Genomic DNA, 114,371 nt, shown 5'->3' with positions numbered 1-114,371 from the left:
AGGCATAGACGATCGAACTGGCCACGTTCCAGCGTACCGCCGAGACCCGCCGCGCCGCGCCGACGCCGACAATGGCGCCGGTGATGGTGTGGGTTGTCGACACGGGAACTCCGAGCCAGGTGGCGATGAACAGCGTCGCGGCGCCGCCGGTCTCCGCACAAAACCCCTGCATCGGCGTCAGCTTGGTGATTCTCAGGCCCATGGTGCGGACGATCCGCCAGCCGCCCATCAGGGTGCCCAGCGCCATCGCCGCCTGGCACGCCAGCACCACCCAGAACGGCACCGAAAATTCCGCGCCGAGGTGTCCCTGGGAGTACAGCAGCACGGCGATGATGCCCATGGTCTTTTGCGCGTCGTTGCCGCCGTGCCCCAGCGAATACAGCGAGGCGGAAGCGAACTGCAGGATGCGGAAGGCGCGATCGACCGCGAATGGCGTCGAGCGCACCGACGCCCACGACACGATCGCGACCAGCACCAGCGCCAGCAGAAATCCAACCACCGGCGACAGCACGATCGCGAGCAATGTCTTGGACAGGCCGCTCCAGACCGCGGCCGAAAGCCCAGCCTTCGCCATCCCGCCCCCGACCAGTCCCCCGATCAGGGCATGCGAGCTGGAGGACGGGATCCCCAATCCCCACGTAATCAGATTCCAGACGATCGCCCCGACAAGGGCTGCAAAAATCACCTGCACATCGATCACGCTGGGTTCGATGATCCCGGTGCCGATGGTCTGGGCGACATTGAGCCCGAACACCAGGAAGGCGACGAAATTGAAGAACCCGGCCCACAGCACAGCATATTGCGGCCGCAGCACCCGGGTCGATACGATGGTTGCGATCGAGTTGGCGGCGTCGTGCAATCCGTTGAGAAAGTCGAACAGAAGCGCGACGGCGATTAATCCGACCAAAACCGGAAGACCAAGCGTGGCATCCACTGCGCGGCCCTGCCCTATACCTGTTCGATCACGATGCTGTTGATCTCGTTCGCGACGTCATCGAACCGATCGGCAACCTTCTCCAGATGATCGTAGATTTCGGCGCCGACGATGAAATCCATCGCGTTGGCGTCGCGGTGCTTGAGGAAGAGCTCCTTCAGGCCGATGTCGTGGAGATCGTCGACGCGGCCTTCCAGCTTGGTCAGCTCCTCGGTGATCGCCGTCAGCATCGCGACATTGCTGCCGATCGATTGCATCAATGGCAGCGCGCGGCCGACCAGGTTGGCGCACTCGACCAGCAGCGTGCCCATCTCACGCATCGGCGGCTCGAAGGTGCGGACCTCGAACAGAATGACCGCCTTGGCGGTCTGCTGCATCTGGTCGATGGCGTCGTCCATGGAGGTGATCAGGTTCTTGATGTCGCCGCGGTCGAACGGCGTGATGAAGGTCCGGCGAACCGCGGTGAGCACCTCGCGGGTGACGTTGTCGGCGTCATTCTCGAACTGGTTGACGCGCTGACAGAATACCGGGGTTTCATCGCCGCCGCGCAGCATGTCCTGCAACGCCAGCGCGCCCTGAACGACGGCCTGGGAGTGCCGGGCGAACAGGTCGAAAAATCGTTCCTCCCTGGGAAGAAAAGCGCGAAACCAACGCATCAGCATGGGCTAGATCCATTGTCGGAGAAATGGCCGGCTGAGGCGGCCTGTCACAGGACTGTCATAAACCTTTTCTCCGGTAAAGCGCGCGGCAGGCTAGCGACGGAACCGGGTCATCCACCGCTTTGTAGGGCCTGAAGATGTTCCGTAAACCGGCCGCCTAAAGCGAGCGCCGGAAATAATGCGCGATCTCGCCGATCACGCCGCGGCGGAACGTCAGCACGCACACCACGAAGATCACGCCCTGGATCACCGTCACCCACTGCCCGAATCCGGCCAGGTATTGCTGCATGGCGATGATCACGAAGGCGCCGACCACCGGACCAAACACGGTCCCGAGACCGCCGACCAGCGTCATCAGCACGATTTCGCCGGACATGCTCCAGTGCACGTCGGTCAACGAGGCGTTCTGCGCCACGAACACTTTCAGGGCGCCGGCGAATCCCGCCAGGGTTCCGGACAGGATATAGGCGAGCAGCTTGTATTGGTCGGTTTTGTAACCAAGCGAGATCGCCCGCTGTTCGTTCTCCCGGATCGATTTCAGCACCTCGCCGAACGGCGAGTTGATGGTGCGAAAGATCACCAGAAATCCGAACAGGAAGCCGGCGACGATGACGTAATAAAGCACCGTCGGCCTGGCGAGGTTGAATATCCCGAACAGATACCCCTGCGGAATACCCTGGATGCCGTCCTCGCCATGGGTGAACGGCGTCTGCAGATAGATGAAATACAATAGCTGCGACAATGCGAGCGTGATCATCGCGAAATAGATGCCCTGGCGGCGGATCGCGATGAGCCCGGTGATGACGCCAAGCCCTGCGGCACCTGCGGTTCCCGCCAGAATCCCAAGCTCGGGCGTTAGGCCCCACACCTTCAGCGCATGGGCGGTGACGTAGCCCGCGGTTCCCAGAAACATCGCGTGCCCGAACGACAGCAATCCGCCGTAGCCGATCAGGAGGTTGAAGGCACAAGCCAACAGCGCAAAGCACAGCGCCTGCATCACGAAGAACGGGTAGACGCCGGTCAGCGGCACCACCAGCAAAAGCGCGGTCATAAGACCAAACGCAATCATCTCGTCGCGGATCGTGCGCGGCGTCACCGGTAAAGTATCGTCGGTCATTGCCGTCATGTCAGGTCGCCCGCCCCGTCAGTCCTGAAGGCTTCACCAGCAGCACCAGCACCATGAGGACAAATACCACAGTGTTGGAAGCCTCGGGATAGAAGTATTTGGTCAGTCCCTCGATCACACCAAGCGCAAAGCCGGTGATGATCGAACCCATGATGGAACCCATGCCGCCGATCACCACGACCGCGAACACCACGATAATCAGATCCGCCCCCATCAGCGGTCGCACCTGGTTGATCGGCGCCGACAACACGCCGGCGAGTGCGGCAAGACCGACCCCGAGCCCGTAGGTCAGCGTGATCATCCGCGGCACGTTGATGCCGAAGGCGCGCACCAGCGTCGGGTTTTCGGTGGCGGCGCGCAGGTTGGCACCGAGCCGGGTTCGCTCGATCAGATACCAGGTGGCGAGGCACACGACGAGCGAGAACACGACCACCCAGCCGCGATAGATCGGCAGGAACATGAAGCCGAGATTCATGCCGCCTTTCAGCTCGTCAGGGATCGCGTAGGGCAGTCCGGACGAGCCGAAATAATTCTGGAACACGCCCTGTATGATCAGCGCCATGCCGAATGTCAGCAATAGCCCGTAGAGATGGTCGAGGCCGGAAAGCCATTGCAGCATGGTCCGTTCGAGGATCATGCCGAAAATGCCGACTGCGATCGGAGCGATGATCAGCGCCGGCCAGTATCCGATGCCCGCCACGTTGAGCAGGAAATAGGCGCAGAATGCGCCCATCATATAAAGCGCGCCGTGCGCGAAATTGATGATGTTGAGCATCCCGAAGATCACGGCGAGCCCAAGGCTGAGCAGCGCGTAGAACGAGCCGTTGATCAGTCCCACCAGGAGCTGTGCATAGAGAGCTTGCATATCGATCGATCTTTCGCGCCCAATCTCGTTGTCAGCTGGAGGCAATCCCGCCGGCACGAGGCCGGCGGGGGCCGGCCGCTATTTCTTCAGCATCGCACACTTGCTTTCCGACAGCGGCGTGAACGCCTGGTCGCCTGGAACCGTGCCGATCAGCTTGTAGAAATCCCAGGGGGCCTTGGATTCCGAAGGCTTCTTCACCTCGAACAGATAGGCCGAATGGATGGTGCGGCCGTTGGGTTGAATCTCGCCCTTGCCGAACAGCGTATCGTCGGTCGGGATCGACTTCATCTTCTCCACGACCTTGATGCCGTCGTGCGGATTTCCGCCGAGGGCTTCCATGGCCTTGAAGTAGTGGATCAGGCCGGAATAGACGCCGGCCTGGATCATGGTCGGCGGTGCGCCGTTCTTCATCCGCGCCGCAAATTTCTTGGAGAACGCGCGGGTCTGATCGTTCATGTCCCAATAGAAGGTTTCGGTGAAGTTCAGCCCTTGCGCCGTTTCAAGGCCGATCGCCTTGATGTCGGTGATGAACAGCAAGAGGGCCGCGAGCTTCTGCCCACCCTTGACGATGCCGAATTCGGCGGCCTGCTTGATGGAATTGGTGGTGTCACCACCGGCATTCGCCAACCCGATGACTTTGGCCTTCGACGATTGCGCCTGCAGCAGGAACGAGGAGAAGTCGGACGTGTTCAGCGGATGCTTGACGCCGCCGACGACCTTGCCGCCATTGGCCAGAATGACCGCGGTGGTGTCGCGTTCAAGTGCTGCGCCGAAGGCATAATCGGCGGTGAGGAAAAACCAGGTATCGCCACCGGCCTTCACCAGCGCCTGCCCGGTGGTGTGGGCGAGCATATAGGTGTCGTAGGTCCAGTGCACGGTGTTGGGAGAACACTGCGCATTGGTGAGATCCGAGGTCGCGGCACCCGAATTGATGTAGACGCCGTTCTTTTCCTTGATGACGTTGTTGACCGCGAGTGCGACGCCCGAGTTCGGCACGTCGACGATGACGTCGACCTTGTCGACGTCGAACCACTGCCGCGTGATAGCGGTGCCGACATCCGGCTTGTTCTGGTGATCGCCGGAAATGACATCGATCTTCCAGCCCTTGGCGGCGAGGCCCGAATCCTCGACCGCCATCTGGGCAGCCAGCGTCGAGCCGGGACCGCCGAGATCGGCGTAAAGCCCGGATTGATCGGACAGCGCGCCGATCTTGACGGTCTTGTCCTGGGCAAAAGCGAAGCTTCCGGCCGCGAGGCTTAGCGCCGTACCGAGCAGTAACGATGCGAGATTTCTGTTTTTCATGGTGGTTCCTCCGTGGATCCTTCCCGCTGTTCTTTAGACGCCGAGATAGGTGTGAAGCTTGTCCATATTCGCCTGCAGCTCCGCATTCGCGAAACCATCGATGATCTTGCCATGTTCGACGATGTAGTAGCGGTCCGCGACGGTTGCGGCGAACCGGAAGTTCTGCTCGACCAGAAGGATGGTGAAACCTTCGTTCTTGAGGCGCTTGATGGTGTGGCCGATCTGCTGGATGATGACTGGCGCGAGACCTTCGGTCGGCTCATCGAGCATCAGAAACCGCGCGCCGGTACGCAGGATTCGTGCGATCGCCAACATCTGCTGCTCGCCGCCGGACAATTTGGTACCCTGGCTGTTCAACCGCTCCTTGAGATTGGGGAACAGTTCGAAGATCTGGTCCAGCGACAGGCCGCCGCTGCGCACCACCGGCGGCAACAGCAGGTTTTCACGAACATCAAGGCTGGCGAAAATCCCGCGCTCCTCTGGACAGAAGGCGACGCCCATGCGCGCAATCTTGTCCGACGAGGCGCGGGTAATATCCTGACCATCGAAGCGGATCGAGCCGGTGCGCTTGCCGATGATCCCCATCACCGATTTCAGCGTCGTGGTCTTGCCGGCGCCGTTGCGCCCGAGCAGGGTGACAACCTCGCCGGCATTCACGTCGAAATTGATGCCGTGCAGGATATGCGACTCGCCATACCAGGCTTCGAGATTCTGAACCGACAGCACGGACGCGCCGGCCGCGGCAACGGACCTGGTAGCGGCATCGGCCATTGTCGAATCAACCATGACCGGCCCCCAGATAGGCTTCTTTGACACGCTCGTCCCTGGACAGATCGGCATAATTGCCTTCAGCCAGCACGTGGCCGCGCGTCAGCACGGTGATGATGTCGGAAAGATTGGCAACGACGCTCAGATTGTGTTCGACCATCAGGATCGTGTATTTCGCGGAGATGCGCTTGATCAGCGCCGCGATCTTGTCGATGTCCTCGTGTCCCATGCCGGCCATCGGCTCGTCGAGCAGCATCATTTCCGGATCGAGCGCCAGCGTCGTCGCAATTTCGAGCGCGCGCTTGCGTCCGTAAGGCATCTCGACCGCGGGCGTCATGGCAAACTCGCTGAGACCGACATCGTCCAGCAGTTCGTGGGCACGGCCGTTGAAGCGGTCGAGCACGGTTTTGGAACGCCAGAAGTCGAAGGAGTGCCCGTGCTGACGCTGCAGCGCGACCCGCACATTCTCGAGCGCGGTCAGATGCGGAAATACCGCCGAGATCTGAAACGAGCGCACCAGACCGAGGCGCGCCACGTCAGCCGGCGCCAGCGCCGTTATGTCCTGCCCCTTATACAGGATTTGACCCGCCGAAGGCCTCAGGAACTTGGTCAGCAAATTGAAGCATGTCGTCTTGCCGGCCCCGTTCGGGCCGATCAGCGCATGAATACTGCCGCGGCGGACCCGAAGATCGACGTCGCGAACGGCGAAGAAACCCGCAAATTCCTTGGTTAATCCGTGGGTTTCGAGAATGAACTCATCGGCCAATCAAATTTCCCCCATCAGCCATCGCCGCGACGCCCCATCGCGGGTGGCCAATCTTTTTTCGTCGGCTGGTTCTCCCGGGCGTCTTGGAATTTCGCCTTGGGCCGGCCGTCTCCGGGGCGGAATATGCCGCCAACGGCCCGCCTTACGCAAGGCGGAAAGCTGGGCATATCCGCAAGCGCGCATTGAGCCGATTGGCCATTAGTCGAATGACGAAAGCGGTCAAGGGGACACGATTGGAGCGGTTCGCCCCGGGTTGTTTTTGAGAGCCGACCAGGCCGGACGGAAAGCAGTCATTAACGCTGTTAAGCTGCATTTTCGGGTTTTCATTAAATATTTCCGCCTCGGGATCGATGCTAGGGTGTTTTACATCGAGACCGGACCCACAGCCTTGGAATTCGAAAGCGCCAACCCAACGATCCTCAAGTCGATCAAGCAACGTGATCTCTTGAACACGTGGCTGCGGCTTTATGCCCGCGCGCAGCTTTTGCCGCGCATTGTGGAGTACCAACCCGAACGGCTCGCCGAGGAACTTCCGGACCTCGTCTTTTATAACGTCACTGCAGCACACTCGCCGCCGCGTCTAGTGATCCAGAGCGACGGCACGCGGATGTCCGCGGCCTACGGCCACACCGGCAAGGGCCGTTATCTCGACGAATATCTCGGCGCCAAGCTCGCTTCGGTGGTGATGCCGGTCTACCATGAATGTCTGGCGCGCGCGCTTCCAGTCTACACCATCTCTGACATCGACGACAGCTACGGGCGCCTCGTCGCCTATGAGCGGCTATTGCTGCCGTTCTCGGATGGCGGCGACGTCACTCACGTCATCGCGTCGTTAAAGACCATCAGCGAAGACGGCGGATTCGAGATCAAGAATCTGATGCGGGGAAATGACGCGCTGCCGACGGCAAAGCTTCGCGTCGTGATCGATCGCGATCTATTCCATCGCGCACCCGGCCGTATTCCCGCCGGTGACCTGATCGAATTCAGCTAGCAACATCGCGGCTGGATCACCCTAGCCCTTCGCGCGCCGCGCCCCGCCCGGGCCCGCCACTTCCTTGGCGTAGATGTCCGGCTTGAATCCGACGAGCAGCTTGCCGCCGAGATCGAGCACCGGCCGCTTGATCATCGACGGCTGCGCCAGCATCAAGGCAAGCGCCTTGCGCTCGTTCAGGCCTGCTTTGTCGTCATCGGGCAATTTGCGAAACGTGGTCCCGGCACGATTGAGCAGGGTTTCCCAGCCCAGTTCGTCGCACCAATGCTTGAGCTTATCCTTGGCGATGCCTTCGGTCTTGTAGTCATGAAAGCCGTAGGCCACGCCGTGGCCATCGAGCCAGGCGCGCGCCTTCTTCATGGTGTCGCAGTTCTTGATGCCGTAGATGGTGATCGTCATTTTCCGATTGCCCTGGAGTTTTCCGCCCGACCATCAATCAAGCCACGCTGGGCGTCAACGGGTCCGTCATCGCCTGATCAGATCGCTGCCACTGTCTGCACCTCGACCAGGAATGGCTCCTGAACCAACCGGTCGACCATCAGCAACGTGTTTGGCGGATACTTGCCGTCGGGAAACATTTTTGGAAACTCGCGCAGGCGGAATGCCATGAACTTCGGGATGTCCTGCGAATGCACCAGGAACGTCGTGAACTGAACGACGTTGCGCCAGGAAGCACCGGCGGATTTGAGGGCGGCTTCGACATTGCGAAAGACCTGCGTGGTCTGCGTATCGAAATCATCCGCGCCGACAATGTTGCCCGCAGCGTCGCCGGAAAGCATGCCGGCAATGAAGAGGAACTCGTTCGCCTTCACGCGTGTCACGTGGCTGTATTGGCCCATCGGAGGGCCGAGTTCGCTCGGATTGTAGATGTTGATCTCCGCTGGCATGGCGTCTCCTCAGGACCGCTTCGGAATCTCCAGTCCGCGTTTTACCGCTGGTCGAGCCAGGCCGCGGTCGAGCCACGCCGAGACGTTGCCAAAACCATCGAACGCGACCAGTTCGCGTGCCCCGTAAAATCCGATCAGATTGCGTACCCAGCCGAGCATCGAGATGTCCGCGATGGTGTAATCGTCGTCCATGATCCACTGCCGTCCGCCGAGACGAGACTCCATGACGTCAAGCAGGCGTTTTGACTCCGTGACGTACCGCTCAAGCGGCCGCTTGTCGGCGATCTCCTTGCCGGCGAATTTGTGGAAGTAGCCGACCTGGCCGAACATCGGCCCGATTCCGCCAATCTGGAAGTGCACCCACTGAATGGTCTGGTAGCGGCGCGCCGCGTCAGCCGGCAACAGCTTGCCGGTTTTCTCGCCGAGATATTGCAGGATCGCGCCCGACTCGAACAACCCGAGCGGTTTGCCACCCGGCCCATCCGGATCGATGATCGCGGGGATCTTGCCGTTCGGGTTGAGCGACAGGAACTCCGGCGTCTTCTGGTCGTCCTTGTTGAAGTCGACCAGATGCACTTCGTAAGGCAACCCGGTTTCTTCCAGCATGATCGAGACCTTCACGCCGTTCGGCGTCGGCAGCGAATAGAGCTGAAGCCGGTCCGGATGTTTCGCGGGCCAGCGTCTGGTGATCGGAAAAGCGGAAAGGTCGGACATCACAACTCGTTCTTTGCCGGTTTCTGGTTGCGCGCCTAATGTACGGCTATCGCCGCATGTGACAAGGGTCAGCGCCTGCCAATGCGCGGCGCTGAAGACGCGCGGCCCGCGCAATTCGTCGACGCCGATGCTTCCCGATCAAGACGGGCGTGTCCGGCGGCGTCGGCTGGCCATCAGCTTCAGCCACGCCGCCGAATGGAAGGCGCTCATCAGCAGGTACATCGGAACCATTCCCCCCAGCGATACCGGATCTGGCGTGCTCGAGCACATCATCGCCATTGTCCTGTCACCGAGAGCGACCATCAGCAGCGCCATGATGGCGAAGGTCGGCGCGGCCGCGAGGCCCAGCCAATTGGCTATGCCGCGCGCCGCCGCGGCGCCCTCGTCATCACAACCGGTGCCGCCAGTCGCGTTGGCGGGATAGGCGTCGGTCATGCCTTCGCGCCTGCGTCACGGTTGCGGAAGGCGGCCTCTCCGGCGTCCGACACCTCGACCCACCTCTGATCGGGTGCGGCGGCGACGGCGTAATTGTCGTGCCAGTTCCACCACTTGTAGGCCGGGCTCTGAGGATAGCCCTGCGGAGAGTCCTCCCACGTCTCCTGGCGCCCGAGCGGCGTCGCGTCGAGATAGCTCCAGGTGGTTCCCATCGCCTCGTCGCCACGGGAGTTGATGAAGTAGGTGCGGAACACCTTGTCGCCGTCGCAGAAAAAAACGTTGTGGCCGTGCCACTGGTCGACGCCGAAGTCGGCGTCGAAGCTGTCCGTCAGGGTGTACCACGGCATCTCCCAGCCCATTCGGGCTTTCAGGCGCGCGATATCCGCCTGCGGCGCGCGCGATGCAAACGCAAGCGTGGTGTCGCGGGCGTTGAGGTGCGCGAGGTGGGCGACCTGGTCGGCACCCAGGGAGCAGCCACGGCAGGCATGCTCCGGCCACCCATACACCCCGGGCTCGAAAAAAGCGCGGTAGAGGATCAATTGACGGCGGCCCTCGAACAGGCCGAGCAGGCTCGTCTTGCCCTTCGGCCCCTCGAACGCATAGGCCTTCTCCACCGCCATCCATGGCATGCGCCGACGCTCGGCGGCCAGCACGTCGCGGGCGCGGCTGAAGGCCTTCTCCTTCACAAGCATCTCTTCGCGCGCGGCCTCCCATGCCTGCGGCGACACGATTGGCGGTGTGTGGATTGCGAGCTTGCCGCCGTTCCGCTCAGTCTCATGTGCTGTCTGCATCGCTAACCTCCTGCTTGTTGAATGGGGACGATCGATACTGAGGAGCGCGGCTCATCCATCGGCGCTTGCCTCCGGCGCCGCGACCAGTTCCGCGTCGTCAATGACGTAGCGAACATATTTGTAGTCGCGGATGAAGCTGATCCGGCCATCCCGCCATTCCAGCCACATCAGGTAGCCGGGCTTCACTGCCTGGGGATCCTCGTAGACCGCGATGACCTCGCGGCCATCGAGCCAGGCGGGAGCGAGCCGCACCGGGGCACTGCGCGAATAGATGCCGAAGAACATGCCCACGTCGGCGGCGCCGGCGCGCAGCGGGTACGTGGACTGAACGAGCTTGACGTCGTCGGCCAGCAGCGCCCGCAGGCCTTCCCAGTCCCGCTGGTTGAACAGCGCGACGTAGCGCGTCACGTTTGCTGACGCCGGCCGCGCCTCCGCCAGCGTGGCGGCTTGCGCGTTGATCTCCCGAAGACGGGCGCGGCCGCGCGCCAGATGGCCCTTCACGGCGTCGACGGTAAGGTCGAGAAGAGCGGCGATCTCCGACAACTGCTCGTCGAGCACGTCCTTCAGGATGACGACGCTGCGCTGAAGGGTCGGAAGCTCCGCAAAGCGCGACACCGCGGTCCCGACCGCTTCCTGGCGCATCAGCATCTCGACGGGGTCAGGGCTGGCCTGGTCGACGACTTCAGCGGCGGCGTCGATCGGCTCGGTCATGCGCACCGCCCGGCCGCGCAGCAGGTCGAGCGCGCGATTATGGGCGATCCGGAACAGCCAGGCACGCATGGGCGCGTCCTCCCCTAGGTCGTCCAGGGCGGCGAAGGCCCGCGTGAAGGTATCCTGCACCACATCCTCGCCATCGATCACCGAGCCCATCAGGCGCGCGCAATAGCGGTGCAGCTCCGGCCGCAACTCATCGGCGAGCGCCAGGAGCTGCGCGTGGCGCGCCGAGGTCGGTCCCGCACTCAAGCCGCCGCTCCCTCAAGCATGGTGATTCCGGTGTCGCCCTTGAGCCCAAAGGCAAAGCCCTCGGCATATTTCGGGTCATCCAGCACGGAAACAACTTTCTCGCCCAACTCCCGGGGCGGCATCGGCGCACCGAAGCGGGCGAGGAACGCTTCGGGCTTGAGACCCGCGGCGCGCGCATAGGCGTTGGCACCCGCGTCGCCGACCCCGGTGCCGCCGATAATCTGCATCGGCACGATCGCCTGGAAGCGGATCCCGAGCTGCTTCTGCTCCGAAATGCCGTTGGCGTACCTGGCCATGATCAGGAGCATGCGTTTGGCGCCGGCGTAGCCGCCCGACAGCGGCGATCCGTTCACGGCCGCGCCGCTCGATCCGACCAAGACACGGCTTCCGGGCTTGAGTGGCAGGTTGAGCGCGGCCTGCAGCCAATAGAGCCCGCCCCTGACGTCGGTCTCCCAGGTCGCGGTGAAATCCGCCCAGCTGATCTGGTCCAACCGACCCATCCGCGGCGCCGCGCCGGCGTTCAACACCAGGATGTCCGGACGGACCTGGCCAAGGATGCGGTGGGCTGCGGTCTCGTCCGTCACGTCGGCAGAGATCGTGGCGACCCCGAGTCGGGCGTGGACACTTTCGAGCGCATCGGCGTCGCGGGCGACGACGGTCACCCTGGCGCCGTGCGCGATCAGGGCCTCGACCATGCCCAGCCCAAGGCCACGGCTTCCGCCGGTGACGATGACATGGTTGTCTTTGAGGCTCATGTTTGGCTCCGGTGTCTCGTGTCCAGATACAGCCAGGACGATTGAGCCACCGAAAAGGAGCCAGCAATGGGTTGAGGATCTGAACACGAGCGCGTGAAGCGAATGTTGTCACGCGCCACGCGAGCTTCAGTCGATCCGCGCCAGCACCTGCTCCAGGTTTGCAAAGAACCGCGGCCATCCGAACTTGGCACCCTGATAGGCCTGCTGCTGATCGCTCCGGAAGCCCGACTGCTCCATGCGCAGATGGGTCCCCGCGCTAGTGGGCGTGAGCGTCCAGGTCACGACACTCTCGAGGCCCATCGCCGCCCAGGTGTAAGACAGCGTCTTGTTCGGCTCGACGGTCTGAACCTGGCAGTCGACCGCGCCCCAGTCGGCGCTAAGGCTGAAACGGTGGTCCACCACCGGCTTGAAGTCGTTCTGCATCAGCCACTCCGCGATCAGCTGCGGTTGCGTCAGCGCACGCCAGATCTTTTCGGGGGGAAAAGCGATCTCGCGTTCGACGATGACGGAAAGCGTTTCGGTCGCAGTATTGGTCATGGGTCCATCCTTCATCGGTCCATCCTTTTGCGTCAATCTTTTGGGTGATCGAACCGGCTGAACGATCCGCGGCTCAAGCGCTCTTTTTGTTGCGGGCGCCGGCGGCCGCGCGCACCGACAGGTTCTGCGCCACGGCGGCGCGGATCAGCGCCTGCAACGCCTTTTCATTAATCTTGCCGCCCTCGGGGATATCGATGGCGCGCCGGGTGTTGCCTTCGAGGCTGGAGTTGAACAGCCCTGATGGGTCCGGCAACGCCGCGCCTCTGGCGAAGGTCAGCTTCACGACAGCCTTATAGGTCTCGCCGGTGCAGATGATTCCGCCGTGCGACCACACCGGAACCCCGCGCCACTTCCACTCCTCGACCACGTCGGGGTCGGCCTGCCTGATCAGCGTTCGGACCCGGGCGAGCGTCTCGCCGCGCCAGTCCTTCAACTCCCGGATCCTCGCATCGATCAGCCGCGAGGCATCGTCTATCGCTTTGCCCTCCTTCGCAGCGCCTGCGCTTTTCTTCATGGTGCTCGTCGCGCGTTTGGCGGCGACGGCGCGGGTCTTGGTCGCGGGTTTGCTCATTGGTCCATCCTCTTGAGCAGGTCTTCGAGCTGGTCGAACCGGCTCTGCCAGAAGCCGGTCATCCGGCTGGTCCAGTCGGTCAGCGGCGCCAGCGCGCCGAGCTGCGCGCTGTAATGCGTCTGGCGGCCTTCGTGGCGGTCGCGCACCAGCCCAGCCTGCTTCAGGATCCCGAGATGCTTGGAGACCGCCGGTTGCGAGACCCCGGCCTTCGCCGTCAGGGCCCCGACCGTCTGGTCGCCGTCGCGGCATAACCGCTCGAAGATCGCCCGGCGCGTCGGATCGGCCAGCGTTCGGAACAGGATCTCGTGGGGCTGCAGCATGCCAATTGATAACCCGTTGGCTATTGGCCAAAACCATAACCGGTAAGCTATATGTGTCAAGAGGGAGAAACGGCGCCGACGTGCGCGGGTTCGTTCCCGCGGCGCGGAGCGCGCCCGAGGTTGTGCATGAACGTTGCCCTCGAAAGAACTGAGGGCGCAGGGAAAGCCGGGTGCCGATTGCACCCATGGGTCCCGTGCAACAAAAAGCACGGGGGTAGGACCACAGGTTCAACCGGAATCACGCCGGCTTTCCCCGCGCGGTGGTTTACGGCTTACTTCGCGCTCTCCCCGGTGACCGGGCTTGTTTGCCACCGTCGCTATCGCAAGTCGCCCTGCGAAAACTTGACGCCAGCGTCGGGGCGTCAGGACCACACGACTTCGCCGTCCGCTGGAGCCGCGCTCGTCCGCCGCAGCACCCCGCGTCCACCGCATCCCACCGCAACGTTCGTGACGATCGCGAGCCGCCCCTCATCCGCCGTGAGACGCGCGGATTTAGACCAGTGATTTGCCCGACGGCAAAAGCGGAATATTTTTGCGCGGAGGGCTGGACACACTTTTGGTGATTTGCCCGTCAGGTCAATTGGCCGCATGCGAAATCGCGTTACGTCATTGCGAGCGAAGCGAAGCAATCCATTGGGCCGCTTGCTGCGGCGTGGATTGCTTCGTCGCTACGCTCCCTTGCGCAAACGCTTCGCGTTTGTCGCAGGCAATGACGGCGTCATCGCTCCGGGAGTTGCCGGGCGAAGGCTTCAAAGGCGGCGGTGAAGGCGTCGGGGTCTTCCATGAACGCGCTGTGGCCGCCACGGAACATTTGCACTTTCGCGCTCGACCGGCTGACCGCGGGGCGATTGCGGGCCCAGCTGACAATGCGGTCGCCCTTCGCCCAGGCGAACAGCATGGGGCGATCGATACGCCACAACAACTCGCGAATGTCGGCCTCCGCACGGCCGAAACTGGCCCAGGCCTGCGCCAAAACTCCCGCGGTCTCCCGGCCGGCAGCGATAATCCTCTGGCGCTGCTCGCGCGCCGGTCGACCCGGAAGCACCGTCTTGTAGAAGATCGCGAACGCGGGTGAAAACCAGATGGCGCCACGCGCGCCCGCCCGGAAAAAGCCGGACATCGCGGCGCAGAAGGTTCGCGCGAAACCGTCGACCGCAACCAGCCCGCCGGGATTGCAGAGCACCAGCGCGCGGATCAGCGCGGGCTGTTTCGCCGCGACAATCATCGCCGCCGCACCGCCGATCGAGTTGCCGATCACGATCGGCGGATCGCCCAGCACGAACGCGGCCGCGATCACACCGGCCAGAATCTCCGCGTAGCGGCTGGCCGACGCCTCCGCGCCCGTGGCGTCGTCCGGGTTTCGCCCCTGCCCGGGCCAGTCGAGGCAGACAATCTCAAAACCCTTGTCGTGCATCCGTTTCCAGAACGCCTCGAAATCCCTCCCCCCATGTCCAATCGCGTGAAGGCAGAGCACCGGCGCGCCCGCACCGCGCCTGGACAGCGCCAGCCGCGTCCCGGCGGCGTCGATCCATGAAAACGGCTCGGCGACGCCGGCCTGGGCTCTCAGATTTTCGTATGTGATTTGCATATCACTAAGTGATACGTGTATCACATAGGATGTCAAGGAGTAGCGCAGCACCATGCCACCGCCCAAACCCCGAGGAGAAGGACGTTCCGCCCTGATTGCGGCGGCGCGGAAGGAGTTCGACACGGTCGGCTATGAGGGGACCAACAGCAACGCGATCGCCCGGCGCGCCGGTTATGCCCCCCAGACCTTCTATCGCCATTTCCGCGACAAGCTGGAAGTCTTCATCGCGGTCTATGAGCAATGGACGGATGAGGAAATCGGCTTCATCGCCTCGGCCAGCACAGCGGAAGAAATCGCCGCCGCCATCCTCGCGCAACATCGCAAGAGCCGGATTTTCCGGCGCTCGCTGCGAGATCTGACGGTCCGCCATCCCGAGATGGCCAAGGCGCGGGCCACCTCGCGCGATCGGCAAATCGAGGCCACCTGCCGACGGTTGCCGAACTATGCGCGGCTGCCGCGCGCTGACCAGGTCGCCCGTCTTCTCACGTTCGAACGGCTTTGCGACGGTCTGGTCGAAGGCGATTTCAAGCGGCTCGGCGTGGCCGAGCGCGATGTGTTTCGACTTCTTGTCGACGAAGTACGTTCGTCATTGCCTGCGACAAACGCGAAGCGTTTGCGCAAGGGAGCTCCGCGACGAAGCAATCCATAGCGCCGCTTGCTGGGGCGTGGATTGCTTCGCTTCGCTCGCAATGACGGCAGTAAAGTGCACGCTGGAGAGGCGAGCTTTACGCCGCCACTGGCGCGGGCTGCGTCTCAGCCCTGCCCTTCGCAAACGGCGGGAAGGTCAGCGCGATCAGGAACGCGCCGAGGCCAAACGCCCACGAACCGATATAGAGCCACGCATAGCTGGCAAAGGTGTCGTAGATCAAACCGCCGGCCACCGGCCCGGTCGCCATGCCGAGGCTGCCGGCCATCGCGGTGCCGCCGATCACCGTGCCCATCATCCGCAGCGGAAAATTCTCGCGCACCAGCACCGAATAGAGCGGCATGGTGCCGGCATAGATGAAGCCGAACACCGCCGCCACGGCATAGAACGCGGCCAATTCGTGCACGAAGGCATAGCCGAGCGCGCCGAAGGCCTGCGCGAGCAATCCTGCGACCAGCACGCGCTTGGCGCCAAAACGGTCGCCGAGCAGGCCGAACGCGATGCGGCCGCCCAGCCCGGCCAGCCCCTCGACGCTGTAGATCGTGACGGCGGCGATCATCGGGATTCCGCAGCTGACGGCGTAACTCACGGTGTGGATGATCGGGCCGGAATGCGTGGCGCAGCAGAAGAAACTGGTCGCGAGCAGGATGATGAATTGCGGCGAGCGCAGCGCCTGCGCGAGCGACATCTCCGGCTCCGGCGCGGCGTCGTCCGATGCGGCCGCGGACACCGCTTCAAGCGCCGGCGGGCGGCGCACCAGGAGCGAGACCGGAATCATGATGGCGGCGACCACGACGGCCATGACCTGCATCGAGGTTCGCCAGTCATGGTTCGAAATCAGCCAGGCGGCGACCGGCGACATGATCATCGGCGCCATCCCCATCCCCGCCGAAACCAGCGACACCGCGAGGCTGCGATGGGTATCGAACCAGCCGGTGACGCAGGCCATCATCGGCGCGAAGATCGCCGAGATCGAGCCGCCGACCATCAGGCCGAACATGATTTGAAACGCCAGCAGCGACGGCGCCCGGCTGGCCAGCGCGAGGCTTGTCGCCAGCACGATCGACCCCGTCAGCACCACCGGCAGCGGCCCGAACCGGTCGGACAAGGTACCCCAGATCATGCTGGTGCACGCCATGGCGAGGAAGGCGATCGTCATGGCGCCGGACACGCCGGTGACCGACCAGCCGGTATCGCGCGCGATCGGTTGCAGGAACACCGGTAACGAAAACATGCCGCCGATGGCGACACAGCCGAGCAGGCCCCCGGCCGCGACGATCACCCAGCGATAGCGAGAATTGGTCATTCGTGGTCTCCAATGCGTCTTTCTAAACGGAAGACGAACGGGATGGGGTGGAACCGACAGGTTGATGGGTGTTCCTGATTATTTTTCGGGGCGTGGTCCGCTACGACCAAAGTTAGCCATATAGCGTAATGGTGAGAACCCATAATTCAGAGTGGTCGGCGGATGTCCGTTTTGGCGCGCATTCCGGACTCAAGTCGGACATCGCACGAGGTCCGAAAAGGCCAAAACCGGACGTAAGCCCTACCTGCCGTTGACGATGTGTTGGCCCCAAGTTGGATTTAGCGTACAACCTATTCCAGTTGGGATTTGCTTGCGATGGTTCAAAAGCAGCCAGGCCGGTTCGAGCGTAGGTTATCGGCGATATTGGCCGCCGACGTAGCTGGCTATTCGCGGCTTATGCATAGTGACGAAGAGGCTACGCATGCCAACCTGACGGTGCTCCTGGCGAACGCCGTCGCCCCAGCGATCACCGAACATGGCGGCCGCATCGTGAAGAACACCGGGGACGGGTTCTTGGCGGAGTTTCCGAGTGCGGTTGAGGCGGTTCGGGCCGCTATGCTATTCCAGACTCGGATCCTTGAGCTTACAATTGGAGAGGCTGAAGACAAACGCCTTAGTTTCCGTGTTGGCATCAACATCGGCGACATAATCGTCGACGTGCATGATATCTTCGGCGATGGCGTCAACATTGCGGCCCGGCTCGAAGGCATAGCCGAACCCGGCGGCATCTGTATCTCTTCGTCAGCCTACGATCAGGTTCGCGGCAAGGTCGCGGTCGAGTTTACCGATCTTGGCGAGCAGAACCTCAAGAACATCGCTCTTCCCGTACGGGCCTATGCCATGGTCCAAGACGGTGATGTCGCTGGAACGCAAAAAGGTCGCACGACGCCGCATTTAGCCTCTGCGTCGCGTCTGTCCATCGTGGTTCTACCGTTTGCGAATATAGGCGGCGACCCCGAGCAAGACTACTTCGTCGACGGGGTGACCGAAAGCCTGACCACAGACCTGTCCAGTATGGCTGGCGCGTTCGTCATCGCGCGCAACACCGCATTTACCTTCAAGGGCACTGCGATCGATGTGAAGCGAATCGGTCGTGAATTGAATGTCCGCTATGTGCTTGAAGGTTCAGTACAACGCGGCGGCAATCGGCTCCGCATCAACGTACAGCTCATCGACGCCGAAACCGGCAATCATCTTTGGGCCGACCGCTTTGATAAACCCATTGCCGACCTTTTCGATATGCAGGACGAAATTGTGTCGCGGCTCGCCAACGCTCTCGACGCAAGGCTGATGGCCGCCGAGGCTCGGCGAGCGGAAAGTTCGCCTCACCCCAGTTCAATGGACGCGTATTTCCAAGGCAGAGCAAACGTGAACAGGGGAATGACCCCAGAATATATGGCGAATGCTCAGAGGTTTTTCGCGCGTGCGTTGGTGCTCGATCCCCTCAATGCCGTGGCGCTGGCGGGAGCTGCACTCGTCGATGCGGCAATTGGCGGCAGCTTTCTCACCGACGACCGTGCTGCGCGCTTTGCGGCGGCCGAAGCGGCCGCGACCAAAGCTATTTCTCTCGCCTCGGAATACGCCTTGGCCCATATGGCTTTGGGCCTCGTCTACATTCTTACAAACCGCACAGCTCAAGGAATATCCGAATGCGAGCAAGCTCTGGCGTTGGATCGGAATTTGGCCGACGCTCACGCCATTATCGGTTGGGGCAAGATGTATTTGGGTCGTGCCGCGGAAACCGAAGCCCACATTCTTGAGGCGCTTCGGCTTTCTCCCCGCGATATCTTCGCTTTTCGTTGGATGGCATTTGTCGGTGCCGCGAAGTTGTTGCTTGCCGCCGATGGGGAAGCAGTCGTATGGCTGCGCCGCAGCATAGAGGCTAATCGCAATTTGCCTTTGTCTCATTTTCATCTAGCCGCTGGCCTAGCGCTGCTCGGCTCGTTGGACGAGGCGCGAGCCGCAGCGCAAACAGCACTAACGTTCGATCCGAACTTCACGCTCCAGCGGTTCCGCGCGGGTGTTGCCAGCAGTAATCCAACATTCCTTGCTCAGCGTGAGCGCACCATTGAGGGTATGCGCCTCGCGGGATTGCCCGAAGGGTGAGCGGTCGAAGAATGCCCGCAGAGCGTAGCGCGTAGGGTGGATTGGCGAAGCGTAATCCACCGATCGTTGCACGATGGCGCAATACGCTACGCTATTGCGCCCTACGAGCTGCAAGCTGTAGGCGCCCGAGGCGATGACGGCGTCAGCCTCGCATTCCGATCGCCGGCGGAAATGGCGGATCGTTATCGTCGTCAGGAGGCGCCACCGCAGAGTGATCGAACTGCATCGTAAAGGTGGCGCGGCCACGGCTGGTCTCGCGCAGGTCATTCACGTAACCGAACATGTTCATGAGCGGCACGATTGCGGTGATGACGTTGGCGTTGCCACGTACCCCCTGCCCCTGCATCTCGCCGCGTCGCAATTTCAAATCGGCGGTGACGGCGCCGATGTAATCCATCGGTGTCGTCACCTCGACCCTCATAACCGGCTCGAGCAGCACCGACCTGCCCTCCTGCAGCGCTTGACGAAAGCAGGCGCGCGCCGCGATTTCGAAGGCGAGCTCCGTCGAGTCGATGTCGTGGTATTTGCCGTCGACGAGTTGCACCTTGACGTCTACGACCGGGAAACCCGCAACGACGCCGGAGGCCAGAACGCTGCGAACGCCCGTTTCGATGGCGGGGATAAATCGGTCGGGCACCGCACCGCCAACGATCTTGGATTCGAACTCGTACCCTTTACCGGGCTCGTTGGGTTCAACGATGATCGTTATCGCCGCGAACTGGCCGGTACCGCCGGTCTGCTTCTTGTGGGTATAACTGTGCTCAACCCGCCTGGTGACGCGTTCGCGGAACGCCACCTGTGGCGCGCCGACATTGGTGTCAACCTTGTAGGTGCGGCGCAGCAGGCTGACCTTGCTGTCGAGATGCAATTCGCCCGCGCCCCTGAGGATGGTCTGACCGGATTCCGGATCGGTGGAAGAGCCGAATGTAGGATCCTCTGCAGCGAGTTCCGTTAGCGCAGCGCTGAGCTTTTCCTGGTCGGCCTTGAACTTCGGCTCGATCGCGATCTCGATAAGCCCACCCGGTGGCAGCCGGTCGTCAGACGAAGCCATGGCGTTCTCCGGCTCACTCCCGCTCGATTGTTCCAAGCGCGTAGGGTGGATTAGCGAAGCGTAATCCACCAGTCTTTGTGCGGTAGCGCAATATGCTACCTACGAGCTACGATAGCCGGCAACGGCCCGGACACGTTACCGACCTACGACAGTCATGCCCATCCGTCCAATTCTCCGCTATCCCGACCCCCGCTTGGCGCTCCCGGCGCAGCCCGTGACCGTGTTTGACGACGCGCTGCGCGAGCTCGCCAGCGACCTGCTCGAGACGATGCACGCAGCACCCGGTATCGGGATCACCGCGCCGCACGTCGGCATTTGCCTGCGTTGGCGGAGCGGACTTGCTCACGGGCGCGTGAAGTGGTTTCACGGGACGGGTTCCGACGAAACCGTTTTCTTCTTCCAAGAAGTCACTTTGGTGGCCTGCGAAGCCGGCCCGAAACAAACACCGGTCACCATCGCCACCAACGATCAACAAAAGGAGAATCTAGAGCTTCATCAAAGCGGGTTTGAGATAACTGAGGGGCCGCTCATGCGTTGTATTAATGTGTTGATTGCAGACCGCTGTCCAGTGGTTGTGGAGGGTTTGAAGAAGGTGCTCGGGGCGCAACATAACTTCAAACTTGTTGCGTGTTGCAGTGACGGTATAAGCTGCATCGAAGCAATTCGGAGTCTAAGGCCGGATATCGCCATTCTCGACGTCGCAATGCCTGGCCTGACCGGGTTGGAAATTCTCAGCATCGTCAACTTTGAGGGTTTTTCCACGAGGTTGGTTTTTTTCACCGCATCTGTTGAAGACAGCGAGTTGGTCAAGTCAACCGCGGCCGGTGCTTACGGCGTTATTCTGAAGGATGCGGCGCTGGAATTTCTGGTGAAGTCATTGCAGCAGGTCGCGGATGGACAGAGACTGTTCCCGCTGCCTTCCTCTGATGGGGTATCTCGGGAGCAAAGCGCGGGCACGGAGAATGCGCTGACGGTATTAACTGACCGAGAGCGCCAGATCATGTGCCTGGTGTCCGAAGGCTTGTCGAACAAGGAAATTGGCCGTCGACTGAATATTAGCGACGGTACCATCAAGGTGCATCTGCATCACATTTATGAGAAGTTGGAAATCCGCAACCGGACTGCACTCGCAGCGCTTGCTATCTCGCAAAATGAGACCTCCAGCCCGCCCATGGAAAATCAAGTTCCCCGGATACCAAAGCGGACATTAGCGACCTCCCAACACGGCGAGATGGTTAAGGGAAAAGATTTACATCCGTAGTTCCCCTGAGTTTCAAAGTGAACAGACGGCTCCCGCGCGGCGCTTTACCTTCTTACTTAAATTGTTGGCACCCGTTAGCCATACTGCGATCTGCCCGGCGCTCCCGCCGGGCTTTTCGTTTAGGATACGCGTTGCTTGGTGCTAGGGGATAACGACATGCGCAGCGTCGCCGAATATTTGGAAACGGCAGCCGAGTTCGATGAACTGGCGAGATCGAGCTCCGAATTGACCCTCAGAACACGCTACGCTCACGTGGCTGAATGCTACCGCCTCTTGGCCAGCGAGCTGCAACGGCTCATTGAAACAGGTGCTCTCAAGCCCGAACAGCCGTAACCCGTTTGTCGGCCCCAGGTGCGATCCTAGCGGGTTACCCCTTAATTCCTCTCACTGCTCATTATTAAGCCATACCATAGTTAATCCCGCTCCACTTATTATGGGCGTTGCTTTGCGCTGGGGGCGAGGACATGCGCAGCGTCGCCGAATATCTGGAGAAGGCCGCCGAGTTCGATGAGCTGGCAAGATCGACCAGCGAACCGGCATTAAAAAAGCGCTACGCTGATGTGGCTGAATCCTACCGCCTTTTGGCGATCGTATGGCAACGTCTCATTGAAACAGATGCTCCCAATTCCGAATAGCCGTGACCCGTTTGTTGGTAGCGTGATGGCAGGCATCCGGGCCTCCGTTACGGCCTCGCGGACGAAGTTCGCGTGGCACAACATCCACTCGGGGTTATTCGCGTCGATTTTGGCATGTCTGCGTAACGTCCGGTCCCGGGGTAATCTCGGAATGCCCGCTGTCCGATCCAAAGCATCAGTTTGGAGATGATTCAAGCACCCAAGCCGGACCACGGAGCCTGCATCGCGGACATCAATCACAGAGATCATGCCCATCCATCCAATTGTCCGCTATCCCGACCCTCGCCTTGCGCGCGCAGCGCAGCCTGTGACCGTGTTTGACGGCGCGCTGCGCGAACTGGCCAGCGACCTGCTCGAGACGATGCACGCCGCGCCCGGCATCGGGATCACCGCGCCGCATATCGGCATTTCCCTGCGGGTCGTGGTGCTCGACCTCGATCCGGTCGATGGCGCGCGAACCTATGTTAATCCGGAGATCATCTGGGCCTCGCCCGAGATGATCCTGCATCAGGAAGGCAGCGTCTCGATGCCCGGCGTCAACGACGACGTCACGCGCCATACGCGCGTCCGGATCAGCTATCGCGATCTCCACGGCAACCTGCAGGCCGAAGAATCGGAGGGTCTGCGCGCCGTCTGCCACCAGCATGAGATCGATCAGCTGAACGGCGTGTTCTGGCTTCAGCGGCTGTCCCGCCTCAAGCGCGAGCGGCTCATCAAGCGCTTCGAGAAGCTGTCGCGGGGTTGAGACGAAGGCGGGGCCGAGATGACATCGGAACTCGCGATGTGATTGTCATGCCTATCGATTTGCGCTAGGCACCGAGGTGGATCCCGGCAGGAAATTTTTCAGCCTGCGGCGGGGCGCGTTAGCTAATCGGTGGAGCATAAAATTATGGCGCGCAACATTCTGATCCTGGGAGCCTCGTATGGCTCATTGCTGGCGACCAAGCTGTTGATGGCGGGTCACAACGTGACGCTGGTTTGCCGCAAGAATACGGCGGAACTCATCAACCGCGACGGCACCCAGGTTCGCATCAAGCTGCGCGACGAGGCGATGCACCGGGCAATCTTCTCCCGCAATCTGCCCGGCAAACTCGACGCGGTGACGCCCGGCGACGTCGACGTTTCGCGGTATGATCTGGTGGGTCTGGCGATGCAGGAACCGCAATACACCAACCATACGATCCGGGTGCTGATGATCAAGATCGCCGCGGCGAAGCTGCCGTGTCTGTCGATCATGAACATGCCGCCGCTGCCCTATCTCAAGCGGATTCCGGCGCTGGCGGACATGGATCTGGAGGAGGCCTACACCAATGCCCAGATCTGGGAACGGTTCAAGCCGGGCCTGGTGACGCTGTGCTCGCCCGATCCGCAGGCCTTCCGTCCGCCGGAAGAGGCGGCGAATGTGCTTCATGTCGGCCTCGCCACGAACTTCAAGGCGTCGGTTTTCGAAGACGAGAAACACAATTTGCTGCTTCGCGAGCTGGAAGCCGACATCGACGCGGTGAAACTCGATGGGCTGGACGTTCCCGTAAAACTCAAGGTGTTCGATTCGCTGTTCGTGCCGCTGGCCAAATGGTCGATGTTGCTGACCGGGAATTACCGCTGCATCACGCTGCACGAACCGCGCTCGATCCGCGACGCCGTGCACAGCGATCTGAAGCTCTCGCAGTCGATCTACGACCATGTCGACGCCATCGCCCGGCGCCTCGGCGCCGACCCGAAGGACCAGGTTCCCTTCGAAAAATATGCCAAGGCGGCGGAAAGCCTGCTCAAACCCTCCTCGGCGGCCCGCGCGGTGGCCAGCGGCGCCCCCTTCATCGAGCGGGTCGACCTGCTGGTGAAGCTGATCGCCCAGCAGCTCGGCATGCCCAATGCCGAGATCGACCGCACGGTCGAGATCGTGGATCACAAACTGAACGAGAAGATCGTGGCGGGTGGTTCCAGCCCAGTGTGACCGGCGGCCCACGGCAGCGCGCGGGATGGATGAGCGAAGCGCAATCCACCGACCCTTGCACGACGTCGCAAGACGCCGAGCCTGTCATCGGGCGCGCATTCGCGCGACCCGGCGGCTCTTGCGCCGCTGAATTCAGGCATTCTTAACTTACATCCAGCAAGGTCGTATCTACGAAAGGCGCAACTTGCGGAGGTCCCTTTGACAACGATTTCTGCAACTCCGCCGTCGATCGGCGCCTCGCTGGCTCAGCTGATTTCCGGCGGCTCTGACGCAACCCCGACCCCTGTCGCCGCGAGCCCGAATTCTGCGGCCTCGCCCAGCACGACATCGAGTGGTCCCGCAACCTTCATCACCCTATCCGATCAGGCGAAGGCGGCGGCCGCCGCCAGGGCCCAGTCCGATCAGACCGCGGCCGACAATCTGCGAGCCTATGTCGAGGCCCACCGCGTCAACAGCGACGGTACCGGCGCCACGACAACCGCGACCAACGACACCAGCACCACCGGCACACCGCCAATAACGGGCTCGAAGGTCGAGGCGATCGTGGCGCAGATCAACGCGCTCGCCGACGCCAATCAGCCGCAGCCGTTCCAGCCATTTACGCCCACCAAGAGCCTGTCGAACAGCGTGACCATCGACGGCTACACCTTGACGCTCGATACCAATGCCAGCACGCAGTTTTACGGGATCGAGCTGAGTGGAAACGGCGTTCAAGCCTTCGACAAGCATTTCGGGCCGAGTGACGGAGCCGCCGGTGGCAGCGGGGCGACTGCTGGTGTCGGGATCGGCGCCGGCATTCCCAACAACAACAATGAGGCCTTGGACGCCATCACGATCACGCGGAACACAGCCACGGCAAGCAGCGCTTCGATATCCTCGCCGTCAACCGGCTCGATCTCGACAAGCTCGGTGAGCGCCCAGTCATCGTCGATCACGTTCCTGGTCAATTATGCAACTGGCCAGATCAGCGTGGAGCAATCGGCGGCGTCGGTGTCCGCACAATCGACCCGGGTCAGCTCACCCGGATCGACGTTCTCCGCGTTGGCATGAGCGCCCGACGCTGGGGATGGCCGTCTTCTGATTTTAAATTGTCAAACAGCACGAGGGCATGGGTCCGCATTCTCGCGGCATGAGATGCCCGAGGTTTGCGTAACCTTTCACCCTCGATAGACAGAGGGCGCAGGGAAAGCCGGGTGCGCGCTGCACCCGCGGTCTCGCGTGCAAATGGCAACAAGAAAACGCACACGAGCATACAGGTTCAGCGGAGGCAATCCGGCCTTCCCTGCGCAATGGTTTTACGGCTTATAACGCGCTCTCCCCGGTGACCGGGCTTTCTTGCCACCGTCGCATGCGAACGAATTCGCACACTTGACGCCAGCGTCGGGGCGTCAGGACCACACGACTTCGCCGTCCGCCTCGGCCACGTTCGTCTTCGTGACATCAGCGTCCACCGCATCTCACCGCAACGTTCGTGACGATCGCGACCCGCCCCTCATCCGCCGTGAGACGCGCGGATTCAAATCAGTGATTTGCCCGACGGCGAAAGCGAAATATTTTTGCAGCAAAGGCTGGACAGACTTTTGGTGATTTGCCCGTCGGGTCGATTGGTCGCATGCGACAACGCTCATTCGTCATTGCGAGCGAAGCGAAACAATCCACAGCGCCCCTTGCCGTGGCGGCCGTGGATTGCATGTAGGCGGGAAAAGAATGCAGCTTTGGGGTACAGTCTTCGGCAAGTTTAGTGCACTGTCACCGTAGTTCCGTCAGCACCACTGGCAGCGGCCCGAACCAGTCGGACAAGGTGCCCCAGATCATGCTGGTGAATGCCATGGCGAGGAAGGCGATCGTCATGGCTCTGGACACGCCGGTGACCGACCAGCCGGTATCCCGCGCGATCGGTTGCAGGAACACGGGCAACGAAAACATGCCGCCGATCGCGAAACAGCCGAGCGGGCCCCCGGCCGCGACGATCACCCAGCGATAGCGGGAAGTGGTCATTCGTGGTCTGGAGCCGACAGCCGATGATTTACCCGATGCAGCATTTTTTGAACTTCTTGCCGCTCCCGCAGGGACAGAGTTCATTGCGTCCAATGCTGCGGGACTTGAACATAGAGGCGCCGCGACGCAGTGTTCCGACACGCGCCATACCCTTGGTAGCTTCGTCCATCACGTCATCCTGTTTCCAGGGGAAGCGAAGATTGAGCCCAAACTTGGGGAGACCGTCATCCGCCCGGACGACAAGGCCGAACCAACTATCGGCGCGGCACACGTATTTTCTTCGCTGACAATGTGCCGCCAGTGTCTTAGCTGCCACCACGTTGGGGAGTGATCCGCAATGAACGGTGAGACCTGTGTTACCCTTTTCGAAACTAAGCGTGAAATCATGGAGTTCGCCATCTTTTCTTGTCCGCTGGGCGATTTCCTTGAGCCCCCTGTTCAGGTCGTCGAGCGACTCGTCGCCAAGAGTCAGGAGCATGAAACCAAGGTCCACTAAGGCAGCCTCGGCGCGATTTTCGATTGCTCTAAGCATCCGCCCGACCAACGTCCCATCCAATCGAGTAAGGATGCCGTTGGGGGTCCTCGGCCCCTCTATGCCTTCGCGCCGGACCGTCATGGCTGTGTCGAGTTCGACTGCGATCTCCTCCGCGAGCATGACCATATCGGTTTTGTCGTCGATCCAGAGGTTCTGGCGAAGATGGTACGCCAGGATGGTCAATTCATTGATCGAGGCTACGCGCTCGCCATAGTTGACGCGTCGGTTGATGTAGCTCAGCAACCGCAACGGGCTGGGCAGCATCTCCGCGAGCACATCGATCAAAAACACGTCCGCGATAAGTGGAACTTGGATTGTCTCGTCCGTCTCGTATTTTAGGAACTCGCGCGTCTGCACGGCCAATGCCGGATAATGATCGGAGACCACGCAAACCGGGTAAATCTCACGTAGTGTCGGGAGGTTGATTTTGCCTCCATGTTCACCGATAAACTCGAGAGCTGGATTACTCAGTGATATCGCACAAAGGTACGCTTGATCGTAAGCATCCTGTACCGACTTCTTGAAGTCGTCGCGCAGCTGAAGGTCATTGCCTTTGCGCGCCTCTAAAGTCAGCTTCTTGGATTTGCACTGGATCACGACCGCGCGGTCCGCGAACAGCACCAACACGTCGATCTCGCCGATGTGGCGGCCTTTGCCAAAAATGTTTACATTGCAATAGACGTTTTCGGCACCAAAGATTGTGGTAAGCCGCCTCGCCACGAAGGCTTCGGTGAATGCGCCCCGATTAGCGAAGGCAATGTCCTTGTAAGACTTGTCAGCGGCCATCCAGTAAAATGGGGAGTCATACAAGGCTTCAACGACGCCGTATGCCTGCAGCGATATATAATCGCCAGACGGGCACCGCAGTATTGGTAAGGCATTGGCGATATTGAAATCGCCCAATGAGGTAAAATTCCTGTTCGTCGGCGATTCGGGTGCGGTAAATGCGGCGAGGACGGCAGACGCCAATTCGGGAGTGACACCTGCTTCTGTAGCAATTTCATCGCACGAGAAGGTGAACCCCGGTAGTGCAGTCCAATGCGACGGATGCAGGTACCTCATGCCCTCGATCGTCTCAAGCATCTTCCGATTCAGAAGTTGCGTGAGCGCCCTCGCCATAGAGTGGCCATCGGCGATACGAAAGCCCTTGTTGGTATACAGCCAATCATCGTCCTTGGCGTAGCGGTCGAGCGCCAAATCGCGATACTGGAAGCTGTAGGCCGATTCACCGCCGTAAAAGATCGGCTCCCTTAGTACGTCGCCGCGCTGAAAAAGGCTGGCGGTCTCGGCGATTGGGGGGCCCCCCCTGCTGGGCTGTCACCGTCTGCTTGATCCCTTCAAACATGGGCTCATTCAAACAGGAGTGTAACTCGCCTAGAAGGCCTTCCGTCTTATCGACAAGCTCCTGCATATCAGGTGGCGTCGGAACGCTGAAATCAATCGGGTGTTTCAACATCAAGCCCATGAGTGTCGAGAACTCGGTCCTGATCGTTCGCTCGGGCACATATGAGGCGGCCATATCCTCGTTGGTCATTTGGCCATCATAGGAGATTAGGTTATCGCGGTAGGAGAGGTAGGCCAGCACATGTATGTAGCCCGGCGAGCCACACAGGGCATCCAGTTCGCCAAAGACTTCCTGCTCGCTGCGAATGACGATATCTCCCTTAGCCACGGCCCCCTCGTCAGTCTTCATCATCGAAGCCGACGCTGACCGAAGGGACTCGATGATGATTTACTCCCATATAGCGACGACCTGCCCTTCCGCTTTCTGCATGGTGGCCATCGCGTCGGCGTCATTCTCCGCTCCTGAAAAATTCCCGACACGTCGACGACGCCACCAGTGTAGCGCGAAGGTGGACTGGCAGGGCGGTAGTCCTCCAATCCCTGCACGGTGGCGCAATACGCTTCGCTATTGCGCCCTGCGAGCTACGAGCTGCAATTCTAGCGGAAAGCCTAATCCAATTTCACGTTAAAACGGAGTCGCAATCGCGTCTCAATCTGCGGTCATGCCGTCGGTCGATGTCACCGCTCCGCGATTCGCAGCCGGCTTGGCTTCGGCTCCTTGTGGCCGAATGCGGGGACACCTAAAGGGACGTTGACGGAGCGTGGAACCGTTGCGAGCTCTCCCCGACCAAATGAAATGAGCCGCGCATAATTGCGTCCTTTAGCCGAGCGACTTCCGGGGTGAGCGGAAGCGCATTGGCGAGCGCCGAGGCGCGTCTGCGCCATTTTGCTCGCTGATCTTTGTTCTCCGACAGTGCCATTGCTAGAGCCGCTTCGGCAGCGCCGAACTTATCGCGGGCTTCCAGGAGCGGCCCGTATGCTGCCAAAGCATAACGCTTAGCTACGCGCGACCTCGACCAAGCCGAAGGTGGGCCTGGGCCAAAAGCGACATCGACTGCGCAATGCCGTGGCGGTCTGACCCGGAGCGTTGCTTAGCGCGAATGCTTTCAATTGCCCTGCAGCGGGCGTGGCTAATCCGCTCAGTTCTGAGCGCGAGCCAGGCAAGATTATGTAGCGTGTTGCCGATGCCGGACGGCATGCTCAGCAAGCGCTTGAGGCGCAAGCTCTCTTCCAAATGTGCTTCAGCCGCGGGATGGTCGTTCAGGTTGGACGCCTGTAGGCCGAGGTTATTGAACGCCCGACTAGCAAAATCCAGCCGCCCGCCCTGACGTGCCCGCACAGCAACCGGCTCTAGCAATCGGAATGCGGAACGCGACTTCCCGAGCTTATCTAAGGCTATGGCTAAGGCGTTAGTAAGCTCCTCTTGTTGAGCGCGATATCGAGGCCAGTTTCGAAGGCGGCGCAACGCCAGCAGATAGGTGTGCGCTGCGTCGCGCCATCGGCTCATAACTCGTAGCTGTTGGCCAACGATCTTCGCAGCCTCGGCCTCTAGAGCTGGCGAACCCAGCTGGTTGGCAAGAGCCACCGCGCGCTGCCCGTACTTGAGCGCAGCCACCGGCCGACCAAGCCGGCGCAGAGAGGCGGCCGCTCCAAGCATGAAGCGAACCCTCTCGCTCAATGTCCCGTCACTGGGACGCGCAACGGTGGTGAAGAGCTGCAGCGCCGTTCTCGGGTCGCCAGCCGCCAAACAGATATGGCCACAGACCAAGAAAGGCGAAGCTTTGAGCGCCTGGGCCCATCTCCGCCATAACTCATCATTGTCGCGCGGACCTCCTGCTCTTGATTCAGCTGCGAATTGCGGCTGGCCGAACAGGTAGGACAGAACCTTAGTCGTATCGGTACGAAGAAACACATCCGCTTGCGTCAAAAGGGCAGCCGCACCCTTCAACTCCAATGGGGCCGTGAAACGGTCGAGCGGTTCCAATTCTCGGGGCAAGGACGCTCCACCAACGTGATCAATCCAGACGACCCGCCCAGTTCCACGAGGAAGGGACGCCAACAATGGATTGATATCGAAATCATCCATTCCGCTGTACCCCACGACAAGGACTGTGCTGTCGCGGAATAAGGCCTGAAGAAGTTTTCTAAGAGCGCCGGTCCGTCTGCGGGCGACTTGGCCCGAGGAAAGCGCCAATCGCTCCAGGCCGCCGCACTCGGTCAGGGTACCATGAAGTTTGTAAATTCGTGCGCTGCGCAATTTCAATCGCTCAGTCGAAACCACAACGTGAATTGGCACTTGCACTTGAGCTGCGGCCTGCTCAATCAGTGTGTCGAAATTGGTAGTTGCTATAACACCCCCATTCTTGAGCGCGGCGGCAAGCGCTTTGTGGTTTGCATTTGGACTGTCGGAGGCGAGCACCGACAGAAATCCCAACGCTTTAGGTCCCACAATGCCGAGCAGTATCTCGGCAAATGTCTCTGGGCGCAGAGCTTCGGCCGCCGCTATCACGGCCGACTGCAGGCGCTTTTCTAGGGGAGCGGAAACGGCTTCGGCTGCGCCGCGCAATAGCTCTCGGGCCAAAGGCAGGCAGCTCGGCGGATCATGTGAGATACCGGCCCCGGCTAGGACGGTGAGCTGCCCATCTGCTGCGAGCGCTTTGAGTGTGGCGAGCGTCATCAACTTGCCTTAGCTCAGTATTCTATAGGCAATTTCAGAGGTTGTCGCAGCTTCGCCGTCTGCGTTTGATGTCGCATCAAAGCCGGCCGAGCGCAGGAATTTCGCACCTCGGCTTCAAATTCGCGCCCGCGAGCAGCCGCACCGTCCCCTCGCTCACTCCCACTCGATCGTGCCCGGCGGCTTTGACGTCACGTCATAAACCACCCGATTGACGCCCTTGACCTCGTTGATGATGCGGGTCGCGGTTTCGCCCAGGAATTTCATGTCGAACGGATAAAAATCAGCGGTCATGCCGTCGGTCGAGGTCACCGCGCGCAGGCCCACGACATATTCGTAGGTGCGCCCGTCGCCCATCACGCCGACGGTCTTGACCGGCAGCAGCACCGCAAACGCCTGCCAGATCGTGTCGTAGAGGCCGGCCTTGCGGATCTGGTCGATGTAGACGGCGTCCGCATTGCGCAGGATCTCGAGTTTTTCCGGTGTGATCTCGCCGGGGCAGCGGATCGCGAGACCCGGGCCGGGGAACGGATGCCGGCCGACGAAGATTTCGGGCAGGCCGAGTTCGCGCCCCAGCACGCGCACCTCGTCCTTGAACAATTCGCGCAACGGCTCGACCAGCTTCATCTTCATGCGCGCCGGGAGACCGCCGACATTGTGGTGCGACTTGATGGTCACCGAGGGGCCGCCGGTGAAGGAGACGCTCTCGATCACGTCGGGGTACAGCGTGCCCTGCGCCAAAAACTCCGCCGGTCCTTCGCCTTTTTTTGCGATCTTCTTCGCTTCGACGTCGAACACATCGATGAACAGCCGGCCGATGGTCTTGCGCTTTTGTTCGGGATCGCTGACGCCGGCGAGTTCCCCCAGAAATTGCTTCGACGCATCAACGTGAACCAGCGGGATGTTGTAGTGATGCCGGAACAGGTCGACCACGGTCTCGGCTTCCTTGAGCCGCAACAGGCCGTGATCGACGAACACGCAGGTGAGCTGGTCGCCGATCGCCTCGTGGATCAACACCGCTGCCACCGCCGAATCGACGCCGCCGGAGAGACCGCAGATCACCCTGCCCTTGCCGACCTGGGCGCGGATCTTCTCGATCGCTTCCTCGCGGAAGGCACGCATGGTCCAGTCGCCGGTGAGGCCGGCGACCTTGCGGACGAAATTGCGGATCAGTTTTGCCCCGTCCGGCGTATGCACCACCTCGGGATGGAACATCAGCCCGTAATACCGGCGCTTCTCGTCCTGGATCACGGCGAATGGTGCATTGGCGGAAACCCCGGCCACCGCAAAGCCCGGCGGCATTTTGGTGATGCGGTCGCCATGGCTCATCCAGACCGGATGCTTTTCGCCGGTCGACCAGCAGGCATCGAACAGCCGGCTGTCGGCCTTGACCTCGACATCAGCGCGGCCGAATTCTCTGGCGTGGCCGCCCTCGACCTCGCCGCCGAGCTGGGCCGCCATGGTCATCTGGCCGTAGCAGATGCCGAGCACGGGCACGCCGGAATCGAAGATCGCCTGCGGCGCGCGCGGCGAGCCCGCCTCATGCACCGATTCAGGGCCGCCGGAGAGGATGACGGCCTTCGGCTTCATGGCCAAAAACGCCGCTTCCGCCTTCTGGAACGGCACTATTTCGGAATAGACGCCCTCCTCGCGCACCCTGCGCGCGATCAGTTGCGTCACCTGACTGCCGAAATCGACAATCAGAATCTTGTCATGCGCCGAGGCCACCTTGGCGCTCTGCTCGCGGGCTGGCTGTGCTGCTGTCATGGCAAGGAAGTACGCGACGGGCGGCGGCCTCGCAACCGCACAAAACTGCTGGCCCACATCCTTCTGCAGGCATGGACACATCAAAAACAGGTCAGTATTATTGACCTAAGAACGCCAGGAGGAAACCATGCAGCATGAGCATCACGACGCCGCGCATTTGGCCGCCTTGGGGCGGCAATGGATTGCGGCCTGGAATTCACGCGATCTGGAACACGTTCTCACGCTTTATGCCGACGATTGCGAGATGACCTCGGACAAGATCCGGGCGCTGGGTTTCGATTCCAGCGGAACGTTACGTGGCAAGGCCAAGCTTCGGATGTATTGGGGGAAAGCCCTTCAGCAGCTTGCGCCCAACCTGCATTTTGAGCTGATCGATACCTATGTCAGCCCCGACAGCATCGTTGTCTTCTACCAGAACGAGAACGGCGTGAAGATCTGCGAATATCTGCGGCTGGATGCGCAAGGCAAGATCACCCAGGGCTCCGCCAATCATCTCGCGCGTTGAACCCCATCCGTCATTGCGAGGAGCCAACGGGTCGCGCGAATGCGCGCCCGATGACAGGCTCCGCGACGCAATCCATCCCTTCTTTTGCGCCGATACATGGATTGCTTCGTCGCAAGTGCTCCTTTTTTTCCCTCCCCCCGCGAAGCGGCGGGGAGGGATCAAGGGTGGGGGGTCGCGCCGCGAACGCCGCTTTCAACGAGTTTGCCGCTAGACCCCCCACCCCCGACCCCTAAGAGCGAGCTTCGCTCGTCTCGACCCCGCCACGCGCTAACGCGCGCGGAGGGAGGGGAGAAGGCGATTGCGGGCGGGTCGCAGCTCTGACCTTCCATCAGCCGTCATTGCGAGCGAAGCGAAGCAATCCACGCCTTTTTTTGCGAGGAGAGCTGGATTGCTTCGTCGCGGAGCCTGTCATCGGGCGCGCATTCGCGCGACCCGTTGGCTCCTCGCAATGACGACTGGGTTCAGCCCGCCTGCCTCTTCAGCACCGAGACGAAAAACCCGTCCGTTCCGGTGCGGCGCGGCGTCATCAATAGCCCCTCGGCCGATTGCAGCGTCGCGGCGGCGAAATCCTCGGCTTTGTCCCAGAGCACGGTCATGGTTTGGGCGGGCGGCACCACGGCAAAATCGGGATGGCGGACGAGAAACTGGCGGATCTGGTCGCCGTTTTCCGGCGGCAACACCGAGCAGGTGATATAGGCGATCCGCCCGCCCGGTTTTACCAATGCGGCGGCGCGATCAAGCACTTCGACCTGGTCCTTCAGACGGACCTCGAGCGCGCCCGGCCGCATCCGCCACTTGGCGTCGGGGTTGCGCCGCCAGGTGCCGGTTCCCGTGCAGGGCGCGTCGATCAGCACCAGATCGGCGGAGGCATGAATGTCGCTCAAGGTATCGTTCGGCCCCTTCGGCGTCCGCACGTCGCAATTGTGCACGCCGGCGCGCGACAGCCGCTCGTAGATCGGCGCCAGCTGCCGCTTGTCGTGATCTGTGGCAATGAGCCGGCCCTTGCCCTGCATCATCGCGGCCAGCGCCAGGGTCTTGCCGCCGGCGCCGGCGCAGAGATCGATCACCTGCTCGCCGGGTTTTGCCGCCGACAACAGCGCGGCGAGCTGCGAGCCTTCGTCCTGCACCTCGATATTGCCCTTGATGAAATCTTCCTCGGCATGGATGCCGGGATTGCGGGCATCGGCGGCCAGGTCAATGCGCAAGCCGATCGGCGACCATGGCGTCGGCATCGTTCCCAAATGCGCGGTCGACGCCAGCACCTTCTCGCGCATCGCCTTCAGGGTATTGACGCGCAGGTCGAGCGGCGCCCGGCTCGCCATTGCGGTTGCCTCTGCGACGCGGTCATCGCCGAACACCTGCATGAGGTATCCGTCGAGCCAGTCCGGATAATCGCCGGCGATCGGCGCCGGCGCATCGGCGAGCGAACGCGAGGTGAGCGCGGCGCGCTCGGCGTCGGTCAGCGGCGCCGGCGCGAAACGCCCGCCGTCGCACAATGCCGCGATCTGCTCGGCATCGAGCTTGCGCTCGAGTTTCAGCATGCCCAGCAGGCGCGCGCGCGCCGTATCCGCGTCCATGATCCAGGCGCTCGAGGCCCGCCGCCGCAGCACGTCCCAGAGCAGGCCCGAGATCGCGGCGCGGTCGCCCGAGCCGGCAAAGCGATGCGCGGTGCCCCACTCCTTCAGCGCCTTCGCCGCCGGAATGCGCTGGGCATCGATGGTATCGATGAGCTCGATGGCCGCGGAAAGGCGGGCTGCGGGAGTCATTCAAAACTTTCGGTTCGAGAAGGAAGGCGCGCTCAGATCAACAACAGAATCTTCAGCGCGAAATAGACCCACATGATGAGCAGCACCACGACGCCGGCGAACCACGCCAGCGAACGCCGGTTCAGATCGTTGGAACTCACGAATACCCCGGCATGCACCAGGCGCGTCACCACAAACACCCAGGACAGCACGACGATCAGGTAATCCGCGTGGCGCAGCGGAAGCGCCAGCGCGATCAAAATGTAAAACAGCACAGGCAGTTCGAACTGGTTCTTGAAGCAATTGCCGATCTGGGTGGCGCGGACCGGCCAGTTCGGCTGTCCGAGCACGATATCCTTGACCGTGGTCTCGCGGCTGACCAGCGCGTTTCTGCGGGCACCGGCCATCCAGAGCATTAGTGCGAAAGTGAGCCCGATCAGGACAAAGACCGGCAGTAAAACCGTTGGAACCGACATCGAAACTCCCCCTGAATGCGCGCGCCCCCCGCTATAGCGGCCGGGCGTCCGGCTGACAATAAATCAGGCAGGGCAGCCTTCCGGCCAACCGAAAGCGTTGAACCAGCATCATCGCTGCCGAGACCAACCCAAAAGCGGGCCTGTCAATTCCGGTAACCCAATCGATCCCGACCCCGCGCGAGACGCTGCGATGGACCTTGCATCCTCCCTTCTGAAGGGGTCAACCGCGATGGCCGGGGGCGCCTTCGATTCCGTCACCGCGTTCCTCAGCACGCTGGCGGAAGCAGTCGGACTGTTCCCGGACGACAGCCCGGACGGCGCATTCGGCCTCTTGATATCGGGGCTCGCGGGCGTCGCGGCCGCGATGGCGGTCGGCATCGCGCTGACCGTCTATTTCCGGACGGGCTATCGCAGCGCCAGGGACATCATCCGGCACGGCCTCGCGCTCGCCCTCGTGCTCGGCCTCCTCGCCTTCGTCGCCTACGATTTACGGCACGCCGCGTTCGCCTATCTCGGCATCAATCCGGCCAGCCCCGCGGTCGAGTTTGAAATTCGGCTGCCGCAGGCGGCGGCCGCCCTGGCCGAGACCCAGGTCGAGCTGCATACCGACAGGAACCAGACCCTCGCCCACCTCGAAGGCGGGTTGTCGTCCGACGGCGATGGCCGCAGCGTGCTGAGGGGCTCGGTGGCGCTGGAGTTTCGCGCCACCGACCGCGTCATGATCCTGAATCTGCCGGGCCCGGCCCAGTACCAGTTCAAGCTGCGGCTCGCCGCCAGCCCGTCGCACTCCGATCAGTTCGGGCCGTGGCATCTGGCCGATCGCGTCGTGGCACCCGGCGATCGCCCGGGCAGCGGACCCAATGACGCCTTCGCGATCCGCTACCGCGTGCTGTAATTTTCCCCGATCCTTCGAACTTGATCGTTCCAACATCGGGCAAATCATGCCCGCACCTTGCGCGCCGCCGGACGCGCGGGCACGCTGCAGGACGGGCGCACCGGGCATGATGCCCTGCCCGCCCGCCAACCAAGAGGTACTGAACCAGTACCCAATTTTCGGGAGTGAAACGACATGCGCCTGCAAGATCGCGTCGCCATCGTGGTCGGCGCCGGGCAGAGCCCGGGCGAAGGCATCGGCAACGGCCGCGCCACCGCGCTGACGTTTGCGCGCGAAGGCGCGTCCGTGCTGTGCGTCGATCGCGATCTCGCTTCGGCGCAAGCGACGGTCGACCTGATCGCCGCCAACGGAGGCGCCGCGGCGGCCTTCAAGGCCGACGTCACCAGAGAGACCGAACTCAAGGCGATGGTGGCCGACGCCCATGCCCGCTGGGGCCGCATCGACATCCTGCACAACAATGTCGGCGTCAGCCTTGCCGGCGGCGACGCCGAACTGCTCGACATCACCGAGGAGGCGATCGACCGCTGCGTGGCGATCAATCTCAAGAGCTGCATTTTCGCGGCGAGATATGTGATCCCTATCATGCGCCGGCAGATGAGCGGCGCCATCATCAACATCTCCTCGATGGCGGCGATCACCAGCTACCCTTACGTCGCCTACAAGGCGACCAAGGCGGCGATGATCGCCTTCACCCAACAGCTCGCCTACCAGAACGCCGAATACGGCATCCGCGCCAACGTCATCCTGCCGGGATTGATGAATACGCCGATGGCGGTCGATACCCGCGCCCGCGCCTTCAACAAGAGCCGCGCCGAAGTCGAGGCCGAGCGCGACGCCAAGGTGCCGCTGCGCCACAAGATGGGCACCGGCTGGGACGTCGCCAACGCCGCGCTGTTCTTGGCCTCCGACGAGGCGAGTTTTGTCACGGGCGTGACGCTGCCGGTGGACGGCGGCGCCAGCGTGCGGCGCGGTTAGCACGCGTAGTCATAAATCGAGCTTGATTGATGCGGGCTCGGACCAATGTCCGCTATACCCAGCGACCACATTCCGTACCCGCAGCGAAATGACGCGATGTGCCATCAACGGACTCATGCAACGCTGCATTTTCGACGAGGTTCGCTGCAATGCTTGAACAAGTCCATACGCCGAGCCAGCCCGGATGTCGGCTATTGACGCACCATTTTAAGCCAACATAGTTTTCAGACAGATAAGAACCCGAAATGGTCGTCGTGTTCAGAAATCCATTCATATCGTTTGCCGTCACTCTATGGACCTTGGCGTCTGTCCTTCCTGTTAACGCAGGCCCGCTCGAGGACGCGCAGGCGGCGGTCACTATTGGCGACTACGTAACTGCCCTTCGATTACTCGGGACCTTGGCAGATCAAGACAACACCGATGCCGAGCGCCTTCTCGGGATCATGTACATCAAAGGCCGGGGCGTCCCGCAGGACTACGCTTTGGGAATGAGGTGGATGCGAATTGCAGCGGACAAGGGGTTGCCGGACGCGCAGCACGACGTTGGGATGTTGTATCAACGAGGCTGGGGTGTCGAGCGAAACGAAGCCGAGGCGGTGAAATGGTTTCGTCTTGCTGCGGATCAGGGCTTGGTCGTAGCCCAAAACAATCTAGCGGATACCTATATTCTGGGACTCGGCGTGCTGCAAGATTTTCGCGAAGCCTTTAAGTGGTATCACATCGCTGCGGATCAAAGCTCTTCCTACGCGGAAAATGTTATTGGCGTCGCTTACGAACATGGCCTTTACGTTGCACAGGACGATGCCGAGGCATTTCGATGGTACCGACGTGCGGCGAACAAGATTTATGAGCGACCCGGCGACACCTGGATACACAGTCCGCAGTACAATATCGGGGCCATGTATGCGTCAGGTCGCGGCACGAATCAGGATTATGTCCGGGCGCTCATGTGGTTCACTTTGGCCGCAGCGTTTGGCGATACAAAGCCACCTGACCCGCTTGGCATCAAGCTGGTCGATACGTCGAAATACACGGCGTTAGAACAACGAGACAGGCTTATGGCGCTTATGACGAGCGCGCAAATCACGGAGGCGGAAAGGTTGGCGCGCGAGTGGAGGCCGCATCCCGTATTGACAATTGAACGCCGAGAAAAATAAATCCGCACTGCCCACCAAAATTTACAGTTGTCTAGCCGCCGCGCGGCGGCGACACCGCCAGGCGCAAAAAGCTCATCACGCTGCCGACCGCGGCAAATCCCGCGCCGAGCGCCAGCGCCAGCGTGGCGCCGTCGCGGCCGGCGAGGCCGAAGCACAGCGCCGCCAGCGCAGCACCGATGGTTTGTCCGGTCAGGCGCGCGGTGGCGACGATGCCGCTGGCGCCGCCGCTGCGATGCGGTGGCGCGCTCGACATCAGCGTCTTGATGTTCGGCGTCTGAAAGAAGCCAAATCCGAACCCGCAGATCACCATGCGCCAGACGATATTGGCGATGCCCGGGTTCACCGGAAGCGTCGCCAGCAGCACCATGCCCAGACCCAGCAACACCAGTCCAATGCCGCCGAGAATGCCGGCGGGATAACGGTCGGACAGCCGGCCGCCGATCGGCGCCATGATCGCGACCACCAGCGGCCACGGCGTCATGAAGAAGCCGGTCTCCACCTGCGTCCGCATCAGGATGTCCTCGAAGTAGAACGGCAGCGAAACGAACGCCAGTCCCTGGACCGCAAACGCGCAGACGGAGGTGGCCGCCGACAGCGCGAACACCGGCCGGCGAAACAGGTCGATCGGCAGCATCGGCGCCGGATGATCGGCGTGCCTGCGGATCAAGAGCCAGCCCAACAGGATCGCGGCGATCAGCTCCATCGACACCAGGCCGGGCCATGCCTTATGCGCGGCACTTCCGATGCCGAGAATAAACAGACCGAGGCAGCTCGCCGCCAGCATCGCGCCCGGGAAATCGAAGGCATGCACGGCCCGGGGCGGATGCGGCAAGGTCTTCAGGCCGATTGCAATGGCAACCAGGCCGAAGGGAATGTTGACCGCGAACAGCCAGGGCCACGGCCCCATCGCCAGGATGCCGGAGGCGACCGTCGGCCCGAGCGTGAAGGCGGTCGCGACCACCAGCGCGTTATGGCCAAAACCGCGGCCCAGGATGCGGCTCGGATAGACGTAGCGGATCAGCGCCGAATTCACGCTCATGATTCCGCTGGCGCCGAGCCCCTGCAGCGCGCGGGCGGTCAGCAGGCTCGGCAACGACCACGCCAGCGCACATCCCAGCGACGCCAGCGTGAACAGCAATAGGCCGCCGAGATAGATTCGCTCGTGGCCGACGATTTCGCCGAGCGCGCCGAGCGGCAACAACGTGGCGACCAGCGCGATCTGATACACATTGACCACCCAGACCACATCCGCCGGGCTGACGTGAAGGTCGGCAGCGATGGCGGGAAGTGCGATGTTGGCGATGGCGGTATCCAGCGAGGCCATCGCCAGCGCGGTAAAGATCGCGGCTACCGCCCACCGCCTGCGTTCCGCCGGCAACCCGTCGATCGCGAGTGGGAAAGCTCCCTTTGTCGCGTTTGGATCCTTCAACATCCTGCAGAGCGCTCCAGTCAGGTAGCGGGGCGTCCCGCCGTCAAGCCGGATGTACTATGGATAGAGCGCCATCCACAGACGCTATCTTGCATGATGCATATGCGACGTTTCAGCCTTGAAGGCTTGCGTCTACGGGCCCACGCCGGCCAAGCTCTATCGGGCCCGGCTCACGCTGAGTCAGGCCCGACGCGCACCAGTTGCTTGCCGAAATTGGCGCCCTTGAGCAGCCCCATGAACGCGCCGGGCGCGTTGTCCAGCCCTTCGGTGATGAATTCGCGATGCCTGACCTTGCCCTCGCGCACCCATTGCGACATGTCGCGCAGGAAATCCGCATGACGCGCGGCGAAATCGCTGACGATGAAGCCCCTGATCGTCAGGCGCTTGGTCAGCACCGCGCGCATCATCGATGATGCCCATTTCGGCATGGATGCTTCGGTGTCGTTGTAGTGTGCGATCAGACCGCACACCGGTACACGCGCGAACGCATTGAGCAGCGGAAACACCGCCTCGAACACCGCGCCGCCGACATTCTCGAAATAGACGTCGATCCCCTTCGGGCAGGCCTGCTTCAGCTTCGCGGCGAGATCGGGATCGCGATGATCGAGGCAATCGTCGAAGCCGAGGTCGCGTCTGACGTATTCGCATTTGTCTTTACCGCCCGCGATGCCGACGGCGCGCGCGCCCTTGATCCTGGCGATCTGGCCGACCGCCGAGCCGACCGCGCCGGAAGCCGCCGCAACCACGACGGTTTCGCCGGGTTGCGGCTTGCCGATATCGAGCAGGCCGGTATAGGCGGTCATGCCGGGCATGCCGAGCACGCCCAGCGCGGTCGAGACCGGTCCGAGCTTCGGATCGACCTTGCGCAAATTCTTGCCGTCGGACAGCGCGTGCGTTTGCCAACCGGTGTGCGAAACCACGATGTCGCCCTTGGCAAAGCCCGGATTGTTCGAGGCGATCACCTCGCACACCGTGCCGCCCTCCATCACCCCGCCGATCGGCACCGGCGCGGCATAGGACGGGGCATCGCTCATCCGCCCGCGCATATAGGGATCGAGCGACAGCCAGATGGTGCGCAGCAGGACCTGGCCCTCGCCGGGCGTGGGTGGCGCATATTCCTCGATACGGAAGTCAGAGGCCTTGGGCTCACCGACGGGGCGAGAGACCAGAACGACGCGCTTTGCCTGGGACATGGTTTCCCTCTCCAATTGCCTTTTTTCGTCATTGCGAGCGCAGCGAAGCAATCCATTGCCACAACAAGAATGGATTGCTTCGTCGCTTCGCTCCTCGCAATGACGGTTCCGGGTTTAAGCCGTGATTTTCGCCAACGCCGCGTCGAACGCCAGCGCGGCGCTCGGCAGATCCTTGAACGCGAGCCCGCCGTCCGCCGACTGCTTCTGCGCCGCGGTCGCCGTCGGGCGAATCTCGGCGACCGGTTTGCCACCTTCGAGCAGGGCCAACGGCGCGATCACCTGAAATTCGTGGGCTTCGACCGGCTGGTCCTTCAGCAGGAAGACGCTGAGCGAGACGATGTCCTTGCCGCGCCGGTAGGAGATATAGCGGTCGACCGCGACCGAACCGTCGCGCTGCATGCCGCCGAGCTTGGCGTAGCCCTTGGCGTCCAGTAGCCGGTGCGCCTTGAAGCCCTTCACGCCCACCGACCTTGCCTTCGCGGTTTCTTCCGACAGATCGTATTTCTCAGCCATCGCCTTGCCGACCGCGGCAAGTTGTCCCGACATCGCGTGTTCGAATTCCTTCAGTTCGGTGCGCGGCTTGGCGGCCTTGCGAGGCTTCAAGGCGTCGCGCTTTTCCATCTCGGCCTTGCACTGCGCGATCAAGTCGGCGACGGATTTCCGTTCCGCATTGACGAGCAGGTTTTTCAGATCCTGATCTGAAAGCGCCGATATTCTTTCGTCCGACCAATCGACCATAGGAACCAACTTCTTTTCTGAATTGTGTTGAGGTGAATCTCGTGCAGGCCGCGGCGGGAACTTCAATTCCGCCGCAAAGCGGCAATCCTGGTTTGGACAATACCGTTTTTCGCAATCCGGCGCTGGTCAATCTGGATCGACCGACCTAGACCCCGCCGGGATAGTTCGGACTTTCGCGTGTAATGGTGACGTCGTGGACGTGGCTTTCGCGCAAGCCGGCCCCGGTGATGCGCACGAACTGCGCCTTCTGGTGGAATTCGGCAAGATCGCGGGCGCCGACATAGCCCATCGCGGCGCGCAAGCCTCCCGCAAGCTGGTGCATGACGTTGGCGACCGGGCCCTTGTAGGGCACCTGCCCCTCGATGCCTTCCGGCACCAGCTTGAGCGTGTCCTTGATGTCCTGCTGAAAGTAGCGGTCGGCGGAACCGCGCGCCATCGCTCCCACCGAACCCATGCCGCGATAGGCCTTGTAGGAGCGGCCCTGCCACAGAAACACCTCGCCCGGCGTCTCGTCGGTGCCGGCAAGCAGGGAGCCAACCATCACGATGTCGGCGCCCGCGGCCAGCGCCTTGGCCAGATCGCCGGAATATTTGATGCCGCCATCGGCGATCACCGGCACGTTGGCCTTCCTCGCCGCCTCGACCGCATCCATGATCGCGGTGAGCTGCGGCACGCCGACGCCCGCGACAATCCTGGTGGTGCAGATCGAACCCGGACCGATGCCGACCTTGATGGCATCGGCGCCGGCATCGATCAGCGCCTGGGCGCCCTCTTGCGTGGCGATATTGCCGGCGATGACCTGGACCGCGTTGGAGAGCCGCTTGATGCGGTTGACGGCCTCCAGCACCCGGGAGGAATGGCCGTGCGCGGTGTCCACCACGATCACATCGACGCCAGCGTCGATCAGCCGCTCGGTGCGCTCAAAGCCGCCCTCGCCGACGGTGGTCGCGGCCGCGACCCGCAGCCGGCCCTGCGCGTCCTTGCAGGCCAGCGGATGGGCGACCGCCTTTTCCATGTCCTTGACGGTGATCAATCCGACGCAGCGGTATTGATCGTCGACCACCAAAAGCTTTTCGATGCGATGCTTGTGCAGCATGCGCTTGGCCTCGTCCTGACTGACGCCCTGGCGCACCGTCACGAGGTTTTCGTGCGTCATCAGCTCGGAGACTTTTTGCCGTGGGTCGGTGGCAAACCGCACGTCGCGGTTGGTGAGAATGCCCACCAGTTTTCCCGGCCTGCCCTCGCCGCCGCCCGTGACCACGGGAATTCCCGAGAAGCCGTGATCAGTCATCAGCGCCAGCGCATCCGACAGCATCGCATCCGGACCGATCGTCAGCGGATTGACCACCATTCCCGATTCATACTTCTTGACCTGACGCACCTGGGCGGCCTGGCCGTCGACGTCGAAATTGCGGTGAATGACGCCGATGCCGCCGGCCTGCGCCATCGCGATCGCCATGCGCGCTTCGGTGACGGTATCCATCGCGGAGGCGATGATGGGAATGTTGAGCGGAATGGCGCGGGTAACGTGCGAGCGGATATCGGCCTCGGAGGGCAGGATATCCGAAAGACCGGGCTTCAGAAGCACGTCGTCGAACGTATAGGCTTCGCGAATCCCCTGAAGTCCCTGTAGCTGCGCCATTACCAACTCCATTCGGCGGCCCATTGGCCGCGGTATGATCCCGGGATAAGCGGATGCGCCGGCGAAGCAATCGGCTTCACCGTCGAATCAGAGCCCATCGGTAGGGTTGGCGGTGGTCGATAGCACGCCACCAAGACGAATCAAAGGGGCCGCGGCCCCAAATCCCGCGTCGGCGCGGATCGCGGGTAGCGGGCCATGCATGACGGGCCGCCACCGAGCATTGGTGGCCGCGGCGTTGCCGCGCGCCACAAGCCTCTTGTTAGTTGGTTTCCTGAGCGGTTCGTATCGTCCGCGCCGGCGCGCCGACCAGACAACGCCGGGCAGCCTCAATCTCGGCCTCCGAAGCGCCCTTGGCGCGCGCATACATTTCGGCAGTCTCGGCGCTGTATTTTGCGACGTAGTATCGAACGACGGAGCACGATGCGCGATGCAAAATGCCCTCGCCGGCGAATGCCGGGGAAGAAAGACCAAAAACAACCGCGAAAGCAAAAAGACAGCGTAACCCCATCCCGGGTTTTTCCTTCTTCAAGATTTTGCTTGGGAGAGCCTGTCGGCTCAGCTGGGGCCTAGGTCTCACAATGTCGTGCGTGAGGCAAGCAAATATCGAGCATGCCAAGCAGAGGAGCTATGCGAGCTATTGTCTGTTAAGGTTGCCACGCAAAGGGCAGTAAACAGGCCTTGAATCCCCGGCGAATGCTTGGCCGGAAGCCTTTGAAATTGCTGATCAAGCACATTCGGATGATTTTTCCGGGTTCAACAATGGAAGGCACGGAACCGCGGTGATACAGCCCACTTCCTGCCACGCCTTTGCCATCTTCCCGCCTTGCCGAAATTTTCGATGAACAAAGAACGCCTGATCCCGCTCATCGTGGCCACCGCTCTGTTCATGGAGAATATGGATTCGACGGTCATTGCGACATCGCTCCCGGCGATCGCCGCCGACATCGGCACCAGTCCGCTGACGCTGAAACTCGCCATCACTTCGTATCTGCTGTCGCTCGCCGTGTTCATTCCGGCCAGCGGCTGGACCGCCGACCGCTTCGGCGCGCGCCTGGTATTCTCCGGCGCCGTCGCCGTTTTCATGGTGGGCTCGATCGGCTGCGCGCTGTCCTCCTCGGTCAACGATTTTGTCATCGCGCGCGTCTTGCAAGGCATGGGCGGGGCGATGATGACGCCGGTCGGACGGCTGGTGCTGCTGCGCTCGATCGACAAGAGCGCGCTGGTCAATGCCATGGCCTGGGTCACGGTGCCGGCGCTGGTCGGGCCGGTGATCGGTCCGCCGCTCGGCGGCTTCATCACCACCTATTTCTCCTGGCACTGGATCTTCCTGATCAATATCCCGATCGGGCTGCTCGGCATCTTCATGGCGCTGCGCTACATCGACCCGATCAGAAGCGAAGACCCGGAGCGCTTCGATCTCTACGGGCTGTTGCTGGCCGGGATCGGACTGGGCGGAATTGCCTTCGGCCTTTCGATCGCGGGTCTCAATCTCGTGCCATGGCACATCGTCATCGCGCTGGTCGGGGTCGGCACGATTTCCATGACGCTCTATGTGATCCACGCGCGGCGGACGGCTTCGCCGGTGCTGGATTTCGCGCTGCTGCGGCTGCCGACGATGCGCGCCAGCATCATCGGCGGCTTTCTGTTCCGCCTCGGCATCGGCTCGCTGCCGTTTCTGCTGCCACTATTGATGCAGGTCGGATTTGGCCTGTCGCCGCTCAGCTCGGGCCTGGTGACATTTGCCTCCGCCGTCGGCGCCATGGGGATGAAGACGCTGGCGGCGCGCATCATCAGGACCTTCGGCTTTCGCAACATCATGGTGATCAACGCGGTGGTGAGTTCGATCTTCCTTGCCGCCTGCGCGCTGTTCACGATCGCGACGCCGCTGCTTCTGATCATGATCCTGCTGGTGGTCGGCGGCTTTTTCCGCTCGCTGCAGTTCACCGCCATCAACACGCTGGCCTATGCCGAAGTCGAGCCGGCACAGATGAGCCGGGCCACCACGCTGGTCAGCGTCAACCAGCAACTGGCGGTTTCCGCCGGCGTCGCGGTCGGCGCGTTCTCGGTGGAATCAACCATGCTGCTGCATCATGTCAGCGAGCTGAGCGCCGCCGATTTTGCGCCGGCGTTCATCGTGGTGTCGATCATCTCGACGGTCTCGGCCTATTTCTTCTACCAGATGCCGGTTGATGCCGGCCACCAGGTGTCCGGACGCGGGGTCGTCGTGGTTGCCTCGCCCGAGCGCGACGCCGAACCGGAGGAGACCGCCGCCACCGAGACCGCCAACGCCAGGGATCAGCGGCTGGGGTGATTGCGATGGCGATTCCTTCCGTCACTGCGAGCGCAAGCGAAGCAATCCATCGCGCGTCAAAACGAAAGCATGGATTGCTTCGTCGCTTACGCTCCTCGCAATGACAGCTGAGACGTTTTACGACGGCGCCTTTTGGCCTCCCCGAAACCCCATCGCCAGCACATAGCGCTCCGAGGAATCCTTGCGGCTCGATGCCGGCTTGACGTGCCTGACGGTCGCAAAATCATGCTTGAGCTGCGTCATCAGCGACGCGTCGGCGCCGCTCTGAAAAACCTTGGCGACAAAGGTCCCGCCGGGCTTGAGCACGTCGGCGGCAAAGGCGGCGGCGCCCTCCACCAGACCGAGGATGCGCAGCTGGTCGGTCTTGCGATGGCCCGTGGTATTGGCGGCCATGTCGGACAATACGACATCGGCGCGGCCGCCCATCATGGCGAGCAATTTTTCCGGCGCATCCGGGCTGAGAAAATCGAGCTGGGCGAAGCTGACGCCGACGATTTCCGGCATGTCCAGAAGATCGATCGCGACAACCTTGCCCCTGCCGTCGGCGGCGCCGACCCGCTTGGCGGCGATCTGGCTCCAGCCGCCGGGCGCCGCACCAAGATCGACCACGGTGATGCCCGGCTTGAGAAAGTGATATTTGTCGTCGATTTCGATCAGCTTGTAGGCCGCGCGCGAGCGCAAGCCGTCGCGCTTGGCCTGCGCCACATAGGGATCATTGAGCTGCCGCTCCAGCCAGAGCTTTGAGGACAGCTTCAGCCTGCCGCCGCTCTTGACGGTAACGCGTAGCCGCCCGGTGGTGTCTTTCGCCATGTTGGTATCGTTGAATCTCAGTCAGGCATCCTGGCCACATGGTTCGAGACGCGCGGCGCTGCCGCGCTCCTCACCATGAGGGGTGAGACCTCATCCTGAGGAGCGCCCTTGCGCGCGTCTCGAAGGATGAAAGCCACCGAACCATGCCCTAGCACATCGCGGACCGATAAGCCTATCGGCCAGCGCTCAGTGCCCCGTCCTCGCGCATCATCTCGACCAGCATGCCCTCGCGCAGGCCCCGATCGGCGACGCGCAGCCGCGGCAACGGGAACGCGTCGCGGATCGCGTCGAGAATGGCGCAGCCCGCCAGCACCAGATCGGCGCGCTCGACACTGATGCAATTGTTGGCGGCGCGTTCCCGGTAGCTCATGCCGAGCAGGCGCGCGATGGTGGCGGTGACATCCGCATCGCTCATCCAGACGCCATCGATCCGGCGGCGATCGTAGCGCGCCAGATTGAGATGGACGCCGGCGAGCGTCGTCACCGTGCCGGAAGTGCCGAGCAGATGCATATTCGCCAGATCGTCGCCATGCTCGGCGGCAAACGGTCCGACATGTTTGGCGACCTCCCGCACCATCGCCGCATAGGATTGCGGCGTGACGTCGCGGCCGCCAAAATGCTCGGCCAGCGTGACGACGCCGAGCGGGATCGACATCCACGCCCTGATGCGCGGCGACGGATTTTGTTCGCCCGGATCGCACTCGATCCGGACCAGTTCGGTGGATCCGCCGCCAATATCGAACAGAATGGCGCCGCGTCCGTGCGGATCGAGCAGCGGCGAGCAGCCGATGACGGCCAGCGCCGCCTCGGTCTCGCGGTCGATCACTTCGAGGCGGATGCCGGTTTCGGCGGCGACCCGATCGCGAAAGCCTTCGGCATTCGATGCGGCACGGCAGGCCTCGGTCGCGATCAGCCGCAGCCGCTTGGCCTTCTTGGAATGGATCTTGTCGCGGCAGATGCTGAGCGCGGCGATGGCGCGTTCGATCGCCGCGTCGCTGATGCAGCCGGTCGCCGAGATGCCCTCGCCCAACCGGATGATCCGCGAGAACGAATCCACCACCCGGAATCCATCATCGGTCGGGCAAGCGATCAGCAGGCGACAATTGTTGGTACCCAAGTCAAGCGCGGCGTAGACGCCGGAACCCGGTACCAGCCCGGCTTCTCCGGCATCGCCCGCCGCGACCGCTATGATCGAGCTTCCGCGCGACGCCGGGTCATCGCGAAGCCGCGTGTCGTCCTTCATCCAGAATGTCTTTTCCCGACCAACCAGGGCCGACGAGAATTTCGTTTCGGAAGAAACTCTAGCAGCGCCAAGGGGCGGCGCAACAACCCTTCACATGGGACCATGTCCAATCAGGCGTTGTCGTTCGGTGAGGGGTGGTTTATCTGGGTAACAGGCCACTAAATCGCGCAAAACAGGCCATTTCGGGTGCTTTCAATGCAAGATCACACGTCTCCATCCTCTCTGGAAAACTCTATTGCACTGCAAAAATTCGGGGTCGGGCAGCCGGTCCGCCGCAAGGAGGATGACACGCTGGTCCGCGGCAAGGGCAAATACACCGACGATTTTAATCTGCCGGGGCAAGCCTATGCCTGGATCGTGCGCTCCAGCCACGCCCACGGCATCATCCGTGGCATCGATACCTCGGCCGCCAAGGCGATGCCGGGCGTGCTCGGCGTCTGGACGGGAACCGACCTCGCCGCCGCCGATTACGGCCCCTTCACCTGCGGACTGCCGCTGAAGAACCGCGACGGCACCCCGCTGCTGCAGACCAACCGTACCGCGCTGATGACCGACAAGGTGCGCTATGTCGGCGACCCCGTGGCGTTCGTGGTGGCCGAGACGCTGGCGCAGGCCCGCGAGGCGGGCGAGGCCGTCGTGGTCGATATCGATCCATTGCCGGCCGTCACGGACCCCGACGAAGCGGCAAAGCCCGGCGCGCCGCAGCTCTACGATCACATCCCCAACAATGTGGCGCTCGACTATCACTATGGCGACGCCGCCAAGGTCGAGGCCGCCTTCGCCGGCGCCGCCCATGTCACCAAACTCGATATCGTCAACACCCGCGTGGCGGTCGTGGCGATGGAGCCGCGCGCGGCACTCGCTTCCTACGACAAGGCGAGCGAACGCTACACGATCCAGGTTCCGACCCAGGGCGTCGCCGGCAACCGCACCAGTCTCGCCAAGAACATCCTGAAGGTTCCGAACGAGAAGGTGCATTTGCTCACCGCCAATGTCGGCGGCTCCTTCGGCATGAAGAACATCAACTATCCCGAATATGTCTGCATCCTACATGCCGCCAAGGCGCTGGGCCGGCCGGTGAAATGGACCGATGAGCGCTCGACGAGCTTCCTGTCCGACAGCCACGGCCGCGCGCACAAGATCCACTGCGAACTGGCGCTCGATGCCGAAGGCAAGTTCCTCGCGGTCAAGGTTTCGGGCTACGGCAATCTCGGCGCCTACATCACCGGCGTCGCACCGCTGCCGCTCTCGCTCAACATCGGCAAGAACATCGCCAGCGTCTACCGCACGCCGCTGATGGCGATCGACATCAAGACCGTGTTGACCAACACCACGCTGATGGGCCCCTATCGCGGCGCCGGACGCCCCGAGGCCAACTATTTCATGGAGCGGCTGATCGATCGTGCCGCCGTCGAGATGGGCATCAACCGGCTGACGCTGCGCAAGCGCAACTTCGTCAAGCCGGCGCAGATGCCGTTTACGGCTTCCTCCGGCATGATCTACGACAGCGGCGATTTCCAGGGCGTGTTCAACAAGGCACTCGAGATCTCCGACCACGCCAATTTCGCCAAACGCAAGAAGGAGAGCCGCAAGCGCGGCAAGCTCCGCGGCATTGCGGTCGGCTCCTATCTCGAGGTCACCGCGCCGCCTAACGTCGAACTCGGCAAGATCGTGTTCGAGGATGACGGTTCGGTCCGGCTGATCACCGGCACGCTCGACTACGGCCAGGGCCACGCGACGCCGTTCGCGCAGGTGCTGTGCGCGCAGCTCGGCGTTCCCTTCGAAAGCGTCAAGCTCGAACAGGGCGACAGCGACATCGTGCATAACGGCAACGGCACCGGCGGCTCGCGCTCGATCACCGCCAGCGGCATGGCGATCTTCGAAGCCTCGAAGCTGGTGATTGAAAAGGGCAAGCGCGCCGCCGCCCATCTGATGGAGGCCGCTGAGGGCGACATCGAATTTGGCAACGGCCGCTTCACCATCGCCGGCACCGACCGCTCGATCGACATCATCGAGCTGGCGAAACGGGTGCGCGAAGGCAAGATGCCGGAAGGCGTGCCGTCGTCGCTCGATGTCGACCACGTCACCGAACCCGTTCCGTCGACCTTCCCCAATGGCTGCCATGTCGCGGAAGTCGAGATCGATCCCGAGACCGGGATCGTGCAAATCGTTCGCTATACCGGCGTCAATGACTTCGGCACTATCGTCAACCCCTTGCTGGTCGCCGGACAGTTGCATGGCGGCGTCGCGCAAGGCATCGGACAGGCGCTGATGGAAGAGGTCAGCTATGACGAGAGCGGCCAGCCGATCACCGGCTCGTTCATGGACTACGCGCTGCCGCGTGCCGAGGACATCCCCTCGATGGAGATCGGCGATCATCCAGTGCCGGCCAAATCCAATCCGCTGGGCACCAAGGGCTGCGGCGAAGCCGGCTGCGCCGGCTCGCTCTCCACGCTGGTCAACGCGGTGCTCGACGCGCTGTCCGAATATGGCATTGCCCACATCGACATGCCGCTGACGCCGGAACGGGTCTGGCGCGCGATCCGGGACGCGAAGGCGGCGTGAGGCGCGCAGCCCCGCACGCAACCGCCATCGTCCAAACCCTCTGCTGTCATCGCCCGGCTTGACCGGGCGATCCAGTATTCGAGAGGCGGCAGTGACAAATCGAGAGGCCGCGGCGTACTGGTTCCCCCGCTTTCGCGGGGGATGACGACCGAGGCGCCGCCGCCGCCTGCTCGCGCGCGGTGAGTCCCCCTCACCCGCTCGCTTCGCGAGCGACCTCTCCCCGCAAGCGGGGCGAGGTTAGCCCCTACGCCGCGGCCTGCTCGCGCGGCTGGTAGATCGCGATGTGCTGGCAGTGCGCCAGCGGTGTCTTGCCATTGGCGACGACCAGCGCGTCGAGTTCGACGAAGCGGTGGCCTTTCTTCTCGTAATTGCCGGTCACGCGCGCACGCGCCGTCAACTCGTCGCCACTGTGCGATGCCGCCAGCAGCTGCATCCGGCTGCCGACATGGATCCACGGGCCAAGGATGGCGTTGTCGACCAGCACCTTGTTCATCACCCGCTGCAGCAGGCCTGGATGGCCGAGGCCCTCGCGAACATAGATCGGATCGCGCTCGCGCACATCCGTCAGATATTCCGTTGCGGCTTCGCCCGCCCAGGTGCGCGGCACCGTCGCCAGCCACTTGCCGAGTTCATAGGAGGCTTCGTTCACCGGCCGGCGTTCCGGCACCGGCGCGGTTGGCGGGAAATCCGCGATCGAGAGCGACGGGGCGGATACCGGAAGCGAGGCGGTGCCGGTGGCGCAGAGCTGTCCGCGGCTCTCGACCTCGATCGAAACCACGCCATCGCTCTCCTCGCCCGTGACATTGGCGATTTCGCCATCATAGACCGGCTTGACGAAGCGCGCTTCGATCAGTCCATGCTCGAGAAACGCGCGGCCCCATTTCCTGACCGGCAAATGCATCATGTAGGCCATGACATCGACGCCGGGGACGAGGCCGCCGCTGAAACCGAACCGTTTCGCCACCGCATCGTCATGCATCTTGTTCTCGGAAAGTTTTGCGGTGTTGTAGGCCTGGACGCGATAGGCCTCGAGCCGGCTTGGCATGCCCGTTTTCCTTATTGTGGCGTTCTTTCTTAGGATAATCGTACGCAAAGAAAATACCGTGGCAAGGGTGTTCGCCCCTCGTGTTTCCCTCGCAATTCCTTATCTGATGGGGTACCACGCGCATCTTAAGGAGCGCCGTTGCGCTTTCAGGAGGCGCCGCGCGCGTTTCCCATCCAATCCTCAACCGATGACGTCAAATTTGAACACCACCCGCATCTATGTCGACGCCGACGCCTGCCCGGTGAAGGATGAAATCTACCGGGTCGCGGCCCGCCACGGCCTTCCCGTCAGCGTGGTCGCGGGTAATTTCATTCGGGTGCCGCCGGATCCGCTGATCGAGCGCGTCGCGGCCGGTTCCGGCATGGACGCCGCCGACGACTGGATCGCGGAACGCGCGGGCAAAGGCGATATCATCGTCACCTCCGACATTCCATTGGCGAGCCGCTGCGTGAAGGCCGGCGCCGAGGTGATCGCGCCGAACGGCAAGCCGTTTACCGAACAGTCGATCGGGATGACGCTCGCGGTTCGCAATCTGATGACCGATCTGCGCTCAGCCGGCGAAGTGACCGGCGGTCCCAGATCGTTCGCATCGCGCGACCGCTCGGCGTTTTTGTCCGCACTCGACCAGACCATCCGCCGCATCCAGCGCCAGCGCGCAGATCAAGCCGCGCAAAACCAGAATTGAACGGAAACCATGGCGCCTCCGCTGATCCAGTTGAAAGACATCAAGCTGACCTTCGGCGGCACGCCGCTGCTGTCGGGCGTCGAATTGTCGGTATCGTCAGGCGAGCGGGTCTGCCTGATCGGCCGCAACGGCTCCGGCAAATCGACGCTGCTCAAGATCGCGGCCGGCCTGGTCCTGCCGGACAGCGGCAGCCGTTTCGTGCAGCCCGGCGCGACCATTCGCTATCTGCCGCAGGAGCCCGATTTTTCGGGTTTTGCCACCACGCTGGCCTATGTCGAAGCTGGTCTGGGCCCGGGCGACGACCACTACCAGGCCCGCTATCTGCTCGAGCAACTCGGGCTTCACGGCGATGAAGACCCCGCGCATCTGTCCGGCGGCGAAGCCCGCCGCACCGCGCTGGCGCACGTGCTGGCGCCCTCGCCCGATATCCTGCTCTTGGACGAGCCCACCAACCATCTCGATCTCACCACCATCGAATGGCTCGAGCGCGAGCTCGACAGCCGCCGCTGTGCGCTGGTCATCATCAGCCACGACCGCCGCTTCCTGTCCAACCTGTCGCGCTCTACCGCATGGCTAGACCGCGGCCAGATCAAACAGATCGACCGCGGCTTTTCCGCGTTCGAGGCCTGGCGCGACGAGGTGCTGGCCGAGGAAGAACGCGACCAGCACAAGCTCGACCGCAAGATCGTCAATGAAGAGCACTGGCTGCGCTACGGCGTCTCCGGCCGCCGCAAGCGCAACGTCAAGCGGCTCGGCAATCTCTATGCGCTGCGGGAGCAGCGGCGCGACTATCGGGGTGCTGCCGGCAATGCCAACCTCGCCGCCGCGGAAGCCGACAAATCCGGCAAGCTGGTCATCGAAGCCAAACACATCGGCAAATCCTACGGCGATCGCCGAATCGTCGATGACTTCTCGATCCGCGTGCAGCGCGGCGACCGCATCGGCATCGTCGGACCGAACGGCGCCGGCAAGACCACGCTGATCGACATGCTGACCGGCGCCAATCCGCCGGACACCGGCACCATCCGCTTCGGCGCCAATATCGAAATGGCCACCCTCGACCAGCACCGCGAAAGCCTCGACCCAAAATCGACTCTGGCGGACGCCCTGACCGGCGGCGGCAGCGATTACGTGATGGTCGGTGGCAAGCCGAAGCATGTCGTCAGCTACATGAAGGATTTTCTGTTCGCGCAGGAGCAGATACGCACGCCGCTGGAAGTGCTTTCCGGCGGCGAACGCGGCCGGCTGATGCTGGCGCGCGCGCTGGCAAAGCCCTCCAACCTCCTGGTGCTGGACGAGCCGACCAACGATCTCGACCTCGAAACCCTCGATGTGCTCGAGGAAATGCTCGGCGACTATGACGGCACGGTGATCCTGATCAGCCACGACCGCGATTTCCTCGATCGGGTGGTGACCTCGGTGATCGCGCCGGAGGGCGATGGCCGCTGGATCGAATATGCCGGCGGCTATACCGACATGCTGGCGCAGCGCGGCGCGGACTTAAAGCGCGAGGCGGCGAAGACGGCTGCGGTCGAACGCGAAAAGACCGCGGCAGCCGGCGCGCCTTCGACCGCGGCGAGGCGCCGGCTCAATTTCAACGAAAAGCACGCGCTGGAAACCCTGCCGAAAACCATTTCCAGACTGCAGGCCGAAATCGCCAAGCAGCAGCGCCACCTTGACGACCCCGATCTCTACAAGAAGGATCGCAAGAAATTTGACCAGGCCTCTGACGCGCTGACAAAAGCACAGAAAGAACTGCAGGAGGCCGAGGACAAATGGCTGGAACTTGAAGTGTTGCGTGAAGAGATCGAGCAGGCTTAGGCTACATATTTTTCTACCGTCATTGCGAGCGAAGCGAAGCAATCCATGGCTTCACCCGGGGAAAGCTGGATTGCTTCGTCGCGGAGCCTGTCAGCGGGCCGGCCAGAGGCCGGACCCGTTGCCTCCTCGCAATGACGATACCTGAAACCGGAGCCAACTTGATGACCACTCCCCTCGCCGCCAAAATCGCCCGCGAATACGGCACGCCCTGTGCCGTCATCGACATGGATCGCGTCGAGCGCAACATCGCGCGCATCCAGGCGGCCTGCGATGCCGCAGGCGTCGCCAACCGGCCCCATATCAAGACCCACAAGAGCCCGATGCTGGCCAGGCTTCAGATCGAAGCCGGCGCTCACGGCATCACCTGCCAGAAACTGGGCGAAGCCGAAGTGATGGCGGAAGCAGGAATCGACGACATCCTGATCAGCTACAACCTCGTCGGCGAGGAAAAGATGGCCCGCCTCGGCGCACTGCAGGCCAAGGCCGACGTGACGGTCGCCGCCGACAATCCGGTGGTGATCGCGGGCCTGCCGCAGGCGGCCGCTCACTCCGGCCGGCCGCTCGCGGTCGTGGTCGAATGCGACACCGGGCGCAAGCGCGCCGGCGTCGAGACGCCGGCGGAAGCCATCGCGCTCGCCCGCGAGATCGCGTCCTCCAAGGGTTTGGTGTTCGCCGGCTTCATGCTGTACCCGACCGAGACCGGCTGGGCCGAGGCGCAGCGATTCTACGACGAGGCGCTGGCCGGCGTCCGCGCGCTTGGGCTGGATGCGGCGATGGTCTCGACCGGCGGTTCGCCGAACTTGAAGAATCTCGGCAAGCTCAAGGGCGCCACCGAGCACCGGCCCGGCACCTATATCTACAACGACCGGATGCAGGTCGGGGCCGGCGTCGCGAGCTGGGATGACTGCGCGCTGAACATCTATTCCACCGTGGTGAGCCGCGCCGGCCCCGATCGTGGCATTCTCGATGCCGGCTCAAAGACGCTGACCTCGGACACCGGCGGCGGGCTCGACGGCCACGGGCTGATCCTCGAACATCCCGAGGCGAAAATCGCCCGCTTCGCCGAGGAACACGGATTTCTCGACCTCACCCGCAGCAACACCCGCCCCAATGTCGGCGACGTCGTGCGCATCGTGCCCAATCATGTCTGCGTCGTCGTCAACATGATGGATGAGGTGGTGATGGTGCGCGGCAAGGAGATCATCGGCACGCTGAAGGTCGCCGCACGCGGGAAGTTGCGGTGAGGGGAACGGTAGGGTGGGCAAAGGCGCTCTTGCGCCGTACCCACCATCTAGCACCCAAACGCTAATGCGATGGTGGGCACGCTTCGCTTTGCCCACCCTACGATCTGCGCTCCTCGCCATGAGCGGCAAGCCACCTCAACACTCCCCGCCCTGCCGCCGCTCCCGTGGCAAAGCAGGCCTGCAACAGATAGCCACCGGTCGGGGCTTCCCAGTCGAGCATCTCACCGGCGGCGAACACGCCTCGCAAGCGGCGGATCATGAAGTCGGCGTCGAGTTCGCTGAGGGCAATTCCGCCCGCGGTCGAAATCGCGCGCGCGATCGGGGCAATGCCCGTGAGCTGGACCGGCACCGCATTGATCCGTTCGGCGAGGTTTTCCGGCGACAACGACGCCAGCGCCATGCCTGACGGGATCGCGGTCTCCTGCAACAGGCCGATGGCAACCGGAGGAAGCTGCGCTGCCTTGCGCAGCCAGTTCGAAAATGTCTGCTTGCCGCGCGGCGCCGACAGCCGCGCGACCAGATCGCTGGTCCTGAGATCAGGCCGCAACGCGATGTGCAGGGTTGCCTCGCCTGAACCGAGGATCGCCTCGCGCAATTCAGCCGAGAGCGCATAGATCGCGCCGCCCTCGATGCCGTTGCGGGTGATCATGGCCTCGCCGCGGACGCTGTGCGCCCCGAACGACAGCGCGATCCCCTTCAGCGGTTCGCCTTCGAAGCGATCGCGGAAGATGTCCGACCAGGCAACCGCAAAACCGCAATTGGCCGGCTTGAGCGGCGACACCTTCACGCCCTTGGCGCGCAGCGCTTCCACCCAACCGCCGTCGGAGCCAAGCCGCGGCCAACTGGCGCCGCCGAGCGCCAGCACGGTGGCGCGCGCATCAACGGCGCTTTGCCCGTCGGGCGTCTGAAACAACAGACGGCCGCTCTCGTCCCAGCCGGTCCAGCGGTGGCGCAATGCGAATTTCACGCCCATCGCATCGAGCCTCCGCAACCAGGCCCGCAGCAGCGGCGATGCCTTCAGCGCCTTCGGAAAAATCCGGCCGGAGGAACCAACGAAGGTCGGCTGCCCCAGCGCCTCGCTCCATGCCCGCAAGGCATCCGGCGGAAACGCTTCGATGGCGGCTGCGAGCTGCGGCATCGCCTCACGGTAGCGGGTGAGAAATACCGGCAGATTCTCGCCATGCGTCAGATTGAGCCCGCCGCGCCCGGCCATCAGGAACTTGTGGCCCGCCGACGCCATCGCGTCGTAGACCGTGACGCGGGCCCCGCCTTGCGCCAGCATCTCGGCCGCGATCAGCCCGGCGGGGCCGGCGCCGACGATGGCGACTTGGGTTGCGAGGATGGACATGAGCTGGGTTTACGTCATTCCGGGGCAAGCGTCTTCGCGTGAACCCGGAAACTCGAGATTCTCCGATGTGCAACTGCACATCGTAGTTCGATGCTTTGCACCGCCCCGGAATGACGATGTCACAGCTTGATTCCCGCCCTTGCCGCGGCCTGGGCGACATATTTCTGGGTCTGCTGGAACGCGCCCTCCAGCGCCCTCGCCGTCGACATGTCGCCGATCTCGGCGAAATGCGCTGATATCGCCTCCGGTGTCCAGTCGGATTGGGCCAGATTGACGCCCTCGGTTTCCACAATCTTGATCACCGCGAACGAACCCGCGCCCGCGCCCATGATGGTGCGGGTCGGCGCGTCCTCCGCCAGCAGATAAAGCACCGCCGGCGTGATCGCTTCCGGCCGCATCAGCGCCAGGGCCTGCGGTGGCAGCAGTTCTTCGGTCATGCGCGTCGCCGCCGTCGGCGAAATCGTGTTGACGCGGATATCGTTCTTGCGGCCTTCTTCCGCCAGCACGTTCATCAGCCCGATCATGCCGGCTTTCGCCGCGCCGTAATTGGCCTGGCCGAAATTGCCGAACAGGCCCGACGACGAGGTGGTGACGACGATGCGGCCATAATTGCGCTCCCGCATCCCGCTCCATACCGCCTTGCAGCAATAGAAGGTGCCGTTGAGATGGACGTCCAGCACCTTGGCGAAATCGGCGATTTCCATTTTCGCAAAGGACTTGTCGCGCAGGATGCCGGCATTGGCGACGAGGAGATCGACGCTGCCCCACTCTTTGGTGGCGCGATCGACCATCGCCTGGACCTGTTCGAAGCTGGAGACGTCGGCGCCGTCGGCCATCGCCACGCCGCCCAATTTGCGAATTTCCTCGACCACGGTCTCCGCCGCCGTCAGCGACCCACCGGTGCCGTCGCGGGCACCGCCGAAATCATTGACCACGACCTTGGCGCCGCGGCTCGCCAACCCGAGCGCATGCGCGCGGCCAAGACCATTGCCCGCGCCGGTGACGATAGCGACGCGTCCATCAAACCTGATCGTCATGCGTAATTTTCCTGGATGTGGGTTCCTTCGTCATGGCCGGGTCAAGCCCGGCAATGACGGGTGGTGCTCAAGCAAAATAGATCAAGCCGATCCAGTCGGCCACCAAAGCGGGCTTTTCCTCGCCCTCGATCTCGACCGTGACATTGGTGCGCGATTGCAGCTCCTTCGGCTTGCGCAGCTTCGCTTCCATCAAGGTGAAGCGGCCGCGCACCCGCGAACCTGATCGTACCGGCGAGATGAACCGCAGTTTGTCAAAACCGTAATTGACGCCCATCGTCGTGCCCTCAATCACCGGCATTACTTCGTACGACATGATGCTCATCAGCGACATCGTCAGGAACCCGTGCGCCACGGTGGTGCCAAACGAGGTTTCGCGCCGGGCCCGCTCGGGATCGACATGGATGAACTGGTGATCCTCGATCACATCGGCATAGACGTCGATCCGGTTCTGATCGACCAGATGCCAGGACGACACGCCGACCTCGTGGCCGACCATCCCCTGATAAGCCTCCAGCGAAATCGGCGGCTTCTTCCAGACTTCATTCATTAAGCCATTTCTCCAAACGACGGGCGCGTACGCTGCTGTTTACTCGAAGACCTCGTTGGCGGTTGCAAGAAGCCTTTCCGGAACTTTAAGCCCGAGTGCTTTTGCAGCCTTCAGGTTGATGACGAGTTCGAAGTTGGTCGGCTGCATGACTGGCAAATCGGCCGGCTTCTCGCCATTCAGGATTCGGCCCGCATAAACGCCCATCTGACGGTAGACATCGGAAAGGCTCGATCCGTAACTGATCAGGCCGCCGGTTGCGCAAAATCCGCGCTCGAAGAAGATCGTTGGAACCCGGTTACGATCGGCAGCATTGACCAGCTGTTCTCTGCGGGTATCGAAGAACGGGTCAGCCGCGACAACGAGCCCGTCGCCCTGCGCGCTGGCGACGGAAGCAAACGCCGCATCGATTTCGTTCTCGGTACTGGCCTTGAGAATGGACAATTGCAGACCTCGGGCGCGAACCCCTTCCTGCGCGCCGCGAATCGAAGGCTCGGCCGTCGGGCTTGCCGGATTGATCAGCAGCGCGATGGTCCTGGCGCGTGGAACCAGTTCACACAACAACTCCACGCGTTTCGGCGTAATCTGCGTGAAGAGGATGCTAAACCCGGTGGCGTTGCCGCCCGGCCGGGGCAGGCTGGCGACCAATCCGGCCTCGACCGCATCATTACCGACCTCGAATACGATCGGGATAGCCGACGTTGCGGTTTTCGCTGCATGCGCCGGCGGAGGTCCGAAAGCGGCGATCAAATCGACCTTGCGCGCGACCAGGTCGGAGGCCAGTGCCGGCAGCCTGTCATAACGACCCTCTGCCCAGCGGTATTCCATCTGCAGATTTTCTCCTTCGACATACCCCTTCTCTCGAATTCCCTGCAGAAAGGCGCTGGCGCCGGGAGTGTAATCGGGAGTGGCGAAGTGAAGATAACCTATCACCGGCGCGGTTTTTGGTTGCGCGCCTGCGCGCGGCAGGGTGCCGAGTGCCGCAGCACCGCCGGCAAGCGCCATCATGAAGCCGCGTCGTTTCATAAATCCCCCCTAGCTCTCCGCCGATCCGGCCGAACGCACCTTCTGCAATTCCGGGAAATCCTCTTCGCGGAATTCCTCGCCGCGCAGCGAATCCTCGCGATCGTTGTCGTGCTCCAGACGGCGCAACTGCACGCGGCGGATTTTTCCGGAAATCGTCTTCGGCAATTCGGTCACGAATTCGATCCGCCGGATGCGCTTGAACGGCGCCAGCCTTGTGTGCAGGTGCCGGAAGATCGACAACGCGGTCTCGGGCGAACGCTCGGCGCCCGCCATCAGCAGCACATAGGCCTTGGGGATGGCAAGCCGGATCGGATCAGGACTGGGAACGACCGCCGCCTCCGCGACCCATTCATGTTCGAGCAGGATGCTCTCGAGCTCGAACGGGCTGATCCGGTAGTCAGAGGACTTGAAGACGTCGTCGGATCGGCCGACGAAGGTCAGATAGCCCTCGTCGTCGGCAAACACCACATCGCCGCTGCGATAGAGGGCGCCGTCCGCGCCGCTTAGTTTGCCGTCCTCGCCCTGATAGCCCTGCATCAGGCCCGCGGGCCTGCCATCGCCGAGCAACAGGGTCACTTCGCCCTCGCTCGCAACATGCCCGTCGACGTCGGTGATCTGCACGCGGTATCCCGGCAACGGCCGGCCCATCGATCCGACCTTGACCTTCTGGCCCGGCGAATTGCCGGCGAGTGCGGTGGTTTCGGTCTGGCCGTAGCCATCGCGGATCGTCAGCCCCCACGCCGCGCGCACCTGATCGATCACCTCGGGATTGAGTGGTTCGCCGGCGCCGCAGACCTCGCGCAAGCTGACCTTGAAGGTCGCGAGCTTCTCCTGAATGAACAGCCGCCACACCGTCGGCGGCGCACACAGCGTGGTCACGCCGCAACGCCCGATGGTCGCGAGCAATCCCTTGGCGTCGAAGCGCGGCTGATTGACCACGAACACGGTGGCGCCGGCATTCCAGGGCGCGAAGAAGCAGCTCCAGGCGTGCTTGGCCCATCCCGGCGATGAGATGTTCAGATGGATATCGCCAGGCTGCAGCCCGAGCCAGTACATCGTCGACAGCCCGCCGACGGGGTAGCTGCGCTGGCTGTGACGCACCAGTTTTGGTTTTGCGGTCGTGCCCGAGGTGAAATACAGCAGCATCGGGTGTTCGGCGCCGGTCGGCCCATCCGGCCTGAAATCATCGGGAAATTCCGCGGCCTGTTCGTAGGCGAGCCACCCCTCCTGCTTCGACGATGCATTGACGACGATGCGGACCAGCTGGTCACCGCCGAGGCCGGCGAATTTGGCGACCTGGTCCTGCGTCGCCACCACGACCCTGGCGCGGCCGCGATCGAGCCGGTCGCGCAGCTCGTCGGGCGTCAGGAGCGTCGTGGCGGGAATCACCACCACGCCCAGCTTCATCGCCGCCAGCATGGTCTCCCAGAGCGGAATGACGTTGCCGAGCAGCAGCAGCAGGTGATCGCCCCGCTTCAATCCTTGCCCCCGCAAGAAATTCGCGACCTGGCTGGAACGGCGCGACAGCGCCGCGAACGACAGCTTGGTCTCGCGATTGCTGCCGGCATCGACGATCCACAGCGCCGGCCGATCCCTGGATTCCGCATTGCGCGCCAGTTCCGCATCGAACCAGTCCAGCGCCCAGTTGAACGGCACCGGATCGGGCCAGCGGAAATCCGCGACAGCTCTGTCGTAATCCGTCCGATGCCGGAGCAAGAACGCGCGGGCCTCCTGAAATGTTGTCATCAGTCTTGTCAGCTATTTTCCGGAAAGGCCGCGAACGTGCCGGATGATCCCCGAGAAATCGACCCCGCCATTTCCCGCGGCGTCGAACGCCTTGTAGATTTCCTGCGCATGCTTGCCGAGCGGCGTCGCAGCACCTGCGGCCGTGGCGGCATCCTGCGCCAGCGTCAGGTCCTTCACCATCAGCGCCGCGGCAAAACCCGGTTTGTAGTCATTGTTCGCCGGCGAGGTCGGCACCGGGCCCGGCACCGGGCAGTAGGATGTCAGCGACCAGCATTGCCCCGACGACGTCGAGGCGACGTCGAACAGCGCCTGATGCGATAGCCCGAGCTTCTCGGCGAGCGCAAAGGCCTCGCTGACCGCGATCATGGAAATCCCAAGGATCATGTTGTTGCAGATTTTCGCCGCCTGGCCGGCGCCGGCGCCGCCGCAATGCACGATCTTCTTGCCCATGTTTTCCAGCACCGGCCTGGCAGCCGCGAATGCCTTTTCTTCGCCGCCGCACATGAAGGTCAGCGTCGCGCCTTTGGCGCCGCCGGTGCCGCCGGAGACCGGCGCATCGACCGAACCAACGCCGTGTTTTGAGGCCAGCGCATGGGACTGCTTGGCGCTTTCGACATCGATCGTCGAGCAATCGATGATCAGCGCCCCCTTTGCCATCGCCGGGACGACCTCGTTCCAGACCGAGAGCACGTGCCTGCCTGCCGGCAACATCGTGACGACGACCTCGGCGCCTTTGACCGCGGCCACCGTGCTTTCGGCAATCGCCGCGCCGTCGGCCTTGGCTTGATCGCGCGAGGCCGCCACCAGATCGAATGCCACAACCTTGTGGCCGGCCTTGACCAGATTGGCCGCCATCGGGCCGCCCATGTTGCCGAGACCTATGAACGCGATGCTTGCCATTTCCAACTCCCTCCGCTCAGCCGTTTCTATGTTATGTGCTGGAACACCAGTTCGTCGGCGCCGATTTCCGCCAAATAGGGCGCCAGCATGCCGGGCGTGACATCCTCGACGCGCGGCGGCGACCAACGGGGATTGCGGTCCTTGTCGATGACGGCCGCACGCACGCCTTCGCGAAAATCGTCGCTTCGAAATACTTCCAGCGCGGCGCGATATTCCCGCACCAGACACGCTTCCAGCGACGAGGAGCGACGGCCCAGCCGCAGCAGCTTGAGGCCGACCACCATGCCGCGCGGCGACTTCTCGTTCAATGTCTTGAGTGTCGATTGCGCGAGCTCCGACCCATCGCGCTGCAGTGCCGCGAAAATATCTTCCATCCGGTCATGGCCAAACCAGCCATCGATCTTGGCCTGCATGGCGGCGACCGGACCAGCGGCCTCGCCGGTCGCAAAGCCATCGATCAGTCTCTGGACATCGCCCGATGCCGTGCCGGGGCGGATTTTGGTGAGGACTTCGCGCAAAGCGGACAGCTTGCTTGATGGAACGACCGCGTCGGCAAACCGCGCATAAATCGCATCGGGGCCATTCATGGTCTGGCCGGTCAGGCCAAAATAGGTCCCGATCTCGCCCGGCGAGCGCGACAGCAGCCATGTGCCGCCGACATCGGGAAAGAAACCGAGACCCACTTCAGGCATCGCCAATTTGGTCTTCTCGGTCACGACGCGATGGCGGGCGTGGGCCGACAAACCGACGCCGCCTCCCATCACCAACCCGTCCATGAACGCGACATACGGCTTTGGATATTTCGCGATGCGCGCGTTCATGATGTATTCTTGGCGCCAGAAGATCTTGCCAAGGTCACCGCCTGCCCGCGAACTCTCATAAAGTCCGCGAACGTCTCCGCCCGCGCACAGGCCGCGTTCACCCGCCCCTTCCAGCAAGACCACCGCAATCGCCGGATCCGACTCGAACCGATCGAGCGCCGCATCGATGCCGAGCGACATCTCCAGCGTCACCGCATTGAGTGCTTTCGGCCGGTTCAGACGAATGATTCCGGCCGAGTTTTCGCGCCGAACGATAAGATCGCCTTCGGAATCCGCGAGCGCAGCCGGAGCCGTCATCGCGCCCCCTCGATCAGCTTGCGGGCCACGATCAGCCGCATGATTTCGTTGGTGCCTTCGAGAATCTGGTGCACGCGCAGATCGCGCACGATTTTCTCGATGCCGTATTCGCTGAGATAGCCATAGCCGCCATGCAGTTGCAGCGCCTGGTTGGCGACCTCGAACCCGACATCGGTGCCGAAGCGTTTTGCCATCGCGCACAACATGGTGGCGTCGGGATCCTTGCGGTCGAGTGCGGCGGCGGCGCGCCAGACGAAGGTCCGCGCCGCCTCCAGTTCGGTCGCCATGTCGGCAAGACGAAATTGCAGCGCCTGGAATTCGTCGAGGCGCTTGCCGAAGGCCTTGCGCTCCTTCATATAGGCCAGCGACTTGTCGAGCGCACATTGCGCGCCGCCCAGCGAGCAGGCGGCGATGTTGATGCGGCCGCCGTCGAGCCCGGCCATCGCGATCTTGAAGCCGATGCCTTCGTCACCGAGCCGGTTGGCGACCGGCACCCGCGCATTCTCGAACATCACTGCTCGGGTCGGCTGCGCGTTCCAGCCCATCTTGCGCTCGTTGGCGCCGAGCGAGAGCCCGGGCGTGTCGCCCTCGATCACCAGCGTCGAGATGCCGCCGGGGCCGCCCTCGCCGGTCCGCGCCATCACCACATAGATGTCGCCTTTGCCGGCGCCGGAAATGAACTGCTTCTGGCCGTTGAGGATATAGTGGTCGCCGTCACGTACCGCCCGGGTTCGCAACGCCGCCGCATCCGATCCCGAGCCAGGTTCGGTCAGGCAGTAGCTCGCCAAATACTCCATGGTGCACAGCTTCGGCAGCCACTTTTTGCGCTGGGTATCGTTGCCATAGGCATCGATCATCCAGGCCGCCATGTTGTGGATCGAGATGAAGGCCGACACCGTCGGACAGCCCTGCGCCAGCGCCTCGAAGATCAGCGCCGCGTCGAACCGCGTCAGCGCCGAGCCGCCGACATCGTCGCGGATATAGATGCCGCCGATGCCGAGCGTCGCCGCCTCGCGCATCACATCGACCGGGAAATGCTTCTCTTCATCCCAGCGGATCGCATGCGGCGCGATTTTTTCCGCGGCGAAATCCCGCGCCATGTCGCGAACCGCAAGCTGGTCCTCGTTGAGAGCGAATTGCATCTAATGTTCGCGCCTATCCACGAGACCGTCGCGCTCGCTCAATTCATCGTCGGAATCGAGAACTCCGCGCCTTCCTTGACGCCCGAAGGCCAGCGCGAGGTCACCGTCTTGGTCTTGGTGTAGAAGCGGATCGAGTCCGGCCCATATTGATTGAGATCGCCGAAACCGGAACGCTTCCAGCCCCCGAAGGTATAATAGGCGACCGGCACCGGGATCGGCACGTTGATGCCGACCATGCCGACATTGACCTTGGCGGCGAAGTCGCGTGCGGCGTCGCCGTCACGGGTAAAGATTGCAACGCCGTTGCCGTAGTCGTGATCGGACGGCAGTCTCAGCGCCTCATCGTAGTCATGGGCGCGTACCACGGACAACACCGGACCAAAAATCTCTTCCTTGTAGATCCGCATGTCCTTGGTGACATTGTCGAACAGGCAGCCGCCCATGTAGAAGCCGTTCTCGTAGCCCTGCATCTTGAAGCCGCGGCCGTCGACCGCGAGCTTGGCACCTTCCTTGATGCCGATCTCGACATAGTCCTTGACCCGCTCCAGCGCCGCTCTGGTCACCAGCGGACCGAAATCGGCGGTCGGATCGATCGACGGGCCGATTTTCAGGTTCTCAACGCGCGGAATCAGCTTTTCCATCAGCCGGTCGGCCGTGGTCTTGCCGACGGGGACCGCGACCGACACCGCCATGCAGCGCTCGCCGGCCGCGCCGTATCCGGCTCCCACCAGCGCGTCGACGGTCTGATCCATGTCGGCATCCGGCATGATGATGGCGTGATTCTTGGCGCCGCCGAAACACTGCGCGCGCTTGCCGGTCGCTGCCGCCCGCTCATAGATGTACTGGGCGATCGCGGACGAACCGACAAAGCCGACCGCGCGGATATCGGGATCGTCGAGGATAGCGTCAACCGCTTCCTTGTCGCCGTTGACGACATTGAGGATGCCCGGCGGCAATCCCGCCTCCAGCATCAACTCGGCAAGCCTCATCGGAACGCCGGGGTCACGCTCCGACGGCTTGAGCACGAACGCATTGCCGCAGGCAATCGCGGGGGCAAATTTCCACATCGGAATCATCGCCGGGAAATTGAACGGCGTGATGCCGGCAACTACGCCTAAGGGTTGCCGCATCGAATAGATGTCGATGCCGGGACCTGCGCCCTCGGTATATTCGCCTTTCATCATTTGCGGAATGCCGAGAGCGAACTCCACGACTTCGACGCCACGCAGAATATCGCCTTTCGCGTCGGGAATCGTCTTGCCGTGTTCGCGGGCAAGCAATTCGGCCAAGGCGTCATTGTCGCGCGCCACCAGTTCCAGGAACTTCATCAGGACACGAACCCGGCGCTGCGGGTTGGTGGCGCCCCATTCCGGCTGCGCCGCTTTGGCATTCTCGACCGCCGCACGCAGTTCGGCTTTTGAGGCCAGCGCCACCTGGGCCTGGACGTCGCCGGTCATCGGCTCAAATACGTCCGCAAAGCGGCCCGATGTGCCCTTGACCTCGCGGCCGCCGATAAAGTGTCCGATCATACGCATGCGTTCCTCCAGGGCCTTTGCAAGGGTGCCGATTTTGGCAGCATCTTGCAGTCTTTGCCGGCTTTGGAAAGGTTTTTCAACGCGCAACGGATTTGCGAAAATGCGGGCTTTGGCGGCGTTTTTCGCCGCCTACGACCAACGTCGAATGCGCCCCGGCGAGGACCCTCAGTGCGGCGCCGATGTGGCGGCTTTGCTGGGCCTGGATTTCCGTGGCCTCGGCACCGGCGCCGCCGTCGGCTTGAGCAGCGCGTCGCGCCCGGCACCCAGTATTTCCTCGGAAAACTCGCCGCTGCCGGCGATGCGGGCCAGCACCAGCGTCCCCACCATGGTCGCGAGTGCCGCCATCGCCTGCTTGCGCGCGGCCTTGCGCGGGACGCCGGGAATTTGCGCGGCGAGCATGTCGATCATCTGCTCCAGCCTGCCCGCGAACACCCTTCGCGTCTTTGCGCTCTCGCGGGCGATTTCCGCGCCCAGCGCCGGTACGGCGCAACCGTGGCCGGGATCGTCGCGATGAATTGGCGTCAGATAGGAATTCACGATGGTGGCCAGGCGCTTCTCGGGCGCGGTCTGCTCCCCCAGTTTTCGCCAGCGCTCCGTCGATCGGTCCATCGCATGCGTAAAGGCCTCGATCACCAGGGCTTCGCGCGAATCGAAATGGGCGTAGAACCCGCCATGGGTGAGACCGGCGTCCTTCATGAGATCGGCAACGCCGATGCCGTGAGCGCCCTTTTCGCGAAGCCGCACCGAGGCCTTCTTCACGATCCGCGCGTGAGTCTCGAGCTTGTGTTCCCTGGAGTATCGCATGGCGGTCCCATAAGATGTTTGAAGTCATATAATAACTCGCCGCACCGTCATAACATCCGCAACCTCGGAAAGCTGCATTTTATTTCGTTTGTCGGCTGTCGCCATCGCGGCGATCGCCGCTCCCGCCGGCCTTGACAAGGCCCGGTTTTGCCCGGGAAGTGGCACGATCCGCCCCAATGCTTCCCCATCGCGAGACCGTCCATGCACATGCTCAATCCCTATTGCGGCGTCGATCGCGACCCGCGCGGCGTCGTCCGCCTGACGATCTGCAACGCCGGCTCGCTCAATATTCTCGGATCTGCCGCCATTACCGGCGTCCGCGAAGGGCTGGAAGCTCTGGCAACCGAGCGGCAAATTCGCGTGCTGGTCATGGCCGGGCAGAGCGAAAAGAGCCTGATCGGCGGCGCCGACATCAAGGAAATGGCGAAGCTCGATCAGGCCTCGGCCGAGAAATTCATCACCGGCTTGCGCGATCTCTGCGAGGCGGTGCGGTCGTTTCCCTCGCCGGTGATCGCCCGGATGCCCGGCTGGTGCCTCGGCGGCGGCCTCGAAGTCGCCGCATGCTGCGACTTCCGGATCGCCGCGCACGACGCCCGATTTGGCATGCCGGAAGTGAGAGTCGGTATCCCCTCCGTCATCCATGCCGCGCTGTTGCCGCGCCTGATCGGTTCGGGCCGAGCCCGCTGGCTGGTGATGACAGCCGAGAATATCGACGCCGCCACCGCTCTCGCCTGGGGGCTGGTCGATGTGGTGGCGCCGGAAGGCGGTCTGGACGCTGCGGTCGAAAAGACCGTCGCGGCGCTGCTGGAATGCGCCCCGGAAGCCTTGCGCGCGCAAAAGGCCCTGCTCCGGCAATGGGAGGAACTGCCGCTAAAGCAATCCGTCGATTTCAGCGTCGGCGTGTTCGGGCAATCGTTCCAGACCGGTGAACCGCAGCGGCTGATGCAGGGGTTTATCGACCGGAAGCGGTGACGCTGGACGAGGCCGTCAAGCCCCGCGCATGCGGGGCCTCCAGTACGCCGTGACGTTTGTGTAGGCCGAGACGGCTTGCGTTTACTGGATCATCCGCTTTCGCGGATGATGACAGCTTTGGCTGTTAGTCCAAGCTGCCCCCCGCGTCGCTCATGCGATCACGACATTTTGTCATGAGACGCATGCGTTGCATTTTTTGCGGCGCATCATATGATGAATGTCATCCAACAATGTCTGAGTATTACAGGATCACCGCCATGGCCGCAGCTTCCGATCCCGTCGTCATCGTTTCCGCCGCCCGCACGCCGCTGGGCCAGAAAACCCCATGATCTCCAACTGGCTGTCAGCCGCCCTCGCCCGCCGCCAGATCCATTACGGCTGGGTGATGGTCGGCGTCACATTTCTCACCGCGCTGATCACCGCCGGCACAGTCGGCGCGCCCGGCGTTTTCATCGTGCCGCTGCAGCACGAATTCGGCTGGACCACGGCCGAGATTTCCTCGGCGCTGTCGATCCGCTTCATCCTGTTCGGACTGATGGCCCCGTTCGCCGCGGCGCTGATGAACCGCTATGGGCTGCGCAACGTGACGCTGTCGGCCCTGCTGATCGTGGCCTCCGCGCTGGTGGCTTCACTGGCCATGACAAAAGTCTGGCAATTGATGCTGCTGTGGGGCGTCGTGATCGGTGTCGGCACCGGCATGACCGCGCTGGTGCTGGGCGCGACCGTCGCCGCACGCTGGTTCGCGGCGCGGCGCGGCCTGGTGGTCGGCATTCTCACCGCCAGCGTGGCAACCGGGCAATTGGTGTTCCTGCCGCTGCTGGCCGCCATCACCGAACGGATGGGCTGGCGGATGGCGCTGGCGCTGATCTGCGCGATGCTGGGGGTCGCGGCCCTGGCCGTGCTGATGGTGATGCGCGATCGCCCCGGCGACGTCGGCTTGCGGCCGTTCGGCGACGAAGGCACCGCGCCGTTGCCGGCGCCGCCTCCCAACACCGCGCCGATCATGGCGGCGGCGCTTGGCACGCTGCGCGATGCCGCAAAAACGCGGGTGTTCTGGATTCTGTTCGCGACATTCTTCATCTGCGGCGCCTCCACCAATGGCCTGATCCAGGTGCACCTGATTCCGATGTGCCTCGATTTCGGCATTCCGCAGGTTCAGGCCGCGAGCCTGCTCGCCGCCATGGGCGTGTTCGACTTCTTCGGCACCATCATGTCGGGATGGCTGTCGGACCGCTACGACAATCGCTGGCTGCTGTTCTGGTACTACGGCTTGCGCGGTCTGTCGCTGTTGCTGCTGCCGTTCACCGATTTTTCGTTCTACGGGCTGTCGCTGTTTGCGATGTTCTATGGGCTGGACTGGATCGCCACGGTGCCGCCGACGGTGCGGCTGACCGCGCAGCGCTTCGGGCCGGAGCGCGCCAATCTGGTGTTTGGCTGGATCTTCGCCGGTCATCAGCTCGGTGCCGCCTTTGCGGCTTTCGGCGCCGGGTTGTCGCGGACCGTGCTGGCGAGCTATCTGCCGGCCTTCTTCATCGCCGGCGCGCTATGCGTCGTGGCGGCGCTGATCGTGCTTTCGATCTCGCGGGCGCCGAAGCCGGTGGCGGCGTGAGATTGGCCCCTCTCCCCCGCCCGCTTGCGGGGTCGAGACGAGCGAAGCTCGCTCTTAGAGGCTTGGGGTGAACCGACTCGAAGGCATTACCGACGTTCGATACGCGATAGACGACACCAGCAAAAGCGCGCGCATCCGGCGGACCCCTAGGGTCGTCAATAATTTCGCCGCGCGATACTGAAGAGCTCGCGCCTGTGATCCGCCGCGCCACATCCGCGCGTCCACTACGGCTCAAGTACATTCAGAGCGCGTCCGCCAACTCCCTCTATTCGGAGGGTATGCATACCCGGTTGCGACCGTTAACCGCCCACGGATCGAAGCTCACGCCACGCTCGCCTCTCACGCCGGCTGAACCTGGAGTGCCTCTGTCATGGCAGGTATTTATCGTGATGATCATTTTGGTTCTTTTGCTCGCGAGCGCCTCGGTTGGACTTGCGATCGGTGTGGTGTTCTTCCACGCCCTTGCAGTCGTTCTCGCCTCACCGTTGGTGGCGTTTCTCTCGGCGGCTGTTCTTCTTCACTATGGTTTCGGATTAGGAGGTGTTGTGTTGATAACAGCGGAATCTCTTGTAGCTCTCCAAGGCTTTTACGTGCTGGGGGCAGCCATGAGCTATCTGACGAGCGACGATTAACAGGATCGATGGGGACCGAGTTTCGAGCGCCCTCGGATACCGCAGTGGTACGGTCGCGATCACGCTACGATCGGAGATGCCTCCGCTCTGTCATCCCACTCGCTGGAACGCAGAATCGAAACCGGGCTCGAGATTCTTGATGACGTTTTCTTTGCGCCAACGCCTGTGATCCGCCGCGCCGCATCCGCGCGTCCACTACAAGTACATTCAGAGCACGCCCGCCAACACCCTCTATTCAGAGGGTATGCACACCCGGCTGCGACCGTTAACCGTACCAGACCACCGGCCGCAAGGGTGCAGTGGATGCATGGCGCTGCAAAGGCCGCGTGAGCCGCTTGGGAATGAGTCGAGGGATGCACGAATCAGGTTCGACAATTGCCGAGCGCAGCAGCGCGGTGGCAAAGCCGAGGACAAAGGCAAAGCGCGACGTCACCCTTTTGAGCGGCACAGCAGCGCTGGAACTGCTGATCATGATTCCGTTAGCCGCGTTCTCGGCAATTGAGCGCGCCGAAGCATCATGCACGCCGTTGGCTCCTGTAAACAACACGACAGTCGATTGTACGTTGGCGACCAGCAATCAGAATGCCGGCCCCGGTGGCAACAACGGTTACGGTACCAATACCGAAACCGGCCTCACCATCAACGTCCATTCCGGCGCATCAGTGACTGGGACCGTTGCCGGAATCGATATTCTAAAGGGTACGATCAACAATTCGGGCACGGTCTCTGGCGACTTTGCTATTTTTTTGGCGACTGGCGGTACCGTAAATAACAATTTGAACGGTAGTCTTAGCGTCATTCAGTCGACTCTCCCGGGCGGCATCGGCATAGCATCCAGTGGCAACCTTACGAGCCTTACGGTGTCGAACGGCGCCGGTACGATTCTGGCGACCGGCCAGGACGGCATCGCCATCCAATCATCCTTCGCTCCCACGACGATTAATAATGGGACTGGCATCATCACCGGGGCCTTGAACGCCATTAGCGTTCTCGGCAATGGTAACCTTACCCTTACCGGTAATGACGGCCTCATCTCGGCCGCGGGCGGCACAGTTACCGCCAACCGCGTCGCTATTTCTGCCGGGAACGCCGACATCACCAACGGCACCGGCACCATTGGGTCGAGTGCCCCCGGCAGCACCGCGATCTTCGCGACGGGCGTCGCAACAGTGGACAATGGCAAGAGCAGCAGCGGCCTCATCTCGGGCAGCGCGTTCGGCATTCAGGCCAACACCGTCAATGTCACCGCAAACATCGGCACGATCGAGGCGTCGGGTGCAGCTGGCCACGCCATCGACGCCGCTGGAAATGCCAACATCACCAACGGCATCAACGGGACAGTTCAGGCGCTATCAACCAACGGCGTCGCGATCAGTGCCGGCGGCACGGCCACGGTGATAAACCTTGCCGGCGGCAGGATTACCGGTGACGCCGCTGCCATCGAAGCCGGCGTCCTCAACGCCACCGGCAACATCAACGTCACCGGCAACGACGGCACCATCTCGGGCGGCACCGCCATTCATGTTGCCGGCTCCGGCACCGCCAGCGTTACGAATGGCACCGGCACTATTCAGGCGACCGGCCCGAGTGGAATCGCAATAAGTGCTCTTACCGGTACCGCCACGGTGAGCAATGGCACCGGCACCATTGCGGGTAATCTATTCGGCATTGACGCCGCGACGGTCACCGTTACCGGAAACAAGGGCACGATCTCGGCTGCGGCTGCGAGCGGCACCGCAATCGGTGCTGATACCCTCGACGTAACGAACAACGCCGGAGGCACGATTACGGCCACTGGTGTCGGTGGCATCGCCATTGACAGTAGCGGCGCCGCCAAGGTGAACAATCTCAGCGGCGGTATCATCGCCGGCGCTGCAACCGGCGTCCATGCTACTGCGCTCGACGTGATAAATAACAGCGGCGGTACCATCAGTGGCGGTATTTTTGGCATTCAGGGCGGCGGCTCGGTGATCAATGCCGGCACAATCGCAGGTGGCACCGCATCGGTGCAATTCACCGGCGCCGGCACCAACACGCTGATTTTGCAAACCGGCTCGGTGCTGAGCGGCAATGCGGTGGGCAGCACCGCCACCGGGGGGACCAATAATCTGATCCTTCAGGGCCATGGCACCGCCAGTAACGGTTTCCTGAATTTCAACACTCTTGATGTGCAGGCGAGCGGCTCGTGGCTGTGGAACACCAACGCCACCATCGGTGCGACCAACGTCAGCAGCGGCACGCTCGTGGTCGATGGCGAGCTCACCAGCCCGGTAATGGTGAACTCCGGCGGCACTCTAGCCGGCAATGGTACCGTCACCGGCAATGTGTCCGTCGCCAGCGGCGCTACCATCGCGCCGGGTTCCGCCGTCCCGTTCAGCACCTTGAACGTCAACGGCAACGTCAATTTTGCGGCCGGATCGAGCTACCGTGTCGCCGTCAACCCCACGGGGCAGAACGATAAGCTTGCAGCGACCGGGATCGGAACGCTGACAGGCGCCACCGTGAACGTGTTGGCCCAGAACGCCGTCTTCCCTCCCGCGACTCAGTACACGATCCTGACCGCAGCCGGCGGTCTGGGCGGCACGACATTCAGCGGCGTCACCAGCAATCTGTTCTTTCTCACGCCCTCTCTCAGCTATGACGCTAACGATGTCTTCCTGACGCTGAAATTCAACAACAACGCCTTTCACGATGCGGCGCAAACCCCGAATCAGGCCGCCGTTGGCAGCGCGCTCGATGCGAGTCCGAAGAATAGTTCACTGGTGACCACGCTTCTCAATCAGAGCCTTGCCGGCGCCCGGCAGGCGTTCGAGGCGCTGTCCGGAGAAATTTTCGGCACCGTGCACAACACGCAAGCCCAAGAGGTGCAGTTCGGCCGCAGCGCGGTGCTCGGCCGGCTGCGCCAATCTTCTTACGAGGACATTCCCGGCGAGCTTGGCGCGCTTGGCTTCGGTGGGCCGCAACAACTGGCCTACGCGTCGGGCGACGCCTATGCGGCCATGCCGGGCAAGGCTCCGGCGCAGCAGGGTGAGCGCCTGCGCGACCTCACCTTCTGGGCGCAGGGTCTCGGCGGCCGGGGCTCGGCCGAGAGCGACGGCAATGCAGCGGCTCTGACCAGCAGGTTCGGCGCCTTCCTCTCTGGGGTAGATGCGCGGTACGGCGACATGCTGCGTGCCGGCCTGATGGCGGGCTATGTGCGCTCAGATCTCAACGTCGATGCGCGCGCCAGCGGCGCGGGGATCGACAGCGCCCAGCTCGGCGCCTATGCCGGGGGCCGCGTCGGCGCGCTCAATGTGCGCGGCGGGGTCTCTTATTCGTTCGACAGCGTCGATACCAGCCGCACCATTGCATTCCCCGGGTTCTTCGAACAAACCCATGCGCATTCTTCCGGCAATGTTGGGCAGGCGTTCGGCGAAGTCGGTTATGGCATGGCTTTCAACCGGGTCGCGGTCGAGCCGATTGCCGGGCTTGCTTACGTGCACTTGCACAACGGCTCGTTCCTCGAGAGCGGCGGTATCGCGGCGCTTTCGGGTTCGAGCGTCGGCGAGAACATCGGTTATTCCTGGGCCGGGCTGCGGGTTGCCACCGCCGTGCCGCTTGCCAACGGCACGGTGCTGGTCCCGCGCGGCTCGTTGCAATGGCAGCATGCCTTTGGAGACGTAACCCCGACTTCAGCCCTGTCGTTCCAGGGCACGGGAGCCGGGTTCTCAGTTGCGGGCTTGCCGATAGCCTCCAATGCGGCGCTCGTTGAAGGCGGGCTTGATTGGCGCTTCAGCCCGCAGGCCAAGCTGGGCGTTTCCTATCAAGGCGAACTCGCCGCCCAGGCCCAGACCCACACCGTCAAAGGCGCCTTCACCTGGAATTTCTGAGGCATGGGCCAATCGTCAAGTCCGGCACTCGGGTCCGGCCCTCAGCCGGCCAGAGCATCTGTTAAATCTCGCCAGGGGTTCGCCGGGCTTTCCAATGTTTAGAGCATAATCCGGAAAACCATGCCCTCGGGCTCGATCCGAGGGTGGAAACCAGTTTTCTCTCGCGACAAACGCAACGCGGTTGCGCGGAGATCTTGCTCAAGCAAGCGATCAGATCATGATCCGATTCACCCAATCGGATCCACTTCAAATCCTCAAGGCGGCACGATTGCGAGCGACACTGCAATGGCGATAGCCTCGGCGCGCGTGGTAGCCTTCAATTTCCTCTTCGCCGTCTCGAAATACTCATGCGCCGTCGATCGAGAGATTCCCAACTTGTGGGCCATGTCGCCATCTGTGGCGCCGCGTGCGATGAGCCGCAGAACGTCGATTTCGCGCCTGGTCAGGCCCACCGGAGGAATTGCAAATCCATAAGTCGGAACGAGATTGCGCAGCCGTTCGTGGAAGCAATAGGAGAGCATCGCCAGCAGCCGTTTCTCCTTGGCGTCAAGGGCGTCACGCCGACCATTCAGGCTGACCAGCCCAAAACGTTGATCGCCGCGTGGAATTGGCACCGTGAGGCCCTCAGTCCATCCGTGTTCAGTAATTGCCTGCGATCTCTTCGTGCCGATTGTCGGCCATTTTCCGTCTCGCTGCACCTCCGACCAGGTGAATGGCTCGCGACGCGTTTTCAAAACGTCAAGCAACGGGTCGCGCGACATCACCCCGGCGGCAAAATTGAACTCGCGCCAAGTGTCGGGCCAACAGATCACATAGAAGATCGTGCGCTCCAGCGCCATGAGATCAACCTCGCCGCATGCAAATGCGTCAATCTTGAATTGGGATATTGTTTTCAAAAATATTCGCGAGCAAGCCTTCGGGTCAGGCGCAGCCGAAATAGCGGAAACTGCATTGGCAATGTCGACGTCGGTTGAGGCGATCACTGCTGGCTCCCAGGGGCTACACTTCTCCTTCGGCCGTTGATTTATGCCGATGCCTTTTCATTCAAAAATTAAATGATAGAATGCATCCCAGTGGAAAACCGAATGGACCCGGAATGTTGGGCCTCGAATTGCTTCGCAGCTTCGTCTCCGTGGTGGATGCCGGTAGCTTCATCCGAGCCGGCGAACGTGTGCATCGAACGCAATCGACGGTCAGCCAGCAGATCAAGCGGCTGGAGGACGAACTCGGGGCGTCCGTTGCTTAATCGAACCGGCAAGCAGGTGGCCCCGACAGAGCATGGCGAACGACTGCTGTCCTACGCGCGACGGCTGCTCGCGCTGGCCGAAGAGGCCCGCGACGTGCTAGCGCGGCCCGGCAACAAGGGCGCGGTGCGGCTCGGAATCCCCTAGGATTTCGCGGCCTTTCGTCTGACGAACCTGCTGGCGACGTTCGCGCGCTCGATCACTAGATCCATCGCTGCAAGCAAGTTTCAGCGTTTTTCGTGGACGCAGCGAGGTCTGCGCTGGGTCGTCAAACTGCACCCCGCCTATTCCTGCGACCGCAAGATCGGAAAACGGCCGTACGGGCGTAGCGCTAAATCGCGGGCGCTCGATCATTCTCGGGTTGGCGTGTGATAAGGTGCGGCATCATAGCGCCACGGCGAAGCAATATTGCCCATCTTCATCGGCCGTGGCGCGCCTCCTCACCATGAGAAACCGGCAATCACGGCCTGATCGCCATGTTGGTCGCTGGCCCCGGCGTGCGCAGCGGCTCGGCGAGGCGGGCGAATTCGCACAATAGCGAGCGGGTCTTGCGCGGGTCGATGATTTCCTCGACCCAGAATTTTTCGGCGGTGCGGAATGGCGACCGCAGCTTGTTGAGCCGATCCTCGATCTCCTTCAATTTCGCCGCGGGATCGTCCGCGGCGTCGATCTCGGCGCGATAGGCCGCCTCGATACCGCCTTCCAGCGGCAGCGAGCCCCAATAGGCGGACGGCCACGCATAGCGCAGCGAGAACCGGTCGGCCGGCTGGTGCACGACACCGGCGACGCCGAAGGAATTGCGCACGATGATGGTGCACCAGGGCACCGTGGTCTGGTTGACCCCGGCCATCGCACGCACCCCATGGCGGATGGTGGCGGCCTTCTCGGCCTCGAGCCCGATCATGAAGCCCGGACAATCCATCAGATAGACCACCGGAAGATGGAAGGTTTCGGCGAAGTCGACCCAGCGCACCACCTTCTGGCAGGCGTCCGCCGTCCACGATCCGCCATAGTGAAAGGGATCGCTGGCAAGCAGCAGCACGGCACGGCCTTCCAGACGCGCCAGCCCCACGATGACCGGGCGCCCGAAATTCGCAGCCACCTCGAAGAACGATCCCTGGTCGACGACGGCGTTGATGATCGGGCGCATCTTGTAGACCTGGCGGCGGTTGCGCGGCACCGCCGTCATCAAGGATTCCTCCGAGCGTTCCGGATCGTCATCGCTCGCGATCGTCGGCGGCAGCTCATAGACCGACGACGGCAGATAAGAGAGGAAACGCCTGGCGCAGGCGAACGCCTCCTCCTCGGTATCGACGGCATGATCGACGCCGCCGGCGCGGGTCTGGATATCGGCGCCGCCGAGTTCCTGCTTGGAGAGATCCTGGCCCAGCCGCTTCACAACCGGCGGCCCTGCGACAAACATCGCGGAAGCCTTTGTCATCACCGAATAGTGGCTGGCGGCAAGCCGGGCGGCGCCCAATCCCGCCACCGAACCGAGCCCCAGGCCGACCACTGGCACGCGGGCCATGTTCGCGGTCGTATAGGCGTACCAGCGCGTGCCACCGATGCCGCCCGGCAGATTGGCCGCGCCCTTGGTTTCGATGGTTTTCACCGAGCCGCCGCCGCCGGAGCCTTCGATCAATCGAATAATGGGCAGGCGGAAATCATGCGCCATCTCCTCGGCCATCAGGGGCTTGGCGGAGATCGAGGCGTCGGCCGAGCCGCCGCGCACGGTGAAATCGTCGCCGACAGCGACCACGGTGCGGCCATCAATCCTGCCGCGGCCGAACACGCAATTCGCCGGCGTCAGATTTGTCAGCTCACCCTGCTCGTCATATTCGGCCGTGCCGGATATTGCGCCGATCTCGTGGAAGCTTTTTGGATCGAGCAGTCTGTCGATGCGCTCGCGAACGGTGAGCCGGCCCTGGTCGCGCTGCCGCTTGACCTTGTCAACGCCTCCCATCTCGCGCGCGAAGGCTTCGCGCCGCGCGAGGTCGTCGAGTTCCGGCTTCCAATTCATTCGGATCCTCCGTCTTGAGCTTGCTATTGCGGCCCGATGCTGGAACCGGCTTTACCTGCGCGCGATCGCTGAACAGTCCGACCTCGCTACCCTCGAGCATCAGCGCGATCGTCGCACTCAGCTCCAGAAGCCGCGGAGCAACCTCGTTGTGCAACCGTTTCTCGTCAAACATTGCGGACAGAAGACCAATCGTGACGACGACATAGGTCTGGTATTGCGGCGACCACAGCGGCACCGCGAGACCATTGATATGCGGGCTCCACGACCCGCACGCCACCACATAGCCACGCTCGCGCAAAGCGCGGCGGTTGGCCTCCAGGCGCGGCCGCAGCAGTTTTGCGTGTTCCGGAACTTCGCGCTCCATTTCCGCGAGCAGCGCATCGCCGACTTCGGTCTCAAGCGCCGCCGTAAACGCATGGCCCGCGGCGGTGCTCGCCATGGCGATGCGGCTGCCCGACGTCGAGCTCAGGCCAAGCGCGTTGGCGGCACGGCCGACCTCGAGATAAACCAGATGGAAGCGGTCCGGAATGACGAAGCCGACCGTGCCGGGCAATTGCTCGGCGACCTCCTGTAGCCGCAGCCGGATCGCATTGCGCAACTGCAAGCCCCGCATCATCGCGGTGCTCATGGCGACCGCGCTCGGACCGATACGGTATTTCTGATCGCGCGGCAGGTAGACGAGCTGACCCATCCGGGTCAGCGTATGGGTCAGCCGCGACACCGTCGAGCGCGGCAGCCCGCAGCGGTTGGCGATCTCCAGATTGCCAAGCCGCGCCTCATGGCCCTCGAAGCAGCGCAAGACGTCGAACGCGCGCGACACCACCTGAATGACATCGCCCTCGCCCGCGGCGTCGCCGGCAAGCATTCCCTGTTTACTGAGCCGCTCCGAACGCCGTCCCATCAGGTCCCCGCTATTCCGCTCTGCGGAATAAAATTCCACTTGCGGGATAAGCTACCTCAGGCAATCTGCGGCCACAACTGGAAGCCGGGGCGGGCCGCCGCTCAAACAGGCACGCAGGAAGAAGCTGCGCGCGGCGGCGGTCCCGGAGAGCTGAATGCCTGAGATCAAGATCGTGACCGAGGTGGCCGGGCGGGTCTGCGCGCTTCCGGTTCAGACCGGCGCCAACGTCGGCGAAGGCGACGATGTGGCCTTTGTCGAAGCCATGAAAATGGAAATCCCGGTCGCTTCGCCCGCGGCGGGGAAAATCAAATCGATCCTTGTCGGCCTCGACGAGGTCGTTGCCGAAGGACAGGTTCTTCTCCTGCTCGAGACCTGAACGCGCAGCAGCGGCGGGGTGATCTCACACCACCTGCTCCACCGGCTGCATGTCGATGTCGAAGGTCTCCAGAAATTTCGACGTCATGATGTAGAAGCCGACCGAGAGCTGCAACTCGACCAGCGCCGCCGGCGTCAGTTTTTCGGCAATGGCCCTGAACGTCGCGTCGGTCGGACGGCGGAGCCTGACGATTTCATCGGTGAAGGCGAGCGCCGCGCGCTGCAGTTCGTTGAAGCAGCTGGCCGATTGCCAGTTCTCCAGCGCGGCATTCTGCTCATCGGTGACCCCGACATTGCTGCCGATGCGCTTATGCGCCACCACCTCGTATTGTGCCTCGCAAAGGATCCCGGTGCGCGTGATGGCAAGTTCCCGCACGACCGGATCAAGCTCTCCGCGGTGGCGGATCGCGCCGCCGAGCCGGCAATATTGCTCAAAATAGCTCGGCGAGTGCGCCATCATGCGAAAGATATTGGCGTTGCGGTTCTTGCCCAGAATTTCGCGGGTGCGCTCGTTGGATTTCGAAGTGTCGCAATAGTCGATGCGGGCCATCATTCACCTTGGGTTTTTCCGGGGATTGTTTGAACCGCCATATCGCCTGGCGGGCTTTATCGGCAAGCGTATCCGGCCGGAACCTGGCGAGCAACGGCTGGCGCGGTTCCTCGATCACACATCACGCCAGAAATTCGCTTTCAAAATTCCATTCCACGCGCATAAACCGGCTGCAGGCGAGCCAAATTGCCGCCGCATTGCTGTTCGACCTTGGCACGGTCGATATTCGCTGAGTGGGGACTCGTCAAAGCGAATACTCGTCGAGGGGTGTTCCGAGTAAATCAAAATCGGGTCGTCGGGCCTTTGCGGGCATCGATGAGTCGTGCCCGAGTCTAGGGAGAACTGCATGAAGGAAGTCACCAAGAGGGCGACCTCGGAGGCGCTTGCGCAGATGCTGGCGGTGACGGCGATGCTCGTCATCGCCAGTTTCGTGTTCTACGTGCGGTGAAGCTTCCGTGTCCCAGACGCGAATGCAACGAAGCAATCCGGGACACAGTTTTGCGTAACCGGGGGGATGCTTCGTTGCATTCGCAATGAAATCAGCCCTGAAACACCACGGCATCTACAACGACACAGCCTTTGCCGGCGCTGTCGAGCAGCACCGGGTTAAGATCGAGGCTCATGACCCTGGCCGCCGGATCCAGCATTAACTCGCCTACCCGCAACACCGCGTCGCAGAGCGCGTCGAGATCCATCGGCGGCTCACCGCGCACGCCCGCGAACAAGGGCGCAATCCTCAATCGCCCAAGCGCCTCCCTGACATCGTCTTTCGAAAACGGCGGGAGCAGCAGCGCGGTATCGCGGAAAATCTCGACATATTTCCCGCCGTCGCCGACCGCCACCACGGGGCCGAATACGGGATCGCGGTGCGCGCCGATCATGATCTCGCGCCGGCCGCCGGCCATTGCTGCGATGATGACGCCATCGAACCGCGCGCCCTGCTTGCGGATGATGCCCTCCATCTGCGCCCAGATCTCGCCCGCCTCCTCGCGGGAGGTGATGCCGAGCTTCACCAGCCCGAGCTCGGACTTGTGCGCGATATCGGCGGAACAGCCCTTGACCACGATCGGACCGCCGATCGTCTCGAACGCGGCGATGGCCTCGGCGCGCGACCGGCACAGCCGGTGCGGCACCACGGGAATGCCGCGCGACGCCAGCAGGGCAAGGCTGTCGGCCTCGTTCAGCATCGTCGTCGCAGCCGGTGTGATCCGCGGCGGGCGGACCGTGGCGCGCTGCGCCTTACGCGCCAGGGTGCGCGCCATCAGTTCGCGATGCGCCAGAAACTGATGCAGCGCCGTGACCGCCTCGGTCTCGGTCGGAAACACCGAAGAACCCTCGGCTGCGAATTGATCGGCGACGCTGCGTTGGGTCGCCGCGATCACCAGCGGCTTTCCGGTCTGCTTGCCAAAGGCGGCAGCGTCGCGGGCGAAGGCTTCCACATCATAGCCGGGTCCGGCGACGGGAACCCCAATCAGAAACGCGTCGGCCGCGGGGTCTTCCGCGATCACCGGCAGGATGTCGCCGAACAGCCGGCTGTTGGACAACAGCGCCGCCGTCAGATCGATCGGATTGGTGGTGGTGGCAAAGCTCGGCAAGATGCCCTTGAGCTTCCTGTCGGTTTCATCCGACAGTTTCGCCATCGGCATGCCGACCTCGGTCGCCGCATCCGCGGTCATGACGCAGACCGCCCCCGAATTGCTGATGGCCACGAGCCGCCTGCCCATCGGCTTCCAGCCCTTGAGGTAGAGCTCGGTGGCTTCGACCAGCCCGCGCATATCCGGCGCGCGCCAGATACCGTGCTGCTCGAAGAAGGCGTCGACCACGCGGTCTTCGTTAGCCAGCGCGCCGGTGTGCGACTGCGCCGCCTGGCGCCCGGCTTCCGAGCGGCCGGATTTCAGCGCGATGATCGGCAGGTCGCGGTTGAGCGCGACGGTGGCGAGTTCCTCCAGATATTTCGTCTCGGGGATGCTCTCGAGGTAGAGCAGCAAAAGCTTGACTTCGGGATCCTCGGCCACCGCGACCGCCAGTTCGCCCACGGTAATGTCGGCGTCGTTGCCGGTGGCGTGGGTATGGCGGACGCCGATGCCGCGCTGGCGCAGGAATCCGACCGGCACGGTCGAGAGCGCGCCACTCTGGCTCAGCATCGCGACATGCCCTTCGGCGCGGTCCATATCCATGAACATGGTGGAGAAGCTTGCGATCGCCCCGGTGCCGAAATTGGCGAGGCCTTGCGAATTGGGGCCGACGATGCGCATGCCGGCCTTGCGCGCGGATTCCACCATCCGCCGCTCCTTTGCCTTGCCGGCGACGGCGTCGACTTCGCCAAAGCCCGAGGCCATCACCACGGCAACCTTGACGCCATGCGCGGCGCAATCTTCCACCACGCCAATCGCGTTGTCGCCGGCGACGGCGACAATCACCATCTCCGGCGCCTCCGGCAGGTCATCGAGGCTCTTGTAGCATTTATGGCCCTGGACCTCGGCGCGCGACGGATTGATCGGGAAAATCCTGCCCTTGAAGCCGAACTTGTCGAGGTAATGCACCGGGCGACCGCCGACCTTGTTGGGATTTTCCGATGCGCCGATGATGGCAATGGAGCGCGGATCAAGCGCGGCCTTGAGACGGCTCATGATGATGTTGTCCTTGTGAGGTTAACCTTCGTCATTCCGGGATGCGCCATTTGGCGCAGGCCCGGAATCCATAATCTCCGATTGTGGTTTTGGATTCCGGGCTCACTCGCTTCGCTCGCGCCCCGGAATGGCGGCTTAATAATCGCGCCCTGCACCACCCCACCGACGACCTCAATACGACTTTGGCAGGCCCAGCACCTTCTCGGCGATGAAACTGAGAATGAGCTGTGGGCTGATCGGGGCGATGCGCGGGATCAGGGATTCGCGCAAATAGCGTTCGACATGAAACTCCCTGGCGTAACCGAAGCCGCCATGGGTCATCACCGCCTGCTCGCAGGCTTGAAAGCCGGCTTCAGCGGCGAGATATTTCGCGGCGTTAGCCGCCGGACCGCATGGCAGGCCCTGATCGTACTGCCAGCCCGCCGACAGCGTCATCAGCCACGCCGCCTCCAGTTCCATCCAGTTCTTCGCCAGGGGATGCTGGATCGCCTGGTTCTTGCCGATCGGACGGTTGAACACGATTCTCTCTTTGGCATAGGCCGCCGCGCGCGACAGTGCCAGCTTGCCGAGCCCAACCGCTTCCGCTGCGATCAGGATGCGTTCCGGATTCATGCCGTGCAGGATGTACTCAAAACCGCGGCCCTCCTCGCCGAGGCGGTCGGCAACGGGTATCTCAAAATTCTCGATGAAGAGTTCGTTGGAATCGACCGCCTTGCGGCCCATCTTCTCGATCTCGTGCACGGCGATGCGGCTGCGGTCGAAATCGGTATAGAACAGGCTTAAGCCACGGGTCGGATTCTTGACCTCGTCCAACGGCGTGGTGCGCGCCAGCAGCAGGATCTTTTCGGCGACCTGCGCGGTCGAGATCCAGACCTTCTGGCCATTGACGACGTATTTGTTACCGGACCGCACCGCGCGGGTCTTCAACTGCGTGGTGTTGAGACCGGTGTTCGGTTCGGTGACGGCAAAGCAGGCCTTCTCTTTTCCTGACACAATCGGCGGCAGCATCCGCTGGCACTGCTCGGGGGTGCCGAACACCACCACGGGATTGAGCCCAAACACATTCATATGCACCGCGGAGGCGCCGGACATGCCGGCGCCCGATTCCGAAATCGTGCGCATCATGATCGCGGCATCGACGATGCCTAACCCGGAGCCGCCATATTGTTCGGGAATGCAGATGCCGAGCCAGCCGGAATCAGCCAGCGCCGCATGGAAGTCGGCGGGAAAGCCGCCTTCCCTGTCCTTCTTCAGCCAATAGGCGTCATCGAACCGCGCGCAGATTTTTGCCACCGCGTCGCGGATCGATTCCTGGTTGGCTGTGAGGGCGAAATCCATGCGTCTCAATCCGTTGATGCGCCGGGCGCCGCTTTGGTCACGCCGTCACGGACCAATGCTGCGATCTCGCCAGTGGAAAACCCGGCCTCGTGCAGGATCTCGGCGCCGTGTTCGTTCAAGCGCGGCGCCAGTCGCGTCGGTTCCACGGATGTATCCGACCAGGTCGCGGACACCTTCATGGTGCGGATCTTGCCTTCACTGGGATGTTCGACCACCGGAAAGAACCCGGTTGCGACCAGATGCGGGTCCTGCAAAATGCTCTCCAGATCATGCATCGGCATCACCGGTACGTCGGCCTTGTCGAGCAGCTCGGTCCATTCGGCCGTGGTCCGCGCCTGGAAGATGCGGGCCAATTCGGCATAGACGATGTCGATGTTGGTGGCGCGCCCGGCAAAGGTCGCGAATTTGGGATCGCGGCGCAGATCATCGCGGCCGGTAGCTTCAAAGAAATTCGCCCATTGCTTGTCGTTGTAGACGATCACGCAGATATAGCCGTCGGAGGTCTTGTAGGGCCGCCGGTCGCGCGACAGATGCCGCGCATAGCCGCCTTTGTCCAGCGGCGGCTCGTAGGTCAGACCGCCCATGTGATCGCCCATCACGAAGCCCGCCATGGTCTCGAACATCGGAATATCGACGCGCTGACCGCGCCCGGTACGATCACGGTGCACGAGGCTGGCGCAGATCGCGCCCACGGCCGTGAGGCCGACGATGCGATCGACCAGCGCATTGGGAACATAGCGCGGAACGCCATCGCTGGTCTGCGCCATCAGGGCCGGCAGCGCGGTGGCGCCCTGGATCAGATCGTCATAGGCGGGCTTGGCGGCATAGGGGCCGTCCTGCCCGAAACCGAACACGCCGGCATAGACCAGGCGCGGGTTGAGCTTCGAGACCACGTCATAGCCGAGCTGCAATCGCGCCATCGCCTGCGGCCGCACATTGTAGACCAGCACGTCGGCCGACGCGATCAGCCGCAGCACCGCGTCGCGGCCCGCGGGCTTTTTCAGGTCCAGCGCGATCGAGCGTTTGCTGCGGTTGGTGTTGAGGAATACCGGGCCCATGCCGGGATGACGGGTCGGGCCGATCTGCCGCGTCACGTCGCCGTCGAGGGATTCAACCTTGATGACATCGGCGCCGTAATCGCCGAGCATCTGGGTCGCATAGGGCCCCATCAGCACAGTCGTCATGTCGATGACCTTGACGCCCTCCAGCGGTCCCATGGTTCCGTTTGCTCCCGGCACGGCGCAGCACCTGATCGGCGCCACTCTCAGGCCTAGTAACGTCAGGCCGTCCGCAAGATCAAGGCCGTCGGCCGTATGGGCGCATGCGCGAGGAGATTTTGTAGGGTGGGCTAAGCGAAGCGAGCCCACCACGGCGCAGCCGATGCGAGAGTGGTGGGCACGGCGCAAGTGCGCCTTTGCCCACCCTACGGCGACTTCCCCATCATCTCCCGCAGCTCGGTCTTCAGCACCTTGCCGTAATTGTTCTTCGGCAACGCGTCGAGATAGACGTAACGCTTCGGCCGCTTGAAGCGCGCGATCGAGGCGAGACAATGGGCATCGAGCGCGGAATCGTCGGCGACAGCGCCGTCTTCCAGCACCACGCAGGCGACGACGATTTCGCCCCAGTCCGGATCGGCCACGCCGATCGCCGAGACCTCGCGCACGTCGGCATGCGTCAATAGCGCCTCCTCCACCTCGCGCGGATAGATGTTGGTGCCGCCGGAAATGATCACGTCCTTGGAACGGTCCGACAGCGTCAGAAACCCGTCCTGGTCCAGCCGCCCGACGTCGCCGGTGCGCAGCCATCCATCCTTCAGCGTCTCCGCATTGGCTTTCGGGTTGTTCCAGTAACCCAGCATGACGGCGGTGCCCTTGGCCTCGACTTCGCCGGTCTCACCCGGCGGCAGCGGCTTCCCGTCCGCATCAGTGATGCGCACCGACATCACGCTCTGCGCGGGACCAACCGAGGCGAGCCGTTCGAGATAGCGCGGATGATCGGCGCGGGCGTGCCATTCCCGGCTCAGCGAGGTGATCGTCATCGGCGATTCACCCTGGCCATAGATCTGGACGAAGCGCTGACCCATGGTCGCGATCGCGTCCCGGATATCGGCGAGATACATCGGCCCGCCGCCATAGATGATGGTGCGAATGCCCTCGCCGTTCTCGCCGCGGCGCCTGGCGGCATCGACCAGACGTCGCACCATCGTCGGTGCCGCGAACATCACGACATTGTCGAGCTGCCGGCCAAGATTGAGCACTTCATCCGGATCGAAGCCGCCGGATTCGGGAATGACGTGGCGCCCGCCCATGCGGACGTGCGGGAAATTATAAAGCCCCGCGCCGTGCGAGATCGGCGCGGCATAGAGCGAGGCGTCGTTCGGCGTCGCAACATCGACATCGGCGAGATAGCACAGCGACATCGCCACCAGATTGCCATGGCTCAGCATCACGCCTTTCGGCCGGCCGGTGGTGCCGGAGGTGTAGAACAGCCAGGCGAGATCATCGACCTCGCGGGCCAACGGCGCCGGCGTGCCCTCGCCTTCGCGCATCGCGCGGTAGGCATCGCTGTCGACCGACAGCGTCTTCATCGCCGCCGGCAGACCGTCCTTGGCTTCCATCAACGCGCCAACCGTGTCGTCGGAAACGAAAGTCAGCCTGGCGCCGGCGTCGCTGCAGATCCAGGCCGCCTCACGACCATGCAGCTTGGCATTGATCGGGATGGCGGCAGCGCCACACCACCAGATGCCATAGAGGCATTCGAGGTATTGGGTGCAATTGGTCGCGAACAGGCCGACGCGGTCGCCAGGGGCGATGCCGTATTGGCGCGACAGCGCCCCGCCAATGGCCGCCGCACGCCGCGCGAAGGTGGCGTAGTCCGCGTCGAGATCGAAGCCAGTCAACAGCGCCGGTGCATCGGGGCGAAGCCGCGCCGATGCCGCCAGCCATTCGGCGACGTTCATCGCTCAAGCCCTACTTTGCGGGCTCCAGCACCGAAACATAATTGGCGACCGCAGCCCCACCCATGTTGAAAATGCCTGCGAGTTTGGCGTCCTTGATCTGCATCCCCTCGGGCGCCTGGCCGAGGAGCTGCATCGCCGTCATCACATGCATCGAGACGCCGGTGGCGCCGATCGGATGACCCTTGGCCTTTAGCCCGCCGGAGGGATTGATCGGCAGCTTGCCGTCCTTCTGGGTCCAGCCTTCCTTGATGGCGCGGGCGCCCTGCCCCCGCGGCGTCAATCCCATTGCCTCGTATTCGATCAGTTCGGCGACGGTGAAGCAGTCGTGGGTTTCGACAAAGGACAGATCGGAAAGCTGCAAGCCGGCGGACTGCAGCGCGCGCTGCCACGCCACCGTGCAGCCCTCGAACTGCAGGATATCGCGTTTCGACATCGGCAGGAAATCCTGGGCATGCGCGGTCGCCCTGATGTTGACGGCCTTGCCCATCGACTTTGCGGTTTCGGCATCGGCCAGTACCAGCGCCGCCGCGCCGTCCGACACCAGCGAGCAATCGGTGCGCTTCAGCGGCCCCGCCACGAACGGATTCTTCTCGCTTTCGGAGCGGCAGAATTCGTAACCGACATCCTTGCGCATCTGCGCATAGGGGTTGGCTACGCCGTTCTTGTGGTTCTTGGCGGCAATCATCGCCAAGGCGTCGGACTGGTCGCCGTATTTCTGGAAATAGGCCTGCGCGATCTTGCCGAACACGCCGGCGAAGCCGCCAGGGGTCTCGCCGTCCTCGGGCAGATAGGAGGCGCGCAGCAGGTTCCGGCCGATCTCGGGACCCGGCGTCCGGGTCATTTGCTCGACGCCGACCACCAGCACGATTTTCGCAGCGCCTGCGGCGATCGCCCGGATGCCCTGGTGCACCGCGGCCGATCCGGTGGCGCAGGCATTCTCGACCCGGGTCGCCGGCTTGAACCGCAAATGCGGGTCGGCCTGCAGCACCAGTGCCGCGGTAAAATCCTGCGGCGAGAACCCGGCGTTGAAATGCCCGAGCATGATCTCATCGACATCGGCGGCGGCAATGCCGGCGTCGGCCAGCGCCTCATTCGCGACCCGAACCACCAGGCTCTCGACCGTCTCGGTATCGAACTTGCCAAACGGCGTGTGCGCCCATCCGACGATGCTGGCTGTCATGGTGCTCTCCCTGTCTTGCTGGACCGATATGTAACGTATCGGGCGGAATAATTCACGCTGGTTTCAGGGAATTCATGGTCCGGCGGCATATGGCTGATATGCCGGCCCAGTTGGCAGACCTGATATCCGCCGCCGGGCAAAGCCAGGATCCGCCGACCGCCACCACGTTCGGCTCGCTGAGCCATGCCGCCGCATTGGCCTCGCCGATGCCGCCGGTCGGGCAAAACCGCACATCCGGAAAAGGCCCCGCCAGAGCGCGAAGCGCCTTGATGCCACCCGACGATTCCGCTGGAAAGAATTTGACCAGGTCAAAGCCGTGGGCCAGCGCCTGCATCAGGTCGGACGCTGTGGCGATCCCCGGCGCAAACGGCAAGGCGCTTGCCGCGGCGGCCTTCAGCAACTCCGGCGTGGCGCCCGGACTGATGCCGAATTTGGCGCCGAGCGTCTCGGCACGGGCCAGATCAGCCGCATTCAGGATCGTGCCTATGCCAACGATAGCCTCGGGCACATCGGCCATGATCGCCTTGGCGGCCGGAATCGCAACCTCAGTCCGCAGCGTGACTTCCAGCACGCGCACGCCGCCGGCAACGAGAGCCTTGGCGAGCGGCACCGCGTCTTCAAGCCGGTCGATGGCAAGCACCGGGATGATCGTCGCCTGCTTGAACAGCGTCGCGAGCTTGTCCTGTTTCGCCGTCATCGTGAGGCCTTACGATCAGGCAATATCTTTGCAGGCATGGCCGAGCGCGGAATGATCGCACCGGGATAGCCCACCACGACGCCGCCAAGACGATGCCCCGCCTGCGCGGCTTCGGCTGGTTCCGCGCCCTCCAACCGTGTGGCGATGTAGGCGGCCGAGAAGCTGTCGCCGGCCGCTGTGGTGTCGACAACCGGCTGTGGCACAGGCTCCGCACTCACCTCGCGCGAAACTCCTTCGAACCGCACGATGCTGCCGGGCTCGAGAAGCTTCAGCGCGGCCTCGCTGCTGGGAATGCGTCGCATCAGCTGCTCGTCGCTTTCATCGGGATAGAGCGGCAACAAATCCTCCATCGAAGCCAGCACAATGTCGGACGCGGCAAACGCTTCGTCAAAGACGGCGCGCGCGACGTCGGGATCGGGCCAGCCTCGGGCGCGGAAGTTGGTGTCGAAGACGATGCGGGCGCCATGCTTTCGCGCGCAGTTGAGCGCGTCAATCAATTTCGTCCGCCCCGGCACGCTGTAGATCGACAGCGTGATGGCCGAGAGATAGACGACGTCATAGGTCGCAAGCGACTCCAGAATGTCGTCGGTCTCGGACAAATCCATCAAGCTGCGCGCGGCCGAGTTGTCGCGCCAGTGAAAGAAGCGGCGGTCGCCGAATTCGTCAGTCTGGATCAAATAGATGCCGGGCAATTTGCCTTTCAGCCGCGCAACCCGGCTGGTGCCGACGCCCTCCGCCGCCCAGCCCGCGAGCATCTCGTCACTCATGGGATCGACCCCGAGTGCGGTGATGTAGTCGACCTCGACGCCAAGGCGGGCAAGATAAACGGCGGTGTTCAGGGTGTCGCCGCCATAGCCGCGTGAAAACAGCCCGCCCTCAGCCTGCTTCAGCTCGATCATGCACTCGCCGATGCAGGCGACCCTGGTCATGGCCGCATCCGTGGTTCAGGCGACGAACTTGCCACCAAGTTCGTCCTCGATGTGAATCCGGATGATGTCGTCGAAGGTCTTTTCAGCGGTCGTGAAGCCCAACTGCAACGCCCGCCTGGGATCGAAATTGCGCGGCCAGCCCGCGACGATCCCCATGATAAAGGCATCCGGCTCGCGCTTGATCCGCGCCGCCACCTTGTCGCCGGCGACCCGCTTCAGGGCGGCGATCTCTTCGCCGACGGTGACCGAAAGACCGGGCATCGTGAGGTTGCGGCGCGCGCCCATCGCTGCGGTATCCACGGTCGCTGCGTGGATCAGAAAACCGACCGCCGAGCGCGGCGAGGCATGCCAGTGCCGGACGTCCTCGGACACCGGCAAGATAGCCTCCTTCCCCGCCAGCGGTTCGCGCAGGATTCCGGAGAAGAATCCGGAAGCCGCCTTGTTGGGCAGGCCGGGGCGAATGCAGATGGTCGGCAACCTGATGCCGACGCCGTCCATGAAGCCGCGGCGCGAATAATCGGCGAGCAGCAATTCCCCGATCGCTTTCTGGGTGCCGTAGCTCAACAACGGCGTATGAAAGAACTCGTCGCCGATCGCCTCGGGAAACGGCGCGCCGAACACCGCAATCGACGAGGTAAACACCACTCTCGGCTGGTAACCGCCGCCGGCGAGCCTGACGGCATCGAAAAGCATGCGCGTGCCGTCGAGGTTGATGCGATAGCCCTTGTCGAAGTCGAGCTCGGCCTCGCCGGAGACGATCGCCGCAAGATGGAAAATCACGTCGGGTCGATCGGCGACCAGCTTTTCGGCCACGCCTGCTACTGCGAAATCGCATGTCACCGTATCAACCGGAAATCCCGCCTTGGCGGGACTGGCGGGGGCGACCACGTCCTGCAGCGTCATGCGGGTAATGTCGCGCTTGCCGAGATGGCCATCGCGCAGCAGCCGCTCGGTCAATTTGCGGCCGACCATGCCGGCGGCGCCCAAAACCAGAATATGCAAGACCCAGCTCCTTGTTCTTAATTCGTGGCCGCGGGCCCGCGCTTACTCTTTGACGGCTCCGGTCATCGCCGACACGTAGTGCTCGACGAAGAACGCATAGAGGATCACCAGCGGCAGCGAGCCGACCAGGGCGCCCGCCATCAGCGAACCCCATTTGTAGATATCGCCATCGACGAACTCGTTCACGATCGCGACCGGAACGGTCTTGTTCGGCGTCGATTGCAGGAAGGTCAGCGCGTAGATGAATTCATTCCAGCACAGCGTGAAGGAGAAGATGAAGGCCGAGATCATGCCGGGAATTGCCAGCGGCACGATAATCCGAGTCAGGATCTGCCAGCGTGAGGCACCGTCGATCAGGGCGCATTCCTCCAGCTCATAAGGGATGGTCTTGAAATATCCCATCAACAGCCAGGTCGAGAACGGAATCAGCAAGGTGGGATAGACGAGGATCAGCGCCAGCGGCGAGTCGAACAGGCCATAGGCCTGGATCACCGACGCCAGCGGAATGAACAGGATCGACGGCGGCACCAGATACGCAAAGAAGATCAGCACACCGACGGTGTCCGCGCCCTTGAATCTCAGGCGCACGATGGCATAGGCCGCCAATACGCTGGCGATGATCGAGAGCGTCGTGGCTCCCACCGCGACGTACATTGTGTTCCAGAGCCAGCGCGGATACTGGGTTTCGAACAACAGCTTGCTGATATGCTTGAAGGTCGGATGAACCACCCAAAACGGGTTGAACTTGTTCATGTCGATCAGTTGTTCGTCCGGTTTGATCGACGTCAGCGCCATCCAGTAGAACGGAAACAGCAGCACGACCAGGATCACGAACAGCGGCAGATAAAGCGTCACCACACGGCGTGGCAACGATTCCAGATAGCTCATGCCTTCGCTCTCGTCGTCACGGCTGGCGACCGGAGCTTTTGATGGCAGCGTGGAATCAGTCATTGTTGGACCCTTGCTGCCATTTCCGGCGCTGCATGCCGAACCAGGAAATAGCGATTGCCGCGACCAGGAACGGGATCATGGCCGTGGCGATGGCGGCGCCCTCGCCCAGGCGGCCGCTGATAATGCCACGCTGATAGCTCAGGGTCGCCATCAAATGGGTGGCATTCACCGGGCCGCCGCGCGTCAGGGCCCAGATCAGCTGGAAGTCCGTAAACGTAAACAGCACCGAGAACGTCATCACCACGGCGATGATCGGGGTCAGCAGCGGATAGGTGATGAAGCGGAATCGCTGCCAGTTGGTGGCGCCATCCAGCGTCGCCGCCTCATACAGCGAAGGCGACACCGTCTGCAGGCCGGCCAATAGCGTGATCGCGACGAAGGGAACGCCGCGCCAGATGTTGGCGAAAATCACGCTGCCGCGCGCCCAGCTCGAATCGCCCAGGAAATTGATGTTGTGGTCGATCAGGCCGAGCTTGATCAACGACCAGGAAATGATCGAAAACTGCGAGTCGTAGATCCACCAGAACGCGATCGCCGACAGCACGGTCGGCACGATGAAGGGGATCAGCACGATCGAACGGATCATTGCCTTGAACGGCATGTGCCGGTTCAACAGCAACGCCAGATAAAGACCGATGGCGAACTTGATGGCGCTGGCGACGATCGTATAGAGCAGCGTGTTGAAGACGGAGAGCCAGAAGATGGAGTCGTCCCAGAGCCACTGATAGTTCTCCAGGCCGATGAAAATTCCCCGGCGGCCGATCCGCTCATCGGTGAAACTCATCCAGACACCGAGGCCGAGCGGATAGGCAAGGAACAGGATGAGAAATGCCGCCGCGGGCAGCATAAACCACAGCGCCACCCAGTTGCGGTTGGTCCGCAGCCGCGCCCACAGCGACGGTGTATCGACGCCGGCAGGCTGCACACGCACAGAGGTTTGAAAGGTCGTCATCTCGCTCCAATTCCACGGCCGGAATGCGACGGCGGGCCGTTCGCTGGTCCGGATCTTCAACAGAAACAAACCGGCGCGGCGGACCGCGCCGGCAGATCATCCTACCGGAAGATGCGCTTGGCGGAACGCTCCGCCGAAGCCATCGCGGTCTTCACATCCTCGCGACCGGTGCAGTAGTTGGCGAACATGTCGACCACCACGAAGTCGGCAATCGCGGCCGCTGCATTCTCGCCCATCTGGCCGATGCCCGCCGGCGTCAGCGATGTCTCGGCCACGTCCCGATACGGCGTATTCTTGGGATCCGCGGTCCAGATCGGGTTCTTGTTGAAGCCGAGCAGGAACGGCGAAAGATAGCCTTGCGCGGATTCGACCCAGGGATTGAGCTGCTCCGGGTCCAGCATGAAGGCCGTGAAAGCCTTGCAGGCCTGCGGAAACTTCGTGAAGTTGAAAACCAGGATCGGGAAGCCGAGATTCATCTCTTTTGTTTTTCCGTCCACCCCCGCCGGCAAATGGGCATGATTCATATCCGCGGCGATTTGCGGATTTTCCTTCTTCGCCGTGACGTAGATCGAGATGCCGTTGACGGTCATGTGGAGCTGGCCCGCCAGGAAAGCCTTGTTGTTGGAACTGTCGTTCCAGGACGCGGTGCCGGGAATGAAGTTGTCGTAAAGGCCTTTGACGTATTCTAGCGCCTTGGCCGTTTCCGGCGAATTGACGATAACCTTGTTGTTCTTGTCGATCAGGTTGCCGCCGTGGGCCCACAGCGCCCAATGCAGCCAGGTGTTGGCGTCGCCTGAGGCGTGTCCAAGTGCCATGCCCGCGGGCGTGCCGTTCTTGTTCAATCCCTTGACCAGGTCGGCGAAGCCGCCGAGGTCCTTGGGAAACTCCTTGTGGCCTGCCTTTTCCATGGCGGCGACGCGGTAGTTCACCAATGCGCCGGTGGCGGCAACCGGGACGCCGATCCACTTGCCGTCCAGCTTGCCGTAGTCCTCACCCGATTTGGACCAACCGCCGCCCTTCTTGCCGACGTACTCGGCGACGTCGGTCATATCGACGCATTTGGATGGGAACAAGAACGGCAGCGAGTAAAGACCCCAGACGATATCGAGGCCCTGCCCCGTGTTCGCCGCCACCGACGCCTTGGGCTGCAGGTCGTCATAGGATTCGTTGGAGACGTTGACCGTCACGCCGGTCGCCTTCTGGAAGGCGTCAACGATCTTCATGAAGGCGGTGTCCTCGGCTTCGACGAAGCGCTTCCAGCGCAACAGGTTGATCTTGGCCCCCGCTTCCGGTTTCCACGGCGCGCTCTGCGCCCAAGCCTTGGCATAGCCCAGCAACTGTTCGCTCGTCATGGCGGCCGCGACCGCGAGCAGGCTGCCGCCCCCTTTGAGCAAGGACCGCCGATCCGTTGTAAAATGACTCATTGTCCCTCTTCTCCCTGTTTAATTGGCTTCATCGACCAATTGCTTTTCGCTCACTCACAATCGCTTGCCCGTGGCCTCATCGAACAAATGCACCACCGAGGGGTCCGGTTTCAGCCGAATCCTGTCGCCTGGATTGAATTGGTGTCGCTCGCGGAACACGGCGACGACCTGTTCCCCGCCAAGCTTGGCGAAGACCTGGGTTTCCGATCCGGTCGGCTCGACCACGATGATCTCGGCTTCGGCGCCGTCGTCGGCAATGGTGAAGTGCTCGGGCCGCACCCCGAAGACCACCGGACGTCCGTCCGAATTGGCAGGCGCGGATTTGAGCGGCAGTTTGACGCCGTTTGGACCCTCGAAACTGGCGCTGCCGTTCACCGTGACCCTGCCTTTAAGGAAATTCATCGCCGGCGAGCCGATGAAGCTCGCGACGAACACGTTATCCGGCCGGTCGTACAATTCGAGCGGGGAGCCGATCTGCTCCACGATGCCATCGTGCATCACCACGATCTTGTCGGCCATGGTCATGGCCTCGATCTGGTCATGCGTGACGTAGACGGTCGTGGTCTTCAGCCGCTGATGCAGTTCCTTGATTTCGGTGCGCATCGCCACGCGCAGCTTGGCGTCGAGGTTGGACAGCGGCTCGTCGAACAGGAACACCTGCGGATCGCGCACGATGGCGCGCCCCATTGCGACGCGCTGGCGCTGTCCGCCGGACAATTGCCTGGGATAGCGATCGAGCAGCGGCGTCAGGGCCAGAATTTCCGCGGCGCGCTTGACGCCCTTGCTGATCTCGTCGGCGCTCGCCCCCCGCAGCTTGAGCGAAAATCCCATATTGTCGGCGACCGTCATATGCGGATAGAGCGCATAATTCTGGAACACCATGGCAATGTCGCGCTCCTTGGGCTGGACATTGTTGACGACGCGGTCGCCGATCGAAATCGTCCCCGAAGTGATGTTTTCCAGCCCGGCGAGCATCCGCAACAAGGTCGATTTGCCGCAACCGGAGGGACCGACCAGCACGACAAAGGCGCCGTCCTCGATCGGTATCGACACGCCGTGCAGGACCTCAAAGCCGCCAAACGATTTTCGCACTTCGCGGATTTGCACTGACGACATAGAAACCCTCCCGAATACGCCTCTGGCCAGCGGCGAAAACCGCGGTCATCGCTGATTTGACCGGGGTCATACCAGACTTTTTCGGTGATGTCCTTGGATCAAAGTCGTAGGTATTGGCCTCGGCCGCGCACATTGCGAAGCGCGCGGTGGCATGCGAACATTGGCCGCCAACACGAAGATTTCGCACAAAAATAAGGCGCGTGCGCTGCGGGAGAACCCATGAACAAGCCGCTTACCGGTGTCACCAGACGCAAACTCCGTTCCAGCGAGTGGTTTAACAACCCGCACAACCCCGGAATGACCGCGCTCTACCTCGAGCGCTACCTCAATTACGGCCTGACCCGGCATGAGCTGCAATCCGGCAAGCCGATCATCGGCATCGCCCAGACCGGCAATGATCTGTCGCCCTGCAACCGCCATCACCTTGAGCTGGCGCATCGGGTCCGCGAGGGAATCCGCGCCGCCGGCGGTATCGCGATGGAGTTTCCGATGCACCCGATCCAGGAGACCGGCAAGCGCCCGACCGCGGCGCTGGACCGTAACCTCGCCTATCTTGGATTGGTCGAAATCCTGTTCGGCTACCCCCTGGACGGCGTGGTCCTGACCACGGGCTGCGACAAGACCACCCCCGCCTGCCTGATGGCGGCGGCAACGGTCAATCTGCCGGCGATCGTGCTGTCCGGCGGGCCGATGCTGAACGGCTGGCACAACGGCGAACGCTCGGGCTCCGGAACCGTGGTCTGGAAAGCGCGCGAGCGGCTGGCGGCCGGCGAGATCGACTACGAGGAGTTCATGAATATCGTGGCGTCGTCGGCGCCCTCGGTCGGCCATTGCAACACCATGGGCACCGCCTCGACCATGAATTCGCTGGCGGAGGCCTTGGGCATGTCGCTGCCCGGCTGCGCCGCGATCCCCGCGCCCTACCGCGAACGTGGACAGATTGCCTATGAGACCGGCACGCGCATTGTCGGCATGGTCTGGGAGGACCTAAAGCCGTCCGACATCCTGACGCGAAAGGCCTTCGAGAACTGCATTGTCGTGAATTCGGCGATTGGCGGCTCGACCAACGCGCCGATCCATATCAACGCGCTGGCCCGCCATATCGGCGTGGAACTTTCGATCGACGATTGGCAGAAATTCGGCCACGCGATTCCACTTCTGGTGAATATGCAGCCGGCCGGCTTCTACCTCGGCGAGGAGTTCCATCGCGCCGGCGGCGTGCCGGCCGTGGTGCGCGAATTGATGACGGCCGGGCGCATCCATGAAGACGCCATCACCGTCAACGGGCACACCATGGGCGACAATTGCCGCGAGGCGACCAAACCCGACGGCGATGTGATCTGGAGCTACGACAAGCCCCTGGTGAAGGACGCCGGGTTCCTCGTGCTGCGCGGCAACCTGTTCGATTCCGCGATCATGAAGACCAGCGTGATCTCCAAGGAATTCCGCGACCGCTATCTGATCAACCCGAGGGATCCCAACGCCTTCGAGGGGCGCGCGATCGTATTCGAGGGTCCGGAGGATTATCACGCGCGGATCGACGATTCCGCGCTCGATATCGACGAGCATTGCATTCTGTTTGTGCGTGGCACCGGCCCGATCGGCTATCCCGGCGGCGCCGAGGTGGTGAACATGCAGCCGCCGGCGGCGCTGATCAAACGCGGCATCCTGTCGCTGCCCTGCATCGGCGATGGCCGCCAATCCGGCACCTCGGGCTCGCCGTCGATCCTCAACGCCACTCCGGAAGCCGCCGCCGACGGGGGGCTGGCGATCCTCAAGACCGGCGACAAGGTTCGCATCGATCTCAACAAGGGCAGCGCCAACATCCTGATTTCCGACGAGGAAGTGAAGAAGCGCCACGCGGACCTGAAAGCCAAGGGCGGCTTCCCCTATCCGGCCAGCCAGACGCCGTGGCAGGAACTCTATCGCTCAACCGTCGGCCAACAGGCCACCGGTGCCTGCATGGAGTTCGCCACACGCTACCATGACATCGCCGGCCGGGTCGGTGTGGCCAGGGATAATCACTAGAGCAAACTGTCGTCATTGCGAACGAAGCGAAGCAATCCATAAGCCCGCAGAAGAGCTGGATTGCTTCGTCGCTTCGCTCCTCGCAATGACGTTTCAACAATTTTGGTAGATTTATAAGGAGATTCGAATGTCAGACCGCCTGAAGGGCAAACGCGCTTTCGTCACCGCGGGGGCGGCAGGGATCGGCCGCGCCTCGGCCATCGCTTTCGCGCGCGAGGGCGCGAGCGTTTTTGCGACCGATATCGACGAAAAGGGACTGGCCGCGCTCGCCAAGGACGGCGTCGCCGAGGTCGCACGGCTCGACGTGCGCGACACGTCGGCCGTCGCGGCGATGGCCAAACGCGCGGGCCCGATCGATATCCTCCTGAACGCGGCCGGCTTCGTTCACAACGGCACCGTGCTCGATTGCTCCGACGAGGACTGGGATTTCTCGTTCGACCTCAATGTCAAGTCGATGCACCGGACCATCCGGGCGCTCCTGCCGGGCATGCTGGAACGCGGCCACGGCTCGATCGTGAACATCTCGTCGGCGGCCGGCGTGTTCAAGGCCGCCCCCAACCGCTACGTCTATGGCGCGACCAAAGCCGCCGTCGCCGCGCTGACCCGCGCGGTCGCCGCCGATTTCATCATCAGGGGCATCCGCTGCAACTGTATCTGCCCCGGCACCATCGAGACGCCGTCGATGCTCAACCGCGCCGCCGCCGCAGGCCCCGGCGGCCGCGAGATGTTCGTCGCGCGGCAGCCAATGGGACGGCTCGGCACCGCGGAAGAGATCGCCTCGCTCGCGCTCTATCTTGCCAGCGACGAAAGCGCCTTCACCACCGGCGTCGCCCATATCATCGATGGCGGCTGGACGCTGTAACGTCATTCCGGGGCGCGCGAAGCGCGAGCCCGGAATCCATAACCACAATCGGGAGTATGGATTCCGGGCCCGCGCCAAGCGGCGCGTCCCGGAATGACGAGTTCAATTTGAAACCCGGTCTGAATAAGGAATTTCCCCATGAACAAGATCGATCTGAACGGCCGCTGCGCCGTCGTCACCGGCGGCGCGCAGGGTTTTGGGCGCGCGATCACCGAACGCTTTATCAGTTCCGGCGCCAAGGTCGCGATCTGGGATCACGACCAGCCCTTCGCCGAGAAGACGGCAAAGGAAATCGGCGCCGGCGTTAGCGCGTTCAAGGTCGACGTGTCCGATCTCGCCGCCGTCGAAAAGACGCGCGACGCGACGCTGAAAGCCCTCGGCAAGATTGACATCCTCGTCAACAATGCCGGCATCGCCGGCGTCAACAAGACGGTGTGGGAAACCGACCTCGAGGAATGGCGCAAGGTGCTGCGCATCAATCTCGACGGGCCGTTTATCTGTTGCAAGGCGATCGCGCCGGCGATGATCAGCCAGGGTTACGGCCGCATCATCAACATCGCCTCCATCGCCGGCAAGGAGGGCAATCCCAATGCGGCTCACTACTCGGCCTCAAAGGCCGGCCTGATCGCATTGACAAAATCGCTCGGCAAGGAACTTGCGCAGTACGACATCATGGTCAATGCGGTGACCCCGGCCGCCGCCCGCACCGCGATCTTCGACCAGATGACGAAAGCGCATATCGACTTCATGCTGTCGAAGATTCCGAAGGGACGTTTCGTGCTAGTGGAAGAACTCGCGGCCATGGTGGCCTGGCTGGCGTCGGAGGATTGCGCCTTCTCCACCGGCGCGGTGTTCGACATTTCCGGCGGGCGGGCGACGTATTAGAAATCGGCTGGCCGGGAGATATCATGATCAGGGAGGGCGGATGCCTGTGTGGCGCGGTGCGGTTCAAGGCGGAGGGAGAGCCGATCAATGTCCGCATCTGCCACTGCCGTAACTGCCAGAAGGCAATGGGATCGCCCTTCTTTGCCCGCGCGCTCTTCGACCAGAAAGCGCTGACGATCCAGGGCGACACTATCCGCTATCCCTCATCGGAGGCGCTCGACCGGGTTTTTTGCAAGACGTGCGGCACGCGGCTGTTTTCCTGGCGAAAGAACGGGACAGCGACGGGTGTCGCCCTTGCCGTATTCGATGACCGCAACGCGTTTGCGCCGACCGAACATATCTGGGTCGCGGAAAAAATGGAGTGGGTGAAGCTCGACGATGGGCTACCGCAATATCCGGGAGCAGTTCCCCTTTGATGCGAGCGCGTGCTAGCGTCGTCACCCATCAAACCGGTCAGGACTCCCGTGAACATCACCCTCTACGACGTCTCGGTCTGGGTCCTGCCGCTGGTCATCGCCATCACCTTTCATGAGGCCGCGCACGGCTTTGTCGCGCACCGCCTCGGCGACAACACGGCGTTTGACCTCGGCCGCGTCAGCTTCAACCCGCTGCGGCATATCGATCCGTTCGGCACCCTGATGTTGCCGGCGATGCTGCTGCTGTCGCACTCGCCGTTCCTGTTCGGCTACGCCAAGCCAGTGCCGGTCAACTTCCGCGGACTTCGCAGTCCGCGAATCGATATGGTCTGGGTGGCGCTGGCCGGACCGGCCACGAATATTGCGCTGGCGCTGATCGCAGCCGCGGCGTTCCATGCGGTGGATTATCTGCCGGCAAACGCGGGCGAGTGGCTGGCCGCCAACCTGAAGAACGCCGTGTTGATCAACGTCATCCTGGCGGTTTTCAACATGCTTCCGATCCCGCCGCTGGACGGCGGACGGGTCGCGGTCGGGTTGCTGCCGAGGGTGTTGGCTTACCCGCTCTCCCGGCTGGAGCCGTTCGGGATGCTGATCCTGATCGGAATCCTGATCCTGCTCCCGCTCGCCGGTTCGCAGTTCGGTCTAAATCTTGATGTTATTTCGGCAATACTGCGAACATCGACCGGCTATGTGATTCAGCTGATCCTCGCGATCACCGGAAACGCCTAGTCGCATTTCCCAAACAAGGACCTGGAACCCGCCGGAAAGAGCAGAGGCCAACTTGATCAAAGCAGCCGACATGATGATCGCGCGCCGCGCCGATACCAGGGCGAGAGCGGATTTTGCCACCTGGAAAATGATGGCGAAGCTGAACGGCGCCTCCTCCCTGCCCCCGGAGGCGCAGACGTTCCTCGATCGCTACAAGGCGCTTCTGAAGGAAATGACCGAGGCGGAGGCAACGGAAGCCGCCATCCATCTCATCTACAAGAGCTATTATGAGGAGATGGGCGGTGCCGGCGCACCTCCCGATATCCAGGCGCATCCGGTCGGACAGGTGACGGGCAACGTCACCGCCTTCAAGCGTCCGCCACCCCAGCGGTCCAAGTCCGCCGGCGGTTCGGAGGCAAAACCCCGGCTTCCCGTCGCCCTGATCTTTGCCTGCCTGGTCGTCGTCTATACCGGTTTTCGATATTTCCTGCGGTGAGGCGCCGCTGCGCCTGATGAATCCGCCGCAAGCCGAAGCTTCCGATGCGCGCGCCTCATTTTGCCGCATCGGCTAGGCGGGACGGGCAAGGCCGGCCATAATGGCCGGCGTATCATTATTGCTAATTCACAACAAAAATTGGGAGGGGAAATGAAGCGATCGATCGCAGCCCTGATGCTGGCTGCCACTCTCGGATTTACAGGTCTTGGGTTCGGCGGCGCCGCGCTCGCCCAGCACAAGCTCGACAAGATCGTCAAGGTCGGAAGCCTCGGCGATCAATCCGGTCTCTACCAGGACATCGGCGGCCCGGGCTCGTCCGTCGCTGCGCAAATGGCGATCGAGGATTCCGGACTCTTGGCCAAGGGCTGGAAAATCGATTTGATCTCGGCCGATCACCAGAACAAGCCGGACGTCGGCACCAACATCGCCAAGCAGTGGATCGACGTCGAGAAGGTCGACGTGTTCGTCGATCTCGCCAGTTCCGGTGTCGGCCTTGCGGTCGCCAACGTGGCGAAGGAGAGAAACGTCGTCAACCTGAACTCAGGCTCGGCTTCCTCCGATCTCACGGGCTCGCAATGCTCGCCCAACACGGTGCATTGGGTCTATGACACCTACATGCTAGCCAACGGCACCGGCAAGGCGTTGGTCAAGTCGGGCGGCGACACCTGGTTCTTCCTGACCGCCGACTACGCGTTCGGCCAGGCGCTCGAGCGCGACACCAGCGCGGTCGTGATCGCCAACGGCGGCAAGGTGCTTGGCGGCGTCAAGCATCCCCTCAACAATGCCGACTTCTCCTCGTTCCTGCTGCAGGCGCAGAGCTCGAAGGCGAAAATCATCGGACTTGCCAATGCCGGCGGCGATACCACGAACGCCATCAAGCAGGCGGCGGAGTTCGGCATCGTCGCGGGCGGGCAAAAGCTCGCGGGCATGCTGATGTTCATCACCGACGTCAACGCGCTCGGGCTGAATGTCGCGCAGGGCCTGAATTTCACCGAAACGTTTTACTGGGACATGAACGACAAGACCCGGGCCTTCACCAAGCGCTTCAACGAGCGGTTCAAGAAGAACCCGCCGACCATGGTTCAGGCCGGCGTATATTCGTCGCTGATCCATTACTTCAAGGCGCTTGAGGCGCTGGGCGGCAATCCGCATGACGGCGTCAAGGTCGTCAACAAGATGAAGGAAATGCCGACCGACGATCCGTTGTTTGGCAGAGGCTCTATCCGCGCCGACGGCCGCAAGATTCACCCGGCCTATCTGTTCGAGGTGAAGAAGCCGGCGGAATCGAAATATCCCTGGGATTATTACAAGCTGATCGCCACGATCCCGGCGGATGAAGCCTTCATCCCGCTGGAGAAGAGCGTTTGCCCGATGGTCAAGAAGAGCTGATCAAAGTCACCCGATCGACCCGGAAGCCCGGCGCACCCTCGCCGGGCGTTTTCGGTTTCGAGGCCGCTGATGGTTCGCAGCACTGACCTTCAGCCATGCCCCTTGAGCTTGAAGATCACCGGCAAGGTGAAATTCAATCCCTCGTCGGCCACCGTCGGCGGAGGCTGCGGCACCGGATCGGATCGTCGGACCATCGCCAGCGCCGCCTCGTCGAAAGCCGTATCGCCCGACCCCTTGACGATGCTCGCCGACAGCACATGGCCCATCCGATCCAGCGCGAAACTGACCACGATCTCGGCGCTCTTCTGCGAGCGCTCCGCGGGGTAGCGCTTGTGCCGGTCGAGATGGGCGATCAGTTCCTTCTGCCATGTGGCGCGCAGGCGCTGGGCGCTTGCTCCGGTGCCCTGCGCGGGCGCCACCGAACGCGGCCCCTCCGGGATGGCTTCGGAGCTGGGCGTCGCGGTTGCCTCGGCGGCGACCGACTCCATCGAGGCGGAAGTCTGCACCTCGGCGACCTTTGAATCGTCTTCTTTCGGCTTGGTCGGGCTGTTCGGCGCCACCACGCGATCGGGATCGTCGGTTTCGGTCGGAACGTCCTTCGGAAGCTCGGTCTCCTTGACCTCGGCCTTCTGTTCGGCGAGCGCGGGCGAGGCCACCGAAGCCTCCGCGTCCGGACCCGCAGGCAGATCGGTCGGCTCGAGATGCGGCGCGGTCATTTCGAGCCCGATCTCGATCGCCGGCGTGCCGAACGTATCGTCGGGTTCGTCGGTCCGCAGATGCGCCACCGCCAGCGCCGCACCGCCGACATGCAGCACGACCGCGCCCACTGCGGCGATCATCCACAGCCGCAGCGAAGGTCTTGGTTCGGTGTCGAACTTGGGCATCGCGATTTGAGGATCCAGCACTTCTTAGTCTAAGGCTTCGTAGTCTGCGACTTCGTAGTCTAAGTAGTCTAAGGCTTCGCAACCTAAGGCTTGGGGTTTTCGGATACCGAAGGCGGCGTCGCGGATTCCGAAACGCCTTCCAGCGCCACCAGCTTGATCTTCGCGTAGCCGCCGGCGCGCAGGATTTCCAGCACGTCCATCAGTTCACCATAGGGTACGGCGCGATCAGCGCGCAGGAAGATAAATCGGTCCTTGCTGGCGTCCGCCATCGCATCGAGCGAGCGCACCAGATCGACGCGCTTGACCGCGGTTTCTCCGATCGCCACCGCAAGATCCGGCTTGATGCTGACATAGGTCGGCTTGTCCGGCTTCTTCTGCGGGGTCGCAGTCGAGGTCGGAAGATCGACCGGAAGGTCGACGGTCGACAACGGCGCCGCCACCATGAAGATGATCAGCAGGACCAGGATGACGTCGATGAAAGGCGTGACGTTGATCTCGTGGGTTTCCGCGAAATCGCCGTCGTCATCAATCTCCGTATCCGTGATCGAGGCTCCCATCGTCTACTCCGCGGCGCGTGAGTGCGTGCTGCCGTGGGTGCGATCGAGGTCGCGCGACAGCAATCGTGCCGCGGCGCCCGACGACCGCCCGACCTGCTCGAGATAGCCCTTCGTCAGCCGCGCGAAATGATTGTAAATGATCACCGCCGGAATGGCCGCCACCAGGCCCATCGCGGTCGCCAGCAGCGCTTCGGCAATGCCGGGGGCGACGACGGCGAGATTGGTCGTCTGCGATTTCGAAATGCCGATAAAGCTGTTCATGATGCCCCACACCGTGCCGAACAGCCCGACGAACGGCGATGTCGCGCCGATGGTTGCAAGCAGTCCCATGCCGAGCCGGATCCGGCGCGCTTCCGCGCGCACGATCTCGGCAAAGCTCGATGCCGCCCGCTCCTTGATGCCGGCGTCGCTGGAAATTCCCGCCGACAGCCGCGCCTCGCGCATCGCCGCCGCCAGCAACAACGACAATACGCTTTCCTTTGCTCCCAACGCGAATTGCGCATCCGCCAGCGATCTTGCATCGCTGATTTTGCCGAGCGCGGCACGCAGACTGCGCTGAACCAGCGAAAGCTCGATCATTTTTGCGAAGAAAATGGTCCACGTCACCAGCGAGGCAAAAGCCAGGCCGATCATCACAGCCTTCACCAGGACATCGGCCGACAGGAACATCGACCACGGCGACAATTCGCGCAGCGCCACGGTCGTCGATTTCAGAGCTCGACCGGCGTTGTCCGCTGGCGCTGCGGCCGCATCGCTCACTGCGGGCTGAGCGGGCTGAGCAACGGCCGGGGGCGGAGCAACCGCCTGCGCCGGAACAGACTGTGATGGAGACGGCAGCGGCGCCTGCGGCGGGGCCGGCACCATCTTTTGTTGCGCGAGCGAAGGCTGCGCCATCGACAGCATCGACAGCGCGAAGATCAGGCCCTGGATCGCTCGAAAACGTGATGTGGACATGGTTGGGCTCAGCCGCAGAAGGATAAAGAGTTGTGACAGATACCGGTCAATTTGACCGTTTCAGGGTCAGCCCCTGAATTGCGCGATCAAGAAGACGATCAGGCCGCGGACGCAGGCATTCCGTAACACGCTCCGTGTCGCGAAAAAAGGCGCAACGCCCGGTGCAACACCACATCGAAATGATTCTAAACGGACAGTTTGAAACCGTTCTAATCAGTCATCCATGTCGATGTGCGGAGTTTCCGCCGGATCACAGACTTGCGTTCGACCTGGTCTCAACGTTTGACCGATCTTAATGAAGTGATCGCCGGTCTCGGCAGCGCAACCGCATCGCAGGACGATTTCAACACGCGCTGACCAACCTGCAATGAGCCGCCGGGTCGCCGCCTCACTTCGCCGCGACACTGCCGGAAGGCTCGGCGAAGGCCTTGATCCGCTCCTTGATGTCCCGAAGCGTCTTGAGGCTGGTTTCGATGGCCGCGGCCGGAACGTCCCGCAGCACATCGGTGGCAATGCCGTCGCGCAGGCTGTCGAGATCATCGGCGAGCTGGCGTCCGCTCGCGGTGAGGAACAGGCGGTTGGCCCGGCGATCCCTGGGGTCGTGCCGGCGCTCGACAAGGCCATGTTCGACCAGCCGGTCGAGCAGGCGCACCAGCGAGATCGGTTGCAGCTCGAGCACATCCGCCAGATCCACCTGGGACAACCCCTCCTGATCGCGCAACCGGAACAGCACAATCCACTGCGCGCGGGTCGTGCCACGGCCCTTGGCGCGATGATCGATATAGTTGCGCAAAAAGCGCGAACTTTCGACAAGTTGTGTAATTAGCTGCTTTTTCAGATCGAGAGACATGCGTTCCATGACCCCCAAGATTGCGAATTGTTTAGGGTTTCTCAAGCCATAGTGTGTTTACACATTAAGTGCACGCATATTATATCTGGATTCTCTATGAACCCTTGGGAAGACCCGCTACTTATATTTTTTTGAATCTACGGGCCAACATGAACAAGTCGCGGACAACGCGTTGGATTTTGCTGCTGCTGGCCGTTGCCGGGCTGGGCTATTTCGGCTGGCAGCGATTTCACGGTGAGGATCAGGCGACGGCGGCGAACAATGCCCAAAAGGCTGCCCGCAGCGCGGTCCGCGTCACGATCGCCCCGGTCGAGAAGACCGACTTTCCGGTCTATCTGACCAGTTTAGGAACCGTTCAGGCTTTCAACACGGTCGTCGTGCGCTCGCGCGTCGACGGCCAGATTGACAAGATTGCCTTCAAGGAAGGACAGCTGGTCAATCAGGGCGATCTGCTCGCCCAGATCGATCCCCGGCCGTACCAGGCCGCGCTCGACCAGGCCAAGGCCAAGAAGGAGCAGGACGAGGCCAATCTGGCCAATATCAATCTGGATCTGCAGCGCTTTATCAAGCTCGGCGAGTTCGCGACCAAGCAGCAGCTGGACACCCAGCGCTCGAGCGTCCAGCAATTGACCGCCCAGATCGCGGCCGACGCCGCCGCCATCTACAACGCCCAGACCCAGCTCGACTATACCACGATCAAGGCACCGATCTCCGGCGTCGTCGGCCTGCGCCAGGTCGACGTCGGCAACATTGTCAACGCCGCGACGCAAACCGGCATTGTCACGATCGCCCAGATCGAGCCGATTGCCGTTATTTTTACCGCGCCCGAAGAGCAATTGCCCTATATTAATGAGGCGCAGGCGGTTCAGCCGCTCAAGACCATCGCGATCACGACCGACGGCAAGAAACCGTTGGCGCAAGGAACACTGGCAGTAGTCAACAATCAGGTCGACTCCACCAGCGGCACCATCCGCCTCAAGGCCGTGTTCGAGAACAAGGACCATGCATTGTGGCCGGGTCAATCAGTCTCGACTCGGCTCCTGGTGCAGAAGCTCAAGGACGCCACCGTGGTTCCAGACGACGCGATCCAGCACGGCACCGACGGCCTCTATGCTTTTGTCGTCAATCAGGACAGCAAGGCTGAGCTGCGCAAGATCAAGGTCAGCCAATCGATCGACGGACGCTCGGTGATCGAGCAAGGCTTGTCACCCGGACAGCAGGTTATCACGTCGGGCCACTTCAAGGTTCAGAATGGTACCCTCGTCAGCACGGCTGTGGCGAGTTCGGATCCAGCCCAACCCAAGGTCCGCCAGGAATGAGCGAGGGGATTTCAGCACCCTTTATTCGCTATCCCATCGGCACCTCGCTGATGATGGCCGGTATTCTCTTTGTCGGCCTCGTCGCCTATCCGCTGCTGCCGGTGGCGCCGCTGCCGCAGGTGGACTTCCCGACCATCCAGATCACCGCTCAATTGCCGGGCGCCAGCCCTGAAACCATGGCATCGTCCGTGGCGCAGCCACTCGAGCGGCAATTCGCGCAGATTCCCGGCATCGCCCAGATGACTTCGACGAGTTATCTGGGAACCGCCGCCGTCACCATCCAGTTCGACCTCAACCGCAACATCGATGGCGCCGCCAACGACGTCCTCGCCGCCATCAACGCCGCCGGCGGCCAGTTGCCCAAGAACCTTCCCTCGCCCCCGACCTACCGCAAGGTCAACCCGGCGGACTCGCCGATCCTGCTATTGGGGGCAACCTCGGACACGTTGCCGCTGACGACCGTCAGCGACTCCGTCGACGCCCAGCTGGCCCAGCAGATCAGCCAGATTTCCGGCGTGGCGCAGGTTATTATCGGCGGCCAGCAGAAACCGTCGATCCGCGTCCAGGTCGATCCGGCGAAACTGGTCGCCAAGGGCCTGTCGCTCGAGGACGTGCGTAACCAGATTGCGATCACGACGGTCGACAGTCCGAAGGGCAACATCGACGGCGAGAAGCGCGCCTTCACGATCTACGCCAACGACCAGATGCTGGACTCGAAGGACTGGAACGACGTCATCATCGCTTACCGCAATGGCGGTCCTTTGCGGATTCGCGACATCGGCCAGGCCGTGACGGGGCCGGAAGATGCCAAGCAGGCCGCCTGGGCCAATGGCAAGCGCGGCGTGTTCCTGGTGGTCTACAAGCAGCCCGGCGCCAACGTCATCGAAACCGTCGACAAGATCAAGTCGCTGCTGCCGAGGCTGGTGGCCGCGATTCCGGCCTCAATCAAGGTCGAAGTCATCAGCGATCGCACCCTGACCATTCGCGCCGCCGTCGAGGACGTGCAGTTTACGCTGCTCCTGACCATCGCCCTCGTCGTCATGGTCATCTTCGTCTTCCTGCGCAATTTCTGGGCGACTGTAATTCCAGCCGTGACCGTGCCTCTGGCACTGCTGGGCGCCTGCGCGCTGATGTGGGTATTCGGCTACACGCTCGACAATCTTTCGTTGATGGCGTTGACGATCGCGGTCGGATTCGTCGTCGACGACGCCATCGTGATGCTGGAGAATATCACCCGTTACATCGAGGAAGGCGAGAAGCCGCTTGCCGCTGCGTTCAAGGGCTCCCGTGAAATCGGGTTCACGATCATGTCGATCAGCATTTCGCTGGTCGCCGTGCTGATTCCGCTTCTGCTGATGGGTGGCATCATCGGGCGCCTGTTCCGCGAATTCGCGGTGACGCTGGCGATGACGATCTTCGTCTCGATGGTGGTCTCGCTGACGCTGACGCCGATGATGGCATCACGCTTCCTGCGCTCGCATAGTGAGGCCCCCAAGCACGGCCGGTTCTACCAGTGGAGCGAGCGCGGTTTTGACGCGATGCTGCACGCCTATGAACGCGGTCTCGACGTTGCCATGCGCTGGCGACGGACGACGCTGGTCATTTTCTTTGCTACGCTGGGATTGTCGGTCTATCTCTTTGTCATCATTCCCAAGGGTTTCTTCCCTCAGCAAGACATCGGCCTGATCACCGCTACAACCGAAGCCAATCAGGACATTTCCTTTGCCGAGATGAAGCGGCGGCAGGAGGCTCTTGGCGCGATCGCGCAGGCGGACCCCGCCGTCGCGTCCACGGCAATGGTGATCGGCGGCAACGGCAGGGCCGGCAATAACGGCAGCGTGTTCATCACCCTGAAACCGCTCAGCGAACGCGATGCCTCGGCGCAACAGGTCATCACCCGCCTGCGTCCCAAGCTTGAAAAGGTAGAGGGGGCCCGCCTGTATATGCAAGCGGCGCAGGACGTACGGCTCGGTGGCCGGCCGACCCGGACGCAGTTCGAATTCACGCTGCAGGATGCCAATCTTGAAGAACTGAACGAGTGGGCGCCCAAGGTCCTGGCCAGGATGCAGACGCTGCCAGAGCTGCGCGACGTCGCCACCGACCAGCAGACGAAGGGAACGACGCTGCAACTGAAGATCAATCGCGACACCGCGTCGCGCTACGGCATCCAGCCGCAATTGATCGACGACACGCTTTACGACGCGTTCGGGCAGCGGCAAGTGACCCAGTATTTCACCCAACTCAACAGCTACCACGTAATTCTGGAAATCCTGCCCGAGTTGCAGGGCAACTTCGACACCCTCGACAAGCTTTATGTCAAATCGCCTACGACCGGCGATCAGGTTCCGTTGTCGGCATTCGCGAGCTGGACCAGTGTGCCGGTCCGTGCACTCTCGATCAGCCACCAGGGACAATTCCCAGCCATTACGATCAGCTTCAACCTCGCGCAGAACGCAGCCCTCGGGCAAGCGACCGATGCCGTGCAAAAGGCGATGGCCGATCTCGGCACGCCTGCGACGCTCAGTTCGAGCTTCCAGGGTACCGCGCAGGCATTCCAGCAGTCGCTCGGCACCGTACCGCTCTTGATTCTGGCGGCGCTCGTGGTCGTTTACCTGATCCTCGGCATTCTCTATGAAAGCTACATTCATCCGCTGACCATTCTGTCGACGCTGCCCTCCGCAGGCGTTGGCGCGCTGGCGATCCTGATGGCGTTTGGATACGACTTCAGCCTGATCGCATTGATCGGCATCATCCTGCTGATCGGCATCGTCAAGAAGAACGGAATCATGATGGTCGATTTCGCGATCTCGGCCGAGCGCGACGAGCATCTCTCCCCGGAGCAGTCGATCCGGAAGGCTGCCCTGCTGCGGTTCCGCCCGATCATGATGACGACCATGGCGGCCATGCTCGGCGGCGTGCCGCTGATGCTGGGAACCGGTACCGGATCGGAAATCCGCCAGCCGCTCGGCTACGCAATGGTCGGCGGCCTGTTGGTCAGCCAGGCGCTCACCTTGTTCACGACGCCCGTCGTGTACCTCTATCTCGACAAGCTTTCGGTGGCCTTTTCAAACTGGGGCCGCTCGAAGGACGACGATGACGGTCATATTGCCGAGCACGGCGCCGTCAAAGAAGCGGCCGAGTGACTTGACTTTGATCGCCTGCCGCCGCATCGGGGGAGATGTTCCCCGGAGGTTGATCTGTGAAAATAACCCTGAAATTGGCGATTCTCGCTGCCATCGCGTCCTTCGGACCGATCGGGTTCAGCCTTGCCCAGCAGGCGCCCAAGTCCAAGGGCCAGCCCCAGGCGACGCCAGCACCGGCGCCCGCGCCCTCGCCATCCGGCGCTGCCCCGGCAGCCCCTCCGGCCTCGCCCGGCTGGGCCGCGCACTGCAACAGCGTGAGCCGCGATGCCGCGCTCGAATGCACCATCGAACAGAACGCGATCCTCACCAAGACCGGACAAGTCCTGGTCCTTGTCGTCATTCGCGTGCCGGGCGATAGCCGCGCACCGCTCGCACTCGTGCAGTTGCCGCTGGGACTCAATCTGCAGACCGGCGCGAAATTCCAGGTCGATGACGGCAAGGTGGTCGACCTGCCGATCCAGACCTGTGAAAACCGAGGCTGCTACGCCAGCACTGCGGTCACCCCCGAACTGCTGACCGCCCTCAAATCCGGAAAGCAGTTGAAGGTGTCGTTCCAGGACCTCGCCAAGGAAACCATCACGATCCCAATGCCGCTCAATGACTTCGCCGCCGCATACGACAAGATAAAATAGCTGGACGGGATCGCAGTCACCCTGCCGGCTGGTCGCGCTGCGGGCGTCAGCCGGTGCCGAGATAGGCCTTCTGCACCTGCGGATCGTTGGCGAGATTGGCTGCGGTACCCGACAAGACGCTCTTGCCGACTTGCAGCACAGTCGCGAAATCCGAAACTTCGAGCGCGAGCTCGATGGATTGCTCTGCGAGCAGGATCGTCAACCCTTCCTGGTGCAGCCGGCCGAAAGTCTCGTACATCGATTCGACCACGGCCGGCGCCAGGCCCAGCGACGGCTCGTCCAGCATCAGGAGTTTCGGGTCGCTCATCAGGGCGCGACCGACCGCCAGCATCTGCCGTTCGCCGCCGGACATGGTGCCGGCGCGCTGGCCGCGCCGCTCCGCAAGCTTCGGAAAAATTTCGTAGACGCGCTCAAGCAGCGCCGCCGCGCGCGCCTTGTCGCGCAGCGGGGTCGCTCCCAGCCTGAGGTTATTCTCAACGCTTTGCTGCACGAACAACCGCCAGCCTTCCGGCGACAAGGCTAGACCCTTGCGCACGATCGAAAACGCGCTCTGGCCGCCGATCTCCTGCCCGCGAAATCCGATGCTACCGGAATGCACCGGGATCAGGCCGGCGACGGCGTTGAGAACCGTGGTCTTGCCGCCGCCATTGGAGCCGAGCAGCGCGACGACGCTGCCCTCGGGCACATCGAGGGAGACATCGGAGACGCCGATCAGGTCGCCATAGCGAACTTCCAGATGCTCGATTTTGAGCAAGGGGACGGTCATGTCGCGGGTCCGCCCATCAGCTCGATCGGGGTGTGGCCAGCGGCGGCCTTGGCAGCGCGCTTGCCGAGATAGGCTTCGATGACAGCCGGGTTGCCTGTCACCTCGCTCGGGCTGCCGCGCGCGATCTCGCGGCCCTGGTGAAACACCACGACCCGGGTCGCCAGCGACATGATGACTTCCATGATGTGTTCGACAATAACGAGGGTAATGCCGGAGCGATGAATGTCGCGCACAAGATCGATGGCGAGCTGCACTTCGCGCTGGGTCAGGCCTGCCATCGCTTCATCAAGCAGCAAAACCCTGGGCTCGGTGGCAAGCGCCCGCGCGATTTCAAGACGCTTGCGGCCCGGCGTGCCCAGGGATCGCGCCGGCGCATCCGCGAGCCTTGCCATGCCGACACGCTCCAGCACGGCACGCGCGCGCGTCTCGGCCTCGGACCTTCGGGAAGTGCGAAGAAACGCGCCGATCATCACGTTCTCCAGCACCGACATGCCCTCGAACGTCTGCGGCACCTGGAAGGTACGTGCAAGCCCGATCTGCGCGCGGGCTTCGGGCGTCAGATTGGTGATGTCGCGGCCTTCGAACAGGACCGTTCCGGAAGTCGACAACAGATCACCGGTCAGACAATTGAAGAAGGTGGATTTACCGGCACCGTTCGGCCCGATCAGGCCGAGGATGTCGCCCTGCTCCAGCGTGACCGAGGCCGCGTCGACGGCCTTGAAGCTGCCAAAAGCCTTGGTGACCTCGCGGGCTTCAAGGAGCACGTTAAGCTCCCCTCGCCGCTTCGGTTTTCGGCATCCTGCCGTTTCGTTTCGCCCAAACGCGATTGATCAGAGTCAGAATGCCGCCGGGCTGAAACCGCGCGATCAGCACGATCATCGCGCCGTACAGAACAAAGGTCAGGCCGGCGCCTTTGCCGCCCAACAGATTGTTGGAGATCTCTTCCAGCGGCACCAGGATCGCAGCGCCTACCAGCGGCCCGAACAGCAGGCCGGCGCCGCCGAGCGCGGCCATGATCAGGATTTTCACCGAGATCAGGATGCCAAGGCCGGACTCCGGATCGACAAATCCAAACATCATCGCGTACAGCGCGCCGGCGACGCTGGTCAGACCGGCGCTCAGCATAAAGGCATAAAGCTTGGTGCGGCTTGCGGGAGCGCCCAGCGAACGCGCCGCGCGTTCGGAGTCGCGGATGGCGCGAAGGTAAAATCCCATCCGGCTATTGACCATCCACCAGGTGATGCCAAGCGTGATCGCGAGGATCGTCAGAAACAGGTAATAATACGGCAACGCCGATATGAACGAGAGGTCGAAGACGTTGCGCGGCACGGTCGGACCGCTCAGCCCGACGGCGGCACCGAGATAGTCGGTGTTGGTGACAATCAACCTGACGAGTTCAGCCACCGCGATCGTGGCCATGCTGAAATAGTGTCCCGACAGCCGCAACGTCGGCACGCCGACGACAGCCGATATCGCAACGCTCACGACGATGCCGACCGGAATGCCCACCAGCGGCGATAATCCGAAATGGGCGTAAGCGCCCATCGCGGCGTAGGCGCCGCAACCGAAGAACACGACATGCCCCACCGACACCTGGCCGGCATAGCCACCGACGACGTTCCAGGCCGATGCTGCGATCGCATACAACAGCACCAGCGCGCCGAGCCGCTGCTGGAACGGCGTCGACAGCACCAGCGGATAGGCGACGACCAGCGCCAGCGCCACCGAAAGCCAAAGCCAGCGCCGCATCACATCTTGCCCATCAGGCCCTGCGGCCTGAACCAGAGGAAGCCGAGGAACAGGGAATACACCACCATGTCCTTGTAGACGGCGCCGATCAGGTACGCCGACAGCGACTCGATGACCCCGATCAGGAGCCCCGCCACCAGCGCGCCGGGCACGCTGCCGAAACCGCCCAGCGACACCGTGACGAAGGCAACGATGCCCAAGGTCTCGCCGACGGTCGGCACGATGTAAAAGAATGTCGCGATCAGCGCGCCGGCAAGACCCGTTGCTCCCGCGGCGATCGCCCAGGCAATGGCCTGCATGGTGTCCGGCCGGATACCCATCAGCTGCGCGGCGGTCGAATCCTCGGCGACTGCCAGCATTTTCGATCCCAGCGAGGTACGCGTCAAAAGCAGGTGCAACCCGAGCGTCACCAGCAGCGCGACCACGCCGGCAAGCAAGCGCGAAGCCTGGATTCTCAGGCCCACGATATCGAACGTGCCGCCGACAAGATTTTCCGGCAATGACAGGAAGTTGGCCCCGAACCACCAGAATACAGAATAGCGCAAAAGAAGCGCGAGCCCGAAGGTGCCAAGGATCTGGGCCAGCATCGGCCCTTTCATGATGTCACGGATCAGTCCGAAGTAGACCACGACGCCGAGTGTCGCCAGCACCAGCGCGGCAATCGGCGCGCCGGCCCACGGCCCCGCGCCGAACAGCGTCCAGACCACGAACGCCACGTACATGCCGAGCATCACGAAATCGCCGTGGGCGAAGTTGACGATGTTCATCATGCCCCAGACCAGCGTGAGGCCCGAGGAAAACAACGCATAGACGGCGCCGAGGAGCAGGCCACCGACAATCACCTGAACGAGGATGGAGGACATGGTGCCGTGATTCTTTTCGATGGCGACGCGACCGATCAGGTTAGGTCGCATCGATCGTCATTGCGAGGAGCGAAACGGCGAAGCAAACCATCTTTCCCGGGGTTGGCATGGATTGCTTCGCTTGCGCTCGCAATGACGGCAAGACTGGAAAGCGCGGGACCAACTACCCCGCGCTCGATACCTTACCAGCCCTTGTAAGGCAGAACAGGTGCCTTCCCGGCGCTGGCCTTCGGCCAGACCGCGACATAATTCTCGCCGTCCTGCAACTGAATGATGAGGCCGGCCGCCAGCATGTTCTGGCCCTTTTCGTCGAACTTGACGCCCTTATAGCCCATCATCAACTGATCGGGCTTGAGGTCCGTGGCCTTCAGCGCCGCCTGGATCTTGGCAGGCTCGGTCGAACCCGCGCGATCGATGGCTTCACACAGCACGAAGAACGCCTGCATCGCCCGCGCGGCGGTATCGTCCAAGTCGTCACCGCTCTTCTTTTTATACATCTCGGCAATCAGGGCGGTCGGCGAACCGGGCGGGCCGACGCTCCATGACGAGCGGTTGAAGGCGCCTTGCGAGATTTTGCCGACCGCCTTGATGAAGGATGGATCGGAGTATCCGGAATCATCGGCGATGATCATCGGCGGCTTGTAGTCGAGCGACTGCATGGTCTTCTGATAGAGAATCGCGTCCGACGTGTAGGCAATCATGATCACGACGTCGGGCTTCTTCTCCTTGAGCTGCAAAACCTGGCTCTGCACATCCGTCGCATTGGAAGTGTAGGCGATATCGAGCGCGATGGTCTGGCCCCTCTCCTTGAACACGCTTGCGATCACGCTCGCGACCGAGGTGCCGTATTCCGTAGTGTCATGGACGATCGCGACGTTGTCGGTCTTGGCACCCGCTGCCTTCATATCGGCAAGGAACTCGAAAAAGATCCTGGCGAAATCGGCTGCGACCGGCGTGACGCGAAAGAACCATTTGAAGCCGCGCTCGGTCAGGTTGGCGGCCACCGACTCGCCGTTGACGAAAGGTATTCCGTATTTTTCAGCAATCGCGCTTGCCGTCAGTGTGACGCCGGACTGATAGGCGCCGGTGATCGCCACCACCTTCTCTTCGGTGATCAACCGCAAGGTCTGGTTCTGTCCGGTGGCCGGGCTGCCCTGATTGTCGGCGAACACCGCCTCGACCTTGGCGCCGCCGAGCCCTGCGAAGCCTGCGCTCTTGGCAAGCGGGAAATTGCCGAACTCCGGGTGCGCATTGTTGATGATATCCATCGCGACTTCGATCGCGGCCTTGGCATGGACGCCGGCGCTGGCAGAGCCGCCGCTCAGTGGAAATACCGCACCGACCTTGACGGTCTTTTCCTGCGCGAACGCATGATCCGCCGGCAAAACGCAAATCGCGGCGGCGCAAAGCAGCCCGAGGAAATGCTTGGATATCATGTCTGATTGTCTCCGAGACGCGTCACCCCTTAGCCAGGCTCTTAAGGCCGGAATGAGCGAGGCGTTGCCGCCCGCTCTTCCCTTATTTTTTGGCGCTTTCAGCATGGCATGCCCGGTTGGCCGGGGCAAGTTTGCGTGACCGCCTTGCGCGTCTCCGTTGCGCGACCATCATGCGGCTGAAGGCGCCACCTCTGTCGCTGCCTTCTGCACGTCAGCCTTGACCCCGACATAGACGGTGTTGCTCGCCTCGTGCTCCCCGCGCAAATTGTCGAAGGTCACAACATGCGCCGCCGACGTCGCGAAAGTCTCGGCCAGCACCTGCTCAAACGCGTGGTCCGGCGGGTCGTTCGACCAGAGCGCGAAAACGCCGCCGGGATGCAGATGCGTCGCGAGCCGGGCAAGCCCTTCGGGCTGGTACAGCGCGGCATGGCGCGGATGCAGCAGGTTTCGCGGCGAATGGTCGATATCCACCAGCACCGCGTCGAAGCGGCGCCCCGGTCTGTCGGAATCGAATCCGGCGGCGGCATCCGACATCGCGAAGAAGTCGCCATGGAGCAAGCGGCAACGTGGATCACCGGTGAGCGGCTTGCCGAGCGGCAACAATTCCTGTTCGTGCCATTCGATCACCTCGGCCAGCGCGTCAATCACGATCAGCGATCGGACCTTCGGATTTTCGAGCACGGCGAGCGCGGTGTAGCCGAGTCCGAGGCCGCCGACCACGACGTCGAGCCCGTCGCGATCAACGGCGTCCAATCCGAGGCGCGCCAGCGCGATCTCGGCGGCGGTGAACTGGCTCGACATCAAGAAGGCATCGTCGAGTTTGATCTCGTAGATGTCGCCCCCCGACGTGAGCGACCTGCGGCGGCGCAGGCTGAGCGTGCCCATCGCGGTGGGGCGGAAATCGAGCTCCTCGAAATTCACGCTCATGGGATGATCGACCTGACTGCGACAGCAAGGACACGGGCACGATGGCTGCGGACCGCCGCGGCCCGGCCAGCAGAGCAGTATCGCCCCGTGCTTGCCAAGGCCGGTTCTGAGCGGGTAGAACGGCGCACGCTTGGGAGGGATTTGCACGTCCCCCACGGGTCGTCAGCTGACAGAACATTCAACCTATTGAATCTGTTCAGTATTTTTTGGGGAATGGTGTAACGGTAGC

Annotated in this window: 103 protein-coding genes and 3 pseudogenes (1 of these 106 running past the window's edge); 35 read left to right on the top strand and 71 right to left on the bottom strand. The window is 62.6% G+C overall.

The window, feature by feature from the left end; all coding sequences use genetic code 11:
* The 7 genes from E8A46_RS06235 to E8A46_RS06205 form a co-directional block, all read right to left on the bottom strand.
* A protein-coding gene (locus E8A46_RS06235; protein WP_291558753.1) for an inorganic phosphate transporter crosses the window boundary here: on the bottom strand, positions 1-934 show its 5' portion. 83 nt of this gene lie to the left of the window's left edge; only the first 934 of its 1,017 coding nucleotides appear in the window; it begins with the start codon at positions 932-934; the stop codon falls past the left edge of the window.
* Between the two features lie 14 nt (positions 935-948).
* Positions 949-1,593 (bottom strand): DUF47 domain-containing protein, encoded by a 645-nt coding sequence (locus E8A46_RS06230; protein WP_291559002.1) that lies wholly within the window; start codon positions 1,591-1,593, stop codon positions 949-951.
* Positions 1,594-1,750: 157 nt separating this feature from the next.
* Positions 1,751-2,719 carry a branched-chain amino acid ABC transporter permease gene (locus tag E8A46_RS06225; protein WP_291558751.1) on the bottom strand — a complete coding sequence of 323 codons (969 nt, stop codon included), beginning with the start codon at positions 2,717-2,719 and terminating at the stop codon, positions 1,751-1,753.
* A gap of 1 nt (position 2,720) precedes the next feature.
* Complete coding sequence (locus E8A46_RS06220) at positions 2,721-3,584, bottom strand: branched-chain amino acid ABC transporter permease (RefSeq protein ID WP_291558749.1); 864 nt, start codon at positions 3,582-3,584, stop codon at positions 2,721-2,723.
* 78 nt (positions 3,585-3,662) lie between these two features.
* Positions 3,663-4,886: an ABC transporter substrate-binding protein gene (locus E8A46_RS06215; protein ID WP_291558747.1), complete on the bottom strand. Its 1,224-nt coding sequence runs from the start codon at positions 4,884-4,886 to the stop codon at positions 3,663-3,665.
* Positions 4,887-4,919: 33 nt separating this feature from the next.
* The gene (locus tag E8A46_RS06210) at positions 4,920-5,672 is read right to left on the bottom strand and encodes an ABC transporter ATP-binding protein (RefSeq protein WP_291558745.1); all 753 of its coding nucleotides are present in this window, start codon (positions 5,670-5,672) and stop codon (positions 4,920-4,922) included.
* Positions 5,665-6,420 carry an ABC transporter ATP-binding protein gene (locus E8A46_RS06205; RefSeq protein WP_291558743.1) on the bottom strand — a complete coding sequence of 252 codons (756 nt, stop codon included), beginning with the start codon at positions 6,418-6,420 and terminating at the stop codon, positions 5,665-5,667. The genes E8A46_RS06210 and E8A46_RS06205 overlap by 8 nt, the downstream gene beginning before the upstream one ends.
* Before the next feature lie 388 nt (positions 6,421-6,808).
* On the opposite strand from E8A46_RS06205, the gene E8A46_RS06200 reads away from it, so the two are divergent.
* Positions 6,809-7,411: a PAS domain-containing protein gene (locus E8A46_RS06200; RefSeq protein WP_291558741.1), complete on the top strand. Its 603-nt coding sequence runs from the start codon at positions 6,809-6,811 to the stop codon at positions 7,409-7,411.
* Positions 7,412-7,432: 21 nt separating this feature from the next.
* Here the strand turns inward: E8A46_RS06200 and E8A46_RS06195 are convergent, their stop codons facing one another.
* The 11 genes from E8A46_RS06195 to E8A46_RS06145 form a co-directional block, all read right to left on the bottom strand.
* Positions 7,433-7,810 (bottom strand): ArsC family reductase, encoded by a 378-nt coding sequence (locus E8A46_RS06195; protein WP_291558739.1) that lies wholly within the window; start codon positions 7,808-7,810, stop codon positions 7,433-7,435.
* A gap of 77 nt (positions 7,811-7,887) precedes the next feature.
* The gene (locus E8A46_RS06190; RefSeq protein WP_291558737.1) at positions 7,888-8,298 is read right to left on the bottom strand and encodes a RidA family protein; all 411 of its coding nucleotides are present in this window, start codon (positions 8,296-8,298) and stop codon (positions 7,888-7,890) included.
* A 9-nt stretch (positions 8,299-8,307) separates the two neighbouring features.
* A complete protein-coding gene (locus E8A46_RS06185) occupies positions 8,308-9,012 on the bottom strand; it encodes a glutathione S-transferase N-terminal domain-containing protein (RefSeq protein WP_291558736.1) in 705 nt (234 codons plus the stop codon).
* A gap of 138 nt (positions 9,013-9,150) precedes the next feature.
* Positions 9,151-9,447, bottom strand: coding sequence for a hypothetical protein (locus E8A46_RS06180; RefSeq protein ID WP_291558734.1), 297 nt, complete (start codon positions 9,445-9,447; stop codon positions 9,151-9,153).
* Complete coding sequence (locus E8A46_RS06175) at positions 9,444-10,238, bottom strand: DUF899 family protein (protein WP_291558731.1); 795 nt, start codon at positions 10,236-10,238, stop codon at positions 9,444-9,446. The genes E8A46_RS06180 and E8A46_RS06175 overlap by 4 nt, the downstream gene beginning before the upstream one ends.
* Before the next feature lie 51 nt (positions 10,239-10,289).
* A complete protein-coding gene (locus E8A46_RS06170) occupies positions 10,290-11,201 on the bottom strand; it encodes a sigma-70 family RNA polymerase sigma factor (protein ID WP_291558729.1) in 912 nt (303 codons plus the stop codon).
* Positions 11,198-11,956 carry an SDR family oxidoreductase gene (locus tag E8A46_RS06165; protein ID WP_291558727.1) on the bottom strand — a complete coding sequence of 253 codons (759 nt, stop codon included), beginning with the start codon at positions 11,954-11,956 and terminating at the stop codon, positions 11,198-11,200. The genes E8A46_RS06170 and E8A46_RS06165 overlap by 4 nt, the downstream gene beginning before the upstream one ends.
* 126 nt (positions 11,957-12,082) lie before the next feature.
* A complete protein-coding gene (locus E8A46_RS06160; protein ID WP_291558725.1) occupies positions 12,083-12,493 on the bottom strand; it encodes an SRPBCC domain-containing protein in 411 nt (136 codons plus the stop codon).
* A 73-nt stretch (positions 12,494-12,566) separates the two neighbouring features.
* Positions 12,567-13,007, bottom strand: a complete 441-nt coding sequence (locus tag E8A46_RS06155) for a DUF1801 domain-containing protein (protein WP_291559001.1) — start codon at positions 13,005-13,007, stop codon at positions 12,567-12,569.
* A gap of 53 nt (positions 13,008-13,060) precedes the next feature.
* Complete coding sequence (locus E8A46_RS06150; protein ID WP_291558722.1) at positions 13,061-13,384, bottom strand: metalloregulator ArsR/SmtB family transcription factor; 324 nt, start codon at positions 13,382-13,384, stop codon at positions 13,061-13,063.
* Between the two features lie 718 nt (positions 13,385-14,102).
* Complete coding sequence (locus tag E8A46_RS06145) at positions 14,103-14,972, bottom strand: alpha/beta hydrolase (RefSeq protein WP_291558721.1); 870 nt, start codon at positions 14,970-14,972, stop codon at positions 14,103-14,105.
* A gap of 52 nt (positions 14,973-15,024) precedes the next feature.
* Between E8A46_RS06145 and E8A46_RS06140 the strand changes: the two genes are divergently transcribed.
* The gene (locus E8A46_RS06140) at positions 15,025-15,621 is read left to right on the top strand and encodes a TetR/AcrR family transcriptional regulator (protein WP_291558719.1); all 597 of its coding nucleotides are present in this window, start codon (positions 15,025-15,027) and stop codon (positions 15,619-15,621) included.
* A 76-nt stretch (positions 15,622-15,697) separates the two neighbouring features.
* Here the strand turns inward: E8A46_RS06140 and E8A46_RS06135 are convergent, their stop codons facing one another.
* Positions 15,698-16,924, bottom strand: a complete 1,227-nt coding sequence (locus E8A46_RS06135) for an MFS transporter (RefSeq protein WP_291558717.1) — start codon at positions 16,922-16,924, stop codon at positions 15,698-15,700.
* 315 nt (positions 16,925-17,239) lie between these two features.
* Between E8A46_RS06135 and E8A46_RS06130 the strand changes: the two genes are divergently transcribed.
* A complete protein-coding gene (locus E8A46_RS06130) occupies positions 17,240-19,030 on the top strand; it encodes an adenylate/guanylate cyclase domain-containing protein (protein WP_291558715.1) in 1,791 nt (596 codons plus the stop codon).
* Positions 19,031-19,172: 142 nt separating this feature from the next.
* Here the strand turns inward: E8A46_RS06130 and fusA are convergent.
* Positions 19,173-20,045 (bottom strand): annotated as a pseudogene (fusA, locus tag E8A46_RS06125) (elongation factor G); the annotation flags it as partial.
* 190 nt (positions 20,046-20,235) lie between these two features.
* Here fusA and E8A46_RS06120 point away from each other — a divergent pair.
* The 6 genes from E8A46_RS06120 to E8A46_RS06095 all read left to right on the top strand — a co-directional run bounded on the left by E8A46_RS06120 (position 20,236) and on the right by E8A46_RS06095 (position 24,981).
* Entirely contained in the window at positions 20,236-21,342 is a 1,107-nt protein-coding gene (locus E8A46_RS06120; RefSeq protein WP_291558713.1) for a LuxR C-terminal-related transcriptional regulator, read from the top strand.
* 156 nt (positions 21,343-21,498) lie between these two features.
* Positions 21,499-21,675 (top strand): hypothetical protein, encoded by a 177-nt coding sequence (locus E8A46_RS06115; protein WP_291558711.1) that lies wholly within the window; start codon positions 21,499-21,501, stop codon positions 21,673-21,675.
* 131 nt (positions 21,676-21,806) lie between these two features.
* Positions 21,807-21,977, top strand: a complete 171-nt coding sequence (locus E8A46_RS06110; RefSeq protein ID WP_291558709.1) for a hypothetical protein — start codon at positions 21,807-21,809, stop codon at positions 21,975-21,977.
* Positions 21,978-22,224: 247 nt separating this feature from the next.
* Positions 22,225-22,722 (top strand): peptide deformylase, encoded by a 498-nt coding sequence (locus tag E8A46_RS06105; RefSeq protein WP_291558707.1) that lies wholly within the window; start codon positions 22,225-22,227, stop codon positions 22,720-22,722.
* Positions 22,723-22,866: 144 nt separating this feature from the next.
* Positions 22,867-23,931 carry a 2-dehydropantoate 2-reductase N-terminal domain-containing protein gene (locus E8A46_RS06100; protein ID WP_291558705.1) on the top strand — a complete coding sequence of 355 codons (1,065 nt, stop codon included), beginning with the start codon at positions 22,867-22,869 and terminating at the stop codon, positions 23,929-23,931.
* A gap of 198 nt (positions 23,932-24,129) precedes the next feature.
* Positions 24,130-24,981 carry a hypothetical protein gene (locus E8A46_RS06095; RefSeq protein ID WP_291558704.1) on the top strand — a complete coding sequence of 284 codons (852 nt, stop codon included), beginning with the start codon at positions 24,130-24,132 and terminating at the stop codon, positions 24,979-24,981.
* Between the two features lie 711 nt (positions 24,982-25,692).
* Here the strand turns inward: E8A46_RS06095 and E8A46_RS06090 are convergent.
* From E8A46_RS06090 to guaA, 5 genes and pseudogenes are all read right to left on the bottom strand, one after another.
* A pseudogene (locus E8A46_RS06090) lies at positions 25,693-25,929 on the bottom strand (MFS transporter); the annotation flags it as partial.
* Positions 25,930-25,957: 28 nt separating this feature from the next.
* Positions 25,958-27,661, bottom strand: coding sequence for an SEC-C metal-binding domain-containing protein (locus E8A46_RS06085; protein ID WP_291558702.1), 1,704 nt, complete (start codon positions 27,659-27,661; stop codon positions 25,958-25,960).
* A gap of 28 nt (positions 27,662-27,689) precedes the next feature.
* Positions 27,690-28,160: a hypothetical protein gene (locus E8A46_RS06080; protein ID WP_291558700.1), complete on the bottom strand. Its 471-nt coding sequence runs from the start codon at positions 28,158-28,160 to the stop codon at positions 27,690-27,692.
* 648 nt (positions 28,161-28,808) lie between these two features.
* Positions 28,809-30,485 (bottom strand): SIR2 family protein, encoded by a 1,677-nt coding sequence (locus tag E8A46_RS06075; RefSeq protein ID WP_291558698.1) that lies wholly within the window; start codon positions 30,483-30,485, stop codon positions 28,809-28,811.
* A 153-nt stretch (positions 30,486-30,638) separates the two neighbouring features.
* On the bottom strand, positions 30,639-32,249 hold the full coding sequence (gene guaA / locus E8A46_RS06070) for a glutamine-hydrolyzing GMP synthase (RefSeq protein WP_291558696.1): 1,611 nt from the start codon (positions 32,247-32,249) through the stop codon (positions 30,639-30,641).
* A 127-nt stretch (positions 32,250-32,376) separates the two neighbouring features.
* On the opposite strand from guaA, the gene E8A46_RS06065 reads away from it, so the two are divergent.
* Positions 32,377-32,754, top strand: a complete 378-nt coding sequence (locus tag E8A46_RS06065; protein WP_291558694.1) for a nuclear transport factor 2 family protein — start codon at positions 32,377-32,379, stop codon at positions 32,752-32,754.
* 461 nt (positions 32,755-33,215) lie between these two features.
* Here E8A46_RS06065 and E8A46_RS06060 read toward each other — a convergent pair whose 3' ends face one another.
* Together E8A46_RS06060 and E8A46_RS06055 are read right to left on the bottom strand one after the other, a co-directional pair.
* Positions 33,216-34,520 (bottom strand): RsmB/NOP family class I SAM-dependent RNA methyltransferase, encoded by a 1,305-nt coding sequence (locus E8A46_RS06060; RefSeq protein WP_291558692.1) that lies wholly within the window; start codon positions 34,518-34,520, stop codon positions 33,216-33,218.
* A gap of 32 nt (positions 34,521-34,552) precedes the next feature.
* On the bottom strand, positions 34,553-34,975 hold the full coding sequence (locus E8A46_RS06055) for an MAPEG family protein (RefSeq protein WP_291558690.1): 423 nt from the start codon (positions 34,973-34,975) through the stop codon (positions 34,553-34,555).
* Between the two features lie 190 nt (positions 34,976-35,165).
* On the opposite strand from E8A46_RS06055, the gene E8A46_RS06050 reads away from it, so the two are divergent.
* The 3 genes from E8A46_RS06050 to E8A46_RS06040 all read left to right on the top strand — a co-directional run bounded on the left by E8A46_RS06050 (position 35,166) and on the right by E8A46_RS06040 (position 38,002).
* Positions 35,166-35,870, top strand: a complete 705-nt coding sequence (locus E8A46_RS06050; RefSeq protein WP_363251177.1) for an acriflavin resistance protein — start codon at positions 35,166-35,168, stop codon at positions 35,868-35,870.
* 174 nt (positions 35,871-36,044) lie between these two features.
* Positions 36,045-36,845: an SDR family NAD(P)-dependent oxidoreductase gene (locus E8A46_RS06045; protein ID WP_291558688.1), complete on the top strand. Its 801-nt coding sequence runs from the start codon at positions 36,045-36,047 to the stop codon at positions 36,843-36,845.
* A gap of 245 nt (positions 36,846-37,090) precedes the next feature.
* A complete protein-coding gene (locus E8A46_RS06040; RefSeq protein WP_291558686.1) occupies positions 37,091-38,002 on the top strand; it encodes a tetratricopeptide repeat protein in 912 nt (303 codons plus the stop codon).
* Positions 38,003-38,033: 31 nt separating this feature from the next.
* On the opposite strand, the gene E8A46_RS06035 is transcribed toward E8A46_RS06040, so the two are convergent.
* The 5 genes from E8A46_RS06035 to E8A46_RS06015 form a co-directional block, all read right to left on the bottom strand.
* Positions 38,034-39,434 carry an MFS transporter gene (locus tag E8A46_RS06035; RefSeq protein ID WP_291558684.1) on the bottom strand — a complete coding sequence of 467 codons (1,401 nt, stop codon included), beginning with the start codon at positions 39,432-39,434 and terminating at the stop codon, positions 38,034-38,036.
* Between the two features lie 167 nt (positions 39,435-39,601).
* Entirely contained in the window at positions 39,602-40,624 is a 1,023-nt protein-coding gene (locus E8A46_RS06030; RefSeq protein WP_291558682.1) for an NADP-dependent oxidoreductase, read from the bottom strand.
* A gap of 114 nt (positions 40,625-40,738) precedes the next feature.
* Entirely contained in the window at positions 40,739-41,362 is a 624-nt protein-coding gene (locus E8A46_RS06025) for a hypothetical protein (RefSeq protein ID WP_291558680.1), read from the bottom strand.
* A 145-nt stretch (positions 41,363-41,507) separates the two neighbouring features.
* Positions 41,508-43,004: an IMP dehydrogenase gene (gene guaB, locus E8A46_RS06020; protein WP_291558678.1), complete on the bottom strand. Its 1,497-nt coding sequence runs from the start codon at positions 43,002-43,004 to the stop codon at positions 41,508-41,510.
* A gap of 259 nt (positions 43,005-43,263) precedes the next feature.
* Positions 43,264-43,512 carry a hypothetical protein gene (locus tag E8A46_RS06015; protein ID WP_291558997.1) on the bottom strand — a complete coding sequence of 83 codons (249 nt, stop codon included), beginning with the start codon at positions 43,510-43,512 and terminating at the stop codon, positions 43,264-43,266.
* Between the two features lie 330 nt (positions 43,513-43,842).
* Here E8A46_RS06015 and E8A46_RS06010 point away from each other — a divergent pair, with 330 nt between their 5' ends.
* The gene (locus tag E8A46_RS06010; RefSeq protein ID WP_291558676.1) at positions 43,843-45,315 is read left to right on the top strand and encodes a DHA2 family efflux MFS transporter permease subunit; all 1,473 of its coding nucleotides are present in this window, start codon (positions 43,843-43,845) and stop codon (positions 45,313-45,315) included.
* 117 nt (positions 45,316-45,432) lie between these two features.
* On the opposite strand, the gene E8A46_RS06005 is transcribed toward E8A46_RS06010, so the two are convergent.
* Positions 45,433-46,125 (bottom strand): RlmE family RNA methyltransferase, encoded by a 693-nt coding sequence (locus E8A46_RS06005; protein ID WP_291558674.1) that lies wholly within the window; start codon positions 46,123-46,125, stop codon positions 45,433-45,435.
* A gap of 172 nt (positions 46,126-46,297) precedes the next feature.
* The gene (locus tag E8A46_RS06000) at positions 46,298-47,368 is read right to left on the bottom strand and encodes a Ppx/GppA phosphatase family protein (protein WP_291558672.1); all 1,071 of its coding nucleotides are present in this window, start codon (positions 47,366-47,368) and stop codon (positions 46,298-46,300) included.
* A 195-nt stretch (positions 47,369-47,563) separates the two neighbouring features.
* Between E8A46_RS06000 and E8A46_RS05995 the strand changes: the two genes are divergently transcribed.
* Positions 47,564-49,933: a xanthine dehydrogenase family protein molybdopterin-binding subunit gene (locus tag E8A46_RS05995; protein WP_291558670.1), complete on the top strand. Its 2,370-nt coding sequence runs from the start codon at positions 47,564-47,566 to the stop codon at positions 49,931-49,933.
* 244 nt (positions 49,934-50,177) lie between these two features.
* On the opposite strand, the gene E8A46_RS05990 is transcribed toward E8A46_RS05995, so the two are convergent.
* Positions 50,178-50,978 carry a hypothetical protein gene (locus E8A46_RS05990; protein ID WP_291558668.1) on the bottom strand — a complete coding sequence of 267 codons (801 nt, stop codon included), beginning with the start codon at positions 50,976-50,978 and terminating at the stop codon, positions 50,178-50,180.
* 187 nt (positions 50,979-51,165) lie between these two features.
* Between E8A46_RS05990 and E8A46_RS05985 the strand changes: the two genes are divergently transcribed.
* The 3 genes from E8A46_RS05985 (at position 51,166) to E8A46_RS05975 (ending at position 54,728) form a co-directional block, all read left to right on the top strand.
* The gene (locus E8A46_RS05985; RefSeq protein WP_291558666.1) at positions 51,166-51,663 is read left to right on the top strand and encodes a YaiI/YqxD family protein; all 498 of its coding nucleotides are present in this window, start codon (positions 51,166-51,168) and stop codon (positions 51,661-51,663) included.
* A 9-nt stretch (positions 51,664-51,672) separates the two neighbouring features.
* Entirely contained in the window at positions 51,673-53,484 is a 1,812-nt protein-coding gene (locus E8A46_RS05980; protein ID WP_291558665.1) for an ABC-F family ATP-binding cassette domain-containing protein, read from the top strand.
* Positions 53,485-53,645: 161 nt separating this feature from the next.
* Entirely contained in the window at positions 53,646-54,728 is a 1,083-nt protein-coding gene (locus tag E8A46_RS05975) for a D-TA family PLP-dependent enzyme (protein WP_291558663.1), read from the top strand.
* A gap of 97 nt (positions 54,729-54,825) precedes the next feature.
* On the opposite strand, the gene E8A46_RS05970 is transcribed toward E8A46_RS05975, so the two are convergent.
* The 10 genes from E8A46_RS05970 to E8A46_RS05925 form a co-directional block, all read right to left on the bottom strand.
* On the bottom strand, positions 54,826-56,076 hold the full coding sequence (locus tag E8A46_RS05970) for a TIGR03862 family flavoprotein (protein ID WP_291558661.1): 1,251 nt from the start codon (positions 56,074-56,076) through the stop codon (positions 54,826-54,828).
* Between the two features lie 119 nt (positions 56,077-56,195).
* Positions 56,196-57,113 (bottom strand): SDR family NAD(P)-dependent oxidoreductase, encoded by a 918-nt coding sequence (locus E8A46_RS05965; RefSeq protein ID WP_291558659.1) that lies wholly within the window; start codon positions 57,111-57,113, stop codon positions 56,196-56,198.
* A 67-nt stretch (positions 57,114-57,180) separates the two neighbouring features.
* Complete coding sequence (locus E8A46_RS05960; RefSeq protein ID WP_291558657.1) at positions 57,181-57,660, bottom strand: MaoC family dehydratase; 480 nt, start codon at positions 57,658-57,660, stop codon at positions 57,181-57,183.
* A 39-nt stretch (positions 57,661-57,699) separates the two neighbouring features.
* The gene (locus tag E8A46_RS05955) at positions 57,700-58,683 is read right to left on the bottom strand and encodes an ABC transporter substrate-binding protein (RefSeq protein ID WP_291558655.1); all 984 of its coding nucleotides are present in this window, start codon (positions 58,681-58,683) and stop codon (positions 57,700-57,702) included.
* Between the two features lie 9 nt (positions 58,684-58,692).
* Positions 58,693-60,429, bottom strand: a complete 1,737-nt coding sequence (locus tag E8A46_RS05950) for an AMP-binding protein (RefSeq protein WP_291558653.1) — start codon at positions 60,427-60,429, stop codon at positions 58,693-58,695.
* 12 nt (positions 60,430-60,441) lie between these two features.
* On the bottom strand, positions 60,442-61,329 hold the full coding sequence (gene mmsB, locus E8A46_RS05945) for a 3-hydroxyisobutyrate dehydrogenase (RefSeq protein WP_291558651.1): 888 nt from the start codon (positions 61,327-61,329) through the stop codon (positions 60,442-60,444).
* Positions 61,330-61,355: 26 nt separating this feature from the next.
* On the bottom strand, positions 61,356-62,447 hold the full coding sequence (locus E8A46_RS05940; protein WP_291558649.1) for an enoyl-CoA hydratase/isomerase family protein: 1,092 nt from the start codon (positions 62,445-62,447) through the stop codon (positions 61,356-61,358).
* Positions 62,444-63,589: an isobutyryl-CoA dehydrogenase gene (locus E8A46_RS05935; protein WP_291558647.1), complete on the bottom strand. Its 1,146-nt coding sequence runs from the start codon at positions 63,587-63,589 to the stop codon at positions 62,444-62,446. Before E8A46_RS05935 ends, E8A46_RS05940 begins: the two co-directional genes overlap by 4 nt.
* A gap of 38 nt (positions 63,590-63,627) precedes the next feature.
* On the bottom strand, positions 63,628-65,124 hold the full coding sequence (locus E8A46_RS05930) for a CoA-acylating methylmalonate-semialdehyde dehydrogenase (RefSeq protein WP_291558646.1): 1,497 nt from the start codon (positions 65,122-65,124) through the stop codon (positions 63,628-63,630).
* A 165-nt stretch (positions 65,125-65,289) separates the two neighbouring features.
* The gene (locus E8A46_RS05925; RefSeq protein ID WP_291558645.1) at positions 65,290-65,928 is read right to left on the bottom strand and encodes a TetR/AcrR family transcriptional regulator; all 639 of its coding nucleotides are present in this window, start codon (positions 65,926-65,928) and stop codon (positions 65,290-65,292) included.
* Between the two features lie 201 nt (positions 65,929-66,129).
* Here E8A46_RS05925 and E8A46_RS05920 point away from each other — a divergent pair, with 201 nt between their 5' ends.
* From E8A46_RS05920 to E8A46_RS05905, 4 genes are all read left to right on the top strand, one after another.
* Positions 66,130-66,900 (top strand): enoyl-CoA hydratase, encoded by a 771-nt coding sequence (locus tag E8A46_RS05920; protein ID WP_291558643.1) that lies wholly within the window; start codon positions 66,130-66,132, stop codon positions 66,898-66,900.
* A 325-nt stretch (positions 66,901-67,225) separates the two neighbouring features.
* Positions 67,226-68,509 (top strand): MFS transporter, encoded by a 1,284-nt coding sequence (locus tag E8A46_RS05915; protein ID WP_291558641.1) that lies wholly within the window; start codon positions 67,226-67,228, stop codon positions 68,507-68,509.
* A gap of 386 nt (positions 68,510-68,895) precedes the next feature.
* Entirely contained in the window at positions 68,896-69,141 is a 246-nt protein-coding gene (locus E8A46_RS05910; protein WP_291558639.1) for a hypothetical protein, read from the top strand.
* Positions 69,142-69,494: 353 nt separating this feature from the next.
* Positions 69,495-73,010 (top strand): autotransporter domain-containing protein, encoded by a 3,516-nt coding sequence (locus E8A46_RS05905; RefSeq protein WP_291558637.1) that lies wholly within the window; start codon positions 69,495-69,497, stop codon positions 73,008-73,010.
* Between the two features lie 254 nt (positions 73,011-73,264).
* Here E8A46_RS05905 and E8A46_RS05900 read toward each other — a convergent pair whose 3' ends face one another.
* Entirely contained in the window at positions 73,265-73,993 is a 729-nt protein-coding gene (locus tag E8A46_RS05900) for a LuxR family transcriptional regulator (protein ID WP_291558635.1), read from the bottom strand.
* Positions 73,994-74,106: 113 nt separating this feature from the next.
* On the opposite strand from E8A46_RS05900, the pseudogene E8A46_RS05895 reads away from it, so the two are divergent.
* Positions 74,107-74,398, top strand: a pseudogene (locus tag E8A46_RS05895) (LysR family transcriptional regulator); the annotation flags it as partial.
* Positions 74,399-74,714: 316 nt separating this feature from the next.
* Here E8A46_RS05895 and E8A46_RS05890 read toward each other — a convergent pair.
* Positions 74,715-76,274 carry a carboxyl transferase domain-containing protein gene (locus E8A46_RS05890; RefSeq protein ID WP_291558633.1) on the bottom strand — a complete coding sequence of 520 codons (1,560 nt, stop codon included), beginning with the start codon at positions 76,272-76,274 and terminating at the stop codon, positions 74,715-74,717.
* Complete coding sequence (locus E8A46_RS05885) at positions 76,204-77,175, bottom strand: IclR family transcriptional regulator (RefSeq protein ID WP_291558631.1); 972 nt, start codon at positions 77,173-77,175, stop codon at positions 76,204-76,206. The genes E8A46_RS05890 and E8A46_RS05885 overlap by 71 nt, the downstream gene beginning before the upstream one ends.
* Before the next feature lie 154 nt (positions 77,176-77,329).
* On the opposite strand from E8A46_RS05885, the gene E8A46_RS05880 reads away from it, so the two are divergent.
* Positions 77,330-77,551, top strand: coding sequence for an acetyl-CoA carboxylase biotin carboxyl carrier protein subunit (locus E8A46_RS05880; protein ID WP_291558630.1), 222 nt, complete (start codon positions 77,330-77,332; stop codon positions 77,549-77,551).
* A gap of 24 nt (positions 77,552-77,575) precedes the next feature.
* Here the strand turns inward: E8A46_RS05880 and E8A46_RS05875 are convergent, their stop codons facing one another.
* Positions 77,576-78,100, bottom strand: coding sequence for a carboxymuconolactone decarboxylase family protein (locus E8A46_RS05875; RefSeq protein ID WP_363251233.1), 525 nt, complete (start codon positions 78,098-78,100; stop codon positions 77,576-77,578).
* 29 nt (positions 78,101-78,129) lie between these two features.
* Here E8A46_RS05875 and E8A46_RS05870 point away from each other — a divergent pair, with 29 nt between their 5' ends.
* Positions 78,130-78,333, top strand: coding sequence for a hypothetical protein (locus E8A46_RS05870; RefSeq protein WP_291558628.1), 204 nt, complete (start codon positions 78,130-78,132; stop codon positions 78,331-78,333).
* Positions 78,334-78,639: 306 nt separating this feature from the next.
* Here the strand turns inward: E8A46_RS05870 and E8A46_RS05865 are convergent, their stop codons facing one another.
* The 12 genes from E8A46_RS05865 to ugpC form a co-directional block, all read right to left on the bottom strand.
* Positions 78,640-80,730, bottom strand: a complete 2,091-nt coding sequence (locus E8A46_RS05865) for an acetate--CoA ligase family protein (RefSeq protein ID WP_291558626.1) — start codon at positions 80,728-80,730, stop codon at positions 78,640-78,642.
* 171 nt (positions 80,731-80,901) lie between these two features.
* Positions 80,902-82,068, bottom strand: coding sequence for an acyl-CoA dehydrogenase family protein (locus E8A46_RS05860; RefSeq protein WP_291558624.1), 1,167 nt, complete (start codon positions 82,066-82,068; stop codon positions 80,902-80,904).
* 5 nt (positions 82,069-82,073) lie between these two features.
* Entirely contained in the window at positions 82,074-83,285 is a 1,212-nt protein-coding gene (locus E8A46_RS05855) for a CoA transferase (protein WP_291558622.1), read from the bottom strand.
* 206 nt (positions 83,286-83,491) lie between these two features.
* Positions 83,492-85,027, bottom strand: coding sequence for an AMP-binding protein (locus E8A46_RS05850; RefSeq protein WP_291558620.1), 1,536 nt, complete (start codon positions 85,025-85,027; stop codon positions 83,492-83,494).
* A gap of 10 nt (positions 85,028-85,037) precedes the next feature.
* Positions 85,038-86,207 (bottom strand): acetyl-CoA acetyltransferase, encoded by a 1,170-nt coding sequence (locus tag E8A46_RS05845; RefSeq protein WP_291558618.1) that lies wholly within the window; start codon positions 86,205-86,207, stop codon positions 85,038-85,040.
* Positions 86,208-86,259: 52 nt separating this feature from the next.
* Entirely contained in the window at positions 86,260-86,904 is a 645-nt protein-coding gene (eda, locus tag E8A46_RS05840) for a bifunctional 4-hydroxy-2-oxoglutarate aldolase/2-dehydro-3-deoxy-phosphogluconate aldolase (protein WP_291558616.1), read from the bottom strand.
* Complete coding sequence (locus E8A46_RS05835) at positions 86,901-87,833, bottom strand: sugar kinase (RefSeq protein WP_291558614.1); 933 nt, start codon at positions 87,831-87,833, stop codon at positions 86,901-86,903. Before E8A46_RS05835 ends, eda begins: the two co-directional genes overlap by 4 nt.
* A gap of 15 nt (positions 87,834-87,848) precedes the next feature.
* Positions 87,849-88,835, bottom strand: coding sequence for a D-erythronate dehydrogenase (gene denD, locus E8A46_RS05830; protein WP_291558612.1), 987 nt, complete (start codon positions 88,833-88,835; stop codon positions 87,849-87,851).
* A gap of 42 nt (positions 88,836-88,877) precedes the next feature.
* A complete protein-coding gene (locus E8A46_RS05825; protein WP_291558611.1) occupies positions 88,878-89,786 on the bottom strand; it encodes a carbohydrate ABC transporter permease in 909 nt (302 codons plus the stop codon).
* A complete protein-coding gene (locus tag E8A46_RS05820) occupies positions 89,779-90,738 on the bottom strand; it encodes a sugar ABC transporter permease (protein WP_291558610.1) in 960 nt (319 codons plus the stop codon). Before E8A46_RS05820 ends, E8A46_RS05825 begins: the two co-directional genes overlap by 8 nt.
* Positions 90,739-90,839: 101 nt before the next feature.
* The gene (locus tag E8A46_RS05815; RefSeq protein WP_291558609.1) at positions 90,840-92,162 is read right to left on the bottom strand and encodes an ABC transporter substrate-binding protein; all 1,323 of its coding nucleotides are present in this window, start codon (positions 92,160-92,162) and stop codon (positions 90,840-90,842) included.
* 54 nt (positions 92,163-92,216) lie between these two features.
* Positions 92,217-93,278: a sn-glycerol-3-phosphate ABC transporter ATP-binding protein UgpC gene (gene ugpC / locus E8A46_RS05810; RefSeq protein ID WP_291558608.1), complete on the bottom strand. Its 1,062-nt coding sequence runs from the start codon at positions 93,276-93,278 to the stop codon at positions 92,217-92,219.
* Between the two features lie 219 nt (positions 93,279-93,497).
* Between ugpC and E8A46_RS05805 the strand changes: the two genes are divergently transcribed.
* From E8A46_RS05805 to E8A46_RS05775, 7 genes are all read left to right on the top strand, one after another.
* Positions 93,498-95,306 (top strand): IlvD/Edd family dehydratase, encoded by a 1,809-nt coding sequence (locus E8A46_RS05805; protein WP_291558606.1) that lies wholly within the window; start codon positions 93,498-93,500, stop codon positions 95,304-95,306.
* Positions 95,307-95,433: 127 nt separating this feature from the next.
* Positions 95,434-96,168, top strand: a complete 735-nt coding sequence (locus E8A46_RS05800) for an SDR family oxidoreductase (protein ID WP_291558605.1) — start codon at positions 95,434-95,436, stop codon at positions 96,166-96,168.
* Between the two features lie 138 nt (positions 96,169-96,306).
* Entirely contained in the window at positions 96,307-97,053 is a 747-nt protein-coding gene (locus E8A46_RS05795; protein WP_291558603.1) for an SDR family NAD(P)-dependent oxidoreductase, read from the top strand.
* A gap of 23 nt (positions 97,054-97,076) precedes the next feature.
* Positions 97,077-97,469, top strand: coding sequence for a GFA family protein (locus E8A46_RS05790; protein ID WP_291558601.1), 393 nt, complete (start codon positions 97,077-97,079; stop codon positions 97,467-97,469).
* Positions 97,470-97,517: 48 nt separating this feature from the next.
* A complete protein-coding gene (locus E8A46_RS05785; protein WP_291558599.1) occupies positions 97,518-98,198 on the top strand; it encodes a site-2 protease family protein in 681 nt (226 codons plus the stop codon).
* Between the two features lie 70 nt (positions 98,199-98,268).
* Positions 98,269-98,673 carry a hypothetical protein gene (locus tag E8A46_RS05780; RefSeq protein ID WP_291558996.1) on the top strand — a complete coding sequence of 135 codons (405 nt, stop codon included), beginning with the start codon at positions 98,269-98,271 and terminating at the stop codon, positions 98,671-98,673.
* A gap of 150 nt (positions 98,674-98,823) precedes the next feature.
* Entirely contained in the window at positions 98,824-100,062 is a 1,239-nt protein-coding gene (locus tag E8A46_RS05775) for an ABC transporter substrate-binding protein (RefSeq protein WP_291558597.1), read from the top strand.
* A gap of 89 nt (positions 100,063-100,151) precedes the next feature.
* On the opposite strand, the gene E8A46_RS05770 is transcribed toward E8A46_RS05775, so the two are convergent.
* The 4 genes from E8A46_RS05770 to E8A46_RS05755 all read right to left on the bottom strand — a co-directional run bounded on the left by E8A46_RS05770 (position 100,152) and on the right by E8A46_RS05755 (position 103,307).
* A complete protein-coding gene (locus E8A46_RS05770) occupies positions 100,152-100,946 on the bottom strand; it encodes an energy transducer TonB (protein ID WP_291558595.1) in 795 nt (264 codons plus the stop codon).
* 83 nt (positions 100,947-101,029) lie between these two features.
* Positions 101,030-101,503: a TonB system transport protein ExbD gene (gene exbD / locus E8A46_RS05765; RefSeq protein ID WP_291558593.1), complete on the bottom strand. Its 474-nt coding sequence runs from the start codon at positions 101,501-101,503 to the stop codon at positions 101,030-101,032.
* A 3-nt stretch (positions 101,504-101,506) separates the two neighbouring features.
* Positions 101,507-102,457 carry a tonB-system energizer ExbB gene (exbB, locus tag E8A46_RS05760; RefSeq protein WP_291558591.1) on the bottom strand — a complete coding sequence of 317 codons (951 nt, stop codon included), beginning with the start codon at positions 102,455-102,457 and terminating at the stop codon, positions 101,507-101,509.
* A gap of 388 nt (positions 102,458-102,845) precedes the next feature.
* Complete coding sequence (locus E8A46_RS05755) at positions 102,846-103,307, bottom strand: MarR family transcriptional regulator (protein ID WP_291558994.1); 462 nt, start codon at positions 103,305-103,307, stop codon at positions 102,846-102,848.
* Between the two features lie 149 nt (positions 103,308-103,456).
* On the opposite strand from E8A46_RS05755, the gene E8A46_RS05750 reads away from it, so the two are divergent.
* Genes E8A46_RS05750 through E8A46_RS05740 form a run of 3 tightly spaced genes read left to right on the top strand, consistent with a single transcriptional unit; the run spans position 103,457 to position 108,401 of the window.
* Positions 103,457-104,626, top strand: a complete 1,170-nt coding sequence (locus E8A46_RS05750; protein WP_291558570.1) for an efflux RND transporter periplasmic adaptor subunit — start codon at positions 103,457-103,459, stop codon at positions 104,624-104,626.
* On the top strand, positions 104,623-107,769 hold the full coding sequence (locus E8A46_RS05745; RefSeq protein WP_291558568.1) for an efflux RND transporter permease subunit: 3,147 nt from the start codon (positions 104,623-104,625) through the stop codon (positions 107,767-107,769). Before E8A46_RS05750 ends, E8A46_RS05745 begins: the two co-directional genes overlap by 4 nt.
* Before the next feature lie 56 nt (positions 107,770-107,825).
* Positions 107,826-108,401, top strand: a complete 576-nt coding sequence (locus E8A46_RS05740; RefSeq protein ID WP_291558566.1) for an invasion associated locus B family protein — start codon at positions 107,826-107,828, stop codon at positions 108,399-108,401.
* Between the two features lie 46 nt (positions 108,402-108,447).
* On the opposite strand, the gene E8A46_RS05735 is transcribed toward E8A46_RS05740, so the two are convergent.
* From E8A46_RS05735 to E8A46_RS05710, 6 genes are all read right to left on the bottom strand, one after another.
* Positions 108,448-109,167, bottom strand: coding sequence for an ABC transporter ATP-binding protein (locus tag E8A46_RS05735; protein WP_291558564.1), 720 nt, complete (start codon positions 109,165-109,167; stop codon positions 108,448-108,450).
* Positions 109,164-109,931, bottom strand: coding sequence for an ABC transporter ATP-binding protein (locus tag E8A46_RS05730; RefSeq protein WP_291558562.1), 768 nt, complete (start codon positions 109,929-109,931; stop codon positions 109,164-109,166). Before E8A46_RS05730 ends, E8A46_RS05735 begins: the two co-directional genes overlap by 4 nt.
* A gap of 1 nt (position 109,932) precedes the next feature.
* Positions 109,933-110,916, bottom strand: coding sequence for a branched-chain amino acid ABC transporter permease (locus tag E8A46_RS05725; protein WP_291558560.1), 984 nt, complete (start codon positions 110,914-110,916; stop codon positions 109,933-109,935).
* On the bottom strand, positions 110,916-111,830 hold the full coding sequence (locus E8A46_RS05720; RefSeq protein WP_291558557.1) for a branched-chain amino acid ABC transporter permease: 915 nt from the start codon (positions 111,828-111,830) through the stop codon (positions 110,916-110,918). Before E8A46_RS05720 ends, E8A46_RS05725 begins: the two co-directional genes overlap by 1 nt.
* Before the next feature lie 131 nt (positions 111,831-111,961).
* Positions 111,962-113,215: an ABC transporter substrate-binding protein gene (locus E8A46_RS05715; RefSeq protein WP_291558555.1), complete on the bottom strand. Its 1,254-nt coding sequence runs from the start codon at positions 113,213-113,215 to the stop codon at positions 111,962-111,964.
* Positions 113,216-113,383: 168 nt separating this feature from the next.
* Positions 113,384-114,142, bottom strand: a complete 759-nt coding sequence (locus E8A46_RS05710; protein WP_291558553.1) for a spermidine synthase — start codon at positions 114,140-114,142, stop codon at positions 113,384-113,386.
* Positions 114,143-114,371: the final 229 nt, after the last annotated feature.

Source organism: Bradyrhizobium sp. (genome assembly GCF_004799445.1).
Classification (GTDB): Bacteria; Pseudomonadota; Alphaproteobacteria; order Rhizobiales; family Xanthobacteraceae; genus Bradyrhizobium.
This window is presented reverse-complemented; position numbering and strand designations above follow the sequence as displayed.

What these genes read in the sequence shown, in the direction of transcription:
- E8A46_RS06225 (WP_291558751.1), bottom strand. Translation starts at nt 2,719, where the DNA reads ATGACGGCAATGACCGACGATACTTTACCGGTGACGCCGCGCACGATC.
- E8A46_RS06220 (WP_291558749.1), bottom strand. Translation starts at nt 3,584, where the DNA reads ATGCAAGCTCTCTATGCACAGCTCCTGGTGGGACTGATCAACGGCTCG.
- E8A46_RS06215 (WP_291558747.1), bottom strand. Translation starts at nt 4,886, where the DNA reads ATGAAAAACAGAAATCTCGCATCGTTACTGCTCGGTACGGCGCTAAGC.
- E8A46_RS06210 (WP_291558745.1), bottom strand. Translation starts at nt 5,672, where the DNA reads ATGGTTGATTCGACAATGGCCGATGCCGCTACCAGGTCCGTTGCCGCG.
- E8A46_RS06195 (WP_291558739.1), bottom strand. Translation starts at nt 7,810, where the DNA reads ATGACGATCACCATCTACGGCATCAAGAACTGCGACACCATGAAGAAG.
- E8A46_RS06190 (WP_291558737.1), bottom strand. Translation starts at nt 8,298, where the DNA reads ATGCCAGCGGAGATCAACATCTACAATCCGAGCGAACTCGGCCCTCCG.
- E8A46_RS06185 (WP_291558736.1), bottom strand. Translation starts at nt 9,012, where the DNA reads ATGTCCGACCTTTCCGCTTTTCCGATCACCAGACGCTGGCCCGCGAAA.
- E8A46_RS06180 (WP_291558734.1), bottom strand. Translation starts at nt 9,447, where the DNA reads ATGACCGACGCCTATCCCGCCAACGCGACTGGCGGCACCGGTTGTGAT.
- E8A46_RS06175 (WP_291558731.1), bottom strand. Translation starts at nt 10,238, where the DNA reads ATGCAGACAGCACATGAGACTGAGCGGAACGGCGGCAAGCTCGCAATC.
- E8A46_RS06165 (WP_291558727.1), bottom strand. Translation starts at nt 11,956, where the DNA reads ATGAGCCTCAAAGACAACCATGTCATCGTCACCGGCGGAAGCCGTGGC.
- E8A46_RS06160 (WP_291558725.1), bottom strand. Translation starts at nt 12,493, where the DNA reads ATGACCAATACTGCGACCGAAACGCTTTCCGTCATCGTCGAACGCGAG.
- E8A46_RS06155 (WP_291559001.1), bottom strand. Translation starts at nt 13,007, where the DNA reads ATGAAGAAAAGCGCAGGCGCTGCGAAGGAGGGCAAAGCGATAGACGAT.
- E8A46_RS06150 (WP_291558722.1), bottom strand. Translation starts at nt 13,384, where the DNA reads ATGCTGCAGCCCCACGAGATCCTGTTCCGAACGCTGGCCGATCCGACG.
- E8A46_RS06145 (WP_291558721.1), bottom strand. Translation starts at nt 14,972, where the DNA reads ATGCAAATCACATACGAAAATCTGAGAGCCCAGGCCGGCGTCGCCGAG.
- E8A46_RS06140 (WP_291558719.1), top strand. Translation starts at nt 15,025, where the DNA reads ATGCCACCGCCCAAACCCCGAGGAGAAGGACGTTCCGCCCTGATTGCG.
- E8A46_RS06135 (WP_291558717.1), bottom strand. Translation starts at nt 16,924, where the DNA reads ATGACCAATTCTCGCTATCGCTGGGTGATCGTCGCGGCCGGGGGCCTG.
- E8A46_RS06130 (WP_291558715.1), top strand. Translation starts at nt 17,240, where the DNA reads ATGGTTCAAAAGCAGCCAGGCCGGTTCGAGCGTAGGTTATCGGCGATA.
- E8A46_RS06120 (WP_291558713.1), top strand. Translation starts at nt 20,236, where the DNA reads ATGCCCATCCGTCCAATTCTCCGCTATCCCGACCCCCGCTTGGCGCTC.
- E8A46_RS06115 (WP_291558711.1), top strand. Translation starts at nt 21,499, where the DNA reads ATGCGCAGCGTCGCCGAATATTTGGAAACGGCAGCCGAGTTCGATGAA.
- E8A46_RS06110 (WP_291558709.1), top strand. Translation starts at nt 21,807, where the DNA reads ATGCGCAGCGTCGCCGAATATCTGGAGAAGGCCGCCGAGTTCGATGAG.
- E8A46_RS06105 (WP_291558707.1), top strand. Translation starts at nt 22,225, where the DNA reads ATGCCCATCCATCCAATTGTCCGCTATCCCGACCCTCGCCTTGCGCGC.
- E8A46_RS06100 (WP_291558705.1), top strand. Translation starts at nt 22,867, where the DNA reads ATGGCGCGCAACATTCTGATCCTGGGAGCCTCGTATGGCTCATTGCTG.
- E8A46_RS06080 (WP_291558700.1), bottom strand. Translation starts at nt 28,160, where the DNA reads ATGATGAAGACTGACGAGGGGGCCGTGGCTAAGGGAGATATCGTCATT.
- E8A46_RS06075 (WP_291558698.1), bottom strand. Translation starts at nt 30,485, where the DNA reads ATGACGCTCGCCACACTCAAAGCGCTCGCAGCAGATGGGCAGCTCACC.
- guaA (WP_291558696.1), bottom strand. Translation starts at nt 32,249, where the DNA reads ATGACAGCAGCACAGCCAGCCCGCGAGCAGAGCGCCAAGGTGGCCTCG.
- E8A46_RS06065 (WP_291558694.1), top strand. Translation starts at nt 32,377, where the DNA reads ATGCAGCATGAGCATCACGACGCCGCGCATTTGGCCGCCTTGGGGCGG.
- E8A46_RS06060 (WP_291558692.1), bottom strand. Translation starts at nt 34,520, where the DNA reads ATGACTCCCGCAGCCCGCCTTTCCGCGGCCATCGAGCTCATCGATACC.
- E8A46_RS06055 (WP_291558690.1), bottom strand. Translation starts at nt 34,975, where the DNA reads ATGTCGGTTCCAACGGTTTTACTGCCGGTCTTTGTCCTGATCGGGCTC.
- E8A46_RS06050 (WP_363251177.1), top strand. Translation starts at nt 35,166, where the DNA reads ATGGACCTTGCATCCTCCCTTCTGAAGGGGTCAACCGCGATGGCCGGG.
- E8A46_RS06045 (WP_291558688.1), top strand. Translation starts at nt 36,045, where the DNA reads ATGCGCCTGCAAGATCGCGTCGCCATCGTGGTCGGCGCCGGGCAGAGC.
- E8A46_RS06040 (WP_291558686.1), top strand. Translation starts at nt 37,091, where the DNA reads ATGGTCGTCGTGTTCAGAAATCCATTCATATCGTTTGCCGTCACTCTA.
- E8A46_RS06035 (WP_291558684.1), bottom strand. Translation starts at nt 39,434, where the DNA reads ATGTTGAAGGATCCAAACGCGACAAAGGGAGCTTTCCCACTCGCGATC.
- E8A46_RS06030 (WP_291558682.1), bottom strand. Translation starts at nt 40,624, where the DNA reads ATGTCCCAGGCAAAGCGCGTCGTTCTGGTCTCTCGCCCCGTCGGTGAG.
- E8A46_RS06025 (WP_291558680.1), bottom strand. Translation starts at nt 41,362, where the DNA reads ATGGTCGATTGGTCGGACGAAAGAATATCGGCGCTTTCAGATCAGGAT.
- guaB (WP_291558678.1), bottom strand. Translation starts at nt 43,004, where the DNA reads ATGGCGCAGCTACAGGGACTTCAGGGGATTCGCGAAGCCTATACGTTC.
- E8A46_RS06015 (WP_291558997.1), bottom strand. Translation starts at nt 43,512, where the DNA reads ATGGGGTTACGCTGTCTTTTTGCTTTCGCGGTTGTTTTTGGTCTTTCT.
- E8A46_RS06010 (WP_291558676.1), top strand. Translation starts at nt 43,843, where the DNA reads ATGAACAAAGAACGCCTGATCCCGCTCATCGTGGCCACCGCTCTGTTC.
- E8A46_RS06005 (WP_291558674.1), bottom strand. Translation starts at nt 46,125, where the DNA reads ATGGCGAAAGACACCACCGGGCGGCTACGCGTTACCGTCAAGAGCGGC.
- E8A46_RS06000 (WP_291558672.1), bottom strand. Translation starts at nt 47,368, where the DNA reads ATGAAGGACGACACGCGGCTTCGCGATGACCCGGCGTCGCGCGGAAGC.
- E8A46_RS05995 (WP_291558670.1), top strand. Translation starts at nt 47,564, where the DNA reads ATGCAAGATCACACGTCTCCATCCTCTCTGGAAAACTCTATTGCACTG.
- E8A46_RS05990 (WP_291558668.1), bottom strand. Translation starts at nt 50,978, where the DNA reads ATGCCAAGCCGGCTCGAGGCCTATCGCGTCCAGGCCTACAACACCGCA.
- E8A46_RS05985 (WP_291558666.1), top strand. Translation starts at nt 51,166, where the DNA reads ATGACGTCAAATTTGAACACCACCCGCATCTATGTCGACGCCGACGCC.
- E8A46_RS05980 (WP_291558665.1), top strand. Translation starts at nt 51,673, where the DNA reads ATGGCGCCTCCGCTGATCCAGTTGAAAGACATCAAGCTGACCTTCGGC.
- E8A46_RS05975 (WP_291558663.1), top strand. Translation starts at nt 53,646, where the DNA reads ATGACCACTCCCCTCGCCGCCAAAATCGCCCGCGAATACGGCACGCCC.
- E8A46_RS05970 (WP_291558661.1), bottom strand. Translation starts at nt 56,076, where the DNA reads ATGTCCATCCTCGCAACCCAAGTCGCCATCGTCGGCGCCGGCCCCGCC.
- E8A46_RS05965 (WP_291558659.1), bottom strand. Translation starts at nt 57,113, where the DNA reads ATGACGATCAGGTTTGATGGACGCGTCGCTATCGTCACCGGCGCGGGC.
- E8A46_RS05960 (WP_291558657.1), bottom strand. Translation starts at nt 57,660, where the DNA reads ATGAATGAAGTCTGGAAGAAGCCGCCGATTTCGCTGGAGGCTTATCAG.
- E8A46_RS05955 (WP_291558655.1), bottom strand. Translation starts at nt 58,683, where the DNA reads ATGAAACGACGCGGCTTCATGATGGCGCTTGCCGGCGGTGCTGCGGCA.
- E8A46_RS05950 (WP_291558653.1), bottom strand. Translation starts at nt 60,429, where the DNA reads ATGACAACATTTCAGGAGGCCCGCGCGTTCTTGCTCCGGCATCGGACG.
- mmsB (WP_291558651.1), bottom strand. Translation starts at nt 61,329, where the DNA reads ATGGCAAGCATCGCGTTCATAGGTCTCGGCAACATGGGCGGCCCGATG.
- E8A46_RS05940 (WP_291558649.1), bottom strand. Translation starts at nt 62,447, where the DNA reads ATGACGGCTCCGGCTGCGCTCGCGGATTCCGAAGGCGATCTTATCGTT.
- E8A46_RS05935 (WP_291558647.1), bottom strand. Translation starts at nt 63,589, where the DNA reads ATGCAATTCGCTCTCAACGAGGACCAGCTTGCGGTTCGCGACATGGCG.
- E8A46_RS05930 (WP_291558646.1), bottom strand. Translation starts at nt 65,124, where the DNA reads ATGCGTATGATCGGACACTTTATCGGCGGCCGCGAGGTCAAGGGCACA.
- E8A46_RS05925 (WP_291558645.1), bottom strand. Translation starts at nt 65,928, where the DNA reads ATGCGATACTCCAGGGAACACAAGCTCGAGACTCACGCGCGGATCGTG.
- E8A46_RS05920 (WP_291558643.1), top strand. Translation starts at nt 66,130, where the DNA reads ATGCACATGCTCAATCCCTATTGCGGCGTCGATCGCGACCCGCGCGGC.
- E8A46_RS05915 (WP_291558641.1), top strand. Translation starts at nt 67,226, where the DNA reads ATGATCTCCAACTGGCTGTCAGCCGCCCTCGCCCGCCGCCAGATCCAT.
- E8A46_RS05905 (WP_291558637.1), top strand. Translation starts at nt 69,495, where the DNA reads ATGCACGAATCAGGTTCGACAATTGCCGAGCGCAGCAGCGCGGTGGCA.
- E8A46_RS05890 (WP_291558633.1), bottom strand. Translation starts at nt 76,274, where the DNA reads ATGAATTGGAAGCCGGAACTCGACGACCTCGCGCGGCGCGAAGCCTTC.
- E8A46_RS05885 (WP_291558631.1), bottom strand. Translation starts at nt 77,175, where the DNA reads ATGGGACGGCGTTCGGAGCGGCTCAGTAAACAGGGAATGCTTGCCGGC.
- E8A46_RS05880 (WP_291558630.1), top strand. Translation starts at nt 77,330, where the DNA reads ATGCCTGAGATCAAGATCGTGACCGAGGTGGCCGGGCGGGTCTGCGCG.
- E8A46_RS05875 (WP_363251233.1), bottom strand. Translation starts at nt 78,100, where the DNA reads ATGGCCCGCATCGACTATTGCGACACTTCGAAATCCAACGAGCGCACC.
- E8A46_RS05865 (WP_291558626.1), bottom strand. Translation starts at nt 80,730, where the DNA reads ATGAGCCGTCTCAAGGCCGCGCTTGATCCGCGCTCCATTGCCATCATC.
- E8A46_RS05860 (WP_291558624.1), bottom strand. Translation starts at nt 82,068, where the DNA reads ATGGATTTCGCCCTCACAGCCAACCAGGAATCGATCCGCGACGCGGTG.
- E8A46_RS05855 (WP_291558622.1), bottom strand. Translation starts at nt 83,285, where the DNA reads ATGGGACCGCTGGAGGGCGTCAAGGTCATCGACATGACGACTGTGCTG.
- E8A46_RS05850 (WP_291558620.1), bottom strand. Translation starts at nt 85,027, where the DNA reads ATGAACGTCGCCGAATGGCTGGCGGCATCGGCGCGGCTTCGCCCCGAT.
- E8A46_RS05845 (WP_291558618.1), bottom strand. Translation starts at nt 86,207, where the DNA reads ATGACAGCCAGCATCGTCGGATGGGCGCACACGCCGTTTGGCAAGTTC.
- eda (WP_291558616.1), bottom strand. Translation starts at nt 86,904, where the DNA reads ATGACGGCGAAACAGGACAAGCTCGCGACGCTGTTCAAGCAGGCGACG.
- E8A46_RS05835 (WP_291558614.1), bottom strand. Translation starts at nt 87,833, where the DNA reads ATGACCAGGGTCGCCTGCATCGGCGAGTGCATGATCGAGCTGAAGCAG.
- E8A46_RS05825 (WP_291558611.1), bottom strand. Translation starts at nt 89,786, where the DNA reads ATGACTGATTCCACGCTGCCATCAAAAGCTCCGGTCGCCAGCCGTGAC.
- E8A46_RS05820 (WP_291558610.1), bottom strand. Translation starts at nt 90,738, where the DNA reads ATGACGACCTTTCAAACCTCTGTGCGTGTGCAGCCTGCCGGCGTCGAT.
- E8A46_RS05815 (WP_291558609.1), bottom strand. Translation starts at nt 92,162, where the DNA reads ATGAGTCATTTTACAACGGATCGGCGGTCCTTGCTCAAAGGGGGCGGC.
- ugpC (WP_291558608.1), bottom strand. Translation starts at nt 93,278, where the DNA reads ATGTCGTCAGTGCAAATCCGCGAAGTGCGAAAATCGTTTGGCGGCTTT.
- E8A46_RS05805 (WP_291558606.1), top strand. Translation starts at nt 93,498, where the DNA reads ATGAACAAGCCGCTTACCGGTGTCACCAGACGCAAACTCCGTTCCAGC.
- E8A46_RS05800 (WP_291558605.1), top strand. Translation starts at nt 95,434, where the DNA reads ATGTCAGACCGCCTGAAGGGCAAACGCGCTTTCGTCACCGCGGGGGCG.
- E8A46_RS05795 (WP_291558603.1), top strand. Translation starts at nt 96,307, where the DNA reads ATGAACAAGATCGATCTGAACGGCCGCTGCGCCGTCGTCACCGGCGGC.
- E8A46_RS05790 (WP_291558601.1), top strand. Translation starts at nt 97,077, where the DNA reads ATGATCAGGGAGGGCGGATGCCTGTGTGGCGCGGTGCGGTTCAAGGCG.
- E8A46_RS05780 (WP_291558996.1), top strand. Translation starts at nt 98,269, where the DNA reads ATGATGATCGCGCGCCGCGCCGATACCAGGGCGAGAGCGGATTTTGCC.
- E8A46_RS05775 (WP_291558597.1), top strand. Translation starts at nt 98,824, where the DNA reads ATGAAGCGATCGATCGCAGCCCTGATGCTGGCTGCCACTCTCGGATTT.
- E8A46_RS05770 (WP_291558595.1), bottom strand. Translation starts at nt 100,946, where the DNA reads ATGCCCAAGTTCGACACCGAACCAAGACCTTCGCTGCGGCTGTGGATG.
- exbD (WP_291558593.1), bottom strand. Translation starts at nt 101,503, where the DNA reads ATGGGAGCCTCGATCACGGATACGGAGATTGATGACGACGGCGATTTC.
- exbB (WP_291558591.1), bottom strand. Translation starts at nt 102,457, where the DNA reads ATGTCCACATCACGTTTTCGAGCGATCCAGGGCCTGATCTTCGCGCTG.
- E8A46_RS05755 (WP_291558994.1), bottom strand. Translation starts at nt 103,307, where the DNA reads ATGTCTCTCGATCTGAAAAAGCAGCTAATTACACAACTTGTCGAAAGT.
- E8A46_RS05750 (WP_291558570.1), top strand. Translation starts at nt 103,457, where the DNA reads ATGAACAAGTCGCGGACAACGCGTTGGATTTTGCTGCTGCTGGCCGTT.
- E8A46_RS05745 (WP_291558568.1), top strand. Translation starts at nt 104,623, where the DNA reads ATGAGCGAGGGGATTTCAGCACCCTTTATTCGCTATCCCATCGGCACC.
- E8A46_RS05735 (WP_291558564.1), bottom strand. Translation starts at nt 109,167, where the DNA reads ATGACCGTCCCCTTGCTCAAAATCGAGCATCTGGAAGTTCGCTATGGC.
- E8A46_RS05725 (WP_291558560.1), bottom strand. Translation starts at nt 110,916, where the DNA reads ATGCGGCGCTGGCTTTGGCTTTCGGTGGCGCTGGCGCTGGTCGTCGCC.
- E8A46_RS05720 (WP_291558557.1), bottom strand. Translation starts at nt 111,830, where the DNA reads ATGCGACCTAACCTGATCGGTCGCGTCGCCATCGAAAAGAATCACGGC.
- E8A46_RS05715 (WP_291558555.1), bottom strand. Translation starts at nt 113,215, where the DNA reads ATGATATCCAAGCATTTCCTCGGGCTGCTTTGCGCCGCCGCGATTTGC.
- E8A46_RS05710 (WP_291558553.1), bottom strand. Translation starts at nt 114,142, where the DNA reads ATGAGCGTGAATTTCGAGGAGCTCGATTTCCGCCCCACCGCGATGGGC.